This is a genomic window from Citrifermentans bremense R1, from assembly GCF_000426865.1.
Taxonomy (GTDB): domain Bacteria; phylum Desulfobacterota; class Desulfuromonadia; order Geobacterales; family Geobacteraceae; genus Geomonas; species Geomonas bremensis.
Map to the genome: position 1 here is coordinate 115,343 of NZ_KE384581.1, position 111,457 is coordinate 226,799.

Here is a 111,457-nt window from a genome sequence, read left to right on the forward strand (position 1 = left end):
GGCTCGCCACAGCAGGCCCCCTGGCAGCTGCGGCAGCCGGCGAAGGAAGGGAGGTCGAGCCCCGCGATCTGCTCTTGGCATTTGATGCGGTTGCCGTTCAGCTTTTGCAGGGCTCCCATGGTCGGTTCGGAGACCTCGTGGTCCTTGTCCAGTATTCCCTGCGTCAGGGCGGAGATCCTTTGAAACTGCCGGTAGCGCCGGGAAAAATGCCAGAAATCGTGCAGATGCTTCCGCATGGCTGCATCCTTTACCGGTCCGGTCCCGGCCGGTCGCGCTTGCGCTGCGCCATCCCCGAGAGCGCGTAGATCATCGCCCAGGCCGCCAGGTGCGACGAATACCCCTGCGGGTCCTGGCCGGGATACACCTCCACGTAATCGAGGCCGCTGATCCCCGAGGCTCCGATTTGGTGCAGCGCCGGCAAAAGCTCGCTGGGGAGCAGCCCGTTGAAATCGGCGGGACCTCCCGGGTTGTAGCCGGCATCGATGCAGTCGCTGCAGATGGTGACGAAGACGTGCCTCGTCTCGTGGTGCGCGATCCGTATCGCTTCCTCGGTGACGGCGCTCATCCCCCTTTCCCTGACTTCCCTGGTGGTGATGACGCGCGCCCCCATGCTTTGGGCGTACTCATACTGGGTCGGCGAGTTCCGAGGGCCGCGGATGCCCAGATGCACGATGCTCTCTTTGCGGACCTGCGGGATCTGGGAGATTCTGTGGATCGGGCCGCAGCGGGCGAACTGGTCGCTGCCGAAGGACTTGGCGTTGTCCAAGTGCGCGTCCAGGTGGATGATGCCGATTTTGCCTTCGTCTCCGTCCGCGAGCGCCCTGATGATCTCCGGGGTGAAGGAGTGGTCGCCCCCCAGCACGAAGGGGATGCTCTGGTTGCGGTAGATCCGCTGCATGGCGGCGTGCACGTTGCGCATGGTCTCGGCGGGGTCGTTGGGGTGTACCGGAATGTCCCCGACGTCGCCGAGCGTCAGGTGGTCGAACAGGTCGATCTCGTACTCGGGGAGGAACCCGCCGTAGCGCGCCGAGGCGTGGCGGATGCTCCTGGGCGCGAGCTCGCACCCTGTGAAGGAGCCCCAGGTGACGGTCCCCTCCCAGGGGACCCCGGCGATCATCACGTCGTAGCCTGCTGCCGGTTTCCTGTAGTCGAGAACGGGTACGCCGAGAAAGGAGGGAGTGTCGCCGTACACGGTAGGGAGCGACGCCTTCCTGTTGGGAACCATGGGGATATCTTTGCTGTTCATCGTGACTCCTTTCGTGCCGTGGGCCTTCAGGCTGCCGGGTCGCCGGTCACGTACAGTTTCCTGGATAAAAGCAGTCGGGTGGCTCTCACGCGGTTCAATTCCCGCCAGCGCAGGGTCCGGTGCACCCACAGCGCCGGGACGTTGTCGGACCAGAAAAAACCGTATGCCTTGGTGTATCCATGCCGCTTCAAAAGGTGGAGCGCGCCGTTTTGCAGTGCTGCGGCGAGGTTCCCCCCGCGGTTGGCGGGATCGACGAACATATCGAAGGTGTAGACCTCTTGCGGGGCGCACCTAACCCCCAGCCACAGCTCGTCGGGGTGCTTGTAGCCGTCGTTGCCGGCCTTGGAGTCGGCGCACCAGATATCCCCGAACACCTTGTTCCCCTTGACGAGGGCGTACCCGCGGTAGCCGCGCTTCAGGTAGTTGAGCGTCTTCAGGTGCCTGCTCTTGAGCGGATAGGCGAGTTGCCGGTTCTGCAGCAGTTCCTGTGTCAGCTCGACTACCTCCTCGCCATGGGGGCGGGCGAAATCCGCCACCGGCCTCAGGTTGTCGAGATCTATCTCCACCGGCACCGCCTCGCGGTTCAGGTAGACGGTCTCCCTAAACAGGCTGTTTAGGCTTCCGTGTTTTACCGTCTCCAAGACCTGGACCAGGCGCATTTTGCAGTACTGTAGCATCGCCTCCCACTCCTTTTGCCGCCTCACCCCTTGGCAGTCAGCTTGTAATTGATGAAGTTCACCAGTGATCCGATGGTTTCGAAGTTCTCCGGGACGATCTCGGTGTCGGCGATCTGCAAGTCGAATTCCTGCTCCAGGTAAGCTATCAGCCGCTGGACCCCCAGCGAATCGACGATCCCTTTGTCTATCAGGGAGTCGGAGGGAGAGAGCGTTCCTTTGTGTACCTGGGTCATCATTTCCTTTTCTATGAAGCTTCTGACTGTTTCGGTGAAGTCGACCATAACTGCCTCCCGTTGGACATGGCACTGTCGTCTCCTGTGACCACCCGCGCGTCGGGGCGATGCTCTCAGATGCAGGCGCTGTCCGTTCTGTGTGTGTTTAACGAGGTGCTGATGGTACCGGCTGCCGGCTGCATAGGCTGTAAGGCGGGGTGCTGACTTGGTAAGTAGATTAAGAGTCTGTAATTTAATCCGTCACCTAGTGTACATTTAGGGTTCGGTGTGTCAAGCGGGGGCGGGAGTGCCGCAATGCGAGCTTTTTTACTTTCATAGCGCTTCCCAAAGATGGTACTTTGGCGCAATGTCACGCAAAAGCATTGAAAAAAGACGCGCCCTTTTAGCCGGCGAGAGCGGCGGCGAGCACCGAAAAAGCGGCGGCAGGCTTTCCTGCTGCCTGGTCTACCCCAACCGCTACCACTCCGCCATGAGCAACCTGGGCTTCCAGGCGGTCCAGGCCATGATGAACGCGCACCCGGAGGTGATCTGCGAGCGCGCCTTCCTGCCGGAGCGCAACGAGCAGGCGGAACTGGAGCGGACCGGCGGTACGATCCTCTCGCTGGAGGGGCAGCGCCCGCTCTCCTCGTTTGACCTCGTCGCCTTCTCCGTTTCCTTTGAAAGCGATTACCTGAACCTCCCCGCCATCTTCCGGCTCTCGGGGATGAGCCCCTGGGCCGCCGAGCGTTCGGCCTTGCAACCGCTCGTTTTGGCTGGTGGGGCGGCGCTCTTTCTGAACCCCGAGCCGGTCGCCCCGTTCCTCGACCTGGTCTGCATCGGCGAGGCGGAACCGATCCTCCCGGACCTTTTGGAACTGCTGAAGGACGGCCGCCGCTCCCGCGCCGAGCTCTTGCTGCAGGCCTGCCGTCTCCCCGGAGTCTACGTCCCGTCGCTGTACCAGCCGCAGTATGTCGCCGGCCGCTTCAGAGGGGTGCAGCCGCTTCCGGGGGCGCCGGCTAGGGTGCGCCGCGTTTGGGAAAAGGAGCTCGATCGCAGGCAGACGGTGACCGAGATCCACACCGACGCCACCGAGTTCTCCGGAATGCATCTGGTCGAACTTTCCCGTGGCTGCCCTCGTGCCTGCCGCTTCTGCGCAGCCGGCTTCATCTACCTCCCCTACCGCAGCCGTTCGCTGGAGGGCGTAAGGGAGGAGGTGCTCAAAGGGGTGGCGCAGGGAAGAAAGGTGGGACTCGTCGCGGCCGCTGTCTCGGACTACACCGGCATCGGTGAATTGTGCGGAGAGATCGTCGCGGCCGGCGGGAAGTTCTCGGTCTCCTCCTTCCGCATCGACCACCTCGACGCCGGGATGATCGAGGCGCTGAAGGCCAGCGGGCAAAAGAGCGTGGCACTGGCGCCGGAGGGGGGAAGCCAAAGGCTGCGCGACCTGGTGAAAAAGGGGATCGACGAGGAGCAGATCCTGGCGGCTTGCGACAAGCTGATCAGCCACGACATCCTAAACCTGAAGCTCTATTTCATCATTGGCCTCCCCACCGAGACGGAAAAGGACCTGGAGGAACTGGTCCTGTTGGTGACCCGGATCAGGGAGCGGGTGCTGGCGGCGGCGAAAAAGAACAAGCGCCTGGGAGAGGTGCAGCTCTCGGTGAATCCGTTCATTCCCAAGCCTTTCACCCCCTTCCAGTGGTGCGGCATGGAGCCTGTCAAGTCGCTGGAGTCCAAGTGGAAGTACCTGCAGAAGGCGCTGGGAAAGCTCTCCAACCTTAAGCTGCAGATGGAGAGCCCGCGGGAGGCTTACCAGCAGGCGCTTTTGTCGCGGGGGGACCGCAGGCTCGCGCAACTGCTGGTCCTCGCGGACCGGACGGGGAGCTGGAAACAGGCGCTGCGCGAGGCCGGCTTGGATACCGACGCCGAGGTTCACCGTCAAGTGGGGCTGGACGAGCCGCTGCCGTGGGATTTCATCGATGGCGGCGACTGCGAGAGGCTTAAGCGGGAATACCGCAGGGCTTTCGAGGAAGGGGATTGAGGAAACGAGCAGTGTAGAATTTGCGGCGGCAGGGGAGTTGACCCTGCCGCCTTTTTTCGTTTGCGTGCTAGTTGAAGAAGAACCTGGCGCCGACCGTTACCGAGAGGTTGGTGGGGTCGAATTCGCCGTTCTGGCCGCTGGGCGTATCGACGTTGGCGCTGAAGGACTCGACCCCCTTGGCTTCCAGCACAAGCGACGCCTGGCGGTTCAAGATGCAGTCGACCCCTGCGCTTAGATGTGCGCCGACCGTGGTGTTGGTGTACCTGTTGCCCAGGTCGTTGACCAGCACGTCCATGCCGGCCCCGAGGTAGGGGACCAGGCGCTGCCTTTCCGGGAAGCGGTACTGCGCGCCGACGGAAACGTCCGTGATCTGGGCGGTGCCGAAGCTGGAGGTGTGGAAGGAGGCCCTGGATACTTCGAGCTCCACCGCGACGTTCTCGTCCACCCCGAACATGAGACCGACTCCGCCGGTCAAACCTGCATCGGTGGAGACCACCATGGTTCCCTGCGGCGTGTCCAACTCGCTTTTGGCCGGGTTGATGACGCCGATCTTGCCGGTGAGCGCAAGCCTTCCTCTGAGCTCTTCTGCTCCGGCATTTGCAGTGAGCGTGGTCGCCAGCAGCAGTGCGCCGGCTGAGAGCATAAACAATTTACGCATGTTTTAGATCCTCCAAAGATGACATTGCAAAGCGCGCATATTAAGACAAAACAGCGGGGTGCACAAGGGCAAAGGAGGGCGGCATCTCTATCTGTGCTGAGCTGCGCTGTTATCGCAGGTAAACGCCAGTCATAAAAAAGCGGCCCACTCTCTGAACGTAGAAGCTGATCCAGAGGGGGGCCGATTGGGCAGTCAGGTAAGAGTGGGGGATGACTACTTTATCAGTTCCAGGGTCGCCTGCACCGCCTTCTCGATGCCCGTGGCGGCCTCGGAGATGCTGCCGGCCAGCATGTAGGCGGGGGTAGTCACGATCAGGTTCTCCCGGTCCACTACGATCTCGTCTACGGGGCAGTCGACGTGCTTGCTGCCGGTGGCGGAAATCGCCCCGGCGGTGCCAGGGTCGTTCCCTATGGTGAGCCGGGGGGAGAGCTCCTTTCCCAGCGCCAGCGCCACCACCGAAGGTGCGATGCAGATGGCGCAGATCGGCTTCTTTGCCGCCGACATCTCCCTCACCAGCCTGAGCACGTCGGGTTGCACCATCCCGTCGGCCCCCTTTGGGCCGAAGTTGCACAGGTTCTTCGCGGCGCCGAAGCCGCCGGGGAAAACGACGGCGTCGAGGTCGGAGACCTTGGCATTCTTAACGTCGCTCACCTCCCCGCGGGCGATGCGGGCCGACTCCACCAGGACCTTCCTCTTGGCACCGGTCTCCTGCATGGTCAGGTGGTTCACTTCGTCGCAGTCGATATCGGGTGCGAGGCAGACGGCTTTGGCGCCGTTTCTGTCAATCGCCAAAAGTGTCAGCACCGCCTCGTGTATCTCGCTGCCGTCACGCACTCCGCAGCCGGAAAGTACAACGCCTATCCTTTTCATCCCGATACCTCCTGTCTTGTATATTCAATCTCGGTTGCGCTATTCTATGCGCTGCGTTTACACTGTCAAGGCCTTTAATGTGTAACGCCGCCTCGCTTTAAAAAATATGGGCGGCCTCCGGAAGTGAGTAAACAGCGCCATGAACGACAATTTACGGTGTGAAATTCCACCCGTCGTAGATAAACGCCGCTGCACCGGCTGCGGCAGATGCGTCGCCGCCTGCAGCAGCCGTCTGCTTACCCTGGAGGTGGACGGTTTCCGCAAGCATGCGCGGCTGAGCGCCCCTGAGCGCTGCTGCGGCTGCCTTGACTGCATCGAGGCTTGCCCGGTTGGAGCTCTGAGGTGCGATTGACATCACTTCTGTTTGTCCTAAGCTATATCACTGTATCAGGTCGCCCTGCGATCTCATTGCGCGAAAGGAGGAGGATATGCTTTACTTCATCAAGCAGAACACCATTCATACTTACCCGGTTAAAAACGGGTGCGCGGCGGCTTATGAGCTGGAGCAGCTGCGCGACACCATTCCCCGGGACGTTCAGCAATGCCCTTACTGTATGAAATTGTGGCCGGGAAAAAATGCTGAGGATCGAAAGAGGTAGGGCAGGGCGGGACAACAGAATCAAGAACAAGAAAGGCCGCTTCGTGAGGAAAGCGGCCTTTCTTGTGAAATGGTGATCCCAAGGGGACTTGAACCCCTGTTACCGACGTGAAAGGCCGGTGTCCTAACCACTAGACGATGGGACCGAATTGTTGCATCCCGTGCGCCGGTCGGGCAGGGGGCTGTCATCAGGCCCAGTCTGATGACAGTGAAAATGGTGAGCCGCGTTGGGATCGAACCAACGACCACCTGATTAAAAGTCAGGTGCTCTACCAACTGAGCTAGCGGCTCGCTATGACTTCGTGCCGGGGCACGATAGCTGTTGTTTGAGTGGCGTCCCCAGCCGGATTTGAACCGGCGTCGCCGCCGTGAAAGGGCGGTGTCCTGGGCCGGGCTAGACGATGGGGACGAGTGGTGAGCCGCGTTGGGATCGAACCAACGACCACCTGATTAAAAGTCAGGTGCTCTACCAACTGAGCTAGCGGCTCAAACAGTGCAGCGAAGCAAGAACAACCTTATAGCAAATCGGTTTCTGCCAGTCAACACTTTTTATTAAAAAGTTAGACCCGCTCGAACGGGTTCCTGAGTACGATGGTTTCGTCGCGGCGCGGGCCGACGGAGACCAGTACCACGGGGGCGCCGGAGAGCTTTTCGATGCGCGCCACGTAGTCCTGGGCATTCTTCGGGAGCTCAGCCATGCTCTTTGCGCCGGTGATGTCGTCGTTCCAGCCGGGGAGTTCCTCGTAGATCGGGGTGCACTGTTCCATGATCTCGAGGCTTGCCGGGACCTCGGTGAGCACCTGACCCTTATAGTTGTAAGCGGTGCAGACCTTGACCGTTTCCTGCCCGGAGAGGACGTCGAGCTTGGTGATGGCTATGCCGGAGAGGCCGTTGACCCTGACGGCGTAGCGCGCGACCAGCGCGTCGTACCAGCCGGTGCGGCGCGGGCGCCCGGTGGTGGAGCCGAACTCGCGGCCTGCCTGGCGCAGCTGCTCGCCGGTTTCGTCCTCAAGTTCGGTCGGGAACGGGCCGCTCCCCACGCGGGTGGCGTAGGCCTTGGAGATGCCGATCACCTCGTGGATCTCCCTCGGGGAGACGCCGCTGCCGGTGCAGGCGCCGCCGGAGCAGGTGGAAGAGGAGGTAACGTAGGGGTAGGTGCCGTGATCGACGTCGAGCAGTGTTCCCTGCGCCCCTTCGAAGAGGAGGCTTTTGCCTGCCTTGGTCTCCTGGTGCAGGATGAGCGAGGTGTCGGCCGCGTATTTCCTGAGGGTCTCGGCGTACTTCATGTACTCCTCGTAGATCTCCTCGAAGGTGAACGGCTGGTCGCCCAGAAGCTGGGTCAGGATCAGGTTCTTCTCCTCGAGCACCTCTTTCACCTTGCGGGTGAAGGCCTTCTCGTCGAGAAGGTCCATGAGGCGGATGCCGCGGCGCCCGATCTTGTCCTCGTAGGCGGGACCGATGCCGCGCCCGGTGGTGCCGATCTTCTTGGAGCCGCTCTTTCTCTCGCGGGCGATGTCGATCCTCTTGTGGTACGGCATGATGATGTGCAGCGCCTCGGAGAGGAGCAGCATCTTGTCGTCTTTGAGGTAGCCGTTGGCCTTGAGCTTGGTGATCTCCATGATGAAGACCTCCGGGTCGAGCACCACCCCGTTGCCGATCACGCAGCGCTTCCCTTCGTGCAGAATCCCGGACGGGATCAGGTGCAGGATGACCTTTTCGTCGCCCACGACCAGCGTGTGGCCGGCGTTGTTCCCGCCCTGGTAACGCACCACGTTGTCCGCGAACTCCGTGTAAATGTCGACGACCTTACCCTTGCCTTCATCGCCCCACTGGGCACCTATTACAACGACGTTAGCCATGATTCTCCCCCTGCAGATCGAATTTCAAATCTAGATCCTTGTCGAACAGCTCCTCTTCGCTCACGGTGATGCTTTGGCGGTCCGCCACCCGCACCAGGTAAAGCTGGCCGGCCGCGCAATCCTCAGCGCCGATCACAAGCAGCAATCGGATGTTCATCTTCTTTGCGTACTCAAGCGAACTGTCGAAGTCGCGCTTGATGATATCCCTGGCGCAGGTGTAGCCCAGTCTTCTCAGTTTCTGCGCCACTTCCAGCGCCTCGCGGCGCTCGTCCTTTCTGTTGAAGATCAGGAAGTCGCGGCTGCTTGACGCCTCGACCTCAGGCCTCTTGGACATGCTGGCCAGAAGGGCCAGGATGTTGAAGGCGAAGCCGGTGGCGTGCGCCGGGTATCCGTACTTGGCGGTGAGGTCGTCGTAACGCCCGCCGCTGCAGATCGCTTCTCCGACGCCGGGGACGAAGCCTTCGAAGGTGATCCCGCTGTGGTAGTCCAGTCCCCGGATCTCCCCCAGGTCGATGGTGAGATGCTCGGCGACACCGTATATGTCCAGGATGTCGACCACCTGGGCGAGGTTGTCCAGGGCCCGCAGCGAGCGCTCGTTTCCGGCGATGCTGCGCGCTTCCTGCAACACCTCGCGCCCGCCGTAGAGTCTCGGCAGCAGGGCGATCTCCTCCTTGACCCGGTCGGGAGCCCCGGCGGATTCGAGGATGCTGCGCACCGCGCTGACTTCCTTCTTGCTGATCGCTTCCTGCAACTGTTTCTGCACCTCGGCGGAAAGGCCGGAGGCGTCCATGATGCCGCGGTAGAACTCCACCTGCCCCAGGTCGATCTTGAAGCCGGTGAAGCCTAAGTTTTTCAGCACCTCTACCGCCATCGCCACCATCTCGGCGTCCGCCTCGGGGGAGTCCAGCCCGATCAGCTCTACGCCGGACTGAAAGATTTCGCGGCTTTTGCCCGACTGCATCTGGGCCTGCCTGAGCACGCGTCCGGAATAGTAGATGCGGTGGGGGAGGGGGAGGGCGTGCATCCGGGTGGCGACGATGCGTGCCACCTGCGGAGTGATGTCCGGCGGAATGGCGAGTAGGCGTCCGGTCTGGCGGTCGTCGAAGCGGAAGGTCTTGCTCCTAAGCTCGTCACCCATGCCCAGAGCGAGCACATGCTCGAACTCGAGCAGCGGGGTGATCATGCGCCTGAAGCCCCAGAGTTCGAAGACTCGGTGGATGCTGTCCGCGATAAAGGTGATCTTGTCGGCGGTTTCCGGGAGGAAGTCGCTCACCCCTTTGGGGAGCGGAGCTTCAATACATGAGGGGTTAGTCACGGGGTCGTCCTAAGGTATGTCGGTACCGCTGAAGCTGGCGAAAAAACGAGAAATCGTAACAGTATGGCAGGGGGAAGTCAACGATTAATTCCCCCTGCCATATAGTCTATTCCGCCCGGAGAATCCTGACCAGAGTGCCGCCTTTTCCGCCCAGGCCGGTCTTCTGAGTCACCTCCAGGAGCACCATTTCGCGGCTTTTCTGGTTGAAGTCGTAGTCGGCCAGGTAGTTCTGGCTCGGCTTGGTTCTCCAGAGTTCCTCAAGCGTCGACCCGTTCCAGGCAAAATCCACCATGGAGTACCTGGAGTAGGAACGGGCGTTGCCCAGCACGAAGAAGCCTGCGTTTTGGGGGACAATCACCTCGCCCTTGTCGGTTACGGTGATGCGCTGATCGATGAACCTGGTGCGGAAGGGTGTTCCAGTGGTCCTTTCGTTCTCGATGTCGCGGCGCTGGAAGTAGGTCTCGGTGCCGCCGAACTTCTCGCTGCTTCTCCAGACCTCGTCGCCATCCGCATATACCAGCAGGTAGCCGCCGTCGTTGAAACAGGTGAGGAAGGATTTCCCGGACCGGTCGCGGAACAGGTTGAAATTGAAGATGTTGGCGAAGCGCGGCATCTTGATCGGGTTGGCAAGCTTCACCTTTCCGTCGGCGAGGGACGCCTCGTAAACGTCGCCATAGTAATCCTCGCTGCGCCCCATCTCCTGGGCGAAGAGCTGCTTCTTGCCGCCGTAAGGGGCCAGCGCGCGGAACATATAGGGGAGGTCCTGCGCCACCGCCTTCAGTGTGCCGTTTTGTATGGAGTAGACGCGGGATGAAGGCGCCTCGCGGTCCATCAGGGTCACGAAGGCGAGCACCTTGCCCTCTTGGTCCGGGCCGATGGCGTCGATACCGAGCAGCTTTTGATTCTGGGGCAGCGCCGCTTGCCCGAGCAGGGCGAGTTTGTCGCCTTTTTTATAGAGGTAGAGGGCGTCCGCGTCGGCGATGAGGAGTTCATCGGTGCCCCAGGAAGCGATCGCGCTCTTGGCCCCGGCGATGCGCTGGCTGGCCCAACCGGCGACGGTTTCGCTGCGAACGATCTCGGAGGCAGGCGCCTTGAATACGGCAGCGGGAGACTGGAGCGGGGCTGCCGCAGGGGCTGCTGCCTGCGGGTACTGTTTCGCAATCTCGCCCTTGAGCTTGCTGGAAATCCTGCCGACAGCGGGAATCAGGGCGTCGATGCTTTCACCCTGCTCGTAGGCGGCGGCAAGCTGCTTGCCTTGTGCGTTTTTCGCGGTGGCGTCGAGGCTGAACATCTTGCCCAGCATGGTGTAGCTACCAGAGATGACCACGTCCGCCTCGGCGGGGGTCTCCACGGTGACCAGCCCGTCTCCGGAAAGCCTCGATGACAAGAGGCGCTTCAAGGTGGTCTTCAGGTCGGCGGAGTCGCCGCCGGAGACGGTGAAGTCGGAGACGTAGGCGCGGATGTTTTCGGCAGAGGCTAAGAGCGGGAAGAACAGCGAACTGAGGAGAATCAGGGTGAGGGCCAGGGTTTTTTTCATGATTACTCCGCTTATTCCTTGGAATTAAAAGACGCGGAATTATCGCAGAGCGGCAGGCTTTAGTCAAACGGTTTCACGCCAGAGACAGGGCTTGACCCCAACAATAACACATAAAAAAGCGGGCCGCATAGCCCGCCTTTTTCGGTTCCTATTGAGTAACTTCACTTGGCTTACTTGCCCGGTCGCTCCATGTCTCTCAGAAGCTCTTGGGTCTCAGTCAGTTTCTGCTGCAGTTGCTTCAGTTCTTGCGGCGTATAGACCTTTTTCCCCTTCTTGATCTCTCTGTCCAAGCGCTGCATCCTCTTGTAAATGTCATCCACCTGGTTGGTGCAGTTTTTTGAGGCGAGCAGGCACTCGTTCTTCTGTGCTTGCGTGGGTTGTCCAGTTGCGGCGACAGCCGAAGCCAGCAGCAGACCCGCTGCCATCATTGCTGTTAGTTTGCGCATGAGCCCCTCCTTTGCTTTACCGGTCCGTTCCGGTTAATCCGGCTTCTCCAGCGTTCTCAAGACTTCGCTCGTCTCTCTCAGTTTGTCCTCGAGTTTCTTCAGTTCGTCCGGGGTGTAGACGCGTGTTCCTTTCTTGATCTCTTTGTCGAGCTTGTAGATCCTGGTTCTGATGTCGTCTACCTGGCTCATGCAGTTTCTTGACGCGAGGAGGCATTCGTCCTTCTGGGTGGAGGTAGTCTGGGCGAAAGCTGGGACTGAAGACAGCGTGAAGAGGGTTGCTGCCAAAATCATTGCCATCTTTCTCATAAAGACTCCTTTGCTTGTTGGGTTAAAAAACACCAATGTATTAAAACATGGATGTTTTTGTTGTCAACAGGCAAAGCGAAAAGTTACGAAGTGTGAGAGAAAGCTGATGCAAGTGCGTGCGGTGCTCTCTCTGTGGTGGATTGGCAAGAAGTGCTATGTGACTGCGTCGCAGTTTACAGCTAGTTCACACAGTGCGCAGCCGCAGTAGCAGCGGGAGAGGGTGTCACTCATAACCGTGGGAGGAGAGTAAAAAAGGCCGGAGAGTTGTCTCTCCGGCCTTTTTCAGGGTCAGGCTTTTCCTGCCGCTGTGTGCGGAAGGCTGTGCCTCAATTAAAACAAGTAGCTGAGCTGCACGTTGAAGAGGTACGGATCGTCCGCGTTTGCGACGCCGTAGTCTGAATTCAATTTCCCCGGGCTCGAGAGGCCGTCGCCGAGGAAGGCGTAGGCGGCTGCTACGCTAGCGCTCAGGTTGTCGTAGATCTTGTAGCCGACCTGGGCGTTGATCTCGGTGCCGAGGCTACTCGATTCGTTACCACGTTTTTCTGCGGTAGCCATGTAGCCGATGTTGGCGTTGTAGAAGACCTTGTTGGCGGTACCTTCGTACCCGGCGAACACACCGTAGGAGCCGCGGCCGCCAACGGTCATGTCGTTACCCACGACGGAAGTGGAGGTGTTGATAGCCTGGTTGGGGCGGACCAGCAGCCACATGTTGGCAGGGTTGAAGTAGGTGGTGTTGGGGGTGACGATCTGGAAGGAGTCCCTGTCGCCGGTGGTCTTCTTGTCGCCGGAGAGGTAGTAGCCAGCGAAGTTAACCGCGCCCGAGCCGACCTTGACTTTACCGGTGGCGCCGAGGAGGTATGCAGAGATGTCGTCGGTCTTGTTGAACTCACCGAACTGGTAGGCGGCGAAAGGTTTGACTGCGACGTCGCCGAACTTGAGGTCTGCGTTTACGCCAACCATGTGCAGCAGGTCGTAGTTACGGCTGGAGACGCCGAGGTTGGTTCCAGAGTCGTTCTGGATGTTGTAGTAGGATGCGCCGACGGTGATGTCTTTGCTTACGGCGAACTTGCCATCGAGAACGATCAGGTCTGCAGTGAGGTCGCCAGCCGGCTGAGCGTCTTTGGCTGTGTTGTCGTCGAAGCGGAACCAGCCAAGAGAAACTGTCAGCGGGTCGAATTTCTTGGTTGCGTACAGGCCGGTCATGTCGGCGGAGAGGAAGAGGCTACCGTAGGCATCGGTCCAGGGCTGCATGCCTACCTTAAAGTTGGTTGCAGTGGTGGGCTCGTTGAAGTCGAGGTAGATGTTCTTGGTCTCGAGGGTCAACTGGTCGGCGTCGAGGTTGCCGGAATCGTTGCCGGCGGTCCCTTTGTAGCCTTCCTTGATGCCGCCGAAGCGGGTGTCGAGTTCGAAGTGGGTGACCAGTTTCAGGTTGTCGTTAGCCTTTGCGATGTACATAAGGCGTGCGCGCTGCTCTGCGAAGAAGCCGGAGTGGGCCGGGTTGCCAAGAGCAACCTTAGAGTTGCCACCGCTCAAAGCATTGGTCTGGTAACCCTCGAACTTGAACATACCGTGAAACTCGTTTTCCAGCGCCATTGCCGGTACGGCGGTTGCTGCGGTCAGAGCGCTGACAGCTGCAAATGCAAGCATCTTCTTTTGAAAGCTCATCGTTTACCTCCTGGGTTGGTTGTTGAAACTCGATTGAAGTTACTGCTTTTAGTACAGTTTTACGCAAAAAGCAGGTCGAACACTCATTACATTGCAAAAAAAGCTCTCACTTAAGTCACTGCTAATTAACGTGACGTATTTGAGAGCTTTAAGATACAGTTTGGGCGAGCTGTTTGTCTCTGCAACGATATAGTCCTCCACTACTTGAAAGAAAATCTCGCAACTCAGCCAGTACAGCCATTCCCAATGAGCAAACCACTGTTATATAAAACTGACGTCACTATATTATTATTCAAACAAATGTCAATAAAAAAATCCAGACTCATGAAATTCTGAAATTTGAATGTCTCAATGACTGTGATCGTGCACTTCACACAGTTCCGTCAGCACGCCGCCGCTGCTTTTGGGATGGATGAAGGCGATACGCGCGCCGTGGGCGCCGTTGCGGGGGACGGCGTCGATCATGCGGGTCCCCTTGGCCACCAGCGCCGCGATGGCCGCCTCGATATCGTCTACCCCGTAAGCGACGTGGTGCACCCCCGGGCCGTTCTTCTCCAGGAACTTGGCCACCGGGCTGTCGGGGGTGGTCGGCTCCAGAAGTTCGATCTTCGATTCGCCTACTGACAGAAAAGCTACCCGTACTAGTTGACTTGGGACCTCTTCTGTACCAGAGAAAGTCATGCCCAGTGAATCGCGATAAAAAGGAAGTGCTTCCTCAAGAGAAGCGACAGCAACGCCTACATGATTTATCTTAGATAGCATTAATATTCCTTTGCTGATCGCCGGTCATAGACTGACGGAGACAGATAATAGCGAAAAAAAAGCAAAGCGCAAGTAGCAGGAGTCAAGTTTCTCAAACTTGTAACATTCAGGCTGTTCCCTGTGTCTTATTGTGTTTGAACAAACTGGTACAGCGAAGGAATCTAGGAAGGCTACAAACTGTAAGAGAAGCAGTTTAACTGCTGACGGGAGCGGTCCTCTTCGATGATGATTTTCTATCGTGTTAGAAGTATCACCGCTCCCGTCAACGTGTCTCATTGTGTCGATTTTTCAGCAGATTGCCGTCCGCTTTTAAAGTACGACGGTCTCCCTGTGGATGCCGAACACGCCCCTCATTACGTTGGCGATTTCGCCCAAGGTAGCGTAAGTCTTTACAGCATCGAGGATGAACGGCATCAGGTTCTGGGTCCCGCGTGCAGCCTGCTCCAGCGCCTTCAGGGAAGCCTCCACCTTGGCGTTGTCGCGACCCTCTTTCATCTTGCCAAGAGAAGCCTTCTGCTTCACCTCGACCTCGTCGGTCACCTTCAGCAGGCCTTGGGGCGCGCCCTCCTCAACGGTGAACTTGTTCACGCCGACGATGATGGTCTCGTTCTTCTCGATGGCGCGCTGGTAGGCGTAGGCGGAATCCTGGATCTCCTTCTGCTGGAATCCTCGGGAGATCGCCTCGACCGCGCCCCCCAGGGCGTCGATCTTCTCGATGTAGGCAAGCGCCTGCGCCTCGATCTTGTCGGTCAGCGCCTCGACCATGAAGGAGCCGGCCAAGGGGTCGATGGAGTCGGCAACGCCCGACTCGTAGGCGATCACCTGCTGGGTGCGCAGCGCGATCCTTACCGATTCCTCGGTGGGAAGCGCCAGCGCCTCGTCGCGCGAGTTGGTGTGCAGCGACTGGGTGCCGCCCAACACGGCGGCGAGCGCCTGCAGGGTGACGCGCATGATGTTGTTGTCGGGCTGCTGCGCGGTCAAGGTGCAGCCTGCGGTCTGGGTGTGGAAGCGCAGCATCTGTGAGCGCGGGTCTTTCGCCTTGAAGCGGTCGCGCATGATGCGGGACCACATGCGGCGGGCGGCGCGGAACTTGGCCACCTCCTCGAGGAGGTCGTTATGAGCGTTGAAGAAGAAGGCAAGGCGCGGCGCGAACTCGTCGACGTCGAGTCCGGCCTTGACCGCCGCCTCGACGTAGGCGATGCCGTCTGCCAGGGTGAAGGCTACTTCCTGGACCGCGGAGGAGCCCGCCTCCCTGATGTGGTAGCCGGAGATGCTGATGGTGTTCCACTTGGGGACGTTGTCCTTGCAGTAGGCGAAGATGTCGGTGATGATCCGCATCGACTCCTTAGGCGGGTAAATGTAGGTGCCGCGCGCCATGTACTCCTTGAGGATGTCGTTTTGGATGGTGCCGGAGATCTTGTCGGCGGGTACCCCCTGCTTCTCGGCCACGGCGATGTACATGGCGAGCAGGATGGAGGCGGTGGAGTTGATGGTCATCGAGGTCGAGACCTTGTCCAGCGGGATGCCGTCGAACAGGATCTCCATGTCGGCCAGGGAGTCGATGGCTACGCCGACTTTGCCTACCTCGCCGCGGCTCATCGAAGCGTCGGAATCGTACCCCATCTGGGTGGGGAGGTCGAAAGCGATGGAGAGGCCGGTCTGGCCGGCGGAGAGCAGGTACTTGTAGCGCTCGTTCGATTCGGCCGCATTGCCGAAGCCGGCGTACTGGCGCATGGTCCAGAACCTGCCGCGGTACATGGTCGGCTGCACGCCGCGGGTGAAGGGGAACTGCCCGGGGAAACCGAGGTTCTCCTCATACCCCGGATAGTCGAACCCTGGGGCGAAGCAACGATCCAGCTCGACGTCGGAGCTGTTGCGGAAGGAGCTTTTGCGCTCCGGCGCCTTGGCGATGCTCTTCTCAGCTGCTGCCTGCCATGCCTTTTTTTTCTCTTCAATGCTCATGATGCTCTCCTGGCCATAAAAATGTAGTTGCGAAGCCTCGATGTTGGGAAGACGGTTTTTGTTTGCCTGGTTAACGGCGGGATAAAAAATTATTTTTAGCTAACCGGAGTCGAAGCGCTGTGTCCCGGATTAGGAAATTTTTGTTTTATTTTTAGAATAGTGATTTATATTTCAAAACAAAAAGAAATTCAAGGATTTACTGTATACGCCACCGACGCGGGCGGCTCTTCTTGTTTTATTTTGGGGTAAAACTTAAAATGTCGATTTGTCATACAAAACGTCAAACAGGTTGTAACATTGTGTTTTAAATCGTTTTTTCGGAATTTTTCGCTTGTAAAACAAGATGGACCCCCCTATATTTTCCACAGCGAAAAATTCAATAGAACGCCCTGGAAGGGCTAGAGGAGAAACAAGATGCAATGCCCCGTGTGCAAAAACGACGAACATATCGGCATGGACCTTCGGTCCGGCGGCTTCACTGAGGACATCGTGGAATGTCCGAGCTGCGGCACCATGTGGTCCGTGAACCACGGCCAGATGGCCATCGTGAAGGACCCGCTTCAGGACAGCTTCCTGGAGGCTCTCTCCGGCGACAATATCTGCTTCGCTGCATAACCCACAAAAAAAGAAACTGACCCAGCCTTGAACGGCGGGGGTCAGTAGGTGAGGCGGGGGCTCCGGATTTGAATCCGGAGCCCCTTTTTCGTCTCTGCTGCCGAGGCCTGAAGCGCCCCTAGAGGACCGCTTTCAGGTAGTCGGAGCTGATGCTGCGCTTTTCTTTCTCCAGGGCGTTCACGTCCACCTCGACGAATTTCTCGTCCGGGGTCACCTTGAACAGCGGCTGCCCTTTGGAGACGATGGTGCCGTCGCCGGAGGTGACCAGGATCTTGTCGATGGTCCCGGCGAAGGGTGCGTACACCTTGTTGAACATCTTCATGACCTCGATGATGTAGAGCGGCTGCCCCTTCTCGAAATGCATCCCCTCGGTGACGAAGCAGGGCATACCCGGAGCTTCCTGGCCGTAGTACATGCCGCCGCAGACCGACACGATCTCGTCCGCCTTGGTCGCCGGCGGGGGTACCAGCACCTTCTTCATCCGCGCCTGCAGCTCGGGGTCGTTCAGGTATTCGGGGATGGTGATCTCCAGGTCTTCCTCCACGCGCAGATCCCAGAACTTGGTGGTCTGCCCTATCATGAACAGCATGCCGAGGAGTTCGAGACCAGCCTCGTAGCCGAAGTGCGCGGAGCGTACCTGGTCCCAGGTCTGCTGGTCGAAGCCACCCTGCGGCGCGTCGTTCTTGAGGATCTCGTGCAGGGTGAAGTACTCGTCGCGGGCCAGGCCGAACTTCTCGCGCAGCGTACGGGAGAAATGCAGCGCCTGCTGCAAGAGGTCGTTATCGTGGCCCCAGATGATCTCGGCCGCGGGCTTGTGCGGGCGGTAATTCATGTGCAGGTATTCGTAGGTCTCGTTGAGGACCCCTACCGGGTTTCTGAGCCACACCACCTTCCCGTTGTCGATACGGAAGTTCTTGGTGTTCATGGAAAGCCAACCCGACAGAAGGTGCGGGTCGCCCAGAAGCCGCTCGATGGGACGGATGATCAGGGTCCCCTTGCGGTCCAAAAGGGTAGACATGTTCTTCAGTTCCTTCGCCTGGCGCTCCGGCTGGCCGGCGAGGGAGTCGGTAACCATCTTCGCGTAATGCTTCTTCATCTGCAGGAAGGCGTAGACCGGGTCGATCTTGTTGGCCACTTCCTTCAGCGTCCCGACCAGGGTGAGGTAGGGGACCACGAAGCGGGTGGTCGGCTTCGCCATGACGTTTCTTCCCAGGAACCAGTTCACCAGGCCGTAGTGGAACTCGAGGTTGGTGGCGAGATCGGAGCCGCGCAGCGTAGTGGCGCGCAGCACCTCGGACATCTTCTCGTAGCTGGCCAGGCGGTCGTCGCCGTTGGTGAGGAGCAGCGCGATGTTGGAGTCGTAGGCGCCGGCCACCTTGTACTTCATGAAGACGCCGGTGTCGGGGTTCAGCATGCTGATCCCCTGGTCGTCGCGGATCTCCCCCTCGATCGGCTTGGACCAGTAGCGGATCATCCCCCCTGCGTGCGGGGAGAGGGAGGCGTCGGTGGCGTTCAGACGCGCCTCGACGGCCGCGTTGAAACGGACGAAGCGCTCGGGCTTCGGCACCCGCTTCCTGTGGCGCGCCAGTACGGCCATCGCCTCGACCAGGCTCTCGACCACGAAGAAGTCCTTCGGGTCGTCCGGGTTCACGAACTTGAGGGCGTAGCAGAGCTCGGTTACCCGGTGCTCCACCTGGATCCTCGTGTTCACCTCCATGAAGTAGTGGCGGTCGCGGTCGACGATGCACTCGAAGGTCGAGGCGGAGTCAAGCCCCACCGCCTTGCCGAAGCGCTCGGATTCCTCTTCCATCCTTTTGAGCACCTTGAGGTCGCTCTCCAGTGCCTTCACCTCGGCTTTCTTGCCGGCGGCCTTGGCCTGCTCGATCGTTGCCAAGAGCCCTTCCTGGGTGACGGAGACCTCGAGGAGCTTCTGCTCGTGCATCTGCAGCGAGCAGTCGCGCCCGCCCAGAGCCAGGCACCATTCGCCGTTGCCGATCAACTGGATCTCGTTGTGCCTGGTCTGCTCGATGTTGAGCTCGACAAGGATGTTTTTGTTGTCACCGATGCCGTTGGCCTTGACCTCGTTCAGGATCTCGCGCACAAGGCCCGGGGCCTCGGCCGCCTCCTTCGCGATGGTCTTGTCGTCGGCGTTTTTCAGGTTCAAAAGGCCCGCGCCCAGAAGACGCTGCCCTTTGCCGCCGCCGCCGCCGATCGCCTTCAGGCGCACCCTGCTCTGCGGGTACTTCTTCAGCATGGCGATGCACTCGGTCTGAACCTGCGCGCAGAGCTCCTCGATGGAGAAGAGGTCGACCCCTTTGTTGTAGGAGGCGTACAGGATGTGGTCGGCGAGCTCCTCAAGGGAGAGCTTGTCGTTTTTCAGTACCTGCGGGTCGCACTCGAGCCCGTCGGACTTGACCAGCGCCAGGAGCTTTTCGCGGGTGGAGTGCTTCTTGATCAGGGTGCGTGCGGTGACGTTGTCTATACCGGGGGTGACGGAGACGTTGACCGAGAGCGCGGTCCTTTTCGCCTCGTCCTTCTTGCCGGCGCCGGTCTGGGTGGCGGCGCAGGGGCCGATGAAGTTGAGCCCCGCCTGCTCGATGGCGCCTACGAATTCGTCGTCCTCGGCCATGAAGCCGTAGCCCGCGAAAATGGAGTCGTAGCCGTTGTCGAGGGCGATCCTGATGATCTGGTGGATGCGCTCGACGCGCTCTTCCTTGCTCGCGCCGCTGTAGTCGGGCACGCGGTGCACGCGCTTGGAATCGGTAAGGGTCCTAAGCTCCGGCGCCAGCGCGTTCGGGTAGACGATCGAGTCCTTCTCGGACAAGAGGATGCCGTAGTGCGTGATCCCCATCTCCTGGTAGACGTCCATCGCCTCTTTGCGGATCGGCCCGCGGCAGACGATGAGCGGTTTGAGATCCTCGCAGGAGAAGGAGCGGACCCAGGCGGAAGACGACAGGCTCAGGCGGCGATCCCTGTGGATCAGCGGGTTCTTGGTGTATTTTTCAGACGTGTATGCCATCGGTTTAATCTCCGTTACATTAGATATTGCCGGCGACGGGCGCTGTCCTGCCTGCCCGCAGCAGGGCTCGGCTTTCGCCCCGCCCAATCCTGCCAGCAACTCGGGAGCGATGCCCCCTGCTTCCGTTGTTCCCAGTCCCATGTCTGTAGTCGCCATTAGTGGAACTCCCTCTGCACGGACTGCATGGGGCCCGGCTTGTAGTGGCGCAGGAAGAAGTTCATGTTCTCCCCGAGCACTTTCCTGAGATCGGTGGGCATGACCAGAGAGGAGATGGAGCCGAGCGAGAGGGCCTCTTTCGGGTTCATCAGCTCCTTCTCGTAACGGGTGTTGAGGAGCGCCTCCTCGGTCTTGAGCCAGTCGGCTGCTTCCTTCTCGGCGTCGAGCTTGGCGAGATCCGGCTTCACGCCGGCCTCTACCCGCTCCTGGGTGCCGCGCTTGACGCGCTCGATGACCGCGTTCCTGATCTTCCTGAGCTCGTCCTTGTAGACGAATTCCTTACCGGCCGGGCCCATGACGGCGAGCCTGGTGGTGGGGAGCGCCAGGACCAGGTCGGCCCCGGTCGGGTAGTTGTTGTAGGAGGCGTAGGCGCCGCCGTAGGCGTTTCTCAGGATCAAGAGGATGCGCGGGGTCCTGATGTCGACGATGGAGTCGAGCATGGCGCGGCCGGCCTGGACGATGCCGCGGGCTTCCTGCTCGCGGCCGGGGAGGAAGCCGGTGGTGTCTTCCATGAAGATGATCGGGATGTTGTAGATGTTGCAGAAGCGGTTGAAGCGCGCGATCTTGTAGGCGGCGTCGCAGTCGATCTGGCCGGAGTCGACGGCCGAGTTGTTGGCGACGAAGCCGATCACGTTGCCCCCCAGGCGGCCGAAGGCGGTGACGACGTTGCGGGCGCGGTCGCGCTGCATCTCGAAGTAATCGCCGTGGTCGCAGATCTGCTGGATGATGATGGAGACGTCGAACGGGGTGTTGAAGCCGGTCGGGGAGTTGAACGCCTTCTTGAGCAGCGTGTTGATCTCCCAGGTCTTCCTGTCCAAGGGGTCGCTCGTCTCCTGGTGGCGCGCCATCACCGAGTTGTTGTCGGGGATGTAATTGAGAAGCTGCAGCGCGGTCCTGAGCGCCCCTACTTCGTCCTCGACGGTGAGGTCGGCAACGCCGGACTGGCCGTGCACCTTCGGTCCGCCCAGATCCTCCGGGGTCACGTCCTCGCCGAGTACGCTCTTGACGACGCCCGGGCCGGTGAGGCCGAAGAAGGTGTCTTTGGGCTGGATCACGAAGCTCCCCTGGCGCGGCAGGTAGGAGCCGCCGCCAGCGTTGAAGCCGAACATGCACATGATGGAGGGGACTACGCCGCTGATCTTTCTCAGCGCGGTGAACGCCTCGGCGTAACCGTCGAGGCCGCCCACGCCGGCCGGGACGAAGGCGCCGGCGGAGTCGTTCATGCCGATGACCGGGATCCCTTTCTCGCCTGCCATGTAGAAGAGTCGGGCCAGCTTGTTGCCGTTGGTGGCGTCCATGGAACCGGCGCGGACAGTGAAGTCGTGGCCGTACACGGCGACGTCGCGGCCGTGGATGTTGAGGATGCCGGTCACCAGCGAAGCGCCGTCCAGGTTCTTGCCCCAGTTCTGGAACAGGATGTTGGGCTCCGCCTCGGTCAGGACGCGAATCCTTTCCCACACGGTCATGCGTTTCTTGAAATGCTGTTTCTCGATCTGGTCGATGCTCACCGACTTGATCGGGCGCTGGATCAGGTCGTAACCTGCCTGCATGGCCTCTTCGTAGCCGCCAGTGGCGCGGGAGATCTCGCCCGGGATGTTGAACTCGACCTTCTCGCCGGCGTCGAACGGATTTTTCAATGAGGGCTGAATAAAGGTATTAGACATTGCGGGCATCCTTCTGGTCGTTGGGATTTTGCATCTCCTGCGGGGTCACTGCGGAACTCATCGACGTCCTCCTGTTGATTGATATTAAAAAAGCGTTGTACTTTTTGAGTGTCACTAAAAATCTCCCTTGCCTCAGTTAGCGAAAACGTAAGGTGCGCCCCGCAAGGGGAGCTGTTGCACGTCTTCGTGAAGCATCCCGGAAAGCCGTTACAGCAGCGGGAGGAAGGCCCGTTGCTGTCGCGAAAACGTATACGCTTCGGTGCGGACAAGGGGACTGGTGCTTCTTTTCAGGTTTTTCATGGAACGGGAGGGGGCGCTGCAGTGGAGAAAGAGGTCCGGTCAGCCGAGCCGGGTCAGGATAAGCCCCGGCAGCGCGGCGCCAAGAAGTTGGTACGGTCAAACTGCTTTCAAGCAGAGTGAACTCGGCCGCGCTGTTCTTATAGTCTCAGTAAACGAACTGTTGTTTTACTAAAAATCGACCGTACTGTTCATAAAGATTTGCTTGGCAAATGTCAATAAGAAAAAGCGTGTATACGCCCGACGTGTAGGGATTACAGGAGGTTGTGCAGCAGGGAAAAATTGCGGGGAAAAAGCAGGGGGGAGGCGGCTGACAGGGGTGGCCTGTCAGCGCCTGATTTTGCGGGCCAGAAGTTCCACGGTATGCAATACCCTCGTTTTATCTCCGGCCTGTTTCAGGCCGTCGGATAGCTGCATGATGCAGCCGGGGCATCCGGTCACCACCGCGTCGGCGCCGGTTGCGATGATGGCGGCGCTCTTGCCTGCGTTGATGTCGAGGGAGTTTTCGTAATGGTAAACGTTGAAGGTTCCGCCCAGGCCGCAACAGCGATCCGCGCCTTCCATTTCCACCAGCTCCAGTCCCGGCGTTCTCTTGAGCAGGGCGCGCGGCTCCTTGGTGATCCCGGCGGTTCTGTGGTGGCAGGGGTCGTGGTAGGTGATGCGCATCCCGGACCCGGTCCCGGTTTCTTCCGGGGTGAGACCGAGTTTTTGCAAGAGCACCGCCGCGTCCACCGTCTTGTCGGCGAGAGCCTGGAGCCGCTGTTTCAGTTCCGGGTTCCGTTTTCCGACCACCAGCGGGTAGAGCTTGTGCAGAGCGCCGCCGCAGGTGGCGCAGGCGGTCATCACGTAGTCCGCCTGGTGCGCCTCGATGGCGGCGAGGTTCATCTCGGCCAGCTCCCGCACCGTGTTCAGGTCGCCCCCCGACATCCCCGGCAGGCCGCAGCACTGCTGCCCCTTGGGAATGATGACGGTGCAGCCTAAGTGACGGAAGAGGGCAAGGGTTGCCTCGCCGATCTCCGTGTAGACGAAGTTGGTCATGCAGCCGACGAAGAAGACGATCCGGGGTTTACCCGGTTCCCCCTGGATCACCTCGGGGTGGCGTTTCATAAACGGCTTTTTGGCGATCTGCGGGATGTGGCGGCTCCCCCCGATAAACGGCATGGGGAAACGGAGCCTGAGCCCCGAGGTGGCCGGGACCTTCCTGAAGAAGAGCGGGCCGAGGATGGCGGCCGCGAGCGCGCCGAAGTTCATCACCTTGCGGTTTCTGATCACCTGTCCCACCGCCTTATGGAAGGTGGTGAGCCCGCGCCGCTGCGCCAGCGCCTCGCGTGCGGCGATTACTATCTCGTCGGTCGGGACCTGGTTCGGGCACTTTTCCACGCAGCTGCCGCAAAGAAGGCACTTGGACATGGCGGAGTAGGTGCCGTCGTCAAGTGTTATGTCCCCCTTGCAAAGGTGCTGCGCCAGGGCTACCTTGCCGCGGGCCGTGGCTGGCTCGCGCTGGAAGGTGCTGAAGGCGGGGCAGTGCGCGCGGCAGGCGCCGCACTTAACGCATTTCTTCATCTCTGCTGCCACCCGCTCGAGCGGGTCGATCTGCTTCTTGGTCATCTATGTTCTCGCTTCAAGGCAATTGACAATTGACAATGGACAATTGACAACTGGTTTTATAGTAACGACTTCAGACTTGCTGCCCCGGGGGGCTGCCGCAATGGAGTGCTGTAATGGACCACGTGGAACTTGTGGACGCAATGGACCCGGTGGACGAGGGAACGTTGTCAATTGTCAATCGTCAATTGTCAATTGGTTCACACCGGCAACATCTTGCCGGGGTTTAGGATGTTGTTCGGGTCGAGCGCTCGCTTGATCGCCTTCATCGCCGCCACCTGGTCGGCGGTAAGCTCCATCGGTATGTACGGCTGCTTGGCAAGCCCGACGCCGTGCTCGCCGGACATGGTCCCGCCCAGGTCGAGCGCTGCCTGGAACACTTCCTTGATCGCCTCGTGCGCCTTCTCCAGCTGCCCCGGCACTTGCTTGTCGATCATGATGTTGACGTGGATGTTGCCGTCGCCTGCGTGGCCGAAGTTGACGATGGGGATGTCATAGCGCTTCTGGATCACCTCGATGCGTCTGATGACGTCGGGAACCTTGCTCCTCGGCACCACGATGTCCTCGTTGAACTTGTCCGGGTTCACGTCCCTTAAAGACGGGGAGACCAGGCGGCGCACCCGCCACAGTTCCTCGCTCTCGGCCGCGTCCTTGGCGACGCGGAACTGCACCAGGCCGAGCGGCTCGATCAGTCGATGGATCTGTCCCGCCTGCTTTTCGATCAGGTCGCGGTCTCCGTCCACCTCGATGAGAAGCACGGCCCGCCCGCTGTCGGGTAGCCCCAGGTTGAAGCGGCGCTCGACGCAGACGAGCGTGGCGTGGTCCATGAATTCGAGCGTCGTCGGGATGATCTTGTTCTTGATGATGGTCGAGACCGCGCGGGCGGCGCCGTCGATGGAATCAAAGACGGTCAGCATGGTCTTCTTGGCGTCGGGGTAGGGGAGGAGCTTGAAGATGATCTTGGTGATCACCCCGAGCGTCCCCTCCGAGCCGCAGATGAGCTTGGTGAGGTCGTAACCCACCACTCCCTTCACCGTCTCCCCGCCGGTCCTGATCACCTCCCCGGTGGGAAGGACCACTTCCAGCCCCATCACGAAGTCCTTGGTGACGCCGTACTTGACGGCGCGCGGGCCGCCGGCGCACTCGGCGACGTTGCCCCCCAACGTGGAAAACTTGAGGGAGGCGGGGTCGGGGGGATAGAAGAGCCCCAGTTTCTCGACCGCCATCTGGAAGGTCTCGGTCACGACCCCCGGCTCCACTTCGGCCACCAGGTTGTCGGTGTCGATCCTGAGGATCCGGTTCATGCGGGTGGTCACCAGCACCACTCCCCCCCCTTTGGGGAGGGCGCCGCCGGTGAAGCCGCTGCCTGCCCCCCTGGGGAAAACGGGGAAGCCTTCACTGTTGGCGAGCTTCAGTATCCGCGCTACCTCTTCGCTGCCGTCGGGATGCACTACGCAATCGGGGAGGAACTCCATTTGGGTGGCGTCGTAGCCGTAGCAGATCAGGTCCTGCGGGGTGGCGGCGATGTTCTCGCTGCCGACGATATCGGTCAATTGCTGCAGTATGCGTGCGTCGAGCATCTATCTTCCTTTCGATGGGTCTTTCGGATCTCGTTTCATATCTGTGGCGGCAGTTACGCGGGAGAGTGCACTGGCAGCACGTTCCCCCCCTCGGGTATCACGTAGGCGCGATACTTTTCGGGGAGCATCGGGAGCGCTGCGCTCATCGCTTCTTCCAGCGTCTGCGCGGGGGTCATTCCCATGGTCCTGACTTCTTCCCCGGGGAGCCGGGAAACCAGCACTACCTTGAATCGCTCCGCCTTCTCCTTCACCGACCAGGCCGTCTGCCCGTTGATCTCGTAGCGTTTTCTCAGTGCCGATTCCAACTCGAAGCAGGTGGGGTAGCCGAACCAGTTGAAGAAGGTGGCGTTGCCGTAGCCGTCGCGGCATTCCGCGAGAAGCACCATGACCCCTCCCGGTTTCAGGGCGCGGCTTGCATACTCCATCGACTTGTGCGCCTGGATCAGGTTGATGTCCTTCGGGAAACCGCCGCAGGAGACCAGCACCAGGTCGGCTAATTCGTCGATGGGGGCCGAGAAGGCGTCGGCGTAAAAGCGGCACCCTGCCAGGTGGGCGTCACGCCAGTCGCCGGCAAAGGCGGCAACGATCTTCTTGTCCGGGCCGAGCACGGTGTTCAGGATGAACTCGGGGGGGCGCTTGCCGCACGCTTCCAGCATCGCCTCGTGCACCGGGTTCCCCTCCAGGTTCCCCGTTACCGCCTTGGGATGCCTGCCGCTTCCCTCTTCCGGGTTCAACAGGGCAAAGTGGCTCGCCATGCAACTGCGCCGGCTGGAGACGCCTGGAAGCAGGCTTTTCCTTCCGCCGCCAAATCCCGCGAAGTAGTGAAAGGTAATTGCGCCGGTAAGGATGAGCCGGTCCGCCTCCGCGACGCAACGGTTTATCTCGACCGGCACACCGCGTGAGGTCTCCCCCAGGTACACCAGCGCGCCGGGGTCGTCGCAGTCGTGGTCGCTGACCCTGACCCGGCCGTACACCTCACCGAGGATCTTTCTCTGCTCGGCTTCGGTCTGTTTGCGATGTATCCCCAGTGCGATCACTATCTCTATATCGCGGTCCCTGATTCCGGCCTGGTTCAGGCGGGACACCAGCATGGGGAGGTAAACCTCGCTGCCGGTGGGCCTGGTGACGTCGGAGGTGACGACGACCACCTTTTCTCCGGGTCTGAAGGCCGACAGGGCCTGCTCACAACCCGCCATTGCTTTCTCTATGAGTTGGGACGGCGAACCCTGCGGGACAAAGGGGCGGGGGCGCAGCACCGAAAGAATACGGTCGGGAGAGATCTGCAGAGGATAAGTTTGATCGCCACATTTAAGATCGAGCATCGCGTTATGATACATATTCGAGATTGAATGCGCAACTGTTTACCGGACGCTGACTATGTCAAAGGCGCGGCGACACTGGCAGGAAACGGCGAGTTGCAGATCACTGCTGCCGCGGTGTCTCATTGAGCCTAGCCCATACCCTATTAGATGAGATGAGAGCTGCGGTCGCTATGTCGGCACTCATCTACTGTGACTGGGCCGGCGTATACGCGATCAGGGGTAGTTGGTCAGCAGTTAAAAGCGCAAAACATTTAATCTTTTCGCACCGTAGATAATGAATTAGATTGACAAAAGGCACGCTTTTCGATAACAATCACCCGTTTTTATGAAAGGATTTATACTGCGCATAGGGAAGTCACGCCTTTTTGAGGCATATCTAAATAGGAGGATTTTTTTCAATGGAACAGTATGCAGTAGTCTTCGCCCTGGCTTGTGCCGCGGCGGCAGTGGCCTACGGTCTTATCTCGGCCCAGTGGATCTTGGGGCTTCCCCAGGGTAACGAGCGGATGCGTCAGATCGCCGCAGCCATCCAGGAAGGGGCAGGGGCCTACATGAAGCGTCAGTACACCATCATCGCGGTGGTCGGCGTCGCCATGTTCGTCGCACTCTTCGCAACCCTCGGCTGGAAGACCGCGGTCGGCTTCCTGGTCGGCGCAGTCTTCTCCGGCCTCACCGGCTTCATCGGGATGTTCGTCTCGGTCCGCGCCAACGTGAGGACCACCGAGGCTGCCAAGTCCGGCATCCACAAAGCGCTCAACGTCGCTTTCAAGGGTGGTGCGATCACCGGTATGCTGGTTGTCGGTCTCGGCCTTCTGGGCGTTGCAGGCTACTACATGGTGCTTCAGCAGATCATGCCGGGCGCTCCGGTCAAAGAAATCGTCGGCCAGCTGGTCGGCCTCGGCTTCGGCGGCTCGCTCATCTCCATCTTCGCCCGCCTGGGCGGCGGTATCTTCACCAAGGGCGCTGACGTCGGCGCCGACCTCGTAGGCAAGGTCGAAGCAGGGATCCCCGAGGACGACCCGCGCAACCCGGCAGTTATCGCCGACAACGTGGGCGACAACGTCGGCGACTGCGCCGGCATGGCCGCCGACCTCTTCGAGACCTACGCGGTCACCCTGATCGCCGCCATGCTCCTTGGCGCCATCACCTTCACCAACTCGGCTGCAGTAAACTACCCGCTGATCCTGGGGGGCATCTCCATCATCGCCTCCATAATCGGCACCTACTTCGTCAAGCTCGGCGGCTCCGGCAAGATCATGGGCGCGCTTTACAAGGGGCTCATCGCTTCGGCCGTGATCGCCTGCATCGCCTTCTACTTCGTGACCGTGCAGATGTTCCCGCAGGGGCTGACCACCGCCACCGGCGCCACCATCAGCGCCCTCAACATCTTCATCTCCGCCATCGTCGGCCTCGTGGTTACCGGTGCCATCTTCTGGATCACCGAGTACTACACCGCCACCGAGTACGCTCCGGTCAAGCACATCGCCGAAGCCTCCAAGACCGGCCACGCCACCAACATCATCGCCGGTCTCGGCGTTTCCATGAAGTCCACCGCCCTTCCGGTTATCGTCATCGCTGCCGGCATCGTGGTCGCCTCCAACTGCGCCGGGGTCTACGGCATCGCTATCGCGGCTGTGTCCATGCTCTCCCTGACCGGTATCGTCGTCGCCATGGACGCCTACGGCCCCATCACCGACAACGCCGGCGGCATCGCCGAGATGGCTGAACTGGACGATTCCGTCCGCGCCGTTACCGACCCGCTCGACGCGGTCGGCAACACCACCAAGGCCGTCACCAAAGGCTATGCCATCGGCTCCGCAGGCCTTGCCGCGATCATCCTCTTCACCTCCTACGTGCAGGAGCTGACCATCGCCGACAAGAGCTTCTCCCTCTCCGATCCGTACATCATCGTCGGCCTCTTCATCGGCGGCATGCTCCCCTACTACTTCGCAGCTATGTGCATGGAAGCCGTCGGTAAGGCAGGCGGCGCGGTCGTAGACGAGGTTCGTCGCCAGTTCCGCACCATCAAGGGGATCATGGAAGGCACCGGCAAGCCGGACTACGCCGCATGCGTCGACATCGTCACCAAGACCGCTCTCAAGGAGATGGTCATCCCGGGTCTCATCCCGATCCTCGCCCCGATCGTCGTAGGCTTCACCCTCGGGCCCAAGGCTCTGGGCGGCGTGATCGTCGGTTCCATCGTCACCGGTATCTTCGTGGCTATCTCCATGACCACCGGCGGCGGTGCATGGGACAACGCCAAGAAGTACATCGAGGACGGCTATCACGGCGGCAAAGGTAGCGAAGCCCACAAGGCGGCAGTTACCGGCGACACCGTAGGCGACCCGTACAAGGACACCGCAGGCCCTGCGGTCAACCCGATGATCAAAATCATCAACATCGTCTCCCTGCTCATCGTTCCGCTGCTGAACAAGATGTAGCAACAGGCTTTGGCTGAAACTAAAAAGGCGTCCCGGATTTCCGGGGCGCCTTTTTAGTTTCCCCTCGGTGCCAGCGGGATCGATCCGCATCCAATCCGAAGGGGCATTTACACAAGATCCTTTATACGCCCCCCGAAAGTGGGATTCGGGTAGGGAATAGTAAAGTCTCGCGGAGAATTGTGCAATTCCGATTCGGAATTAACAATTCCGGCTCGGGTTTAAGCAATTCTGATTCGGGTTTATGCTATTTCGATTCGAGTTTGTGCAATTCCGGTTCGGGTTTATGCAATTCTGATTTGGGAATTGTTAAATCGATTTGAAAATAGTGAAATTCTGCTCGGAATAGTGCTATTTGATCTGGAATAGCGCTATTTGACTTGGAATAGCGCTATTTGACTTGGAATAGTGCTATTTGATTTGGAATAGTGCTATTTGATTTGGAATAGTGCTATTTGATTTGGAATAGTGCTATTTGATTTGGAATAGCGAAAAGCTGCTCCGCAGCGCCCCATTTCACTCGCAACAGCGCAGCCCGCAGTCTCAGGGGGTGTTGCAACCGGGAATGGTGGGGCGATTGCGGAATTCCCGAGGGGTAAGTCGAGAGGTGGTCTGCCCGTACCGCTCCTCGCCCAGCTTTCTTCTCATTGCCTCCAGGTAGAGCCGCTCGTACTTGGCGGCCGCGTCCTCCCAGGTGAACCTCTTGGCCATGGCGTTTTGCCTGAGCGAGTGGATGCCTTCCTTGTCCTGGTACCAGGTGTGTACGGCCCAGCCGACGGTGTCGAACAGGGCGCCGGCGTTCAGGTCCCAGAACTTGAAACCGTCCCCGCTGCGGGTTTGGGCATCTAAGTTCTGCACCGAGTCGTCCAGCCCGCCCGTGGCGCGCACGATGGGGATGGTGCCGTAGCGCATGCTGTACATCTGGTTCAATCCGCACGGCTCGAAAGCCGAGGGCATCAGGAAGAAGTCGCACCCACCCTCTATCTGGTGGGCGAGCGCGTTGTCGTAGCCGATACGGCAAGCGAAACGGTCGGGGCGCCCGGCGGCCATCCCCCCGAAGTAGAAGTGAGCCCAAGGCTCGCCCGCCCCCAAGAGCACGAGCTGCACGTCGAGTTCGAGGATCCGTGGCAGCGCCTGGGCCAGCACGTCTATCCCCTTTTGCTTCACCAGGCGGGACACCATTCCTATCAGCGGCACGTCTTCACGCTCCGGAAGCCCCAGCGTGCGTTGCAGCTCGCGCTTGCACACTCCCTTCCCCGCAAGGTCCCGCGCGCTGTAGTTGGCCGGAAGCAGCGGGTCCCCCTCAGGGTTCCACTCCTCATAGTCGACGCCGTTCAATATCCCGGAGAGTTCCCCCGCCCGTTCCCGCACCACACCTTCCAGCCCCCAGCCGTATTCCGGCGTCTGGATCTCCCGCGCATACCCCTGGCTCACCGTGTTGAGGAGCGTGGCGTGGTAGATCCCCCCTTTCAGGAGGTTCACCTGGTTCTCTTTTTCCAGCTCCAGATAGGTGAAGTGCTCCCATCCGATCCCGAGCACGTCCATGGCTCCTTCGTAGAAGCTTCCCTGGTGCTGCATGTTGTGGATGGTGAGTAGAGACGCCGACTGCGAGAGGTACTGGTCGTGCCGGTACCAGCTGTTCATCAGAACGGGGACGGCTGCCGTATGCCAGTCGTGGGCATGCACCAGGTCCGGTGTGAAGCGGATCATCTTGCACAGTTCCAGGCTCGCCTTGGAGAGGAAGATGAAGCGGTTGTCGTTGTCGAGATACCCCTTGTTGTCCCGTTCGTAAAGGGAGTCCCTGCCGTAGAACTCCTCGTGCTCCAGGAAGTAGATGGGGACGTCGCTGCCGGGGATGCGCCCTTCCAGGACGCCGCAGTACATCTCGCCGATGATCCCCATCGGCACGACCAGCGCGCCCGGGAGTTGGCGCAGCCGGTAGCGGTCGCGGTCCACCTTGTAATAGCGGGGCATCACCACCCGGACGTCATGCCCTCTGGCTTCGAGGTATTTCGGGAGAGCGCCGACGACGTCGGCAAGCCCGCCTTCCTTGGCGAAGGGAACTGCTTCGGAAGCGGTAATGAGGATGTTCAGACGCATATGGATCGGCTCCTGTGGCTTATCTTTGTGGCCAAGGCCTCAGAAAAAATATCATGCAAAATGAGCGGCGCAATTGATCCCTGTTAATTATTCCGACGCTCGCCGGTGGACGCCATGGCCCTCAGGGCGGCTACCCTCTCCACGACGGGGGGATGGCTGTAATAAAACCCGGCATACAGCGGGTGAGGATGGAGGTTCGAGAGGTTCTCGCAGGAGAGCTTGACGAGGGCCGAGGCGAGGGCGTGCGGAGCCCCGCTGAGCTCTACGGCGAACCGGTCCGCCTCGCGCTCGTTGCGGCGGGAGAGCCAGGAGCCGACGGGGGTGAACGGGAAGGAGGCGATGGAGAGGATGAAGCTGACCAAGAGCACCTGGGCCGGGAAGGAGGCCTCTTGGTGGCCGAAGAGTCCCGGGAGCCCACCCCAGCCGATCAACTGGTGCACCAGGAAGAAGACCGCGAGTGCCACGCTCTCCATGAGGAGCAGCTGCTTCCAGATGTGCCCCTTCTTCCAGTGGCCGGTTTCGTGCGCCAGGATGGTCAGCAACTCCTGGCGATCCATCTGCTTCAGGAGGGTGTCGTACAAAACGATCCTCTTCACATGTCCTATGCCGGTGAAGTAGGCGTTGGAGTGGAGGCTGCGGCGGGAGGCGTCCATCTGCAATACCCCCTTCACCTCGATCCCAGCCCTGTCCAGCATGACCCGTATCTCCGCCTCCAACTCGGGATCGGACAGCGGCTCGAACTTGGAGAAGAGCGGCTCGATCACGTAGGGCGAGAGGTAGATCATGGTGATGGAGAAGAGCGCGAAGAAGCCCCAGACCCAGAGCCACCAGAGTTCCGGGGAGTGCCGGACCAGCAACAGTGCCGCGCTCACCAGGATTCCCGTGAGAAGCGCCGAAATGAGCATCGACTTGAAGAAATCGGAAAGCCAGAGGCCGGGCGTCGTGGTGTTGAAGCCGTAGCGCCGCTCCAGTCGGAAGGTGCTGTAGAGCGAGAAGGGGATCTCCAGGACGCTCTGCGCCAGGAAGATGAGAAGCATGAAGGTGAGCCCCCGGACCAGGTAAGAGCCGGAAAGGGAGGCGATCCAGTGGTCGTAAAGGGGGAGCAAAGGGGTGAACAGGAAAACGAGAAGCAGCGCGCTGTCGTAGATTGACTCAACGAGACCTACCCTGTGCTGCTCCAGGGTGTAGCGCGCCGATTTAGCCAGCGCCTCCTGGTCTATGGCCCCGGCGAACCCCTCGGGTATAGTGGTGCCGTACCGCTTCAGGTGGCGCAGGTTCAGGTAACGCAACAGGTAGGCGACGGCAAAGCGAACCAGGAACAGGGATATCAGGAGGGTCTTCATGGCGGCCTCTTTAGTTGGGTTTAGTCCGTTTCTGTCCGGGCAGCTCAGCAAGCGGCCGGGGATAAGTTTTCCACTCCGGGGCTTCTTGACTAAAAAAGGCCCCCCGTCATAGGCGGGGGGCCTTCGTTTGCTCTCTTCGGGCGGCGTTACTTCTTGACGCTCCCTTTTTCGATGATGGCGGTGTACTTGTAGCCGCCGCCGAAATCCTTGTCTTTGGCGAGCGTGCCGGAGACCGTGATGATGTCCCCTTCTTCAGCCAGATCGGTCGTGGTGACCACCAGATCGTTGGTCTTCTTCTTCGCGTTGCCGGTGCCGTCCTGCAGGTGGATCCAGTTTTTGCCCATGATTCCGGAGGCAACCTTCACTACCTGGCCCTTGACGACGACCTGCTTGCCGTTCAGGGAGCCGCGCTTGGAGAAGATCTCCTCGACGGTGTAGGCGTTGGCGCCGGTGGCCTTTGCCACCTTGATTGGGCCTGCAGGCGCTTTCTTCTCGCTGGCGGCGGGTTTTGCCGAGGCGGTCTTGGCGCCTGCGATCTCGGGAGAGCCGCAGAACAGGATGTCATCGAACTTGCGGTTGAGCGCCTTGCTCTGGAAGCCGCCCATGGACATGCATCCCTTGAAGGAGAGGGTGTCCCCTACCTTGGTAGGAAGGACGGGATAGGCGACCCAGGTCTTGGTCCCACCGCTGTCGATGTTGGCGTAGGTGTATCCCCCGCCGTCCATGGTCTCCACGACCTTGCCCGCAGGGTTCAGGTTGGGAGGCGGTGCTGCCGCTGCGCCTTCTGCAGCGGGGGCGGCCCCTCCGCCCATCATCATGTGACCGCTCTTGGAGACCGATTCCTTTATCGCCTCGACTTTGGACGCTTCGACTTTGGGCGCCTCGACTTTGGACGCCTCGGCTTTGGACGCCTCAGCTTTTTCGGGGGCCTGCGGTGCGTCAGCGCAGGTGCCGGCTACGGGCAGTGCGAGTGTGAGTAATACCGACATGATTGTTGAGTAACGTTTCATTCAGGAACTCCCCCCAGGGTAGGTGCCGCAAGCGCGGCGCAAAGCAGCAGCTTTGCGCCGCGTACACTATCAGCTTTGCCGATAGTTGGCAATTTATTAATTACCGTTTACAGCATCAGGCCTTTTTCCCGATGGTCAGGGAGTCTCCCTGCGCCGAGAGGTCGACCTCCACTACGTCGCCCGGGGCGAACTTGTTCTCAAGCAGCATGAGCGCCAGCGGGTCCTGGATCTTCCTTTGCAACGCGCGCTTGAGCGGCCTTGCCCCGTAGGCAGGGTCGTATCCCTCCCGCGCCAGGAATCCGCGCGCTTGCTCGGTCACCTCCAGCCCGAGCCCCTTTTCCTCCAGCCTTTTTGTGAGCGACTGCAACTGGATGGAGACGATTTCCTTGATCCTTTCCAGCGGCAGCGAGTGGTAGATGACGATCTCGTCGACCCGGTTCAGGAACTCGGGCTTGAATGCCTCCCGCAGGGTCTCCATGACCTCGCTTTGCATTTTTCCGTAGTCGGCGGCCCCGTACTGCTGGATCCACTGCGAGCCCAGGTTGCTGGTCATGATGATGACCGAGTTCTTGAAATCGACCGTCCGCCCCTGGCCGTCGGTGAGCCGGCCGTCGTCCAATATCTGCAGGAAGACGTTGAACACCTCGGGGTGCGCCTTCTCGATCTCGTCGAACAAGACGATGCAGTAGGGGCGGCGGCGCACCGCCTCGGTGAGTTGCCCTCCCTCCTCGTAGCCGACGTACCCGGGAGGGGCTCCGATCAGCCGGGCGACCGTGTGCTTTTCCTGATATTCGCTCATGTCGATGCGGACGATGGCCTGGTCGTCGTCGAAGAGAAACGAGGCCAAGGCCCGCGCCGTCTCGGTCTTGCCGACGCCGGTAGGTCCCAGGAAGATGAAAGAGCCGATGGGGCGGTTGGGGTCGGAGAGGCCGCTGCGGGCGCGCCGCACCGCGTTCGCCACCAGGGTGAGCGCCTCGTCCTGCCCTACCACGCGGCTTTTAAGCCGCTCCTCCATCTTGACCAGCTTGTCCGACTCGGTCTCCAGCATCCGGTTCACCGGAATGCCGGTCCACTTGGCCACCACCTCGGCGATCATCTCGGCATCGACTTCTTCCGGGAGCATCTTCTCTTCCTTCTGGACCGATTCCAGGGTGAGCCGCTTCTCCTCCATCTCCTTCTCGATGGCGGGTATCTCGCCGTAGCGGATCTCGGCGGTGCGGGCCAAGAGGCCGTCGCGCTCCGCACGCTTGGCTTCCTCGGCTTTTTCCTCCTTGCGCTGCTTCAGCTCCCCCAAATCCTTCAGGAGGTTGGTCTCCCTTTTCCAATGCTCGTTCAGCTTCGCCGACTGCGCCTTCAACCCGTTCAGTTCCTCCTCGAGCTTTTTGAGCCGGTCCAGCACCTTCGTGTCCTGCTCGCGCAGCATGGCCTGGCGCTCGATCTCGAGCTGGATGACGCGCCGGTCGATTTCGTCGATCTCGGTCGGCTTCGAATCGATCTCGATCCGGAGGCGGGACGCGGCCTCGTCGATCAGGTCGATCGCCTTGTCGGGGAGGAAGCGGTCGGTGATGTAGCGGTCCGAAAGGGTGGCAGCGGCGATGATGGCGCCGTCCTTGATCCGTATCTTGTGGTAGTTCTCGTACTTCTCCTTGAGCCCCCTGAGGATGGAGATGGTCTCCTCCACGCTCGGCTCGCCGGCGAATACCTGCTGGAAGCGGCGTTCCAGGGCGGCGTCCTTCTCGATGTGCTTGCGGTATTCGTTGAGGGTCGTGGCGCCGATGCAGTGCAGCTCTCCGCGGGCCAGGGCCGGCTTCAGCATGTTGGAGGCGTCCATCGCCCCTTCGGCGGCACCGGCTCCCACCAGCGTGTGCATCTCGTCGATGAAGAGGATGATCTTACCTTCCGAGCGCGCCACCTCCTTGATCACCGCCTTCAGGCGCTCCTCGAACTCGCCGCGGTACTTGGCCCCAGCGATCAGCGCCCCCATGTCGAGCGCCATGATCACCTTGTCCTTGAGCGATTCGGGGACGTCGCCCGAAACGATGCGCTGGGCGAGTCCCTCGACGATGGCGGTCTTGCCGACGCCAGGCTCCCCGATCAGCACCGGGTTGTTCTTGGTGCGGCGCGACAGGACCTGGAGCACCCTTCTTACCTCGTCGTCGCGCCCGATCACCGGGTCGAGTTTTCCCTGTCTGGCCAGGTCGGTGAGGTCGCGGCAGTACTTGGCAAGCGCCTGGTATTTCCCCTCCGGGTCCTGCTCGTTCACCGCCTCGCCGCCGCGCAGTTCTTTGAGCGCCGACAGGATCCCGTCGCGGGTGACCCCGTTCTGGCTCAAGAGCCGGGAACTCGGTGCGTCCTTCGCGGCCACCAGCGCCAAAAGCAGGTGCTCCGTGGAGACGAAAGCGTCGTGCATCGAGTCCGCCTCTTTCTGGGCCTGGTCCAGCACCCGGTTCAGCGTGGCGGAGAGCGACACCTGGGCAGCTCCCGTCACCTTGGGCAGGCGCTTCAGCGTCTCGTCGACGCTCTCGCGCAGCTTGGCCAGCGGCGCTCCTATTTTCTTCAAAAGGTCGGGGACGAACCCGCCCTCCTGGTCTATGAGGGCGAGCAGCAGGTGTTCTGCCTCGATGCTGCCGGCGGACATCTCTGCCGCTTTCTCCTGCGCCGTCACCAGTGCTTCCTGTGTCTTAACGGTCATTTTTTCCGGTCGTATCATGGGAGTGCCTCCTAAAGTCCTAGAAGAAGATAAGTAGGGGGATGGGTAGTGTCAAGGCTGGGCGAGGTTTTTAGCTTGAGAGTATGGGCGGGAGCGCCCGTAATGTCTGCCGCTTCGCCAATGCTTGTGGTGCGCGGCAAGATATGGCATTATCCGCACGGTACAAAGCGATCCGTAAGCAACTTTGCAGGCGCGGTGGTACCTGGTTCAGGCACAAGCAACGACGCTGTGAGATTGGTAGGGGAAGAATTGTGGCAAAGCTGACATTGAACGAAAAGGAACATGGCGTCGCGGAAGATCTGGAGCTGGATGCCGGGGACGAAGTCGCTGCCGCTATCGAGGAAGATTGGGACGATCCCATTCCGGATGATGATCTTTACTACGGGGATGACCCGGAAGAGGTTCTCGAAGATGAGCCGGACGACGCCGAGGAGCTGGTGTGGGACGGCGACGACCTGTCGAGGCCGGTGGTTCCGACGCCCGGATGCGCCGTCAGTTTCTTTGCCGACAACAAGCGTCATCACGCCATCTGTCTTGCCATCATCGGCGACGAGGTGCTCCTGGAGCATAAAGACGCCACCCGCTGTTTCCTCTTCATCGGCAAGGTGACGGAGATCGTGCCGCGCATCCGGCGCGGAGTCGTCTCTGCCACCATAACCGTCGGAACACTGAAAAAATGCCGCTACCACTCGGTTCCCAAGAAGTGGCTCCAGGAGATGATTCGGACGGGGCAGAGCTGGAAGGGGATGGAGGGTGGAGGAAAAGTGGCGCCCCCTCCGGGCGATCTTTTGAAGGGGCAGATGGACCTTTTTTGAGAGTTGGGAGAGACGCAGTGAGTTGCGTTTGGACACAGCAGCAGGAGGGCGGCAGCTCTTCTTCCTACAAATGACGATGGCCGCGCGGGAAGCACACGCGCGGCCATCCTGTTTTTGGGGCTAGACCTTCCTGATCCAGCCGAATCGGTCTTCGATCTTGCCGGTCTGGATCCCGGTCAGCGTGTCGTAGAGCACCTGGGTGTACTTCCCGACGCCGCCGTTGCCCACCTGGACCGTATCGCCGGCGTAGCTCAGGGTACCGACCGGGGTTACCACAGCGGCGGTGCCGCTGCCGAACGCCTCGGTGATCTTCCCGCTTTTCAGATCCGCCATCAGGTCGTTGACGTCTATGCGCCGTTCCTCGATCTTCAGGTTCAACGACTTGGCCAGGGTAAGCACCGAGTCACGGGTGATGCCGTTGAGTATGCTTCCTTCAAGCGGCGCGGTGACGATGGTGTCGCCGTAGGCAAAGAACATGTTCATAGAGCCGACTTCCTCGATGTAGCGCTTGTGCACGCCGTCGAGCCAGAGCACCTGATCGAACCCTTTCTTCTTGGCCTCGAGTCCCGCCTTGAGCGAGCTGGCATAGTTGCCGCCGGTCTTGGCCTCGCCGGTGCCGCCGGGGGTGGCCCTCACGTAATGGTCCTCCACCATGATCTTCACGGGGTTGAAGCCGTTGGCGTAGTAGGCGCCGACCGGGCAGAGTATCACGTAGAAGTAGTAGTGGTCCGAAGGCTTGATGCCGACATGCGGCTCCACGGCGATCATGGCGGGGCGGATGTAGAGGGAGGTCCCTTCGGCGCCGGGGACCCATTCGCGCTCGGCGGCCACCAACTGCTCAATGCCGCTCACAAAGAGTTCCTCGGGGATCTCGGGCATGCAGAGCCGGTCCGCTGAGTGGTTGAAGCGGCGGGCGTTCATCTCGGGACGGAAGAGAGCGATGGTGCCGTCCTTCCAGCGGTAGGCCTTGAGACCTTCGAAGATTTCCTGGGCATAATGCAACACGAGCGCCGCCGGGTCGAGCTGGAACGGCTCGTACTTCTTGATCCTGGCATCTACCCACCCCTGGCCGACCTTCCACTCGATCAAAAGCATGCGGTCGGTGAAAATCGTGCCAAAGCCAAGCTGTGATTCGTCTTTGAATTTCGCCTTTTTCTCCCCCTCGCTGAGGGGCACTATCCTGATTTCCATGTGGCAGAACCTCCGGTTTTCGGCGCCAGGCGTCGCTTTTATTCGATCTTTTCGTTTACCATATTCATGATAGGGGGCGCAAGCAATTTAACCCGCCGCAAGCCCCTGTTTCGGCCCCGGTTATTTCACGCAGGACCTTGATTTTTTACATGCTGCTTGTTATATTGTTAGCGCTCGCGAGAGCGGAGTGCTAACAGCAGGAGGCAAAACCTGCACTCACAGGGGGTAACAGTACTATGACACACAGCATGCCGGTACCTATCGACAACCTGACCCTTTACCTCGCGGAAATCAACCGTTTTCCGCTGCTTACGGCGGACGAGGAAATGGATTTGGCTGGCAGGTTCCGTCGCGAGGGAGACCTTGAGGCGGCGCACCGGCTGATCACCGCGAACCTTCGTTTCGTCGTGAAAATAGCAGGCGAATACCGTTCCTACGGGATGAAGATGCTCGACCTGATCCAGGAAGGGAATATCGGGCTGATGATGGCGGTGAGAAAGTTCGACCCGGACAAAGGGGTGCGCCTCATCTCCTACGCGGTCTGGTGGATCCGGGCCTACATCCAGAACCACATCATCTCGGCCTGGAGCCTCTTAAAGATCGGTACCACGCAGGCGCAGAGAAAGCTCTTCTTCAAGCTGAACCAGGCGAAGCAGGCGATCGTCAACATGACCGGCGAGGGCGACCTGCACGCGGCGGCGATTTCGCTGGACGTGAAGGACGACGAGGCCCGGGAGATGGAACAGCGCCTCCGGGGCGAGCTGTCGCTCGACGTCGAGATGTTCGAAGGCGAGGGGGGGGGGACCTTCCTGGAGAGCCTTCCCGACCTGCGGCAGAATCAGGAGGAGATGCTGGCCGAGCGCCAGGAGACCACCATCCTGGAACGAAACGTAGCCAGCGCGCTGGAAAACTTGAACGACAAAGAGAAGTTCGTCATCGAGCAGCGCGTAGCCGCGGAGGACCCGATGACCCTGCAGGAGATAGCCGATCACTTCTCCATCTCCCGCGAGCGGGTGCGCCAGATCGAAGAGGGTGCGCTCAAGAAGATGAAGCGCTTTCTCGCCCCGCTGGTGATGGAAGCCGAGGCGGCGTAACCGAAGCTGCCGCTGATACAACAAAATTTAAAAGGGCGCCTCCGTTTCCGGAAGCGCCCTTTTTTTATGCTGAAAATCTCCCCTGTGAAGAGGTTGATCGGGGAATGCCGGGAGGAACGGGATTATCTTTGCCCAGGAAGGTTTGTGGCGTCTGCCCGAAGTTCCTCGGAATTCGCTGAAGAGCCTTTGGGAAGCGGGGCCAGGGGGGATTTGCCTTTGACCTTAGGCCTTGAACTTGTTCTCCGTCCCGGCCGTGAGTCTCGCGATGTTCTCGCGGTGCTTGAAGATGACGATGCAGGCGATGACGACGGCCATGAGCACCAGCTTCACGCTCCCGCCGGTGGCCCACACCAGTACCGGAATCAGCGCCGCCGCCGTGATGGAGGCCAGAGAGACGTAGCGCCACTTGTAGAGCACCGAACCGAAGATGACGATGCCGAAGAGAACCGAGAGGGGGGAGGTGCCTAGGAAGACTCCCAGAGCGGTCGCCACCCCCTTGCCCCCCTTGAACCCGAGGAAGATGGTGTAGACGTGCCCCAGGAAAGCGCAGAGGCCTGCGGCCGCGATCCAGAGATCGGGGAGCCCGAGCCATCTGGCGACGAGCACAGGGACGAGCCCTTTCAGGCAGTCCCCCAGTAGGGTCAGTATGCCGAGCTTGCGGCCGATGGTCCGGTAGACGTTGGTGGCGCCGATGTTACCGCTGCCGGCCTCCCTGATGTCTACCCCCATGCTCTTAGCCAGGAGCAGGCCGGTCGGTACCGAGCCAAGGAGGTAGGCGCCTACCAGGAGCAATGTCTCGTTCAAAGAAAGGTCCCCCTGTTGCTTAATGAAAATACCGCGGCATCCTACAGTATTTTCCCTGAAACCGCAAGACCGGGGGCGGCGCCAAAATCCGAAGCGCGCCTGGGACAACCGCCGGCGTGGTGCGAAAAGAGAGCGACGCTTGAGGATTTCTGGAGGGGATGCTAGCTGCGGACTACGGGGGGAGAGGTTCTTTTTTCCTCGAACCAGAGCACGGCTCCTGCCATCGCCAGGAACACGGCATCCCGCGACAGGGCGAGCCAGGGGGAGGTCTTGCCCCCGCCGAAGCAACCGCAGTCGATGTCGAGCCCGCGCACGATCAGCGAGGCGAGAGCTGCCATGAAGACCACGTTCAGCGCCGCAACGATGAGAGCGCAGGCCCTGACCCGGTATCCCGTCACCAGCAGCACTCCGCAGATCAGTTCCAGGAAGGGAAGCACCGCCGCGGTGAAGTAGCTCCAGAAGTAGGGGAGGATCCGGTAGTTGGCCACGCTCCCGGCGAAGGTGGCCGGGTCGGCGATCTTCGGGAGCGCCGCGTAGATGAATATCCCGCCCAGAGCGATCCGGACGGCGACAGGAAGGTATCGCTTCACAGCGCTCATCGTTCCCCCTTCGCTACCGGGTAGCCCGCGTCCCGCCATTCAGGAAGTCCCCCTTCGAAAACGTAGACCGAGCCGAATCCGGAACCGATCAGGAGCTTTGCGAGCTCCATGCTGTCGTGGCAGGAAAAGCCATTGCAGTAGGCGATAACCACCGAATCCTTGCTGACTTTTTCCAGGAGCGGGCTCTTCCCTGAGCGCTTTTTGACCTCCTCGAGCGGCAGCGGCAGCGCGCCGGCGATGTGTTCCTCGCGGAAACTTGCGGCACTGCGTGCGTCTACCACCACCGCCTGCCCCGCGTCCAGCATCTCTTTGACCTGGGCGAGCCCGACCGGCATGGGAAGCTGTTCGCCCGCCTGCGCGGGGGCTGCCTGCCGCGTGGGGGCGCCGTGCCAGGCGTCGGCCAGAAGGGTCCGGTTCCAGAAGACGCCGAGCGCTGCAGCGACCAGGACGATCAGCGAAATTTCTATGATGGAAACAGTAGTTTTAGCCATGGGTTTTTGCACCGTTTATGAGCATCTGCGCCCCGCCGGGGACGGCTGGTCCCCGGGTAGGGACGATTCACCTGACAGATGTTACGCAAAAGAGATGCCGAGGTCAACGGTGCGATGAAAGGGCGGGGGCTAGTCGGAGTCGCGCTCAGGGGGGTAGATGTCGTGCTCCTCCAGCCAATGCGCGGCGCGTGTGGTGAGAAGCTCCTCCCGCAGCGCCTGGAAGCGCTCCATCTCCTCAGGGTAGAAGGAGAGGATCTCGTTGAGCTTTCCGTGCGAATGCCTCCCAGTGAAGGCCCGCACCAGCATCGCCTTCAAGCCGTCGTTGCCGATCCCCTGGATGAAGGCGTGCACCATCTGGCGTTCCTGACCGTAGTCGAAGGGAGGGATTTCGAGGTACCGCTCCTGGTTCTCCCCCACCTCTTCCCAGAAAGACTCGTCGTCGTACTCGGCCGGGACGGAGAACACCTCGCCGGTCTCGCGGTCGAGAAAATAGATCATCTCGGTGTCGCCGTTTTCGAAGGCCTCCATCAGGTCCTCCCAGACGATTTCCAGGTTGCGCATAGCGTGCATCGATACCTCTTCAACATCAGCTTTGTAGCCAGGGTCAAGATTAATACAAGGGAGCCGCAGGCTAAATGAGCCCTCGGCGCCTGTTCGCTTTACCAAAGTCGCATTTTTGTATATATTGCGCGCATGCGCAAGATCTTCATCGCCGATGCCCACCTGAAAAGACCGGAAGACCCCAACTACCGCACCCTGGTCCGGTTCCTGGAGAACCTCCCCGCCGACACGGAGACGCTCTATCTCCTGGGGGACATCTTCGAGTTCTGGATCGGCAACCCAGAGCCTGTGTACGGCCACTACCGGGAGATCGTCGACTGCCTGAAGCAGGTGAGGGGGCGCGGCGTGCGCATCGTCTACTTCGAAGGGAACCATGATTTCCATCTGGACCGCTTCTTCGGGGAAAAACTGCAGGCAGAGGTTCATCGCGCCGGAGCGTTGCTGGAAATCGGGGGGCAGAAGGTCTATCTGTGCCACGGCGACGAGATCAACCGCGAGGATTACCGCTATCGCGCCTTCCGGCTGCTGCTGCATAACCCAGTGGTGAAGGCGCTGGTCCCCATCTTCTCCAGGAGGATCGCGGACCACGCGGCGGCGGTGCTGTCGCGCCGCTCCAGCAGCAGGCACTCCTTACGCGAAAAGCGCTGGGACTACCGGGTCATCCTCGATTCCTTCGCCCGCAACCGCTTCGCCTCGGGGTGCGACGCGGTCATCACCGGCCATTACCACCTTCCCATGATAAAGCGGGAGCCGGGGCGCCTTTTCATCTCTTTGGGCGACTGGATCACCCACTATTCCTACGCGCAGTGGCTGGACGGCGAGTTCACCCTGGAGAGTTACCGGGAGAACTAGTCCACCCCGAAGAGCCTCAGGTAGTTGGCCACCCGCTTCTCCAGGGTCGGGGCCGCGATGGCCCGGCAGATGTCGTCGGGGCGGTAGCCGCGGCAGACCTTAGGGCGCTCCTCGTAGATGCCGCAGGCCAGACTCTCCATGAGGTGCGGGCATCTCTCCCCCGCCTTCTTCCCCAACGTGCTGATGTCCGGCGCAACGCAGCAGGTGCCGCACCCTGAACATTCCATTGCCGTCCCCTACCTGAAGAACGCCTCCAGCGCCTGCTCGCCGACCGAGGTCGCCTTGATGCGCCACTTGTTCCCGTTCACCACCAGCGCCGCGAGCGCTATCTGCGGGTCCTCCATCGGCGCATAGGCTGCAAACCAGCTGTAATGGCCGGCGGGATCGGTCCCGTCGATGGACCCGGTCTTGGCAGCGATGCTGACCGAGGCGAGCATACGCCTCCCCTTCCTGTCGTGGAAGGCCCGGCGCGAGGTGCCGCTTTGCACGGTGGTGGAGAGCATGCGCGCCATCGACGCAGCCGTCTCCGGCGTCATCACGGTCCTGAGCGCCTGCGGTTTGTGGGTGAACACCAGGTTCCCCTTGGCGTCGCGTATCTCCTTGGCGAAGCCCGGGGCCATCATGACGCCGCCGTTGGCGACCGCGGCCATCATGGCGGCGGCATGGAAGGGAGACGCCTTCACTTCGCGGTTCAGTCCCGCTCCCATCCGCATCAGCTCGTTTTCGCTGGAAGGCGCGGGGGCGGTGCTCGACATTATCGGGGCGCCGGGGAGCAGCGCCTGGTTGAAGCCGTAGCGTCCGGCGTACAACAAGAGCGGGTCTCGTCCCACCACCTCTCCGGCCAGCCTGCCGTACACGGGATTCACCGATTTACCCATGGCGACCGCAAGCGGCATCTGCTGGTTGCCGCCCCCGGGGCGCACCCGCCAGTACTTGGGGCTTTCCGAGGTGAGGCGGCCGTTGAAGGCAAAGGGGGTCTCCGGGGTTACCTTCTTGCTTTCCAGCGCGGCGGTCGCGGTGACGATCTTGAAGAGCGAGGCGAGCGGGTAAAGGTGGTAGCTGCCGTCCTTTTCCCAGGCAGGCTCGACCGAGGAATGGGAGACCATGGCGAGGATGCGCCCGGTTCTCGGTTCCATGGCGACGAACAGCCCATAAGGAACCTTGTAGTCGGACAGCACCTTCTCTACCCGTTTCTGCACGTCCTCGTTGATGGCGTACACCACCTGCCCCCCCTGCGGCAGGGGGGCTACGAGGGATCCCCCTTGCGGCTGGGCCTTGGGGTAGGCCTCCGCCGCCAGGCGGAAGGCGCTCCCTTGATCCAGGTTCTTAAGAGAGACCGTTTCAGCCGCGGCTGTCGGCGTGGCCGTTTTTGCGGGTGAGGAATTCAACACGGAGATGATCGGGTAGGAGGCTAGCAGTGCCGCGATGACCCCCAAGACGATGCCGTACCGCTTCTTGCGCGGCTTGTCGTCATCGTCCTGGATCGTCTTGAAGGCGTTGCGCCCTTCAAGTCTCTTGGCCCTGATTGATCTCTTGCTTCGGTTTTGTTTGTCTATGTCTTTGAAATCTTGCATAACCCGCTTCACGTCTGAAGTTTAATCGGGCCACTATATGTCAACTGCTCCCTCTTTGTCAACGCCGGTCGGACTCTTTTCTGGAGCCGCCAGATCCATCAGCGTACGCCCCTCCAGTGCCTTGGCGAGCGCAGCATCGACTGTTTCCACGATCTGCTCGGCCTGCTCTTCTCCGGAGATGGAAGCATAGGCCCCGCGGTTTCTCAGGGACAATAGCACCTCGGCGATGGTTACCCGGTTCAGATCCCGCGCCGGGTAGTAGCACTCCCCCTCGCCGGCGCAGACGAGGAAACCCTCCTCGCGCAGGTGCTCCAGCGTGTCCCGCACGAGGCGCAGCGGGATGTTCAGCTTGGCGGCCAGGTGCTGCTCACCCCATCCGGGGGATCCCCCGTAGAAAGCCTCCCCGATGTGCCGCAGCGCCGCGAGTGCTATCAGCTCCTGCAGTGTGGGGCTGATGCTCCTCCCACGGATGTCCCGGTGAAAGAATGCCCGGTTCTGGTGCGCCGCCACCACCTCCATGCCGAAGAGGACGATGATCCAGCTGACGTAGATCCAGACCATCAGTATGGGGAGCGCCGCGAGCGTGCCGTAGATGGCGTTGTAGTTGCCGGCCCCTACCTGGAAGTGGATGTAGGCCCACTGGGCGAATTGCCAGAGGGTTCCGGCGAGGACCGCCCCGATCAGGGCGGAGGTATAGCGGACCCGCGTGTTGGGGATGAAGATGTAGAGGAGAAAGATCGCCACCCAGACGCTCAGGTACGGGGTGAGGCCGAGCGTGAAGAGGAAGAGATCGCCCAGGTAGGTCCGCTCCATCAGCCACCCGATGAGCCATTTGCTCTGCAGCGTGGTGGTGATGCTGGTGGCGGCGAGCAGCAATAGCGGCGCGCTGATCAAAACGCTCAGGTAGTCGCTGAATTTCCGGTACAGGGAACGGGTTTCCTGTACCCCCCAGGCGACGTTGAAAGCCTCCTCCACGCTTGCCAGCATGCTGATGGCGGTGAAGATGAGAGCCGCGAGGCCGATGGCGCCGACCGAGCCCATGTTGGTGTTGCCGATGTAGGAAACCACCCGGTTCACCACCTCCTCGGAACCGGCGGTCACCTGTTTCAGGATCAGGGGAGCGAGCCGGTTCTGGGCGCCCAGCCCCTTCAGTACCGAGAAGGCGAGGGCCAGAAGCGGCACCAGCGACAGGACCGTCGTGAAGGAGAGGGCGGTGGCGCGCAGAAGCGAGTTGTTGGCCATGAAGTTGGAGAAGGTGAAGCTCAAGAACTGCAGCAGCCGGACCAACCTTCCCTTGAAGCCGCCGACGGCTAAGGGGTCGTACTCCCAGATGAGCCCGGTGGAAAAGGGCCTTTTATCGCTGGAATTTTTCATAATCCTTCCGCACCGATACCTTGCCGTGCGCCCGAGGCGCCGGGCCAAGGGCTACCTGCCACGAAAAAAGCCCACCTAGGTGGGCTTTTAAGGGGGCGGTCTCTGTTAGGGTTCCGCTTTCTGTTTTTCCTTTTCCCGCTCCATCGCCTCTTTGCCGGCCTCTATGGCCGAGGTGATGATGCCTTTCTTCTCAAGGACCAGTTCCTTACCGTCCTCGTAGCTGGCCCTGATCTTGTCCTGCGCCTCGTTGGCGTATTCCTTGATCTTGTCTACCGCGTCGTCGGCCAGATCCTTGATCTTGCCGCGCATTTCCTCGCCCGTCTTGGGGGCAAGCAGCAAAGCCGCCCCGATCCCTACGGCGGCGCCGGCAAGGAAGGAGAGGAGCATAGTACCGGTACCGATATCATTATCTTTGGACATGAAGTCACCCCCTGGTTTTTGTTTTGACTAGTCTATCAGCAATAAATTGACCCGCAACCTTAGCGCCCGTCAGCCAGACCGTATAGTTACTGGCGACGTTGCTGGCGATACCTAATACTTTGTTGATCATCCTTATGTTGTGGCCGGCATGGCCCAGCTCGCTCAAAAGCATGTTGACGCCGTCGGCGTTGGCTGCTGCTGAGCTGGTCACAACCTGGATGTCTGCTACCGTGTCGCGCAGATCCTTGATGAGCGGCTTCAGTTCCTGCTGCAATGAGTCCGTGGCCTCTTGCATCAAGACGGCTGCCTTCCTCAGTTCCGCGAGGACAGGTATCAGACACAGTGCCAATACCACGAGTGTCACCGCTGTCACTGCCGAGGTTATCTGTAGTAAGAGCATGCAATCCTCCTGGTACTGTTGGACCTATATTGTCGGTGTATTTTGATTCAGTGGAAGGGGGCAAAAGGGTCGGGGAGGCCGCCGGTGCGGCCTCCCCGATTAACTGCAGGAGTCGTTACTTCTTAGCCGGCTTGGCCGGTTTGGCTGCGGGCTTGCCTGCGGCCGGTGCTGCTGCCGGCTCGCTCCAGCGGTTCAGGTCGTGAGCGATGTTGTGGCACTCGCCGCATTTCGGGAACTTCGCCATGATCGCAGCCGGGTGCGGTTTCACGTGGCACTGGGTGCACTGCGGCACGGTCTTGTGCTTGTTCTGGTGGCAGAAGACGCAGGCGAGCTTGCTGTGCTTGGCGGGGCTCGATACCAGCAGGGTGTACGCCTTCTTGTGGCAGGCTGCGCACATCTTCGACGGTGTGTCGGACTTGTAGGTCACGTCGGTCGGCTTGTGGGCCTGGTGGCAGACCTTGCAATCCTTCTGGACGATGTCGGCGGAGTGGGACTTGTGGCACTGGGTGCAGTCCGGGATCCTGCCGTGAACGTTGTGGCAGAAGGAGCAGTTAAGAGCGGTGTGCTTGCTCTTGAACTGGCGCAGCGACTCGATCTGGGTGGTGTGGCAGGTGAGGCACGGATCGGTGACGTTGTTGCCGAACTTTATGTTCTTCGGAGTATGGGGGTTGGAGTGGCAGCCGAGGCAGCCCTGGAGCTTGTAGTGCGGCTTGCCTTCGTGGCACTGGCTGCACAGCGGGATCGGCTTCTTCACCTTGGGCGGGTGGCCTACGTGACAGTCCTGGCAGGTCACTTCGGTCTTGTGTTTGCCGCCTGCCTGGGCGATGGCCTTGGGTGCCGCGTCATGGCACTTCACACAGTCGCCGTTGGTGAGTGTTGCAGCAGCAGGTGCGATATCGGCTGCAGCTGCCGTTCCCACAAACGCAAACAGCGCTAAGGCCGATATTAGATTCAAAATTTTTGCTACTCTCATTGCCCCCTCCTTAGGTATAAAACATAGTTAATTATAAGCAAGGATTTATATAACGTCTCAAGGGGAGTTGTCAAGATATTAGGCGGTGAAAGAGGCCGTATATCGTGCTTCTTTGCCACGATTTCAGGTAAGGAACAGGAATAGCCGGATTGAGAATCTGGCATGACAGGAATAGCCGCTTGCCCGGAACGATCTTCAGCTTATGACAGTCTGGATGATATAACAGGAGATCGTTGCCTCGGCTGCTAGTTCAACGCCCAGTACGGGTGACGACACGCCGTATATTCGGACCCGCAAGGTAGAATGCGCGCAGTATGCTGTTAGCATTCGCGACGAATAATCTCCACTCCCGGTTCAGATGGAGGGGTGCGCCAGCGTGCCGCGGATCGGGATGCTGAAGGCGCCGGGGGAGCTTTGGTACTTGGTGAGGAGCAGGAATACGAACTTCTGCCGCTCCAGGAACGCGGGCTTGGGCATCATCTCCATGGTGAGGTTGAGCGGCGACGTTCCCAGAGGGTTGGCTAGCTGCGTGTCGCCGGAGATCCGCACGTAGATGCCGTCGCCGTTCAGGGTGAAGCTCTTCACGGCGGCGCGCCCCTTGTCGATCTTGAGTGCGCCGCGCACCTCGCGGTAGGCCGCGTCGGGAAGCGGCATGGAACCCACCTTGAGGCCGGCGATCTCGGCGCCCTTCACCTCCAGCTGCATATCGCCTTGCCCGCCGTCTTTGCCGGGGGCGAGCTTCCCGTTGAGACGCAGTTCTCCCTTGATGTTCGCCTCGGCCACGTTCTTGAAGAAGGGGATCTCCTCCAGGCGGACGCCGCGGCACTTAAGGTCCCAGGCGGGGCTTTTCCCGAGGAATATCTCCCCTTCAACTTCTCCGGTGCCGATGCCGCCGCTGCAGGCTACGGCCGCCTTGCCGGCTAACAGCGGGAGCAGTTCAAGGCGCAGCTTCGCGTCGCGCAACTGCAAAAGCGCCCCCTTCTCCGAGCCGATTTCCAGGGTGCGGGCCGAGAACCCGACCGGAAGTATCTTGCCGAAGCCGGTGCAGCGCAGGGTGTACCCGGCGTTGCCGCAGATCCGCACCAGGAGCCCTTCGATGGAGCGGCTGGGGACGAAGAGGATGGTCAGGAAGAAAAAGCAGGCGACCGCGGCAGGGATGCCGCAGGCAAGGTAAAGGGTGCGTCTTTTCATTTGCTTCCCGCAGGTGCCGGCTTGATGAGTGCGATGGTGAGCGCCAGGTCGAGCTTGGAGGGGTCGTCGAAGCGCTGCTTGATCGAGGCCTTCTTGACCGTCACCGGGCGCGCCCCCTTCTCCAGGCGGTAGATCAGGTTCACCGCCTCGTTGGCCGTGAGCCCCTCCATGCGCAGTTCGGCGGCGTCCTCGACGTAGCCGGGGATCTCCTCCCCCTTAACCGGTTTAATCTGGCTGGCGCGTCCCTTGATGCCGATCTCCTCCACGATCTTCGCCGGGGAGTCGTCGGGCCTGGTGGCCATGAGGCGGTTGGCGAGGCGCTGGGCGCCGGCGCTGGCGGTCTGGTAGCGGAGTTTCAGCTGCATCATCTCGGCGATGTCGGCCTCGCGCGCGGCGCGCTTTCTCACAAGCTTCGAGATGTTGCCGTTGATGACGGTGACGGCGACGATGACCGCCAGCACTACGGCGACGGCTATGCCCAGGCGTTGCCTGCTGCGGCTGTCCAGCCCCTGCAGGGCACTCACGATATCTTCCCTGCTCATCGGGTCACCCCCTTCATGGTCCCGCTCAGCGTGAAGGTGACGCTGCCGTCCGGGCGCGACTTGGTCTCGCTCACCTCGGCCTGGTCCAAAAGGGGCGCGGTGCGGGTCTTGAAGTCGTTGGCGGCCTGGAAGCTCTTGGCGTCCCCCTTGAGGCGCACCTCGGTTCCGGTCACCTCGGCCTCGTAGATTCCCCCCACGTCGTCGCCCTTGGCCAGTGCCACATCCTTCAAAAGCTGCAGCACGTTGCTGGAGGTCTTGGCCCCTTCCAGCCGCTTGATCTCGGACCGGATCTCGGACACCTCGTCGACCGCCTTCTTCCTGGTCGGGAAGATCTCCTTGTAGATCACGCTGATCGAGCGGTCGAGCGAGGCGAGGTCCTTTCTCACCAAGTAGTAGCGCACCCCGCTCTCGGCGATGATGAGGAGCACCAGGGCGGCAGCGAACATCATGGTGAGCCGCAGGCGCTGGTACAGTTTTTCGCTTCCCGCCGTGTAGGCGAGAGCCCCGCGGCGCAGGTTGATAGCGGAACCGTCAGCCGCCGCGACAGCGACGGCATAGGCGCCGGCCAGGTCGTGCGCCGCATGGTTGTCGTCCCCAAAAGCCTCGAAGAGCCCGGGGACAGCGGAGAGTCCTCCCCCCCCCTGGGTGTCTGCCGCATGCGAGATTACCTTGTCCACCTTGACGTTGCGGCCCATTTCCACGGCAGCCACGGTCCTGGCGATCTCGGACTCGCCGCAGTTCGCCGGCAGCGCCCTAAAGAAGATGGCAGCGCCGTCTTTATAAGCTGCGAAGGCCTCGCCGTCGCTTACCGCCACGGTGCCATGGGCCGGCGCCAGCCGGTTCCAGTGGAACAGCGAAGCCGTCACCATCTCCGGCTCCAGCCCGGCCTCCTTCAGCGTTTCGATCATCCCGGACAGCTCGCCCATATGCCCCCAGATGGCGAGCACCTTCCCCTCGGCTAGCGGCAGCGCGTCGAAGACCAGGTCTTCGGTATCGAGGGCGGTCTCTCCCTTCAGCTCCAGGGGGAGGAGGTCCCGAACCTTGGAGCGGTCCGTTATGGGGAGCTCGAGCTCCCGCATGAACAGCTGGGACGGGGGGACGGCAAGGATCACCCTGTGCTCACCCGCGGCCATGTTGCTGGTCTTCAGGATTCGGGAAAGCTCCCCTTCCTCCCCCGACAGGGCATGGCGCTCGGCGGAGAGGAAGTTCACCCCCCCCTTGCGGGCCTTGAAGGAGGCCAGGACCAGCTCGGTCCTTTTAAGCTGCACGATCAGCATATCCATCAATACTCTCTCCAATAAAGCACCACAGCGGAGTTATCAGTAATACGGACAACCGCCTCTGCCACTGCTACGCTCTCTCTCACCTTGCCCTCGACACGAATTCGGTACACGTTGCCGACATACGTGATTTTGTCCCAACTCGTAAATCCCTTATCGACTCCTGGGATGGATCCCAACTCCTTCTCATCTTTAATCCCCCGTGTTTTTCGGTAATCTAGGATTCGCTCGACTAGATCCTTACTCAGCCCCAGGGCTGCAAGCACTTCTTTCGTTGCAGTGTTTATGTTGATCCTAGATACGAGTTCGGTATCGTCGCCATACACAGTGATGCATGGTTTGAGTTTAGCAATGACGGACGGGGTGTATCCCTTTATAAGTGCTAACTCCTCGACAGTTTCCAACTTTTTGTTCTTTGCCGAATAAGGTGGGGTCAGGGTTTTGTAATAATTACTTTCCGCCGCTCCGTTGTCGTTGAGATCCACCCAATCGATCAAGGCAGCGGTCAGATCCGTCGGTTGCATCACCTCAGTTGAGATCTTTAGTTCTGTGAAGAGTTGGGTCGTCAGCTCTGTCCAGGTATTTAGAGTACCCATGTCGTTGGTAGCGTTGCTCAGGTTCAGCTTGCCGCTCTCCTCCTCAATGCTGATGCTAACCGTCCCTTCTCCCATGTCCAAAGACTGTGGCTGAGCCCAAAGGTCCAGAAGTGAAGTGTAGTTCCCGTCTGTTTTGCGCCTGGAATAGTACAACAGCATTTTCCCCGCCTCTACCCCCGACTCCGCCAGCATCCCCGCCTGTTGCGAGGCGACGAAGTTGTGGCTATGGGAGGTGTCGACGTAGACCTCGTTCACGAACTCCACCAGGAGCGCCACGAGGAGGGCCGTGACAATCAGGGTTATCACCAGGGCGAATCCCTTTTCCCCCCTCATGGTGTCAGCCTCTGCGTGGCGATGGTGCTGAATTCCTCGCCCCCCTTGAGCGTCACGGTCACTCTAACCTGTTTCGGCAAGAAAGAGTTCATCGGAATCCCGTTGACTTTCCCGGTGTCCCAGACCTTTACCCATTTGGCTCCATCCCAGCACTCTACGAGAAATCCCTCGATCTCCTCTATGACAGGATAGGCGGTGGACTTTACTCGGACATCGAGGTAAGGATCCCGGGACTCGCGCATCAAGGATAGATGTTGCCCGTCGTCCTGTTCCCGCACGAAGTAATCCACAAGGGTAAGACCAGAAGCCGGAGTAGGATCCACACGGGGGGGCGCAACCGTTGTGAACGCTATACGAGAGGTGGGCTTGCCGAAACTGTCCTGGTTTTCGACTACGAAGAGCAGCCTCTCGTTGTTTTTGTTGAAGAAGCAGGAAGAGAGCTCGTCGTGCAGCTTGCCCAGTGTCGTGGAGAGCTCACGGCGCTGCTCGATCCGCTTCCCCCCCTTTTCCCGCGCGGCCACCACCGAAAAATAGGTGCCGTACAGGGCGCCGGCGAGGATCACCAGGAGAGCCAGCGCGATCAGGAGCTCGATGAGGGTGAATCCCCTGTTATTGCGCATTTTGCGGTGCGTATTGCACAAGCGAAAGCCTCTTGGCGCCGTCGTTCCAGGTCACGGTTAGGCGGATCTGGTTCAGCGTCGGAATCTCGGTCTTGGTGATCTCGCGTACCCACTTGTGATTGGGGTGGTTCGGCGCGAAGTCCCCCTTGTTTTCGGCGAGCTTCCCGAACTCGGGGTCCTCCAGCTTCGCGCGCCCCAAAAGGACGGCGGTCGTCTCCTCCGCGTCGCTCCCTACCAGGGACAGGTGGTGGTTGAGCGAGGTGATCACGGTGAGGAGCACCCCGGCCGTGATGGCGAGCGCGATCATCACCTCCAGAAGGGTGAACCCTCTCACGAGTCGACCTCCTGGCGTCCTTCGAGCACCTTCACCTTCCCGCCGGACGGGTAGGCGATGACGGTGAATTCCTTCTCCCCCCCCTTGAGGTGGATGGTCATGCCGTCGCCGATTCCCCCGGGGCCGAAGGGGACCGTCACTTCACCCTCGGTCACCAGCCCCAGCGACGGGACGTTCACGTCCTCGATGTCGACCCCCTCTTCGACCAGCCGCCGGTTCATGAACTGGTCCCCGGGCTGCAGCTCTTCCCCCGAGGGGGAGAGCTGGGTGATGCGGGTGCTGTTGTCGTTGAGGTTCAGGTGCAGGCGGTAGACCTTCTTGGTGACGATGGCCTGGTCGTTCAGGAACCTGAGGCCGCTGCCGAGGTTGCGCGCCGAGTTTTTCAGCTTGGTCGCCTCGGTGTCCGGCAGGCGCGGGAACACGATTCCCGCGGCCAGCGAGATGATGAAGATCACCACCAGAAGCTCCAGGAGCGTGAAGCCTGCAGTACCGCGGCTTGGAATTTTACCCGTACTCTTACCCGCCAAAGACCCGTTGCTCCCGTCTATCCTCCCTCTCCCCTTGGGAGAGGGTCGGGGTGAGGGCGTTGCCATACCGTTGTCGCCGCCTCTACTTCATGTTCCAGCTCTGGATGTCGGCGTTGTTCCCTTCGCCGCCGCGCGCGCCGTCGGCGCCGAAGGAGGAGAGGTCGTAGTCGCCGTGCTCGCCGGGGGAGAGGTAGACGTAGTCGCCGCCCCAGGGATCCTTGGGAACGTTCTTGTTCTCCAGGTACCCCTCCGCCTTGTAGTTGTTGGGGATCTTCCCGGTCGTCGGTTTCGCCACCAGCGCCTGCAGCCCCTGCTCCGTTGTGGGGTAGCTGCCGCTGTCGAGCTTGTAGAGCTTGAGCGCCGTCTCGATGTTGCGGATCTGCACCTTGGCGTCGGCGATCTTCGCGTCGTCGCTGCGGCCGATGATCTTCGGCCCGACCATGACGGCCAGGATGCTCAGGATGACGATGACCACCATCAGTTCGATCAGAGTGAAGCCGCGGCTGTCTTTCAGTGTCTTGAACATTGCAAAACCTCCAATATCAGAAAGTCGGATTGTATTTAAGCGTATCCCGTCACTCATTTGACCAGCTGATTGAGCTGCATGATGGGGAGCAGCACCGCTATGACCATGAAGCCGATGGTGAGCCCCATCCCCAAGATGAGGAGCGGCTCCAGCATCGCCATGGACCTCGTCACCGTGGCGTTGAACTCCTTCTGGAAGGCGTCACCTGCCTTGATGAGCATCCCGTCCAGCTCGCCGCTCTTCTCTCCTACTGCGGTCATGTGGGTCAAAAGCGGCGGGAAGAGCGGACTCGCCTTGAGCGACGCCGAGAGGCTCCCCCCCTGCATCAGGCTCTCCCTGGCCTCGGCCAGGAACGCCTTGTACTCCCGGTTCACCACCGCCTCGCCGGTTATGTCCATCGCTCTTATGATGGGGACCCCGCTTTGCAGCAACAGCCCCAGCACCTTGGCGAAACGCGACAGCACCAGGCGCTGCCAGAGCTGCCCCGCCACGGGGAGCTTCAAAATCAGGCGGTCGCGCTTTCGCACCAGTTCCTCGCTCTTGATCAGCCGCTTGTACCCGGTCCAGAGTGCGAACGCCGCGGCCAAAAGGAGCCACCACCCCTTCCTCACCAGGGCGCTTGCCTTGATGAGGATGATGGTCACCATGGGAAGGGTCGCCTTGTTGGTCTCGAAGACGGCGGATATCTTGGGGACCACGAACCCCAGGAGCACCAGCATGACCGCCGTTCCCACCACCACCATGATGGCGGGGTAGATGAGCGCGGTGATGACCCGGCTCCTCACCTCGGCCTGATCCTCCTGGAACTCGGCCAGCCGCTCCAGCACCACTTCCAGTGCGCCGCTTGCCTCTCCGGCCGCGACCATGCCGATGTAGCTCTCGGAGAAGACGGCCGGCTCGGCGGCCATCGACTGCGCCAGCCCCTGCCCCTCGGCGAGCCGGTCCCGCACCCGCCCTAATACCTTTTTCAGTTCGCCCGGCGCTTCCTGCTCCCAAAGCGTCGCCACCGCCTCGTAAACCGGGACGGCGCTTCCCAGGAGCGTCGCCAGCCTGCGGGTTGCGAGCGAGAGGTCGGGAACGCTGACGCCGGAGCTGAAGAACTTCCGCTTCCCACCTTCCACGGCGGGGGCGATCTCCTTGGCGTAGAGCCCCTTCTGCTTCAGTTGCAGCCGCGCCTCAGTTTCGCCGGCGGCATCCACGGTCCCGGAGACCTCGGCCCCTTTCTGGTTGAAGGCGCTATAGCGAAAGGTCGGCATAGTCGTCCTGGGTCACCCTCAGGACCTCCTCGATGGTGGTGATCCCCTGGGCTGCCTTGGCGAGGCCGTCCTCGCGCAGGGTGCGCATCCCCTTGGAGACGGCGTATTCCTTGATGGCGCCGGAGGAGGCCTGCCGGATGATCATGGAGCAGAGTTCGGCGTCGATGGGGAGAAGCTCGTAGATGCCGACCCGCCCGATGGTCCCCAGGTTGAAGCACTTATCGCAGCCGCGGCCCCGGTACAGAAGCGGCGGGAGTTCGACGCCGGGGTAGCTTCTGTCCGGGACATAGGATTCCTTGCAGTGCGGGCAGATGACGCGGACCAGCCGCTGCGCGAGTACCGCGGAGAGCGAAGAGGCGACCATGAACGGCTCGATCCCCATGTCGATCAGGCGGGTCACCGCGGTGGCGGCGTCGTTTGTGTGCAGCGTAGAGAGGACCAGGTGGCCGGTGAGCGAGGCCTGCATGGCGATCTCGGCGGTCTCGGCGTCGCGGATCTCGCCGATCATGACGATGTCCGGGTCCTGCCTCAAGATGGAGCGAAGCCCCGCGGCGAAGGTGAGTTCGATCTTCGGGTTGACTTGGATCTGCCCCACACCCTTCAACTGGTACTCGATCGGGTCCTCGACGGTGATGATGTTCTTCTCCGGCGAGTTGATCTGGGAGAGGGCCGCGTAGAGCGTGGTGGTCTTGCCGCTGCCGGTAGGTCCCGTCACCAGGATGATGCCGCTGGTTCTCGACAAGAGCCGGTCCATGAGCCGGTCGTTGCCGTCGGAAAGCCCGATTTCCTTCAGGGAGAGGACGCCGCGCTGCTTGTCCAAAAGCCTCAATACCACGCGCTCCCCGAAGAAGGTGGGGATGAGCGACACGCGGATGTCGACGTCGCGCCCGGCCACCTTGACCCTGATGCGCCCGTCCTGCGGCAGCCTCTTCTCGGCGATATTGAGCCCGGACATGATCTTCACGCGGGAGGTGAGCGCCTCCTGGATCACCTTGGGGGGGGAGAGCATCTTGTACAAAAGGCCGTCGATCCGGAAGCGGACCTCGAGCTCGCGCTCGAAGGGCTCGATGTGGATGTCGCTCGCGCGCTCCTTAACCGCCTGGAACAGGATCGAGTTCAGAAGCCGGATCACCGGCGCCTCGTCGGTCAGCTCCATCAGGTCGCGCGGTTCGTTGAAGGTGGTGGCGAGGGTGGAGAGCTCTTCCCCTTCGAGTTCCTCGACCACCTCCTGGGCGGAGCCGGAGAGGCGGGAGTAGAGGCGGTTCACCGCGTCCAGAAGAGCCGGGCGCGGGACTGCGACTACGGAGACCGGCTGCGAGAAGAGCCCGGCCATCTCGTCCAGCGCCAGGAGGTTCGCCGGATCGGCGCTGGCAGCGACGATGGAGCCGTCCTCCTCGTGCAGCGGGAGCAGCAGGTTGTTGCGGGCGAAGTTGAGCGGGACCCGGTTCACCAGCGCCCCGTCTACCTTGGTGTCGTCGATCTCGGCCTGGTAGGGAAGGCCGAGCCGTGTCGCTATTTCTTCTATGTCTAAGCTTTCTGCCATGTTGGGCCTGTTCGCTTGGGTTTGGCTGCTGCCGGTTGCGGTGGGAGGATTAGCTCCGCACCGGCCTTAGGGCTTGTCCTCGGTCACCGATTTGGGCTTTTCCTTGAGAGCCTGCTCCAGGTTGATCGGCTCGCTGGTCTTCACCGCGTCGCTGAAGGCGTTTCTCTGGTTGACGGAAACCTCGGCCATGTCGCGCGCGTCCTTGATTATGCGCGGGGTGAGCATGATCAGCAGGTTGGTCTTGTCCCGGGTGGTCTTCTTGGTCTTGAAAAGCCATCCCAGGAGCGGGATGTCGCCCAGAAGCGGGATCTTGCTTTCCGTAACCTGGTCCGTGTCCTGAATCAGTCCGCCGATGATGACCGTGTCGGTGTTCTTCACCACCACGGAGGTCTTGGCCGAGCGCTTGGTGCTTCCGAGGTTGGGGTTCGTGGCGGTGCCGAAATCCTTCACCGCGGAGATTTCCTGGTAGATGTCGAGCTTTATGTACTCGCCCTCGCTGATCTGGGGCTTGATCTTCAGGATGATACCGGTGTCTTTCCTCTCGATCGACTGCTGCGAGAGGCCGGTGGAGGTGAGGTTGGTGCCGGAGAGGAAGGGGACGTTCTCGCCCACGAAGATCTCGGCTTCCTTGTTGTCGCTGGTCATGATGTTGGGGGTGGACAGGACGTTCAGCGCGCCGTTACTCTGCAGCGCCTTGAGCGTTGCGGGGAACAGGGCCACGCCGGCGTCCGGTGCCAGACCAAGGTCTTTGGCGAGGGTCAAGGCTCCGGTGAGGCCGGCTACGGCGCCGAAGGGATCGAAGGTTCCGACGGTAGAGAGCGTGCCGTTGGAGGCTCCGGCTATCACCCCCCATTGCAGGCCGAGTTCCTTCGCCTTGTTGGCGGAAACCTCGGCGATCATCGCCTGCACGAAGACCTGGCGGCTGCGGCGGTCCAGCTTCTGGATCACCTGCAAGAGGTTCTGGTAATCGGTGGGGGAGGCCATGATGACAAGCGAGTTCGTTGACTTGTCGGGGGTGATGGTGATCTTCCCACCCTCGAAGATGGTCTGTTGCGGAGCCGTCGCGGCAGCGCCCGCAGCGGGCGCCGGCGTGGCCGCCGTACCTTTGAGTAGGCCATCCAGCACCTTGGCGACCTCGGCGGCCTCGGCGTTTTCCAGGTAGTAGACGTTGACCTTGCTGCTGGTGGTGGGGGGGACCACGTCGATGAGCGCGATCAGCTTCTTCACGTCCGCCTTGTCCTTGTCGCTGCCGAAGATGATCAGCGCGTTCAGCCTGTTGTCGGGCACTACGGTCGAGGATGCGGTGGTGGCGGCAGCCGTGCCGGGGGCTCCCCCCTTGGAGGACTTGCCGCTCATCCAGTCCTTGACCAGGGTCGCCACGCTTTCGGCGGCCGCGTTTTTGAGGAAGACGAGTTCGGCACCCTCGCGCACCTGATCCGTGTCGATGTGCTTGAGGATCCCCAGCACCTTCTGGATGTTGAATGCTGAGTCGACCACGAGGATCATGTTCGCCGCGCCGAAGGCGGAGATCTGGCCGTCCTTGGAGACCAGCGGCTGCAGGAAGGTCACCGCGTCCTGTGGGGCGACGTGCTCCAGCTGGATCACCCTGGCCTGGTAGCTGTCGTTCACTACGGAGCGTTCACCGTCGAAGAGGATCCTCATCCCCGACTGTCTGGCGCTGGACGTGGGGACGATCTTCAGCACCTTTCCCGCCGGTACCACGGTGAACCCCTTGAGTTCGAGGACCGAGGTGAAGACGTTGTACGCCTCCTCGTTGGAGAGCTTCGCCGGGGAGAACACCGAGATCTTTCCCTTCACCCTGTCGTCCATGATGAAGTTCTTCCCGGTCAGGTCGCTGACGAATTTCACCATGGTGGCGATATCCACGTCGGTGAAGTTCAGCACCACACCCTTGGCGAACACCAGGGTCGGTGCGGCGAGCAGGAACATGAGCATGGCTGTGATGCGCGCACATCTTCTTTTCAAGAAAACCCCCCCACAAAGGCAGATAAAGGCAGATAAAGATAGAGATAAAGATAAAGACTAATCGGAATGCATTTCCTTCAGTGCCAATACAATTTTGTTGATTTCCTGGTACAGCTGAGAAAGGCGGTCATCGAGTGAATCCGCTTCTTCGCTTTTAAGGTAACCGACCCTTTTGGAATATTCGAGGTGGCTTTGTGTTTCGGTTAAAGAGCCACGTGCATGATAATAAAAGTTGACCTTGTCAAGGAGATGCTTTCTACCATAAGCTTCGGCTATGATGGCTGATATGCTCAAGGCCGACCGTCTAATCTGGGAAGTCAATCCGTAATCTTCTTTCTTAGGAAGGTGTTCCGTGGCAGAGTAAACCTGCTCGGCCACAGCCATCGCGTGTTGCCAAACCGGCATGTCCTTGAAGCCACGGTACATGGCATCCTCGGCGCTGATATTCTTGGCTTACCTCTTCCTCCCTGTCTTGCCTTGCCTTTCCTCAATCTTTATCTTTATCTGCTTCATCTCTGTTTTACCTGATGTCGTAGTTAAAAGTAGTCGGCTGCCCGTCGCGGATCAGGTCGAGCTTGATCCTGCTCTGCCCCTTGAGCGAGGCGAAGGACTGGATCGCCTTCTCCGGGGAATCGATGGGGAAGTCGTTCATCCTTAAAAGCACGTCGCCGTTTCTGATGCCGATGGTCCCGAAGATCCCCTGCGGCTTCACCTCGGAGGCGCGGAACCCCTCGACCTTCCCGTCCTTCATGCTGGGCAAAAGGCGCGCGTCGGTCATGGCCTGCCCTATGTTGTCCAGCGCGGCGTTCAAGGCGCGTTGGTCCACGACGTAGTTGCCGGATCCGGTCGGCGAGGCGAGCCCCCCGGCGGGGGCGGCGGGGAGGGCGGGTGCCGGTTGCGCCGCTGCTGCGGCTGCCGCGGTAGGCGTCAGGATCTTCACCCTCTTGCCGCCGATGAGGATCTCAGCCACGTCCTTTTTCACCGAAACGAGCGGGCCTGCGGAAAACACCGTCTCTCCCAGCCGGAACACCCGTTCCTCGCGGGTGGAACCCTTCTGCACCAGGGCGAAACTTTCCCGGAAGGAGCCGACGGCCGTTCCCAGCAGGGTGAGGTCCCCGACCGACGGGGCGACGGCTACTGCCGCCTGCCCCGGAGCCGCTGCCGGCTGCAGGATGGCGCTGAGCTTCCCCTGGGTTGCCTTGCCGAAGAGCCCGCGCTCCAGGATCGGCGCGAAAGCGAGCAGGTCCTGGCTGTCGCCGGGGGCCTGGGCCGCCGTTTGCGCCTGCTTCTGGGCCGTCCTGGGATAAAGCCCGGAGATCTTGAAGCTGAGCAGGTCCGCGGCGATAAGTGCCGAGACCGCGATGAGCGCAAGGCCAAGCGATATGTTGAGGGGGAGAATCCAGCGCGGCATGAAAGACCCTTTGTCTGCTGAGTAGTTGAAGCTGTGCGAATATATTAGATGGCTTTGAGTTATGCAACAAAAAAGGGGGCGCGATCGCGCCTCCGGACGCTACGTGGACGCCTTGCCGCCCCCTTCGGCATGGGGGCGAAAGAAAGATTAATTAATCTCTTGGCGCGCCCTTTCTAATCAGTGCGTCTGCAGTGTCAGCAAGAGCTGTGCCGCTGCGCCTGGAGCGGTTCCCTGTTCCATAACCTCTGCCTGTTGCGTCCTTTTTTCGGGAAGCGCTTCCATGAGCCGGCGTCAACTGTCGGAATCGCCCCGCGAAACCGCCCCCGTTTTTGACGCGAGACAGATCTTTGACGCCGCCGGCTCCGGTAGTTGCTGTCCGCTTCGCTGCTGTGCTACACTGCCGGAGCCCATCGAGCAGTCTTCGGAGAAAACGCATGAAGCCAGTCATCGTAACCGCATCGACCACCTTGGAACTCTCGGAGCTCATCGCCGGCACCTCCGCCGTCGCCGTTACCGGCGTCGGCCACCTGCGGGTCTATCGCGCCAGCTATCGCGGAGCGGAGCTGGTCATCGCCGTAACCGGCATCGGCAAGGTGAACGCGGCGGCCGCGACCACGCTGCTGCTGGAGCGCTTCGGCGCTGAGCTGCTGATCAACACAGGGTGCGGGGGCGCGTTCCCCGGCTGCGGCCTCGGCGTAGGGGACCTGGCGATAGCTCAGAGCGAGACCCTCGCGGACGAGGGGGTGCAGACCCCGGACGGGTGGAAGAGCCTGGAGCTGATCGGCATCCCCGTATTCCAGGGGGATGGGAAGCGGATCTTCAATACCGTGCCGCTGGACCTGGACCTGGCCCGCGGGGCAGAGGCGCGCGCCCGGGAGCTCGGGCATGGCGTTGTCTGCGGTCCCTTCCTCACCGTCTCCACCTGCAGCGGGAGCGCCCTCCAGGGACAGGAGCTTTTGCGCCGCTTCCCGGGGGTCTGCGAGAACATGGAGGGGGGAGCAGTGGCGCAGGCGGCACTTCCATACGCGGTCCCGTTCCTCGAAGTGCGCGGCATCAGCAATATGGTCGAGGACCGCGACCTCTCGCGCTGGGACCTGAAGCTCGCCGTCTCCCAGGCGCAGAAATTCCTCCTGGACTATCTGGAGCACCTGCCGCTATCTGTGTGACCACATCAGGCACGGCTTCCGGCCTCCCCGCACAGTCAAACCCCAGCAGCCACCGTATGACTTGACTTAAACCACCGCAGAAAAAATGCAACCTTCTCTTGCACTCCCGCCATAGAAACAGTATATTAAAAAGTTCAGATTCATCCGATAGTCAGACCTATGACAGAGAACAGATGGAGCAATGCCAGAATGAACACTTTTGATACCGAGCAGATAGAGAAAAATTCGTCTCCGATACTGTCGCTGGGATTCTCTCCCTGTCCCAACGATACCTTCATCTTCGACGCGCTGGTCCACGGGCGGGTGGAATGCGGCTACGCCTTCAAGGAGCGGCTGGAGGACGTGGAGACGCTGAACCGGATGGCGCTCTCGGCAACGCTGGACGTCTCCAAGGTTTCCTACCACCTGCTTGGCCACATCCTGGACGACTATCTGCTCCTGAGAAGCGGCGGGGCGCTGGGGCGCGGCTGCGGCCCCTTGCTGGTGGCGCGCGAGAAGCTCGACGCGGCAAGCCTTTCCGGCAAGAGGATCGCCCTCCCCGGGCGCTACACCACCGCGGCGCTGCTCTTGAGGCTCTTCAACCCGTCCCTTTCCGACTTCGTCTACCTCCCCTTCGACAAGATCATGGCGGCGGTAGCCGACGGCTCGGTGGCCGCCGGCGTCATCATTCACGAGTCCCGTTTCACCTACCAGGGGCATGGCCTGCAGAAGATCCTGGACCTGGGGCAGTGGTGGGAAGAGGAGACCGGGCATCCCATCCCGTTGGGAGGGATCGCGGCCCGGCGCGACCTGGGGAGTGAGACCCTCCTGGCGCTGGAGCAGGCGATCGCCGCGAGCGTGGAGTGCGCCTTCAAATACCCGGCGCAAGCGCGACCCTACATCAGGGCACACTCGCAGGAGATGAGCGACGAGGTCTGCGACGCCCATATCGGCCTCTACGTGAACGACTTTTCCCGCGGGCTGGGGAGAGAAGGAGAGGCCGCAGTGCGGCTTCTGCTAGGGCGCGCCGAGGCGGCGGGGATCATTCCTCCCCTGCGGGAGCCGCTGCTGATCTGATTCCGGCTGGAGGGAAACGCTAAAGTTATCCTTTTTCGCTGTCGATACGTGCAAGCGGCAGCACTGGCTGCCTGGAGGTTGGTTCGGATGTTAAAGACGTTGAAATGGAAGCGGCAGGGGCTATTGGCCGCCGGTCTCTCCTTGCTGTTCTGGCTCGGGGACACGCTCGTCGACGCCTATGTGTTCGGGAGGAGGTCGTTCTTCGACCAGCTACTGGACCCCGAGCCGTTCGAGATATCCCTGCGCATATTCTACGCTTCGCTGGCCGGGATCTTATTCACCGGGCTTTTCACGCTCTGGGAGAAGGGGCGCAAGGTGGAAACGGCCCTGCGGCATTCCGACGATCTCTCCAAAATCTTCTTCGGCTCCTCCCGCGACGCCATCTGCGTGATCAAGACCGACACCCTCTCCGTCTCCGACGCCAACAGCGTTTTCGTGCAGAAATACGCGCTGAAGGATGCTCAGTCGGCCGGAAGCTTTCCCGAACTCCTTGCCCGCAACGGTCTCACGGACCAGGTGCTGGGGCAGCTCGCGGCCTGCGCCGGCGGCGCCGCCCCGGTCAGCTTCGAGATCAGCTACCGCGCGGCGGATGGCGGCACCTGCTACGAAGAGGTCTCCATTCACCCGGTGGGCGAAACGCAGCAGGATGTGGAGACTGTGCTCTACGTGGCTAGGGACATCACGGTGCGCAGGCGCTCGCAGGAGATGCTGGAGGCATCCGAGGCGAGGTACCGGGCGATCTTCGAGAACACCGGGACAGCGATGGCCATCATTGAGCCTGGAGGGATGCTGCAGACGGTGAACCGCGGCTTCGAGGCGGCCAGCGGGTTCAGCCGCAGCGAGATCGAAGGGAAAAGGGTCTGGACCGACTTCGTCAAAAGCCCGGAGGGAGGCGTGCTCGACCGGAGCGCGGGCGCACAGCGCCGCACCTTCGAGGCGCTGCTGGAGGATAAAACCGGCACGCAGCGCAGCATGGCCGGTAACTGGGCGCCCGTCGAGGGAACCGAACAGGCTGTGCTGTCGCTGCTCGATATCAGCGCGAACAAGGAGGCCGAGGAGGAGCTCAGGAAGAGCCGGGCCACCCTCGCCGTCGCCCAGCGCATCGCCCGGCTGGGTAACTGGGACTGGGACCTCTGCACCAACTCGCTCAACTGGTCCGAGGAGATGTACCGCATTTTCGGGCTCGACCCGGCCGGATTCACCCCCACGTATGACTGGTTCCTGCAGGTGGTGCACCCGCAGGACCTGGAGCGCGTGGTTCGTTCGACAAACGACGCCATCTACAACAGCAAGCCCTATCAGATCGACTACCGTATCTTGCTCCCAAGTGGCGCCGTGCGCACCCTCTCGGCCAGCGCCGAGGTGACCTACGACGCCCAGGGGAACCCGCTGCACATGGTGGGAACCAACCAGGACATCACTTGGCGCATCGAAGCGGAAGAGGCGCTAAAGAGCTCTGAGGAGAAGTTCTCCAAGGCTTTCCACGCAAGCCCCGACTCGATCGTCATCACCCGAGCCGCGGACGGAACCTACATCGACGTCAACGAGGCGTTCCAGGTGATCACCGGGTACTCGCGAGACGAGGTGATTGGCAAGAGTTCAACCGAGGTCGGGCTTTGGGCAGACCCCGATGCGCGCATGGTGATGCTGAAGCTTTTGAACCAGCACGAGCACGTACGCAACCTGGATGTCCGCTTCCGGGTGAAATCGGGGGAGGTCCGGGAGATGATCTGGTCTGCGGACGTCATCGAGTACGACGGGGAAGCCTGCCTGATCGCCATATCCCGCGACGTGACGGACCAGAGGCAGATGGAGAAGGAGCTTCTGGAGAGCGACGCCCGCCTCTACATGAAGCACGAGGAGCTGAAGAACGTCTTCCACCAGATGGAGGTGATCCGCCGCGAGTGGGAGGAGATCATGGACTGCATCAGCGACATGTTCATCCTCGCCGACCAGTTCGGCAAGATCCGCAGGTTCAATCGCGCCGTGGAGACCTTCACCGGCAAGGCGCACCGCGACATCGTGGGGAGGGACTGCGAAGCGTTCCTTAAAGAGCACGGCCTGGGGGCGCACCTCGAATCGCCGGACCTGGAGTTGCTGCACAAGGAAACTGGCAAATGGTTCGTGGTGAAGCGCCATGCCTTTCCGAACGCCGAAGTCGACGGCTCGGCGCGGGAAGTGGTGATCATTAACGACACCACAAGCATACGGCGCAGGACCGGCCATGAGGCGCCAGAAGCGGCAACAGAGGTTTCTGCTGCTAATTAGAAACCGTCGGCAACTCGGCAGGTTAGAGCGCTGCGGGCTCCTGGGAGCTTGACTTGAGGCCGGGGGCGTGCTATACGAGAGCCTCGCCCAACAAAGGAGGTGCGCATGGCATCACCCGAGCGGAGCGGCAGGACGGCACGCATTTGCGCGTTCGTCTTGATGCTCTTCCCGATCCACACGCTTCCCCTGCTGGCTGTAGAACAAGTAGAAAAACCCGCTGTAGAGGCATCTGTTGAAAAAGTAGAACCGCAACAAAAATCGGTGGTGAACAAACTGGTGGGCATAGCGTCGTACTATGCCAGCAAGTTCCACGGGAGGCGGACCACGTCCGGGGAAAGGTATCATCCTGAAAAGATGACCGCCGCCCATCACAGCCTCCCGCTGGGGACCAGGGTTCGGGTCAGGAACCTCGCCAACGATAAGGAAGTCACGGTTGTGATCAACGACCGCTGCCGCAAGAAAAGCGTACCGTTCATCGATCTGTCACGCGCTGCGGCAAGGAAACTGGGTTTTCTCGGTTCGGGGGTGACCAAGGTGGCCATCATCCCGCTCCCCGCGGAAGAGTCCTAGTAAAAATTCATACATCTGGGCGAACAGACGGAAAAGGCCGGGGGATATACCCCCGGCCTTTTCTCGTTGTGCGTCTGGTTGCGCCGCAGAAAACGGGGACACTGAAAAGTAGCCCGTCCCCCTTTATTTAATCTTCCTTGCTCTTCTTCTTGGACTTTTTCTTCTTGGACTTCTTGGCAGGCTTGTCGGCGCTGTCCTTCTTGGATTTCTTCGCTTCCTTCCCTTTTTTCCCCTTCTTCCCTTTGGCCTTGCTCCCGTTGGAGGACTTGTGCTTGCGGTAGCTCCTGGGCTCGGGGTTGAACTCGTCCTTGATGTTGCTCAAAAGAACCTGGGCTTCTTCCAGGTCGGGGTCCGCCTTCCTCGCCGCTTCGAGCGACTCCTTTGCCTCGGCGATGTGGCCGTCCTTCATCTGGACCCGTCCCATGGCGTTCAGGGCCTTGGCGTGGTCGGGCTTCAGGGTCACCGCCTCCTTGTATTGGGCGGTGGCCGCGTCGTAATCTTTCTGGAATTCGTAGACGAGACCTAGCTTGTAGTGCGCGTTGGGATCGTTGGGGGAGAGATCCACTCCGTCCTTCAGGAGCTTGGCCAGGGCATCGTAGTTCTTGTTCTTGACATAGATGGCGGTGAGGGCGGTGCGGACTTCCTGGTCGTCCTTTTTCAGCCTGAGCACTTCCTGGTATTCGACGGCCGCCTCGTCGATCATGTTTCTTTTTCTCTGCAGGTTGGCGAGCTCGCGGTGGGCGTCCACCGACTCGCCGTCCAGCTTGAGGGCTGCCTGGTAGGCCCCGGCCGCAGCGTCGATCTCCTTGCTGTTGACGTAGGCGCGCGCAAGCTTCAGCTGCAGCGCCGGGTCGGCGGGGTTCGTCTTGATGAGCGCCTGGTACTGTTCGAGGGCCTGGTTGAAGCTGCCGCGCAGGGTGTAGATGTCGGCCAGGCGCTGCCGCGCCTGCTGCTTGTCGGGGCTCGATGCCAGTACCTGGCGGTACTCGACCACCGCCTCGTCCAAGAGCGCCTTGCGCTCGTAGATCCCGGCAAGGTTGAAATGGAGCTCGGGGTTTTCCCCCTTGTTTCTCAGCGCGTCGCGGTAGTACGACATCGCTTCGTCCTCGCGTCCCACCGCGAGCAGGGTGTCGCCCAGGCGCTGCTGGGCCACCGCGTCGTCGGGCTCCTCGGCCACCCGCAGCCGGTACTCGCTGATGGCCATCTCGTACTCTTTAGCGAGGCGGTGCTTTTCAGCCAGCGCCATGTGGTCTACCTTGGGAAGTTCCTTCTGCTTCGAGCCGATGCCGGCGAGCCCCCGCTCGTAGTCGGCGCTCTTCGCGTCGCCCTTGCGGGCATATGCCTCGGCTAAGAGCCGGTGTATCTCCTTGTTGGCCGGCTGGGCGATGGCCGCGAGCTTCAACTCGCCGACCGCCTTGTCCGCCTCGCCACGCTCCAAGAGAAGGGTGCCAAGGCCAAAGCGGGCCTGCGCGTTTTCGGGCTGCAAGACCAGGGCCCTGCGGTAGGCGTCCTCGGCCTTCTGCTTCTGCCCCGCCGCGTTGTAGGATGCAGCGATGCCGGTGTAAAGCGCCGCGTCGTCGGAGAAAGCGGCAATGGCCTCGTTGTAGTGGAAGATGGCGAGGAGGTGCATCTGCTTGTCCGCCATGACCCGGGCGAGCCCTGCATGGTAGCGGGGGTCGCCGGTCTTAAGCCCTGCGGCAAGCTCCACGGCAGCTTCCTCGCCGGCACCCTTCTGCAGGTGCAAAAGGCCCAGGTTTCCGCTGGCGGGGTAGAATTCGGGGTCGAGGGAGAGGGTCTCGCGGTACTCGCTTATGGCGGCGTCGACATTGCCGCTTCTCTCGAAGGTGAGCCCCTTAAGGTAGTGTCCGGCAGGTCCGGTCGGGCAGAGTTCTGCCACCCGTTTCTCGGCTTCCTTCCTTTTCTGCTCGCCCGCTTGCGGGGAGAGCTCGATGATGATGCGCTTGGCGTCGCGGCAGGCGTTGCCCGAAGGAAACGGCCAGTTGAATCCGGTGGAGAACAGGGTCACCGCAAGAAGCGAGGATAGCGCTGCATATCTTTTCATGTATGGCCCTTTTGTCTTATATGTTGTGGGGAAGGCACCCGAAGCTGGCGCCGACGTACTCCCGGCAAGCGGTGCCGGGCGCTGCGGGGACGCAGGGGGCCCCGTGCGGTTGGCGGATTATACACAGCGGCACTATTAAATTCAATTGCAAAACGCCAATCATTAACGATGACGGAGCTTTGCGCCTGGAAACCCTTGCAAACAGTGGGGGGGTATTAGGTTAGGGCGGATTACCTTGACTTTCATGATAAAGATGGTTAAATCTTCTGCACCCGGTCAGCCGTGGCCACCACGGGGGCCGGTCTTTTTGTATGTGCTAAAGGCCCGGAGAACGCCCTGTCACCAGGGGCGTCCGGCTGCCTTGAGGGGCGTAATGGCGGTGATTCCCAAAGAACCGTTGGAGTGGCTGGGGCTGTTCCGCCAGCAGATGGACGAGATCTTTCGTTATCTCTCCACGCTGGAAGGGCGGGAAGGGTTCAGCGAGAAGGAGCACTCCCCCCTGGTGGATATCTACGAGACGGACAGTTCCTTCGTGGTCGAGGCGGAACTTCCCGGCTGCGACGTGCAGGACATCTCCCTGAGTATCTGCTGCTCCACCTTGGTCGTGGAAGGCTCCACCCGCGAGGGTGCCCTTTCCGGCGTCAACTACAGCTGCCTTGAGCGCTCTGCCGGCCGCTTCTGCCGGGCGATCGAACTCCCGCCGGGAGCCGATCTGGAGCGGGTCTCGGCACGCTACCGGCGGGGGCTGCTCACCGTGGTCATCCCGTGGTGCAAAGGGGAAAAGCCGCATATCCGGGAGATTCAGATAGAAGAGTAAGGAGAGGTACATGGAAAACAGGCAGGAGACCGAAGAACTTAACATACCGGATGTTCTGCCGCTGCTCCCGGTGAGGGACGTGGTTGTCTATCCCTACATGATTCTGCCGCTTTTCGTCGGTCGCGAGATCTCCATCAGCGCCGTCGATTACGCCCTTTCCAAGGACCGCATGATCTTCCTGGCGACCCAGAGGGACGTAGGCGACGAGGACCCGGCGCCGGAGGCGATCTATGAAGTAGGGACGGTGGCCATGATCATGCGCATGCTGAAGCTCCCGGACGGGAGGGTGAAGATCCTGGTTCAGGGGCTCACCAAGGCGCGGATCACGGAGTACCTGGCCGAGAAGCCCTTCTATTCCGTGCGCATCGACAGGATCGTGGAGCCGGCGCTGCAGGAGAACACCCTGGAGGCCGAGGCGCTGATCCGCACCGTGAAGGAAGAGCTTGGGAAGATCGTGGCGCTCGGCAAGGCCGTCTCCCCCGAGGTGATGGTCATCGTCGAGAACATGCAGGAGCCCGGCTCCCTCGCCGACCTCGTCGCCAGCAACATCGGGCTCAAGGTCGAGGAGGCGCAGGGGCTACTCGAGGTGATCGATCCCCTGGAGCGCCTGAAGCGGGTAAACGACCTCCTGAACAAGGAGAGCGAGCTCCTGAACATGCAGGCCCGCATCCAGTCCGCCGCCAAGGAGGAGATGGGGAAAAGCCAGCGCGAGTACTACCTGCGCGAGCAGCTGCGCGCCATCCAGCAGGAGCTTGGGGAGACCGACGCGAGGAGCGAGGAGATCGCCGAGCTCAGGAAGTCGATCGAGAGCGCCAAGATGCCCCAGCCGGTGGAGAAGGAGGCCCTGAAGCAGCTGGGGCGCCTGGAGCAGATGCATCCCGACGCCGCCGAGGCTGGGATGCTGCGCACCTTCCTCGACTGGATGGTGGACATTCCCTGGGGCAAATCGACCAAGGACTCCCTGGAGATCAACCGCGCCTCCGAGATCCTCAACGAGGACCACTACTTCCTGGAAAAGGTGAAGGAGCGCATCCTCGAGTTCCTGGCGGTGAGAAAGCTCAAGAAGAAGATGAAAGGGCCCATCCTCTGCTTCGTCGGCCCTCCGGGTGTCGGCAAGACCTCGTTAGGGAAGTCCATCGCCCGCGCCATGGGAAGAAAGTTCGTGCGCATCTCCCTGGGTGGGGTGCGTGACGAGGCCGAGATCCGCGGCCACCGCCGCACCTACGTGGGCGCCCTTCCCGGGCGCATCATCCAGGGGCTCAAGCAGGCCGGTTCCAACAACCCGGTCTTCATGCTGGACGAGCTGGACAAGCTGGGCTCCGATTTCCGCGGCGACCCCTCCTCGGCGCTTCTGGAGGTGCTCGACCCGGAGCAGAACAACAGCTTCTCGGACCATTACATAAACCTCCCCTTCAACCTCTCCAACGTGATGTTCATCGCCACGGCGAACCAGATGGACACCATCCCGGGGCCTTTGCGGGACAGGATGGAAGTCATCAACCTCTCCGGCTACACCGAGGAGGAGAAGCTCGGCATCGCCAAACGCTACCTGGTGCCGCGCCAGGTGAAGGAAAACGGCATCACCGAGGAGATCCTCGCCTTCTCCGACGAGGCGCTTAGGACCGTGATCTCCAAGTACACCCGCGAGGCGGGGCTCAGGAACCTGGAGCGCGAGGTCGGCAGCATCTGCCGCAAGGTGGCCAGGAAGGTCGCGGAAGGAAAGGGCGAGCACTTCGCCATCAGCGCCGGGACCGTGGCCAAGTACCTGGGGCCGCCTAAGTTCCTGCGCGAAGAGGAGATGGAGAAGAACGAGGTAGGGGTGGTCACCGGGCTTGCCTGGACCCCGGTCGGAGGCGAGGTCCTTTTCGTCGAGGCGACCGTGATGAAAGGGAAAGGGGCGCTGACCCTCACCGGGCAGTTGGGGGACGTGATGAAGGAATCGGTGCAGGCCGCACTCTCCTACATCCGCTCGAAAACCGCCGACTTCGACATCCCGGAAGATTTCAACTCCACCACCGACATCCACGTCCACGTCCCGGCTGGAGCCATCCCCAAGGACGGCCCCTCGGCCGGGGTAACCATGGCGACCGCCCTGGTTTCTGCGCTGACGAAGATTCCGGTGAGAAAAGAAGTAGCCATGACCGGCGAGATCACGCTGCGCGGCAAGGTGCTCCCCATCGGAGGGCTCAAGGAGAAGATACTCGCCGCGGCGCGGCTGGGCGTTACCACCGTGGTGATCCCTGTGCAGAACCAGAAGGACCTGGAAGACGTGCCGAAGACCATCCTCAAGAAGCTGAAGATCGTCCCCGCGTCCAACATCGACGAGGTCCTCGCCGTGGCGCTGGAGATCTATCCCCCTCCGGCGGCCTCGAAGCCCAAGCCCTCCAAGACCGAGCCCCCGAAGAGCAAGGTTGCCCGGCGGGTCACCGTTCCCCCCACCGGGGTGAGGGGTAAGGCTTGAGACTGGCGGAACTGGGCGAATTCGGCCTGATCGACCGCATCAAGAAAAACGTCGCCGCGTCCCCCTCGGTGCTTCTGGGCATCGGGGATGACGCGGCGGCTCTCGTTCCTGCCCCGGAATGCGTCACCCTGATCACCTGCGACATGCTCCTCGAAGCTGTCCACTTCGACCTCTCCTTTTGCGACCCGGAAAGCCTCGGCAGAAAATCCCTTTCGGTGAATCTCTCGGACCTCGCGTCCATGGGGGCACACCCGCGCCAGTTCCTGCTCGGCATCGCCCTCGGGAAGGAAGTTCCGATCGAGTTCATGGACCGCTTCATGGCGGGGGTACTGGAGCAGGCCGAGCGCTTCGGCGCCACCCTGGTAGGGGGCGACACCTGCGCCTCCAAGGGGGGGATCGCCATCTCCATCACGGCCTTGGGCGAGCAGCGCCCGGAGCTGGTGCTGAAGCGAAGCGGCGCGCGTCCGGGGGACCTTATCTGCCTCTCCGGGACGGTGGGCGACGCAGCGGCGGGGCTTGAGGCGCTGCGGCAAGGGGTGCGTGAGGGTTTCCTGGTGTCGCGCCAGCTCGACCCGACCCCCAGGGTTGCCGCCGGGGTGGCGCTCGCCGAAGGCGGGCTCGCCACTGCGATGATCGACGTAAGCGACGGCGTTTTGGGGGATTTGGGGCACATTCGAGAGATGTCCGGGGTGGGAGCCAGGCTGGAACTCGCCAAGCTGCCGCTTTCGGATGAGTACCGGGCCGCCTGCGGCGACGACCCCTATGCGCTGGCGCTTTCGGGAGGGGAGGACTACGAGCTTTTGTTCTGCATCGATCCGGTAAAGCGGGGGGAGGTGGAGGCGCTTTTCGCCAAGCTGGAGCTGAAGTTCTCGGTGATCGGCGAGATCACCGCCGCACCGGAGGTGAAGCTCGTCGCCCCGGACGGCGGCGTCTACGCCCCGGGGCACGGCGGCTTCGATCATTTCGGGTAAGGCGGGGAGGCTACTCGCCGCAGATCTTCACTGCTACGCGGCGCTCCCTGGGGCCGTCGAACTCGCAGAAGTAAAGCGCCTGCCAGGTCCCCAAAAGAAGCTTCCCCCGGTCCAACAGGAGCCGCTCCGAGCACCCGATCATGCTCGCCTTCACGTGCGCCGCGGAGTTTCCTTCGGCGTGGGTGAAGTAGTGCGCGTCCGGCACCAGGCGGTCCAGGCAGTTGCTGATGTCGCGCTTGACCGCCGGGTCGGCCCCTTCGTTGACGGTGACGGCTGCCGTCGTGTGCAAGACGAAGATCTCACAGCATCCGCTGCCGATGCTGGAAGCGGCGATGAGATCCTGCACCTGAGCGGTGATGTCGATCAACTCGGTCTTCTCCCTGCTCTTCAGCGTCAGGTAATGTATCATCCTCACCCTCCCTGGCCCCCAGTCCCCAGTCCCTAGCTTAGCGGTCCTTCTTGAAAAAGTTGTTCCTCATCTTGCCGAGATACTTGTTGAGCGGGTTGGTGCGGGCCAGGAAGGGGAGCACCGGCTTCTCCCTTTGCCCCATGGCCTGCAGGATCCTGGTGATGCCGGCGTGGCGCCCGACCCTGAGCCCGAGGTTGAAGATGCGCACCGCCTCCTTCTTCCGCCCGGAGATCAGGTAGATGGTTCCCAGCCGCAGGAAGTGGTTCGGGTTCCTGGGCTCGCTCCTGATCGCCTCCTGGCACAGGGCCACTCCCGCCTTGTCGTTGCCGGTGTAGTGCGTGAGCGCCAGTGCGAATTGCGAAAGGTGCTCGGGCGAGCGCTTTTGGTCCAGCGCTGCCCGCAGGAGCCTGAACGCCACGGCGAAGTTCCTTGCCTGGAGCGCCTCTGCTCCCTGCCGGTACAACTCCTCGGCATCGGTCTCGCCGACCTTCCCGCCGGTACCCGTCTGCTGGTAATTTTCGGATCTGCTCATGTCCCTGCCCCCGGTTTCCGATGCCCCCCGCAGCCGGCAAGGCAACACGCCCCGCTACGTTAGGATTGTAAACTATAGCATTTAATCTTGGTAAAAACAGCACTGGCGCGGGGTCGCGCCGGGCCCGGCGCGCTTTTAGCTCATGAGCAGCCGGGGTTGAAAAAAATAAGGAATTGTGCTCTAATCCCACGCTGTGGAAGAGCGCGCTTACATAGGGTTGGGGAGCAACCTCGGCGACCGCGAGCTGAAGCTACTGATGGCCGTTGCCGAGTTGGGGAAGCTTCCCGGCACGCGGGTCACCGGCGTGTCCCAGTTCTACGAGACCGAGCCCGTGGGGGGCGTTCCCCAGGACAACTTCTACAACGCCGTGGCGCGCATTGACACGACACTCTCCCCATTCCTGCTCCTGGACGAGCTGAAGCGGGTGGAGACCGAACTCTTCCAGCGCAAGCCTTCAGAGCGCTGGGGCGCCCGCAGCATGGACCTGGACATCCTCCTCTACGGGGAGCTGGTGCTCGAATCCGACCGGCTCACTATCCCGCACCCGCGCCTGGCGGAGCGGCGTTTCGCGCTGCAGCCGCTGGCCGATCTCGCCCCCGACCTGGTGCATCCCGTCCTCGGCAAAACCGTCGCGCAGCTCTTGGCTGCACTTACCGCCACCGAGAAGGTGGTCAAGCTTTAGGGGGAAGGCGTGAAGATACTGATCTGGGTACTCCTTGGGTACCTCGCCTACCGGATGCTCAAGGGGAAATCCGAGGCGAAGATCGCCAAAAAGGAACCGGCCGCGGCGGAGACCTTCCAGGATCCCGTCTGCGGTGTGTATATATCGGAGGCCGACGCGGTGGTCGGCAACCTGGCAGGAAGACGCTATCACTTCTGCTCCATGGACTGCCTCAGGCGGTTCGAGCAGATTCAGCAGCAGAGGTAACAACAAACCAAGCGGAGGAAAGATGAAGTTTTTTATCGACACAGCGGACGTTAAGGAAATTCGGGAGGCAAACGAGCTCGGGCTGGTGGACGGTGTGACCACCAATCCGTCCCTGATCGCCAAAAGCGGCCGGCGCTTCGAAGAAGTCATCAAGGAAATCACCGGGATCGTGGACGGCCCCATCTCGGCGGAAGTGATCTCGCTCGAGCACGACGGCATGATCGCCGAGGCTACCGAGCTGGCGAAGATCCACCCGAACATCGTCATCAAGCTCCCGATGACCCCGGAAGGTCTCAAAGCCACGAAGACCCTCTACAAGCGCGGGGTGAAGACCAACGTGACGCTGATCTTCACCCCGATGCAGGCACTTCTGGCCGCCAAAGCCGGCGCCACCTACGTCTCCCCGTTCGTGGGGAGGCTGGACGACATCTCCCAGAACGGCATGGGGATCATCCAGGAAATCAGGACCATATTCGACAACTACGGCATGGACGCCGAGATCATCGTGGCCAGCATCAGGAACCCGATCCACGTGCTCGACTCCGCGCTGATCGGCGCCGACGTCTGCACCATCCCGTACTCCGTGATGCTGCAGCTCGCCAAGCACCCGCTGACCGACGCCGGGATCAAGAAGTTCCTCGAAGACTGGGAGAAGGTTCCCAAGTAGTCGCAACCGAAAAAAGGGGACAGGCTACTTTTTGAAAACAAAAAGTAGCCTGTCCCCCTTTTACAGAAATGATGCCAATGGGGGCGGGTCCTGGACCCGCCCTTGTTTTACCCGGGCTACTTGGGGTGGGCTTCGCCGGCGCCGCAGCTGCCGTTTCTGCGCTGCCGCCAGACGTAGACGGCGATGAGGAGTGCGCTCACAACCACCACGCCGAGAACGGCCTGGTGCGAGTACTTCATGATCAGCTCCTGGTTGCTGCCGATGACGTAGCCGATAACGGTGAGGACGGTGCACCAGATGCCGGCGCCAAGCAGGGTGTAGAGGGAGAACCTCAGGTGGTTCATCCCGGAGAGCCCCGCGGGGAGCGAGATGAGGTGCCTGACCACCGGCAGAAGCCTCCCGATGAAGGTCGAGATCTCGCCGTGCTTCAGGAAGAATTTCTCCACCTTGGCGAACTTCTCCTCGGTGATGAAGACGTACTTGCCGTACTTGAGCACCAGGGGGCGCCCCAGGTAATGCGCGGCGTAATAGTTCGCGTAGGCGCCGACCAGGCTACCGGCGGTGCCGCAGAGTATCGCCACGAACATGTTCATCTGTCCCTGTTGGGCCAGGTACCCTGCCGGGGGCATCACCAGCTCGCTGGGGATGGGGATGATGGAACTTTCCATCGCCATCAGGAGGAATATGCCGGGGTACCCCAGCGTCCCGATGGTCTGTAACAGCCAATCCACTACTGCATGCATTTCTCGCTCTCCTTTTCGCTTTCTGCGCGGCGCCATTCTATTACAGATCGCGGCAAAAAGACGACTAAATTAATCAGTTCTTCCGAAGCCGCCGGACTTTTTATCATCCAAGGGGACCATGGAAAAAGAAATCTACGTAATCGGACACAAAAATCCCGACACCGACTCGGTCGCCTCGGCCATAGCCTATGCCCGCTTGAAACGGGAGCTGGGCGAGGAGAGGGTAACCGCAGCCATGGCCGGCGGTCTCAACCCGCAGACCACCTGGCTTCTTTCCCGGCTTGGGATCAAGGCGCCGCTTTATCTGGCCGACGTGCATCCCAAGGTGCGCGACGTGATCCAGCGCACCCCGGTCACGGTGCAGGAGACGGCGCCGCTTCTGACTGCCCTGGAGCTCTTCCACCACCACGGCATCAGGATTCTGCCGGTCCTGGACCAGCGGGGGGCGCCGACCGGGGTGATACCGCTTTTAAAGATCGCGGAGAGATCTCTTGCGACCGGACCGGCCTCGCTGCGGCTCGTCACCGCCTCGCTCGATTCGCTTGCCGCCTGCCTCGAAGCGAGCTTTCTCGCCGGCTGCGGCGAAGCGGCGGTGGAGACGCTGCACCTTTTCGTGGGGGCCATGGCGGAGGAGTCCTTCAACGCCAAGATAGCAGGGTTCGACCCGGTGAACCTCGTGGTCGTGACCGGCGACAGGCGCTCGATCCAGCTCTCGGCGATTGAGCGGGGAGTGCGCCTTCTGGTGGTAACCGGCGGGCTCGCCGTGGACGATGAGGTGCTGCGCCTGGCCTCGGAAAACGGGGTGGCGCTTTTGTCCACGCCGCTGGACACCGCGGCGACCGTGTCGCGGGCAAGGCTCGCGACCCCGGCCGGACACCTCGCCGAGCCCGGCTTCGAGAGCGTCACCGTGGGGGCGCCGCTCGGGCGCCTCAGGGAGAAGCTCCTGCACTCGGGGGGGACCGCCGTGCTGGTCCTCGAGGAGGACGGAACCCTCGCCGGCGTCGCCACCAAGTCGTCGCTCTTCGCGCCGCTTCCTTACGCGCTGATACTGGTGGACCACAACGAGCTCTCGCAGTCGGTGCCGGGGGCGGAGGACCTGGAGATCCTGGAGGTTGTCGACCACCACAAGCTTGGGAACCCTCCCACCAGCAACCCCATCCCCTTCATCACGGCCCCGGTGGGAAGCACCTGCACCATCGTCGCCTCGCTCTACGAGGAGCACCGGGTGACGCCCGCAGCCGACGTGGCGGCGCTCTTATTGGCGGGGATACTCTCCGATACCGTCATCCTCAAGTCCCCGACCACCACCGGCAAGGACCGCGACACAGTTTCGAGGTTAGCCGCGCTGGCGGGGCTCGACTGGCAGGCCTTCGGCGCCGAGATCTTCGCCGCCTCGGGGGCGCTCTCCGGCTACGGGAGCCCCGACCGCGTGGTCGGCTCCGACTTCAAGCTCTTCAACCAGGGGGAGATCCGCTTCGGCGTGGGGCAGGTCGAGGTGTTCGGCTTCGCCGAGTTCGAGGAGATGAAGGCGGATCTCAGGGGGGCACTCGCCTCGCTGCGCGAGAAGGAGGGGCTGGAAGTTGCGGGGCTCATGGTCACCGACATCTCCAGCGAGAGCACCATGTTCCTCATGGAGGGGGGGCAGGGTTACAGCCGCTTCATGGGGTACCCCCAGCCCGAGCCGCAAGTCTTCGAGATGAAAGGGGTCATGTCGCGCAAGAAACAGCTGGTGCCGCACCTGATCAAGGTGCTGGGAGGACGCTAACATGGGCGGATCTTTTCTGGAGCGGGTGGCGCATGAGGTGCTGATCGGCGACGGCGCCATCGGGACCATGCTCTACGCCAAGGGTGTGGCGCTCGACGCCAACTTCGAGCACCTGAACCTGGTGCGGCCGCAGCTGGTGCTCGACCTGCACGCCGAGTACCTGGCGGCGGGAGCGCAGGTGATCGAGACCAACACCTTCGGCGCCAACTACGCCAAGCTCTCCGCCATCGGCATCGGCGGCAAAGTGGCCGACATCAACCGCCAGGGGGCGATCCTCGCCCGCCGCGCCGCTAAGGGGCGCGACGTCCTCGTCGCCGGCTCCATGGGACCCATGGGGCGCGGCAAGCAGGAGCTGAGCGACGACCAGGTGCGCGACTCCTTCCGCCTCCAGGCCGCGGCGCTTGCCGAGGGCGGGGTGGATCTCCTCATCCTGGAGACCTTCTCCGAACTGGACGAGCTGGAAACGGCGCTCGCAGCCGCCCGCGAAACCAGGCTTCCCCTGGTGGCGAACCTTGCCTTCGGGGAAGGGTCGAGGCTTGCAGGCGGCATCGAGGCCGAGGACGCGGCGCTGAGACTTACCAAGGCCGGCGCGAGCCTTGTGGGCGCCAACTGCGGCGCCGGCCCCCTGGAGCTCCTCGCCACCCTGAAGCGGATCGCCGCGGTCACGGACCTTCCCCTGGCCGCCTACCCCAACTCCGGATTCCCCGAGTACGTCGACGGCCGCTACATCTACCGGACCACCCCGGACTACTTCGCCGCCCGGGCCGAGGAAATGGTCGCGGCAGGCGCCGTCTTGGTGGGAGGGTGCTGCGGCACCACCCCTGAACACATCCGGGTCATGGCACAGCGCCTTAAGGGAGCGCGCCCCGCAGCGCGGGTCGCCGTCGGCGCCGTGAGCCGCACCCCCGCCGAGGAAAAGGCCAAGACTGCAGCCTCCGGTTTTCTCGACCGCTGGGGGAAGGAGATGGTGGTCACCGTCGAGCTTGACCCGCCGAAGGGGCTCGACTGCAGCAGGATAGTGGCAGGGAGCCGGGCCCTCAAAGAGGCCGGCGCCGACGCCATTAACCTCGCCGAAAACCCGCTCGCGCGCGTGCGCATGGGGAACCTGGCGCTCGCATCCCTGATCCGGCGCGAGGTCGGGATCGAGGTCATCGCCCATATCACCTGCCGCGACCGGAACTTGATCGGGCTTCAAAGCGACCTGATGGGGGCGAGCCTTCTGGGAGTGAGCTCCATCCTCGCCGTAACCGGCGACCCGGCGAGCCTCGGCGAGGAGGCCGGCGCCTCCTCCGTCTTCGACCTCAACTCCTTCACGCTGATCAAGCTCTTGAGCGACCTTAACCGCGGCGTCAACGCGTTGGGAAACCCCATCGGCGCCGGCACCGGATTCACCATCGGCGCCGCCTTCAACCCCAACACCCAGAAGATGGAGGTGCAGGTGGCGCGGCTCGCGAAGAAGGTGGCCAACGGCGCCTGCTTCGCCCAGACCCAGCCCATCTACGACCTGGAGCGGTTCGAGCAGATGATGGAGCAGACAGCGCACCTTGGGATACCTGTCCTACCCGGCGTGCTCCCCTTGGTGAGCGGCCGCAACGCCGAGTTCCTGCACAACGAAGTCCCCGGCATCACCATCCCCGACGGCATAAGGGCTCGGATGGCGGGGAAGACGGGGGAGGAAGGGGTGCGCGAGGGGCTCGCCATCGCCCGCGAATTCATCGAGGCGGCGCTGGGTAAGGTGGGCGGATTCTACCTGATACCCCCCTTCGGTAAGTACGAGATCGCCGTAGAGCTGGTGAGGTTCATAAAATCCAAGGCGGAACACAGAGGTCACTGAGGTTCACTGAGGTCACAGAGGAAGGCGAAAAACGTTTGGTTTAACCCAAAAAAGCCTTTGCTTTTGGATTTTCCTCTGTGTACCTCTGTGTCCTCTGTGGTGAGTGCCTCTAAAGTTAGCCGTATTTGACATGCATCAATTTATTACCGGACAAAGGAGCAGATGATGACTGAAGCTATGACCAAGAAAGATATCCCCACTAAAGGCGCGATCCTCCAGCGCGACCGCGAAACCTACGCCATCGCGCCGCACATCCCGGGCGGCTTCACCGACACGGCGACGCTCAGGAAGATCTGCGACGTGGCGGACAAGTACAACCTGGCTCTCAAAATCACCTCGGCGCAGCGTATCGCCATGATCGGCGCCAAGGAAGAGGAGCTGGACGCCATCTGGAGCGACCTGGCGCAGAACCCCGGCGCGGCCATCGGCCTTTGCGTCAGGAGCGTCAAGGTCTGCCCGGGCACCCAGCACTGCAAGAGGGCGGTACTCGATTCCGCCTCGCTCGGCCTCAAGCTGGACCGGATCTACCACGCCATGGAACTTCCCAACAAGATGAAGATGGGGGTCTCGGGCTGCCTCCTCTCCTGCTCGGAGTCGGGCGTGAAGGACATCGGGATCGTCGGTCACAACAAGGGCTGGCGCATCTTCGTAGGCGGCAACGCCGGCCCCAGGCCGCGCCTGGGCGAGATGCTGGTGGACAACGTGCAGAGCGAGGAAGAGGTGCTGGAGATCGTCGCCAAGGTGGTCGATTTTTACAAGAACGATCCGCAGCAGGGGCGCATCGGCAAGCTGGTGGAGGAGATGGGGATCGAGGCTTTCCGTGCCAAGGTCCTGGGAACCGCTGCCGCAGCGGCAGGGAGCGCCAAGTAATATGAACGCAAGTACGCAGGATCAGGCGCTCTCCGCGGGAGGTTGCCGTGGCGCTTATTGAGGACGCCGCCTTCACCCGCATCAAGAACCGGGTGGGGAAGGCCATAGCGGAGTTCGACCTGATCTCTGAGGGGGACCGGGTCGCGGTGGCGGTATCGGGGGGGAAGGATTCCTACACCATGCTGCACATGCTGGAGACCCTGAGAAGGCGCGCGCCGGTACGCTACGAGCTGGTGGCGATCAACATCGACTCCGGCTACCGCGGCTACCGCGCCGACATCATCGAGGAGCACCTGCGCGAGCACGGCTTCACCTATCACATGGAGAAGACCGACCACTACGACATCATCTCCGAGAAGCGGCGCCCCAACTCTTCGTACTGCTCCATCTGCGCGAGGCTCAAGCGGGGAACGCTCTACACCCTGGCCCAGCAGTACGGCTGCAACAAGCTCGCGCTCGGGCACCACATGGACGACTTCATCGAGACCCTGCTCCTGAACCAGTTCTTCGTAGGCTCCCTGAAGGCGATGGCCCCGAGCATGCTCGCCGACAACGGCGTCACCACCGTGATCAGGCCTTTGGTTTACGTGCCGGAGAAGGAGATAATCCCGTTCTCGCGCAACAACCGCTTCCCCGTGGTCTGCTGCTGTTGCCCGGTCTGCGGCACCGCCGACCTGCAGCGAAAGAAGATGAAAGAGTTGCTGGAGACCTTGGAGCGGGACAACCCCCTGGTGAAGAAGAGCCTTTTGACCGCGCTCTCCAACGTGCATCCGCGCCACTTGCTGGACAAGGGGTTGACCAGGAAGCCTTCCTGACGCAGGTCGGCGACGATGTCCTTCACCGTCAGGTAGCCGCAGTAGATAACTATGGGAACTGCTCCTATGACCATCGGTTCCATGTTTGCCACCTCCATCCTTTGATGATGCAACCATATCAGGGGGCAGTGACAAAATAAGTCGCAAATGTCGAACCGGGGTAAGGGGCCTCCCTCATCCGCCCCTCCGGGGCACCTTCTCCCCGAGGGAGAAGGGATAGTCCCCGTTCAGGCTTGGGTAAGGGAAGGCTTATTATTCACACTATGTCCTCTCTCGTAAGCCCCTTTCCCTCTGGGAGAGGGCAGGGTGAGGGCGGCGTCATATCATAGTTAACGCCGGACAGCCGGCTCTATATCGGTAGTGAAGGTGAAAAAATGGCTGAAAAAAAAGTACAACAGGTAAGAATCGCGGTTCAGTGGGGCTTTCTTCTTTTCTCCCTCTACCTTGGGGTGACCTTCTACCGCTTCGTGCTGCACTTTCGCTCCGGCGGCGCGACCCCCTTCGTGGAGCGCCCGGACGGGGTCGAGGCCTTCCTCCCCATCTCCGGCCTGGTCAGCCTCAAGGGGTGGCTCACCTCGGGTTCCATCAACCCGGTCCATCCCGCGGCGCTGGTGGTCCTTCTGGCCGTCATCGCCGTATCGGTCCTTTTAAAGCGTTCCTTCTGTTCCTGGATCTGCCCGGTTTCAACTATCACCGAGCTCTGCTGGAAGGCGGGGCACAAGGTCTTCGGGCGCAACTTCCGCGTCTGGCTCTGGCTGGACTGGCTCCTGCGCCCCATCAAGTACCTGCTGGTCCTCTTCTTTCTCTTCTCGATCCTGGTGTTGATGTCGCCTGACAGCGTCGCCTCCTTCATCCTTTCCGACTACAACAAGACGGCCGACGTGAAGATGCTCGACTTCTTCCTGAACCTGTCGGGGCTGCCGCTGGCCTTCATCTCCGGTTTCCTGCTGTTGTCCTTCTTTTTCCGCAACCCGTTCTGCCGCTTTTTCTGTCCGTACGGCGCGCTCTTGGCCGTGCTCTCCCGCCTCGCCCCGGCCAAGGTGGAAAGGATGCAGAGCGCCTGCATCTCGTGCGGCAGCTGCAACAAGGCCTGCCCGTCCCATCTCGATGTCATGAACGCTGAGCGGGTCTGCTCCGAGGAATGCATCGGCTGCCTGCGTTGCGTGAGTTCCTGCCCTAAACCCGAGGCGCTGCAGGTGCGTCTCAAGGGAGGGAAGGTGGTTCCCGGCATGGTGTTCGCGGCCCTCGTGGTAGTTATCTTCGTGGGGGGGACCCTGGTAGGGAGGGTGGCCGGGCACTGGCACAGCGAGATACCCAAAGCTGAGTATCAGAGGCTGATCAACGCCCCCCCCGCAGAGCATCCTTAATCGCAGCAAAACGAAAGAGGGGACGGTATCGCTACCGTCCCCTCTTCTTTATTCAACCTTTAAAGCCTTTCCTCAGATTCTCCTCTGTGAACCTCTGTGTCCTCTGTGGTGAAAGCCTTTAGTCCTTATTACCCTTCCTCTTCCTCGCCCAGTGCGATCTCGCGGTAGGCGCGGTCCTCTTCGAAGCGTTTGGTCTGTGCCTGCTGCTTCTCGAGGTCTGCCTTGCACTTGACGCAGTGCCGTGCAAAGGGAACGATCTTCAGCCTCCCGATGGGAATTTCCTCCTCGCACTCTTCGCAGATGCCGTACTCTCCTTCTTCGAGCCGCAGCAGCGCTTCGTCGATATGGCGCAGCTTTTCACGCTCCCGGTCCCCCAGCAAAAGGCCGAGTTCACGGTCGCGCTCGCTGGAAGCCTGATCGTAGATATCCCCGCTTGGTTCGTTAACGGGAACGTCTGAACCAGACTTCACAGTCTTGTTGATCTCTTTAAGCGTCTCCTCTTTCATTTTGAGGAGCATCGCTTTCATTTCTTCCGGTTTTTCTGTCATGTAAAAATACACTCCGTACTGTTGGTGTCCCTCAAAGCGACGCAATAATACAGCAATAGGGGTTCATGTCAAGTAGAAAGCCTAGTCTACGATTTCACCTATCAGGTCGTAATCAGAGGAATCAGTAATCTTCAATCTCACTATGTCACCGACGTTGGCATTACCTGCAGTGATATACACCAGACCATCGACATCAGGTGCTTGCCGTGAGGAACGACCTTTGAGCAAGAGCTCAGTTTCTTCGCTGTAACCTTCAACTAATACGTCCTCTTCACTGTCAACCAAGGTCCTGTTGTGCTTGAAGGAAACGCGCGCCTGGGTCCGCATCAGCTTCTTGTGGCGCTCCCTCTTGATCCGCTCGGACACCTGGTCCGGCATCTCCGCCGCAGGGGTACCTTCCTCCCTGGAGTAGCAGAAGACCCCGAGGCGATCGAAGCGGGTCTGCTCCACGAACTGCAGGAGCTTCTTGAAGTCGTCGGTGGTCTCGCCCGGGAAGCCGACGATGAGCGAGGTCCTGATGGCGATGTCCGGTATCTCGCGGCGCAGCTTGGTGATCAGGGTCCTGATCTCGGCCTCGCCGCTTCTGCGCTTCATGTTGGAGAGCACCGGGTCGCTGATGTGCTGGATGGGGAGGTCGAGGTACTTGCAGACCTTGGGCTCGTCCTTGATAAGCTGGATCAGCGAGTCGGTCACCCCGTCGGGATAGGCGTACAAAAGCCTGATCCACTTGAGCTTCTCCATCTTGGCGAGTTCCTTGATCAGAAGCTCCAGGCTCGGTTTTCCCTCCAGGTCGCGGCCGTAGGCGGTGATGTCCTGGGCGATCAGGTTCAGCTCCTTGACCCCTCCCTCGACCAGCGCCTTCGCCTCGGCCAGAAGCGTCGCCAGCGGGCGCGAGCGGTGGCCGCCGCGCAGAGACGGGATGACGCAGTAGGAGCAGTTGTTGGAGCATCCCTCGGCTATCTTCAGATAGGCCGTGTAGTGCGGCGACGACTGAAGCCGCGGGACCTCGTCGTTGTAGACGAAGTTGGGGTCCCCGGTGTAGCAGAGCTGCTCCTCGGTCTGCTTCTTCTCGGCGATGATCTCCGCGATGCGCGGGTAGTCGCCGGTGCCGATGAAGATGTCCACCTCAGGGAGCTCCTTGGCGAGTTCCTGCTGGTAGCGCTGGGGGAGGCAGCCGGTGACGATGAGCAGCTTGCAGCGTGCGTCGTGCTTCCTGTCGGCCAGGTCCAGGATGGTGTCGATGCTCTCCTGTTTCGCCTCTTTGATGAAGGAGCAGGTGTTGACCACGATGATGTCCGCCTGGGTCTCGTCGGTGGTCACCTCGTACTCGTCCTGCGACAGGTAGCCGAGCATCACCTCGGCGTCCACCAGGTTCTTCGGGCAGCCCAGGCTCACCAGGCTCACTTTTTCCTTAGTCTTCTCGCTCAAAAAAAACCTCTCTTGCTTTTCTAGCTTCTGAAGTTCACGAACTGCATGTCGATGTCGAGGTCCTTCCCTTTAAGCACCCGGATCACCTCCTGCAGGTCGTCTATGTTCTTTCCGGTGACACGGAGCTGGTCGTCCTGGATCTGGCTTTGCACCTTGAGCTTGGTCTCCTTGATGACCTGGCCGATCTCCTTCGCCTTCTCCTTGGAGATCCCCACCTGCAGGGTGATGATCTGGCGCACCATGGAGCCGGAGGCCTGCTCCGCCTTGCCGTACTGCAGCGACTTGGGGGAGATGTTGCGTTTGATGAACTTGGATTGCAGTATGTCGATGACCGCCTTCAGTTTGAAGTCGTCGTCGGCCAGCACCTTGATGCTTTCCTTCTCCAGGGTCACTTCGCACTTCGACCCCTTGAAGTCATAGCGCTGTGCGATTTCCTTCACAGTCTGGTTGATGGCGTTGTCGACCTCCTGCATGTCGACCTTGGATACGATGTCGAACGATGGCATAGAACCCCCTAGAATCAGATAGAGATAAAGATAAAGATAAAGATAAAGTTAGAATCAATCTGGTTTTGCGTTATCTGCTTTTAGGCCTTTCCTCATCTTTATCTCTATCTCTATCTGTTTTTTAATCTTTATCTGTTTTTTACGATTTCAACCCCCGCGGGGACCTTGAAGCTGAACTTGCTGTCGGAGATGCCGCGGTTGGTCTTGACGCCGCTGAAATCCATCCTGGTGCTGTTTCCCGCCTGGTCGACTACGGTGGAGGAGACGACGGGGAACGGAGTCCCGGGGCGCCCCTTGGCGAGATAGGTTTCCACCGCCTTGCCGTCGATGACCAGGATGAGCTTCGCCATGGCCGGGCTTTTCCTGTTGGGGATCAGCTCCAGCTGGTAGTTCCCGTTTTTGTCGCGCTGCTGGTCGGCAAAGCTGATCTTGAAGTCCCTCGACACCTGCCCCAGCCCGGCGAGATAGTTCATGGCGATGCCGTTGCCAGCCTCGAAAAGATGGGCCAGGTCCATGATCATCACCTGTTTCTGGTCCGGGATGTAATACCAGACGGTCTTGCCGTTGGAGACGATCTGCTGCTTGGGCTTGGTGTAGTTGAAGCGGAACATGGAGTCTTTGCCGCCCCCCTTCTTGATCAGGAGCTCGCCCCCACCCTTCTCCTCGCGACGCATCGCCCTGATGAGGCTGCGCTGGCTGAAATCGGCCTGCAGGTCGTTGAGGCCAGCGTAACCCTGCTCCAGGGTCCGGACCACCTGCGAAAGTTCGGCTGCAAACGACATTGTTGCGGAAAGCGCAACCAGCGCCATGACTAGCATCGAAACTCTGATCAATTTCATGTCGACCTCTGAAAGTAGTGAAGGTCTCGGGCAAGGGCTCGGGACCTTTCTGTGTGTTGCAGTGGCAGCGATTTGACCGGGCATTCTGACACACAACCCGATGGCGCGCAACCATTTCATTGTGTTTACAGCGCCGCCAGCATCGCCTCCAGCGAGGAGGCGGCCGGTACCAGGAAGATGCTCCCGCCGCAGCAGGCGTCGTCGACGGAGAACATGGCGTCGATCATGACGATGCTCTCGCTTTCGCCTCCCTGCTCCTGGATCCGCGCGAATAGTTCGTCGCTTCCGCTCACCAGGGTCGGGACCGAGGGGAGCAGCGTCATCTTGAGCGTGTTACCCAGGGCGTTCAGGCAGGCAGATGCGAGGATGTTGCCGACCTCCATCAGGGTTGCACGCTCCAGCTCGGAGAGCGGTGCTTCGGGATTTGGTGCCTTCCCCAGTAACAGTTCCACGACGCGCAGCGCGTTCTGCTGGGGGAGGAGGATCAGGATGCTACCCCGGACGTTGCCGAGGATCTGCAGCTGCAGCGCTGTCGCCTCCTGCTCCTGCTCGATCAGTTCGGCCAGCTTCTCGCTGTCGACGAACGTCAGGCGGGGGACCTCTATGGACACCCCTTTTCCCATCAACTGCGACAGGGCGGTCGCGGCATGTTCCATCCCGAGTTTGCACACCTCGGTCAGTGCGGCCAGATCGGCCTGTTGCAGGACGGGATTGGGCATGTAGGCCTCCGTTAGACGTTGCCCTGGCCGAGGCCGGGTAACTGTTTTGCCGTTTAAGTCACAACAGGCCGGCCAGGTCGAGGATGGTCACGATTTCCCCGTCCCCGAGCGTCGCCCCGCCGGCGAGCCCGGCCATCTTGCATAAAGGCCTGCCGAAAGGTTTGACGAAGAGTTCGTGCTGCCCGAGGAAGCGGTCCACCACGATGCCGACCCGCCGCCCCTTCGCCTCGGTGACGAAGAGCGGCAGTATCCCGTTGGGGAAACGCCCCAGCGGCAGCCCCAGGACCCGGTTCAGGCTCAAAAGGGGAATGGCCTCGCCGTCCAGTTGGAACATCTGCCGCTTTCCCATGGTCTCGATCTGGTGGCGCGCCAGCTCGACGGTGCGCAGCACCCCCGTCACCGGGACAGCCCCCTTCACGTTGCCGCACTGCACCACCAGTGCGTGGATGATGGCGATGGTCATGGGGAGCCTGAGCGTGAAGGTGCTCCCCTGCCCGGGCTCGCTCTCTATCACCAGGGTTCCCCCAAGCTTCTGTATGGCCGCGTTCACCGCGTCCATGCCGACGCCGCGCCCCGAGATGTCGGTGACGACCTTGGCGGTCGAGAAGCCTGGGATGCAGGAGAGCATCAGCGCCTGGCGCGGCGACAGGAGCGCCCCTTCCTCCGGGGTGATCACCCCCTTGGCGACGGCCGCTTCGATCATCTTCTGCGGTTCCATCCCCCGGCCGTCGTCGCTTACCTGGATCGAGATGCGGTCACGGTCGCGGGAAACGGAGAGCTTCACCGTCCCGCGGGGTGGCTTCCCCTGTGCCGCCCGCTCGGCGCTTTCCTCCATGCCGTGGTCCACGGCGTTTCTCAGGATGTGGTTCAGCGGATCGACCAACTGCTCCAGCATGCCGCGGTCCATGCCGATCTCGCGGCCGGACAGCTCGAAGTTGATCTCCTTGCCGCTTTTCTTGGCGAGGCTTCGGACCGAGCGCTGGAAGCGGTCGCAGATCGCCTCGAAGGGCATCAGGCGCACCTTCATGACCTCGTCGTGCAGGGCGCGCAGAAGCTTCCCGGTCTCGGAGACCGCGTCGTTCAAGGCGGGGCTTGCCACCTCCTGCGCCACGTTCAACAGCCGGTGCTTGTTGGTGACCAGCTCTCCGGTCAGGTTGATCAGGTGATCCAGAAGCTCCGTCTTCACCCGCACCGTGCCGCTTGCCTCGCCGGCAGGCTCCTTGGCCTTCTCGGGTTCGCCTCCCGGCTGCGCCTGGGGGGCTGGGTGCTCCGCCGGGGGCTCCCCCGCGGGCGCCTGCTTTTTCGGGGGAGCCGGCGTGTACCCCCGGAGCCTCTCCGCGAAGTCGCCGGGAGGGGGGGTGCATTCCCGGTCCGCCTCCACGTCGGCCAGCATGACGTCGATCAGGTCCACACCCTCCAGGAGCAGATCGGCCACCCCGGCCTCGAAGCAAAGGGCACCGTCCCGGACCCGCGCCATCAGGTCTTCCATGCTGTGCGCTACCACCACGACGTCGCCGTATTCCATGGAGGCGGCCATCCCCTTGAGCGAATGGGCTCCCCTGAAGAGGGCGTCGACGGCGCTTCTCTCGGCAGGAGCCTGCTCCAGGGCGACCACCTGGTCGGCGATGGTCTTCAGGTACTCTCTGCTCTCGGAGAGGAAGAGGCTTTTGTACTGCGACATATCCATCCGCTATCCCTCGGCCACTTCCCTAAGGGTGCGCGCCACAAGCTCCGGGTTGAACGGTTTCAGGATGAAAGCCTTGGCCCCCGCCTTCGCGGCCGCTTCGGTCATCGATTCCTGCCCGATGGCCGAGCACATCACCACGCGCGCCTGCGGGTTCAGCGCCATGATTATCTGCAGCGCCTCGATGCCGGTCTTGTTGGGCATCACGATGTCCAGCGTGACGAGGTCGGGGCGGCATTCCCGGTACCTGGCGACCGCCTCGTCGCCGTCGGACGCCTCGGCGGTGATCTCGTAACCCTCTTCGGTGAGGATGTCACGGAGCATCTTTCTCATGAACAGCGAGTCGTCGACTATCATGACCGTCGTGGCCATTGCTACCTCCTGGTCTGCTACAAATCTTAAGCAACTCACGACTAGATGCGGGCGGGTGGCTGTTTGAGCCCGTTCTCCAGCTCGTCGATCAGTGCCTCCAGCTGCAAAAGCCGCACGCGCCCCCTTGGGGTCTCCAGATACGCCTCGGTAAGCGGGTCGTCCCCCGGCTCTTCGCCGGTCACGAGGTCGGAGGCGATGATGGCGCTCACCCCGTCCACCTTGAGCGCCAAATGGGCGAGCCTCGGGTCGAGCACCAGGAGCTTGCCGGGGAGGGGGCGGCTTTTGAGCCCGAGATAAAGAGCCAGGTCCACGAGCGCGGTGAGGTTGCCGTGGAAGTTGATCAGCCCCAGGTAATGCGCGGGGGCGCCGGCGAAGGGGTAGCTTTGCTGAGGCTCCATCACCTCGCCGATCTGCTGCAGGCTGCAGGCGAATTCCTCCCCCCCCAGTATGAAAAGGATCAGCCGTTCCGGGATCACAGACCCGGCTCCCCTTGCACCTGGAACTTCTCGACTGAGCGGAGCAATTCCTCGGCAAGCTTGGAGAGCTCCACGGTCTGGAACACCATCTCCTGCATGGCGGAATGCTGCTGCTCGGTCGCGGCGGAGACCTCCTCGGTGGAGGCGGCGTTGTCCTCTGCCACTTTGGCTATCTCGTCCACCATGCTCACCATCTTCTCCGCGCCGGTGTTCTGCATCTGCGACAGGTCAGCGATGGAGTTGGCCTTGCGCTCGGTGTCGATGACGGTGGCCAGGATCTCCTTGAACGACTCCGCGGTGGTGTCGACGTTCTTCTTTCCGGCGATGATGCCGCGCGAACTGTCGGTGATGGTCTCCTGCAGCTTGCGGCTTTCCATCTTGACCAGGTCGATCATCTCCACGATGTCGGTGGCGCTCTTGGCGCTGCCGTCGGCGAGCTTTCTTACCTCTTCGGCAACCACGCCGAAACCTTTGCCGTATTCGCCGGCGCGGGCCGCCTCGATGGAGGCGTTCAGCGCGAGGAGGTTGGTTTGGCGCGCCATGTCCACGATGAAGTCGGCGATCTTCCCTACCTGTTGCAGCTTGCCGTTCAGGTCCATGAACTGCATCCCGATCAGCTCGACGCTGTCGAAGAAGCTCTTCATCCGCTCCAGCGAATCGTTGGCGAGCTCGCCGCCGCGCTGCGCCGTGATGCTGGTCTCGCGGGCGGCTTTGGCCGTTTCCCTGGCCCGGCGCGCCACCAGGTCGACGGAGATGGCCATCTCGTGGATCACCTTGGAGCTGCGGACGAGCATCTCGGCCTGGGTCTCGGCGCCGCCGGAGATCTGCTCGATCGCCTGCGCCACCTCCTCGGTGGAGGCGTTGATCTCAAGCGCGGAGGAGTTGAGCGTCCTGGTGGATTCCGAAACCCTTTCGGCCGTCTCCCGGATCTGGCGCACCAGGGTCCTGAGGCTTACCAGCATGGCGTTGATGGAGACGGCCATGCTGTGGGTCTCGTCGGGGAAACGGGTTGCCGGGAACTCGAGGTCGCTGGAGAGATCCCCCTCGCTGATCGACTCGGTGGCCCCGCGCAAAAGGGCGATGTTCTTGGTGAAGCTCTTGGAGAAGAAGGAGCCGAGGATGAGCCCTATGGTGAGCGCGACCACGTAGGAGAGTATGCTGGTGAGTTCGGGGGAGTATCCCAGGGCAGCCACCCACGAGGGGACAAAGGCTACCGCCGCGACGACGGTCAAAAATCCCAGGATGAACTTGTACCCGATTTGAATGTACATTGCGGCGAGCTCCTTATTCTGCTGGTTAGGCGATGGCCCGGTAGATGCGCTCCACGGGGCAGAAGGTCTTGAAACGGTTGCGTGGGGTGCCGAAAAGCGTCTCCGACTTTCCCAGCACCAGGTAGCCGCCAGGGGCCAGGGCGTCGGCGAAGCCGTTCAGGATGGTCTCCTGGCGCTCTCTTTCGAAGTAGATCAGCACGTTGCGGCACAATACCAGGTCGCAGCGCGGCCACTGCTGCGGCTGGTTCAGGTCCGCCTGGCTGAAACTGACCAGGGAGCGGATCTCCTGGGACAGGCGAAAGCGCCCGTCCTTAGGGGTGAACCAGCGCGACATAAGCTGCGGCGGGACCTCGGCCAGCCGGTCCGGGTGGTAGACCCCTTCTCTCGCGTGCTCCAGCGTCGAGGCGTCGACGTCAACGGCGCGAAGGGAGATGCGCCCCTCTTTAAGCGCCTGGGGAAAGCGTTCCTTGAGGATCAAGGCGACCGTGTACGGCTCCTCTCCCCCTGCGCAGCCGACACTGAGGATGTTGAGCTCTCTGCGCTCGCTTATCAGTTGAGGCAGGATTTCGACGGCGAGCCTTTCGAAGACGGTGGGGTTCCGGAAAAAATGGGAAACGTGGATGGTGAGTACCCGCAGCAGGCGCTCCTGCTCGGCGGGGTTTTCGGTCAGAAGCAGGCCGTAAGCCTCGGGGGAGGGGGACTGGGTGGCGCGGACCCTTATGTGTATGCGCCTTTTGACGCACTTGTCCTTGTAGCCGTCCAGGGTGAAGCCGGAGCGCTCCTTCAGGATGCGGCCTATGACGTCGAAGGTTTCCGGGGCGATGTCCGGCTCGGTGCCGCCTTTAAAACCGTCTATCATCGTGGGTCGCCCTTTGCCGGGCACTGCCGCCTGCCTCGCATGCTCGAGGACATCTGAACCTCTGTTGGAAATTGGGGGGAACAGCACAAATGGGAAACGAATACCATAATTGGGCTGCAAAAGTCAATCAACACGCAACCTTGTCCCCTTTCACCCTCCGGCGTTTCCGGTGCATTCCCACATCCCCTTTTTCTCATCCCCAAACTGCACTCAATCTCGTTTATCATCTGGTTCCCAAGGTCACCTTGGGAACCAGAGAAAGATTCATCGGGGAGTGCCGGGGAGCCGGGGGCGCGACCTACTGAAGTGCAGGCGTGGCTATTGCGTTCCCCACTTTGCGAAGGGGGGCAGGGGGGATTTGCTTTTCAGGGGTACATTTTTGCGAAGACCTCAGATACATCAGCTCTGCCAAAGAAAAAGCCCCGCTTGCGGCGGGGCTTTTTTTATCTCCTCTAGGAGGCGAGGTAGGTGGCGATGTTCTCGGTGAGGGTCCGGTAGATCCTGCGGCACTCCGCCTCGTCCCGCTCCAGGAGGGTCACCCTGAACCCGAGGAGCTCCGTGTTGAAGGAGGAGAGGGGAACCACGCAGATCCCCGTGTGCGCCAGGATGTAGTAGACGAAACGCTTGTCCGGCGCCACTCCCGGCTGGTTCACGATCCCCTCGACCAGTTCCCGGATTTCCGGGTTCTTGATGGGGAGGGTCTGGGTGTTGTTCAGGACCCCCGGCTTGAAGGGGACCGCCATGTAGAAGGCGCCGTTGGTCCGGTTCACGGCCAGCTCCGGCACCTTCGAGAGCGCCTCGTAGGTGATGTTGCTCATCTTCTCGTAGCGGGTGATGCGCTCGTTCAGATAGTTGTGGTACTCGGGGTGCTTCATCACCGCCGGCAGGCAGCGCTGCGGCAGCGTGGTGGAGCAGACCTCGTTCATCTTGGAGGAGAGGATGGAGTTCACGAATTTGTTGAAGCGCGGGTCGCGGTCGGCGTTGTACACCTCGATCCAGCCGCAGCGGGAGCCGGGCCACGGGAGTTCCTTGGAGATCCCTTTCATGGCGATGGCGGGAACCTGCCCGATTACGTCGGAGATGGGAACCGTCTTCTCGCCGTTGTAGACGATGTTGCTGTACACCTCGTCGGCGATGATGAAGAGATCGTATTTCCTCGCGATCTCGACGATTCCCTTCAGCACCTCCACCGGGTACACCATCCCGGTCGGGTTGTCCGGGTTGATCATCATGATCCCGGCGATCTGCGGGTTGTACTTCACGTGGCACTCGAGGTCGTCCATGTCCGGGTACCAGTTGTCCTCGGGCTTCAAGCGGTAGCAGACCGGCACCGCGTTCGCGTGGGCCGCCTCGCCGATGGAGTGGGTGGTGTAGGTGGGGGAGGGCATGAGCACGCGGCTTTCGGGGCGCAGGTTGCCGTACACCTTGGCGATGGCGTCGCCCAGGCCGTTGAAGAAGATGATGTCGTCGGGGGTGATCTGCGCGCCCCCGCGCTTGTTGGTGATCTCGCAGATGAACTCGCGGGTCTCCAGGACGCCGCGGGTCGGGCAGTAGGCGTAGCTGTCGTCGTTCATCGCCTCAGCCGCCACGATCTCCTTCATCCAGAGCGGGATGTTCTCCCCCTTGACGATGGGGTCGCCTATGTTCTCCCAGTTGATCTTCACCCCTAAGCGTTGCACCTTCTCGGCAACCGTAACGATGTTCCTGATCTCGTAGGTCAGTTCTCCCGCGCCGGGAGCGACTATCTCGTTGCGCATTCTTTTTCCCCCTAGGACGTACTGCGTTTATTGCAGCCAAAGCCGGATTTTGTATAAAAAAAGGCCGCGGGGGTCCCCCACGGCCTTCAGTATCTCTTGTTTTCTGAATCAGCAGTGGCGGCTCTAGAAGGGTCTGGCCGCTGCTGCCTCGTGGACGCTGCCACGTGATGTAACGCTGTTAGTATACATGACGCCTCAAATAGCATGCAGTGCTGTCGATGTCAATGTTTTTCATGAATGGGGGAGAACTTCCGCCCGCGGAAAAGTTACTTTTCCGGCGCAAAGTATCACTTCCTTTGAAAAAACGACATTTTTTGAAGCCAAGTGTTACTTTCCCGATAAAAAATGTCATTTTTTTGATTCAAGTGGTACTTTTTTCTCCAAAAAATACCGCTTGGAAGAAAAAAACATCACTTGGGCCGAGAAAAACATCACTTGGACCCAAAAAATATCATTTGGACGAAAAAAACGTCACTTGGGAGAAAAACACGGCGCTTGGCCAGGAATTGGAAAGTGTCCGAGATGAACAAAGGCAGATGCTTTGTCTACCGCGAGGTCTTAAGGGAGACGGTGAGGCGGCCGTCGGGGTCGCGCCACCTGAACCAGCCTGAGGGACGCTCCAGCTTCACCCAGTCCTCCTCGACCTCCAGCACCTGCACCAACTGGTCCCGGGAAAGCGAGGCGAGTCCCGCCGCCTCTTCCGTGGGCGCCCCCTTGAGCTGGTACCACCCCTTCTTCAGTCCGGGGAGCACGCGGACGGTGCGGCCGGGGAGAAACTCCTCCCAGCTCGTGTATTCCCAGCCGCGCTGCTGCTCCAGCCAACCCTGCCGCCCCGCTTCGTCAAGCGAGAGCCGGGTCCAGTTGCCGCGCCGCTCGCTCGCCGCCACCAGCGGCTCGACGCCGTCGCCCGCCAGGCGGGGCAGCGCAGCGGCGCTTCTCTCGGCGATGCGCTGCACACCCGGTTCGCGGTAAAGCGGAAGGGGCGCCGCCTGCAGCGCCCCCCACTGCCTCAGCGTCAGGATGCCGCAACCGCTGTAGGGACGCGGCGCGGCAGGCGCCGGGTAGGCGGAGCCTGCGGCAAGCGCCACTATGAGCAAGGCGGCGGGAAGTCTCACATCTCCACCAGCGCAAACTCGTTGCCGTCGGGGTCGGCCACGACGGCCATCTTCCCGTAGGGGGTAACCATGAGCGGTTCGGTGAAGCGGGCGCCGCCGGCGGTAAGCTTCGCGCAGAGATCCTCGAGCCCCTTCACGTTGAAGGTGATGCCGGTGTGGCGCCCGACGAGCTTCTTCGCGTCGTCGTGCATGGCGAGCGCGACACCGAGGGCGGTACCCTCGGCGGGGAGGAACTCCATCATGTATTCGGTCTCCTGCCCGGGGGCGAGAGCGAGCTGCTCGCGGTAAAACCGGCGCGCAGCCGGGAAGTCGTTGACGAATACCACGATATTCTTAATTTTTTCTACCATTGGAACCGCCTTAGGTGATATTGTGCGAAAGCTTTCAATACATAGCAGAGTGGGCGTGCGCTGGCAAGCGGTATTCAGCCGTTTCAGAGGGCCAAAAGCCCACGGCAAGGGGGGCATGTGACGCAGCAATTCAAGCCTCGGGAGGTCTATGTCGCCTCCTCTTTCATGGCTCCGGTCGGGCGCTATAACGGGCGCGAACGCGAAGCCCTGAGCTTTTTGGAGATGGCCGAAAAGGCGGGAGAGGTTTTCGCCGGCAGCCGGCTCAAGCGCTCCGACATAAACGCCGTCGTCGTCGGCTGCCAGAACCCGGTCGCCTTCTCGGGGGTGGACAACACGGCGGCCAAGATCGCCGGCGTCCTCGGGATCTCCGGCGCCAAATCGGTCTTGATCGACACCGCCTCCTCCTCGGGCGCGTCGGCTCTCGAATACGCCTACCTGCAGATCGCCTCCGGCCGCTGCGACCACGTCCTCGCCATCGGGATCCAGAAGATGAGCGACGTCCCCACCGGGCAGGCCACCCGCATCGTCGCAGGCGTGATCGACAAGGACGAGGCGGAGTTCGGGCTCTCCATGCCGGCCTGCGGGGCTCTCGTGGCGCGCTCCCTGATCGAGCGGCTGAAGCTCTCCACCGACGAGTGGACCGCCTTCTCCGCCCTTTTGACCCAGCGGGCGCACCGCTATGCCGCGCGCAACCCCGAGGCGCATCTCGGCTTCGAGATCCCGCTGGAGGAGTACTACCGCCAGATCGTCACCGGCAAGAACTACCGCTACTGGTGGCCTTTGCGCTACCACGACTTCTGCCCCATGTCGGACGGGGTCGCCGCCGTGCTCCTCTCGGCGACGCCGCACGAGGTGATCGTCTCCGGTGTGGGGAGCGCCACCGACATCCCCACCATCGCCGACCGCCCTTACTTCCACAGCTTCCCCGCCACCGTGCGCGCCGCGGCCGAGGCCTACGCCATGGCCGGCATCAAGAAGATCGCCGACTTCGCCGGCAAGATCCACGTGAACATGCACGACCCGTTCAACGGCTTCGGGCCGATCAACATGGTGGACCTGGGGTTCGTGCACCGACGCCGGATCGTGGAAGCGCTTTTGAACGACGAGCTTACCGGCGAGCAGGGGGCCTTCCCGACCAACATAACCGGCGGGCTGAAGGGACGCGGCCATCCGCTAGGCGCCACCGGCATGATCCAGATCGTCGAGAACCACCGGCTCATCACGGGGGGGCGTTTCCAGATGGGGCTCGCCCACTCCATCGGCGGGCCGATCAACAACAACGTGGTGACGCTCCTGGAGCGTACCAGCCACTACCGGCAGCGCCCCCGCCCGTCACTCACCCCCTGGGGGCTCCCGCCGCTTGGGCGCATGAAGCCAAAGCAGATGAACGTAGGCGAGCTCTTGAAAGGGTCGGGAGAGGTGCAGGGGCGTTTCGTTGCCGCCACCACCCGCTTCGATTTCAAGACCGGCGACCCGGAGGGGATCATCATCATCGTTTCCTGCCTGGTGAACGGGACCCGCTACTCCTTCCTTTTCGGTGTCGGCGGTGAGCACTACCGGCAGGTGGTGCAGCTCAGGTCCGGGGACCAGGTGAGCCTGGAGCAAAGCGAAGAAGGGATACTGGTGAACCGGATCCCGGTCAGGAAGTTCTACCAAAGGAGCATGAGCGGCGTGCTGGAGTTCGCCGGCAGCGGCTGGAAGAAGCTCACCGGAGGAAGCTAGCTGCTTTGCCTTGACACCGGCTCCCGGGGCCGGGTATTAACGTCCGTCGCTTTGGGCCAAAACCTAAAACCATTGGCAAGGAGAACGTCTGAGGATATCTGAGAAAATCGAAAAGCTTCCTGATTGTGACAATCAGGAAAAGCTTTCACTCTTTTTTAAGGTTTTCTCCGATTTTCTCCGTGGCAAATGGTTTTGTTCAAAAAAGGAGTCTGCAGCATGGCTTTGTTGTTCAAGGTTCTCGGGGTGATTTTCGCCCTTTTCGTAGTTCTCTTCATAGCCATCGTGATCGAGGAGTCTTTTTTCGGCGGCCGCCGCAGGCGAAAGCTGGAGCAAAAGGCGCGCGAGGAACAAAAGGCGCGCGAGGAGCAGGGGCGATAGAGGAAAACATCCCGAAGGGGGACAGGCACCTGACGGAGCCAGTCCCCTCCGGCGGAGGTCGCTGCTTCATCCCGGAGGTGTCATGACGCGCAAGGCGAAAGTAGTTGCCATAGTCGGAAGTTACCGCAAGGGGGGGATGATCGACCAGGTGGTGGACGAGCTTCTCGCCACGGCCGCAAGGGAAGGGGGCGAGGTCGAGAAGCTTTACCTGTTGGACACGCAGATCGAGTTCTGCACCAACTGCCGGCTCTGCACCCAGGAAAGGGAAGGGGCGCGCGGCATCTGCCCCATCGCGGACCAGATGGCCAGGGTGCTGGAGCTGGTCGAGGGGGCGGACGCAGTGGTGCTCGCCTCGCCGATGAACTTTGGCACCGTCACCGCGCTCATGAAGCGCTTCATCGAGCGCCTGGCCTGCTATGTCTACTGGCCCTGGGGGACGGCCGCACCGAAACCCCGCAGCAAGGAGAGGCCGCGGCGCGCGGTGCTCGTCGCTTCCAGCGCGGCGCCCGCTTTCATGGCGCGGTTTCTGACCCCGATCGTGAAGGTGCTGCGTCGGGCTGCGGAACTTCTGGGGGGGAGGACGGTGGGGGTACTCCTGGTCGGGCTTGCGGCCCTCGAAGAACGCCAGGGACCTGGGCCAAGGACCCTGGCGCGGGCGCGTCTTTTGGGGAAAAAGCTGGTGTCGTAAGGGATGCTTCGGGGTGGCTACCTTCTCCCCCCGGCCATGGTGAAACCGTCTTCACGGCTCCAGAGGTGGCGCGAGCGGGTGAGCCTGTTGCGGGTGGCTGCTGCGGGGGCATCGGCCCGTCCCGTAGCGAGAAGCCGCGGCAGTGCGGCATCGGCGTCCAGCAGGGCGGTGCCTTCAAAAATCTTCACACTCTTCGTTGTTTCTTGCAGTTTCACACGAACCCTCCCGCCGGCATGGGCCGACTCAGCGTTTCATGTAAAGCAAGATGCGTTCCTTTTAGGTAACCTGCCGGAATTGCGTCGATGCGGTTCCTGTTTCGGCCGTTTATGGCGCAGGTTTTTTTGACTTTCGGTGGGGCTGCGACGGGATATTGACGTGAGGAGGGGCAAGGCCGGCTGACGAGAGCCAGGCGGCAGATAGCCCGCACGCAGGCAAGGCGCGCGGGTGCCTCAGTCTCGAAACGGCAGGGGGTTAGATGATGACCTTGCGCCAGACGTCCACCACGATGCCGATGGTGTGGGTGCCGTCGTCGGGCTGGAAGGGAGCATAAGCGGGGTTGTCGGGAGCGAGGTAGATCTCGTCGTCCTTGACGCGGTACCTGCGCAGGATCGGTTCCCCCCAGCGGTTGTGGACGATGATGATGTCCCCGCTTTTCTTCTGTTCGCTCTCCGGCCTGAAGATCACCACGTCGCCGTCACGGATGGTGGGAGACATGAAATCGCCGTAGCAGACGATGGCGTAGCACCCCTCGGGGAGGTCGGGGACGGAGATGTAGCGGCTGATGGCGCCGAGGTCGTCGGGGAAGCTGTCCGGTATCATCTCCAGAAGCGGGGCACGGCTGACATTGGACTGTTCGGTCCTGGGCGGGTTTTTGAAGCTCTCTCCGCTTCCGTCACTCAGCCACTGGGCGTTGATGCCGAAGGTGTGCGAGAGGGCGATCAGCAGCGTGTCGGAGGGGCGCTTCCTGCCGGTCTCGATGCCGCTGAGAAACCCCTGGACGATCCCCAGGGAGGCGGCGAATTCCTTCTGGGTGAGCCCCAGCGCTAGCCTTGCCTTCTTGATCCTCACCCCGGTTTCTGCATGGTATTCGGTGGACGGCATTATTATCTCCAGGGAATTGCTCTATATCACCCGCATTTGGGGACGGCATGGCGGCTTCCGCCCATGCCTCTAGTAATGCAACAGTAACAGTTCCGGCGGCTTGGGGCAATAGGAGATTTCTCTGAGATATCGGCGCGAACCCCTCCAGCTGCGGAAGCAGGCGCCTTTTATTCCCCCCCTCTGAAGGGGGGCGTTGCTCATGAGTATCTCGTTGATTTTTTGCCGGCAACTTTATATAGTGGCGCGATAGTTCTGAAGACAAAGGAAGGACCAGTATGATACGCACAATACTCACCTATCCGGACCCTGAGCTGAAGAAGCGCTCACTGCCGGTTACCGTTATCACCGACAAGACCCGCGAGTTGGCTCGGGACATGGCCGAGACCATGTACGACGCCCCCGGAGTGGGGCTTGCCGCCCCACAGATAGGGGTGCACCAGCGCATCATCGTCATCGACGTCTCCGGAAAGGACGAGACGCCCGAGCTGATCGTCGCCATCAACCCCGAGATCGTCCACGCCGAGGGGGAGGCGTTCGAGGAGGAAGGGTGCCTGTCGGTCCCCAAATTCTCCGCCAACGTGCGCCGGCACGCCCGCATCGTGGTGAAGGCGCTCAACCTGGACGGCGAGGAAGTGACCTTCCGCGCCGACGACCTCCTGTCCATAGCCTTCCAGCACGAGATCGACCACCTGGACGGCGTGCTCTTCATCGACCATCTTTCCCCGCTCAAGAAAGGGATCTTCCGCAAGCGCTACCAGCGTGCCTTGGACGAAGCAAAGGAGCTTAACCGATGACCGGTATGCGCATCGTCTTCATGGGGACCCCCGAATTCGCCTGCCCCACCTTGCGCACGCTGATTGAGCGCGGCGAGCAGGTGGTGGCCGTGGTCACCCAGCCCGACCGCCCCAAGGGGCGCGGGCAGCAGACCCTCCCCCCGCCGGTTAAGGTCGTCGCCGAGCAGCACGGGATACCGGTGCTGCAGCCGGTTAAGGTGCGGCTTCCCGAATCGATCGAAGAGATCCGGGGCCTTAACCCCGACCTCATCGTGGTGATCGCTTTCGGGCAGATCCTGCCCAAGGCGCTGCTCGACATCCCCAAATACGGCTGCATCAACGTGCACGCCTCGCTTTTGCCGCGCTACCGCGGCGCCGCGCCCTTGAACTGGTGCATCATCAACGGCGAGAACGAGACCGGGGTCACCACCATGATGATGGACGTGGGGCTCGACACGGGCGACATGCTCCTGAAGCGCTCCACCCCCATCGGCGCCGACGAGGATACGCAGAGCCTGCACGACCGGATGTCGCAGCTTGGGGCGGAACTCCTCGCCGAGACGCTGGACCGGCTGGCCCGGGGCGAACTGGTCCCGGAGAAGCAGGACGACGCGCTCACCTGCTACGCCCCGATGATGAAGAAAGAGGACGGTCTCATCGACTGGAGCCGGGACGCGCAGGCCATCAAGAACCAGGTCCGCGGCATGACCCCTTGGCCGGGGGCCTACAGCTTCCTGGACGACAAGCTTTTGAAGGTCTTCCGCGTTCAGACCGCTTCGGGGAGCGGCGCGCCGGGCGAGATCCTCTCCTTGGGCCGCGACGGCATCGAGGTCGCCTGCGGCACCGGGAGCCTGCTGATCGCGGAACTGCAGCTCGAAGGGAAGAAGCGCCTGCCGGCGGGTGACTTCCTCGCAGGGTACAAACTTCAGCCGGGGTGCACCCTCGGAAAGAAGGAGGCTTCGGTTGGGGAATAAAGGGCCGTGCCAGGGGCCTCCACAGAAGCGCCTCTTCGTGGCACTGATGGGGGTGACCTGTCTTCTGGTGGTGGGGCTCATCTACCTGGGGTGGTGGATCCCGACCATGGGGCTCACTAATATCCATCCCGGCCTGCCGCGCATAGTGGGCATGGTATTCGGCGTGCTCTCCGGCATGGCGGTCCTCGGAACCCTTCTTTTGGTGCTCACCACGGCGCTCGGGAAGGACATCCTCGGCACCAGGTTCATGCGTGGGGTGGTGATCAAGTTCCTGCTGCCGCTCATCGAGCGGATCGGCAGCCTCTGCGGCATCTCCAAGGACACCATCCGCCAGTCCTTCGTCGCCATGAACAACTCCCTGGTCATCTCGCAACGCCTCAAGGTCAAGCCGGACCGGATCCTGATCCTGCTCCCGCACTGCCTGCAGCTCTCCCAATGCGAGATCAAGGTGACCGGCGACATCAACAAGTGCCTGCGCTGCGGCAGGTGCGACATCATGGGGCTCGCCGAACTGGCGCAGAAGTACCAGGTGGAGATGTCCGTCGCCACCGGCGGCACCCTGGCCCGCAAGGTCATCATCGAGAAGCGCCCCAAGCTGGTATTGGCCGTCGCCTGCGAGCGCGACCTCACCTCCGGCATCAAGGACTGTTACCCCCTCCCGGTGATCGGGGTCCTGAACGATCGCCCCTACGGCCCCTGCATCGACACGCGGGTCGACGTGGAGAAGATAGAAGCCGCGCTACGCAGCGTCTTGGTGTAGAAATCCTATGAGCGGATCCCCCCTGGCGAAACTCCCCGCCTTTTCTCTTTTCCTGGCGCTTTTGCTGCTTTTTTGCGCCGCACAGGCCCAGGCCGCGCAGATAACGGAATACCGCGTCATCCGCGAGCCGGTGAGCGACCGCTCCGGCAAACGGCTCCTCGCGGTCCGCAGTTTCAAATGCGACGGCGTCCCGCGCCTGCTTGCCGTCGACCCGGAAACGCTTGCGAGCTACGATCTTCCGGCCGACTCGTTGAAAAAAAGCGGCGTCGCCGGCTCTGACGCTTTCCGGGCCACCAGGCTCGCCCGTGCGCTCAATAAGTACAACTCCCCGCCGTACCGGCTGCAAAACGGCGGGGCGGTCCACGCCGAGACGCAGGTCGAGGGGCTTTTCCTCACCGTCGACCTCTGCCCCTCCAAGCGCCCCTTCGAGCGGGAGCTCTTCGAGGTGACCGCCGCCCTAGGCCATGGCCGCGCCGTCCCGGTGGCCGTAATGATCTCCGGGGTGTGGCTCTCCACCCATCCGCAGGAGCTCTCCTACCTGAAAGAGGCGATAGCCTCGGGGAAGCTGGCCGTGACCTGGGTGAACCATTCGTACCACCACCATTACGACCCCAAGGTCCCTCTGGCGGAGAACTTCCTGCTCGCTCCGGGGACCGACCCGATGCAGGAGGTGCTGCAGGCGGAACAACTCCTCCTTTCCCAGGGGCTCGTCCCTTCCCCGTTTTTCCGCTTCCCGGGGCTTGTTTCCGACGGAGCCTGGATGCAGCGGCTCAAAGAGCTCTCGCTGATCCCCATCGGGAGCGACGCCTGGCTTGCCAAGGGAGAGGCGCCCCGCCCGGGAAGCTTCATCCTGGTGCACGGCAACGGCAACGAGCCAAAAGGGGTGAAGCTGCTCTTGCCGATCTTGAAGGAAAAGGCGCCGCGCCTTTTGCCGCTTGCCGCCGCCTTCGGCGCCAAGGCGGAACCCTAGAGGATAAAGAGATGAAGACGATGTTCCTTGCGCTTTTGGCGCTTCCCATATTCTCTCCCGCTGCCCATGCCGCAGATCACCCCCGCTACGCCGTCGCCGTCGCCGCCACCCCCGTCCTCAATACCCCCGACTTCGCCAAGACCTTCAGCGGCAAGGTGAAGCTAGACCCCTGCAAGGGGGTGCGCCCCGTCGAGTTCATCGCCTTTCCCGGCACCCTGTTCCGGATCGAGGGGGAGCAGGAAAGGGACGGCGTCAAGGTGTACCGGGTCACCAGCAACGATTACCCCTACCCGACGAAGACCGGCCTCTTCGTGGACGCGCGCTTCGTGGAGGCGGTGGAGGGGACGCCCCGCGAGCGGCAGCGGACCCTTCCCGAGCCCGCCGAGATACGGAAAAGGCTTCTCTCCGCGGTGGGGAGGCCCTACGTCTGGGGGGGAAACTTCAAGGAAGGTGTGCCGCTTTTGAGGACGCTCTACCCGCAGGGGGACCCGCTGTACGGGGTGGACTGCACCGGGCTTCTCTACGAGGCGACCGACGGCTATACCCCGAGGAACAGCTCGTACCTCACCCGCTACGGTAAAGGGGTGAAGGTGGCGGGGCTCTCCGCGGCGGAGATCGCCAGAAAGCTGGAACCGCTGGACCTCGTGGCCTACAAGGGGCACGTGATGATGGTTGTGGACGAGGATTCGATCATCCAGAGCGTGATGGGGTGCGGCGGCGGGAAAAAAGGGGTGGTGCTTTCCTCCAGGGAGGAGACCCTGAAGAAACTGATGCGGACCCGGGAGCCGGCGGACCGGTACCCGAAGGGCGCTGCCGGGGAGAAGAGCTTCGTGGTGCGCCGCTGGCTTCGCTAGCCCGGCCGCGGCAATCAGCAGGTAGCGGCCGGAAGCACCAGGTTGAGGGGCTTCTTCCCGCCCGCTCGGTGGGAGTCGCACTCCGGGAACTCCTCGCTCGACGGTAGCGGCCCGTCGGGGACCACGGCCAGAAACACCTTGACCACCGCCGGGTCCAGCGCCGTGCCCGCCATCTCGCGCACCATCTCGCGCGCCTTCTCGAAGCTATATGCTTTGCGGTAGGACCGGTCCGAGGTGAGGGCGTCGTAGACGTCGGCCACCGAAACGATGCGCGCCTCGATGGGAATCTCCTCCCCCATGAGTTGGGAGGGGTAGCCGCTGCCGTCGTACTTCTCATGATGGTAGTGGATGATGTTCCGCGCCACCTGGGACAGGTCGGCTTTCTCCGCCACCTCCACCCCCCAGCCGGTGTGCATCTTCATGGTCTCGAACTCGTCCTCGCTCAACTTGTCCGGACCGTTCAGTATGAACTCCGATACTCCGATCTTGCCGCAGTCGTGCAGCCAGCTTCCGTACTTGATCTGCCGCTGCATCTCCTTCGCTATCCCCATCGCCTCGGCGACCAAGAGCGCGTAGACCGCGACACGGTCGCAGTGCCCCTTGGTGCTCGGGTCCTTGAGTTCAATGGTCTGCGCCAGGGAACGGAGCACCGCCTCGTCCTCGCGCCGTATGTCATGAACGGTGCGGTAGCGCCTCAACCCCTCCTGCACCACCTCGACGATTTCCTCGTCCTTCCACGGTTTCATCAGACAGCGGTAGACCTCGGAACTGTTGATGGCGGCAAGCGCCGTCGGGAGGTCGACGTGGGAAGAGATGAGCACCTTCACCGTGTCCGGCGAGACGTTCCTGAGCTCGCGCAGGAACTCCAGCCCCGACATCCCCGGCATCTGGTTGTCCGACACCACTACCGCTATCTCGTGCTTTTTGAAGAGTTCCAGGGCCTCTTCCGCGTCGCTGGCGGCGAGGGGGTCGATGCCGTGCGACCTCAGCAGGTCGCCCAGCGCCTGGAGTACCAGCTTGTTGTCGTCCACAAAGAGTATCTCTGCCGCCATCTTCACCGCCCCCGTCTGCGCCTGACGCTGATGCGGCGCGGAACCGTCTCGGTCCGTTAGCCGCAACCAATTTGTGGCATAGTAGTCTTTCATGAAATTGTTGTCAATTTTAAACTAATGGGAAGCGGGGACGGGGGAGCCTTGGGCTATTCGGCGCAGCAGGAGAGTTGGTCCAGGTTTCTGCTGAAGGCCTGCGCGCAGAGCCGCAACCCTTCACCCATCGACGGGTAGACGTGGAGGGTGTCGGCCAGTTCGGCGACGGTCATGCGGCAACGGATGGCGAGGGCGGCCTCGTTGATGATGTCGGCCCCGCGGTGCAGGCAGAGGTGCACGCCGAGTATCCTTCCGGTCCCTGTCTCGGCGACGATCTTGACGGCGCCGGCGAGAGCGCCCGTGACGTGCGCCTTCGCGATGGCGGAGGCGGGGATGGTGTGGCTTTCTACCTCGAACCCGGCCCGGCGCGCTCCCTCTTCGCTGTAGCCGACGGTTCCGACCTCCGGGTCGGTGAAGATGGCCATGGGGAGGGTCTGGTAGTCGAGGGCGCAGTTGCAGCCGGTCTCCAGCATGTTGTCCACGGCGGCGATCCCCTCGCGGGCGCCGACGGTGGCGATCTGCATCCGGCCGGTGACGTCGCCTGCGGCCCAGATCCCGGGGGAGGAGGTGCGCATCTGCTCGTCCACCACGATGAACCCCCTTTGGTCCACCTGCACCCCGGCCTGCTCGAGGCCTAAGCCTTCGGCGGCGGGGGCGGTACCGACGGCCACGAGGAGCTGCTGCGACTCAAGGCAGGTGCGTTCCCCCCCGACCAGCGCCTCGACCCTCACGCCGTCGCCGTGCCGGCAGGCGCTCAGCACCGAGGCATTCAGGATGATGCGCATCCCCTCGGAGGCGAGGACGTCCTGCAAGGCCAGGGCGGGCTCCGCCTCGATCGCGGGAAGCACCCTCTGCCCGTGCTCCAGGACGGTTACCTTTACCCCCAGCCTAAGGAACATCTGTCCCAGCTCCAAGGCGATGACGCCGCCGCCGATGATGGTGAGCGATGCGGGGATTTTTTTCAGCATCAGCGCGCTCTTGCTGGTCAGGAAAGGGGTCTCGTCGAGTCCTGCGATGGGGGGGACGCGGGGGACGCCTCCGGCGGCGATGAGGAACCGGCTCCCGGTGAGGCGCCGCTCCCCGACCCGGACGGTGTCGGGGGAGGTGAAGACCGCCATCCCCTTGACCAGGGTGAGCCCGGGGACGTTTTTGAGCACGTCCAGGTACTTGGTCGTTCTCAGCCTTTGCACCACGTTCAGCTTGTGGGAGTCGAGAAGCGGGAAGTCGAGCGCGCCGCTTAGCGCGCCGAGGCCGAGCCGCTCGCCCAGTTGCGCCTCGTGCCGGAAGAGCGCCGCGTGGATCAGGATCTTGCTGGGGATGCACCCCCAGTTGATGCAGGTCCCGCCGAGGGCGCTTCGCTCGATCATGATGGAGGCTGCACCCCGCTCCTGCGCCCTGAGCGCTGCGGCGAAGGCGGTGGAGCCGGAGCCAACGATGATGATTTCGGGTTGCTGGTTCATCTGAAATTACCCCCACCTCAGTGTACCTTGAACGCCAGTTTCGGTAAACGGGAAGAATAAAGAGACCTTTGCACCCATGTCGCCGTCGAGCGTAGGTTTAAAGGCGCGTTTTTTGCCACTGTCTGTTTCTAGCTTCCCCTCCCGCCAGGGGAGGGGGGACTTTTTCCGCTATTGCGACATCCAACGGCAGGTTTTTGCCCTCTTGACGGGCGATATTCCTTGACAGCCGCTTCTCAGGTATTGTAATCTGGCGAGCCTAACTGTTTGGATACAGTAAACTTTTTTTGCGATGGACGCAGAGTCTGAAATAACGAGTTGATCGGAGGCGGCGTGTTGACATTCCAGGAGCTGATTCTTTCCCTGCAGGGGTATTGGGCAGGGCAGGGATGCGTGATCCAGCAACCATATGATACGGAAAAAGGGGCCGGCACCTTCAACCCGGCGACCTTCCTGCGCGTGCTCGGTCCCGAGCCGTGGAAGGTGGCGTACGTCGAACCTTCGCGCCGCCCGACGGACGGGCGCTACGGCGAGAACCCGAACCGGCTGCAGCACTACTACCAGTTCCAGGTGATCATGAAACCCTCGCCCATGAACATCCTCGACCTCTACCTGGACAGCCTGCGCGCCTTCGGCATCGACCCGGGCAAGCACGACATCCGCTTCGTCGAGGACGACTGGGAGAGCCCGACCTTGGGCGCCTGGGGTCTTGGCTGGGAGGTGTGGCTCGACGGGATGGAGATCACCCAGTTCACCTACTTCCAGCAGGCCGGCGGCATCGACCTGAAGCCGGTATCGTCCGAGATCACCTACGGCTGCGAGAGGATCGCCATGTACCTGCAGGGCGTGGACAACGTCTACGACCTCGAGTGGGTCAAGGGGGTCAGGTACGGCGACATCCACCACGAAAGCGAGGTGGAATTCTCGACCTACAACTTCGAGGAGGCCGACGTCGACATGCTGCTGCAGCTCTTCAAGATGTACGAGAAGGAGTGCGTGCGGCTGGTGGAGAAGGGTCTGGTCCTTCCCGCCTACGACTACGTGATGAAATGCTCCCACACCTTCAACCTTCTGGATGCCCGCGGCGCCATCTCGGTCACCGAGCGCGCCTCCTACATCGGCAAGGTGAGAAACGTGGCCAGGCTCTGCGCCGAGGGTTACCTGCAGATGCGCGAGCGGCTCGGTTTCCCGCTGCTGAAAGGAGGGCTCTAATGGCTAAGGACCTGTTTCTGGAGATAGGTTGCGAAGAGATCCCGGCCGGCTTCGTCCCCAAGGCGATGGCCGACATGGAGCTTTTGATCAAGAAAGAGTTCGACAGCGCCCGCATCGAGTACGGCGAGATCGTGACGCTCGGTACCCCGCGCCGCCTGGTGCTGGCCGTTAAGGGGGTCGCCGAGAGGCAGCCCGACGCGGAGCTGACCGCGATGGGGCCGGCCAAAAGCCACGCCTACGACGCAGACGGCAACCCCACCAAGGCAGCCCAAGGGTTCGCCCGCGGCCAGGGGATCGACGTCTCGCAGCTGAAGCTCGTGACCACGGAGAAAGGCGAGTATCTGGCCGCCGTGAAAAGCGAGATCGGCCGCGCAACCGCCGAGCTCCTCCCCGAGCTTTTGCCGCGCCTGATCGGGAACATCCCGTTCAAAAAGTCGATGCGCTGGGCCGATTTCGACGTCCGCTTCGCCCGCCCCATCCACTGGATCGTGGCGCTCTTCGACGGCAAGGTGGTTCCCTTCTCCTTCGGCAACATCGACAGCGGGAGCGCCTCGCGCGGCCACCGCTTCATGGCCAATACCTCTTTCCCGGTGCGCGACCTGGCCCACTACTTAGAGGAGTGCGAGCGCCATTTCGTCATCCCCGACCCGAACAAGCGCAAGGGGATCATCCGCGCCGAGATCGAGCGGGTGGCCAAGCAGGCCAAGGGTAACGTCCTTCCCGACGAGGCTCTCCTGGAGCAGGTGAGCTACCTGGTCGAGTACCCGAGCGCGGTGCACGGCACCTTCTCCCCCGACTTCCTGGTGGTGCCGCGCGAGGTGCTGATCACCTCCATGCGCGAGCACCAGCGCTACTTCTCGCTGGTGGACGACGAGGGGAAACTCCTCCCCGGCTTCATCACCATCAACAACACCATCACCGAGGACCCGCAGGTGGTGGTCAAGGGGAACGAGAGGGTGCTCCGCGCCCGCCTCTCCGACGCCCGCTTCTTCTTCGACGAGGACCACAAGGTGAGGCTGGAAGCCCGCGTCGAGTCCCTTAAGAGCGTGGTGTACCAGGCGAAGCTCGGCACCTCCTACGAGAAGATGGAGCGCTTCCGCGAGCTCGCGAAGGGGCTTGCCGAACGGCTCAACCCTGCAGTGACTAAGCAGGTCGAGCGCGCGGCTACGCTTTGCAAGGCGGATCTCGTCTCCGGCATGGTGGGGGAATTCCCCGAGGTGCAGGGGATCATGGGGCGCGAGTATGCGCTCCACGACGGCGAGGAGAAGGCAGTGGCTAACGCAATAGCCGAGCACTACCTCCCGACCCAGGCAGGGGGCGAGCTTCCCGCCTCCGACATCGGCGCCTTCGTCTCCTTGGCCGACAAGATGGACACCATCTGCGGCTGCTTCTCGGTCGGGCTCATCCCCACCGGTTCCGCGGACCCCTACGCGCTCAGGCGTTCGGCGCTCGGCATCATCAACATCATCCTGGACAAGGGTTACCGCGAGCCGCTCTCCGACTTCGTCAAGGCGTCGCTCGATCTCCTCTCCGCCAAGGCGACCCGGCCGCTTGCCGAGGTGCAAAAGGACGTCCTCGACTTCTTCCGCGGGCGCTTCGTGAACCTGATGGCGGACCGCTTCCCCTCCGACGCGGTGGAGGCGGTGGTCTCGGTCTCCTTCGACGACCTGGTCGAGGCTGCCGCGAAGATCGAGGCGCTGGCAGGCTTCCGTAACCGCGACGATTTCGGCCCTCTGGCCGTCGCCTTCAAGAGGGTCTGCAACATCGTCAAGGAAGGGGTGGATACCCCGGTTTCGGCCGAACTCTTCCAGGACGCCGCCGAAGGCGAACTGCACCAGGCGCTGACGCAGGTCTCCGGCAAAGTGGCAGCCGCGCTCAAAGAGGCCGACTACCTGGCGGCCCTGACCGAGATCGCGACGCTGAAGCCCGCCGTCGACCTCTTCTTCGAGAAGGTCATGGTCATGGCCGAGGACGAACGGGTGCGCCAGAATCGCCTGGCGCTTCTCACCGGCATTGCGAGGCTCTTCGGAAGCCTGGCCGACTTCTCGAGGTTGTCGCCCTGATGAAGAGGCTGCGGCAAAAGCAGATGAACGGGAACTTTAAGACCACATCCGCAGCAAAGAGGACGAAAAATAACGCTCACGTAAACAGCCGTACGCGCCTGGAACCCAGGCCGGCGGCTGTTTGCCTTTCAAAAAAATAATTTGTATACTCTAAGCTCGAAACTTATTAAAAACATCTGAGGAGGGTTTCAATGGGAACGAAGTACGTGTACTTTTTCGGCGCCGGCAAGGCGGACGGCAACGCCAAGATGAAGGAGCTTTTGGGCGGTAAGGGGGCGAACCTCGCCGAGATGACCAGCATCGGCCTCCCGGTCCCCGCCGGCTTCACCATCAGCACCGAAGTCTGCACCGAGTACTACAAGAACGACCGCAACTACCCTTCCTCCTTGGCGGCCGAGGTGGAAAAGAACCTGGCCCAGGTCGAGGCGCTCATGGGGAAGAAATTCGGCGATGCCAAAAACCCGCTCCTGGTCTCGGTCCGCTCCGGCGCCCGCGCCTCTATGCCCGGCATGATGGACACCATACTGAACCTGGGTCTTAACGACACCACGGTTCAGGGGATCATCGCGCAGTCCGGCGACGAGCGCTTCGCCTACGACGCCTACCGCCGCTTCGTGCAGATGTACTCCGACGTGGTGATGGGGATGCCCAAGGACGAGATGGAGCACCTCCTGGAGCAGAAGAAGGACGCTCGCGGCGTGCACCTCGACACCGACCTCAAGGCATCCGACTGGAAGGAGCTCGTGGGCGAGTTCAAGGCGAAGATCAAGGCGACCCTGGGGGTCGAGTTCCCCGAGGACCCGAAAGAGCAGCTTTGGGGCGCCATCGGCGCCGTGTTCGGCTCCTGGATGAACCAGCGTGCCATCACCTACAGAAAGCTCAACAGCATTCCCGCCGACTGGGGCACCGCCGTCAACGTGCAGTCCATGGTGTTCGGCAACATGGGTAACGACTGCGCCACCGGCGTCGCCTTCACCCGCGACCCCTCTACCGGCGAGAACTACTTCTACGGCGAGTACCTGGTGAACGCCCAGGGCGAGGACGTCGTCGCCGGCATCCGCACCCCGCAGCCGATCAACAGGGCCAAGTACAAGCCGGGCGACCTCCCCAGCATGGAGGAGGTGCTTCCGGACTGCTACCAGCAGCTGGCCGAGATCCGCGACATCCTGGAGCGCCACTACCAGGACATGCAGGACATCGAGTTCACCATCGAGAAGGGAATCCTCTACATGCTGCAGTGCAGAAGCGGCAAGAGGACGGCCAAGGCGGCCATCAAGATCGCGGTGGACATGGTGGCTGAGAAGCTCATCGACGAGAAGACCGCGGTGCTGCGCGTAGCTCCCAACCAGCTGGACCAGCTCTTGCACCCCTCCCTCGACCCGAAGGCCGACAAGAAGGTGATCGCCAAGGGGCTTCCGGCTTCGCCTGGGGCCGCTTCCGGCGAAGTGGTCTTCACCGCCGACGAGGCAGAGACGCTGGCGAAGCTCGGGCACAAGGTGATCCTGGTCCGCGTCGAGACCTCCCCCGAGGACATCCACGGCATGCACGCGGCGCAGGGTATCCTGACCGCCCGCGGCGGCATGACCTCCCACGCGGCGGTCGTCGCCCGCGGCATGGGGAAATGCTGCGTGGCCGGCTGCGGCGACATCAAGGTCGACTACAACCAGGCGCAGTTCGTGGCCAAGGACGGGAGCGTGATCAAGAAGGGGGACGTCGTCACTCTCGACGGCTCCACCGGCGAGGTGATGAAGGGCGCGGTCGCGACCGTCGCCGCAGGGGTCGGCGGCGACTTCGGCACCCTGATGGGGTGGGTAGACAAGTTCCGCAGGATGAAGGTCCGCGCCAACGCCGACACCCCGCACGACGCGAAGACCGCCCGCGACTTCGGCGCCGAGGGGATCGGCCTTTGCCGCACCGAGCACATGTTCTTCGAAGCGGACCGCATCGCGGCGGTGCGCGAGATGATCCTCTCCGCGGACCTGGAAGGCAGGAAGAAGGCGCTCGCCAAGATCCTCCCGATGCAAAAGGGTGACTTCAAGGGGCTCTTCCGCGAGATGAAGGGGCTTCCGGTCACCATCCGCCTCCTCGACCCGCCGCTGCACGAGTTCCTCCCCCAGGAGGAGAAAGACATCGAGGCGCTCTCCGCCACCATGGGGGTCTCGGTGCAGACCCTGAAGCACAAGGTGGAGTTCCTGCACGAGTTCAACCCGATGCTCGGGCACCGCGGCTGCCGCCTCGGCATCACCTTCCCGGAGATCTACGACATGCAGGTGCAGGCCATCATGGAGGCCGCCTGCGAGCTGGTGAAGGAAGAGGGGTTCGACATCGTCCCCGAGATCATGATCCCGCTGGTGGCAACGACCAAGGAGCTCGCCGTTATGCGCGCCAACGCGGTCACCGTCTGCGAGGAGGTGATCAAGCGTTACGCCGTGAAGGTCGAGTACCTGATCGGGACCATGATCGAGCTTCCCCGCGCGGCCATCACCGCCGACGCCATCGCAGCCGAGGCCGACTTCTTCTCCTTCGGCACCAACGACCTGACCCAGACCACCTTCGGCCTCTCCCGCGACGACGCCGGGAAGTTCCTCCCCTTCTACGTGGAGAACGGCCTCCTCGAGGACGACCCGTTCGTCACCCTGGACCAGCAGGGGGTAGGCGAGCTGGTGCGCATGGGTTGCCAGAAGGGGCGCCAGACCCGTCCCGGGATCAAGCTCGGCATCTGCGGCGAGCACGGCGGCGATCCGGCCTCGGTCATCTTCTGCGACTCGGTCGGGCTCGACTACGTCTCCTGCTCCCCCTTCCGGGTACCCATCGCGCGCCTGTCCGCCGCCCACGCCACGCTGAACGCCGAGGCGAAGGCCGCCTCCGCTGCCAAGGGATGCGGCTGCGGGGGAAAGGGGAGTGACGCCTCGCAGCAGCCCGCGGCGACCGCCTGATTCCGGCAGACGGCACCCGGCAAAGGCGCCGCCTGCAGCCGGCAGGCTTGACACTTTTTCCGTAAACGTGTAATAGGGCAAGCAGCAGATGCGTCGAAGACGCACAAAGGGGGGGGCGGTTGAGCCGCCCCCCCATCCAACAACAAGCAGCAAAGGGAGAAAAAGTAATGGCAAACGGTGTGGTGAAATGGTTCAACGACGCTAAGGGATTCGGCTTCATCGAGCAGGATAACGGGGTGGACGTGTTCGTGCACTTCTCGTCGATCCAGGGAGACGGTTTCAAATCCCTCGCCGAAGGGGACTCGGTCAGCTTCGACATCGTGCAGGGCGCCAAAGGGCCGCAGGCGGCCAACGTGGTAAAGAACTAGCTAAGCCTATCCACCATCATTGGGCCCCGGATTTCCGGGGCTCTTTTTGTTTTCCCCGCAGCACTGCCGCCGCGGGGCGCGGAGTACCTCCAGATGCGCATCGACGAAAAGAGCGAATCACGCAGCGTCGCCAAGAAAGGGAAGGGGACCCCGGCCAAAAGCGTCGCCGGTTCCTCCGGGCAGCTCTTCGCCGGGCGGCTCACGGCCATCGCCAAGAGCGGCACCGAGTACGAAGGGGAACTAAAGCGTCTGAAGGAGGAGATCGACAAGGCGGGCGAGGTTCTGGAGCAGGAGCCGACCATCGCCAACTTCAAGGTGTTCCGCGAGCTGATCGGCACCATGGCTCGCAAGGTCACGGCCGAAGCCTACCGGGTGGAACTTTTGAGCGGCGGCGTGACCGGGCGCGCCCACGAGGTGATCTCGGTCATCGACAAGGAGGCGGACCTCCTCTACCACCTGGTGATGCGCGAGCAAAAAGACCACATCCGCATCGTCTCCCAGATCATCAAGATCAAGGGGCTGGTGGTCGACTTCCTCCTGTAAAGGGGATTTTCGTAAATTAACGAAAACCCACAAGTTAATGAGGGATGCGGCCGATGTTGTAAAGGTTGCCCCTCTCAAATCCGTTCCCGGGACCAGCCCTGTTTTTTTGACCGTCAGACAGTCGAAAGGAGCGCATCATGTCTCACCCGTATCTCCCCCGCGGGGTCGTTTTGGCCTTGCTCTTTCTCCTTTTATCCTGGCAGCCGGCTGCCGCGGAAACCATCAGGCTCAACGGTACCGGGTGCGGGGTAACCCTGATGAAGCCTTTGATCGCCTCCTTCCAGAAGAGCCACCCGGAGATCAGCTTCGAGGTGCAGAAAAGCGTCGGTTCCGCCGCGTCGCTCAAGGCCATCGCCAAGGGTGCGCTTGACGTCGCCGTTCCCGGCCGCGAGCTCAAACCGCAGGAAAAGGTAGCGGGAATCGCCTGGTACGAGTACGGCAGGACCCCCTACGCCGTGGTCACCCACCACGACACCAAGCTCGACAACGTGACCACCGGGCAGCTTGCCGCCATGTACTTCGGGACCCATGGAGAGTGGGCGGACGGCGACTTCGTACGCGTGGTCCTGCGTCCCAAGGAAGACATCGACACGGCGGTGCTCCGTTCGCTCTCCCCGGAGATGGACCGCGCGGTCACCGCGGCGCACGCGCGACCGGACATGCTGATGGGCATCACCGACCAGGAGACCTTCGACCACCTCAAGAAGACCGCAGGAACCATCTCCTTCATCCCCCTGATCATGCCTCTTTCCGAGCCCGGCACAGTCAACGTCGCGCGCCTGAACGGGGTGGCGCCGACCCTGTCCAATCTCTCGGATGGGAAGTACGGCTACGCCAAAAAGATCCTGGTGGTGACGAAGAAAAACCCCTCCCCCGGGGTGAAGGCGTTCGTGCAGTTCCTGGAGTCCAAGAAGGCGCGGGC

106 protein-coding genes and 4 tRNA genes (2 of these 110 cut by a window edge) are annotated in these 111,457 nt (G+C 61.6%); 38 read left to right on the forward strand and 72 right to left on the reverse strand.

Annotation, left to right across the window (positions count from 1 at the left end):
• The 4 genes in view from K419_RS0119415 to K419_RS0119430 are tightly spaced (at most 26 nt apart) and all read right to left on the reverse strand, a layout consistent with a single transcriptional unit that may run on beyond the window.
• Positions 1-236, reverse strand: partial view of a hypothetical protein gene (locus K419_RS0119415; RefSeq protein ID WP_026842990.1) — the beginning only. The gene continues 424 nt to the left of window position 1, outside the view; only the first 236 of its 660 coding nucleotides appear in the window; it begins with the start codon at positions 234-236; the stop codon falls past the left edge of the window.
• Positions 237-247: 11 nt separating this feature from the next.
• Complete coding sequence (locus K419_RS0119420) at positions 248-1,246, reverse strand: agmatinase family protein (protein WP_026842991.1); 999 nt, start codon at positions 1,244-1,246, stop codon at positions 248-250.
• A gap of 26 nt (positions 1,247-1,272) precedes the next feature.
• Entirely contained in the window at positions 1,273-1,923 is a 651-nt protein-coding gene (locus tag K419_RS0119425; RefSeq protein WP_026842992.1) for a GNAT family N-acetyltransferase, read from the reverse strand.
• Positions 1,924-1,946: 23 nt separating this feature from the next.
• A complete protein-coding gene (locus K419_RS0119430; protein ID WP_026842993.1) occupies positions 1,947-2,204 on the reverse strand; it encodes an acyl carrier protein in 258 nt (85 codons plus the stop codon).
• A gap of 298 nt (positions 2,205-2,502) precedes the next feature.
• Here K419_RS0119430 and K419_RS0119435 point away from each other — a divergent pair, with 298 nt between their 5' ends.
• Complete coding sequence (locus K419_RS0119435) at positions 2,503-4,176, forward strand: radical SAM protein (RefSeq protein WP_026842994.1); 1,674 nt, start codon at positions 2,503-2,505, stop codon at positions 4,174-4,176.
• A gap of 67 nt (positions 4,177-4,243) precedes the next feature.
• Here the strand turns inward: K419_RS0119435 and K419_RS0119440 are convergent, their stop codons facing one another.
• Together K419_RS0119440 and elbB are read right to left on the reverse strand one after the other, a co-directional pair.
• On the reverse strand, positions 4,244-4,834 hold the full coding sequence (locus tag K419_RS0119440) for a porin family protein (protein ID WP_026842995.1): 591 nt from the start codon (positions 4,832-4,834) through the stop codon (positions 4,244-4,246).
• 213 nt (positions 4,835-5,047) lie between these two features.
• A complete protein-coding gene (gene elbB, locus K419_RS0119445; protein ID WP_026842996.1) occupies positions 5,048-5,704 on the reverse strand; it encodes an isoprenoid biosynthesis glyoxalase ElbB in 657 nt (218 codons plus the stop codon).
• 139 nt (positions 5,705-5,843) lie between these two features.
• Between elbB and K419_RS23370 the strand changes: the two genes are divergently transcribed.
• Both K419_RS23370 and K419_RS23950 read left to right on the forward strand, forming a co-directional pair.
• A complete protein-coding gene (locus K419_RS23370; protein WP_084154295.1) occupies positions 5,844-6,056 on the forward strand; it encodes a 4Fe-4S binding protein in 213 nt (70 codons plus the stop codon).
• Positions 6,057-6,132: 76 nt separating this feature from the next.
• A complete protein-coding gene (locus K419_RS23950) occupies positions 6,133-6,303 on the forward strand; it encodes a hypothetical protein (RefSeq protein WP_198013135.1) in 171 nt (56 codons plus the stop codon).
• Between the two features lie 70 nt (positions 6,304-6,373).
• On the opposite strand, the gene K419_RS0119460 is transcribed toward K419_RS23950, so the two are convergent.
• The 12 genes from K419_RS0119460 to K419_RS0119515 all read right to left on the reverse strand — a co-directional run bounded on the left by K419_RS0119460 (position 6,374) and on the right by K419_RS0119515 (position 16,154).
• Positions 6,374-6,448: transfer RNA gene (locus K419_RS0119460), tRNA-Glu, on the reverse strand.
• 69 nt (positions 6,449-6,517) lie between these two features.
• Positions 6,518-6,593 (reverse strand) — tRNA-Lys (locus tag K419_RS0119465).
• Positions 6,594-6,633: 40 nt separating this feature from the next.
• Positions 6,634-6,711, reverse strand: a tRNA-Glu gene (locus tag K419_RS0119470).
• Positions 6,712-6,714: 3 nt separating this feature from the next.
• Positions 6,715-6,790, reverse strand: a tRNA-Lys gene (locus K419_RS0119475).
• A gap of 72 nt (positions 6,791-6,862) precedes the next feature.
• Positions 6,863-8,161: an adenylosuccinate synthase gene (locus tag K419_RS0119480; RefSeq protein WP_026842998.1), complete on the reverse strand. Its 1,299-nt coding sequence runs from the start codon at positions 8,159-8,161 to the stop codon at positions 6,863-6,865.
• Positions 8,154-9,476 (reverse strand): ATP phosphoribosyltransferase regulatory subunit, encoded by a 1,323-nt coding sequence (locus tag K419_RS0119485; protein WP_026842999.1) that lies wholly within the window; start codon positions 9,474-9,476, stop codon positions 8,154-8,156. The genes K419_RS0119480 and K419_RS0119485 overlap by 8 nt, the downstream gene beginning before the upstream one ends.
• A 106-nt stretch (positions 9,477-9,582) precedes the next feature.
• Complete coding sequence (locus K419_RS0119490) at positions 9,583-11,013, reverse strand: hypothetical protein (protein ID WP_026843000.1); 1,431 nt, start codon at positions 11,011-11,013, stop codon at positions 9,583-9,585.
• 170 nt (positions 11,014-11,183) lie between these two features.
• Positions 11,184-11,459 (reverse strand): hypothetical protein, encoded by a 276-nt coding sequence (locus K419_RS0119495; protein ID WP_026843001.1) that lies wholly within the window; start codon positions 11,457-11,459, stop codon positions 11,184-11,186.
• 33 nt (positions 11,460-11,492) lie between these two features.
• A complete protein-coding gene (locus K419_RS0119500) occupies positions 11,493-11,765 on the reverse strand; it encodes a hypothetical protein (RefSeq protein WP_026843002.1) in 273 nt (90 codons plus the stop codon).
• A gap of 330 nt (positions 11,766-12,095) precedes the next feature.
• Positions 12,096-13,430: a porin gene (locus K419_RS0119505; protein ID WP_026843003.1), complete on the reverse strand. Its 1,335-nt coding sequence runs from the start codon at positions 13,428-13,430 to the stop codon at positions 12,096-12,098.
• A gap of 348 nt (positions 13,431-13,778) precedes the next feature.
• Positions 13,779-14,192 carry a methylmalonyl-CoA epimerase gene (gene mce, locus K419_RS0119510; protein ID WP_026843004.1) on the reverse strand — a complete coding sequence of 138 codons (414 nt, stop codon included), beginning with the start codon at positions 14,190-14,192 and terminating at the stop codon, positions 13,779-13,781.
• Between the two features lie 309 nt (positions 14,193-14,501).
• Complete coding sequence (locus K419_RS0119515; protein ID WP_026843005.1) at positions 14,502-16,154, reverse strand: acyl-CoA mutase large subunit family protein; 1,653 nt, start codon at positions 16,152-16,154, stop codon at positions 14,502-14,504.
• 414 nt (positions 16,155-16,568) lie between these two features.
• Between K419_RS0119515 and K419_RS0119520 the strand changes: the two genes are divergently transcribed.
• Positions 16,569-16,769, forward strand: a complete 201-nt coding sequence (locus K419_RS0119520) for a hypothetical protein (protein WP_026843006.1) — start codon at positions 16,569-16,571, stop codon at positions 16,767-16,769.
• A gap of 118 nt (positions 16,770-16,887) precedes the next feature.
• Here K419_RS0119520 and K419_RS0119525 read toward each other — a convergent pair whose 3' ends face one another.
• The 5 genes from K419_RS0119525 to K419_RS0119555 all read right to left on the reverse strand — a co-directional run bounded on the left by K419_RS0119525 (position 16,888) and on the right by K419_RS0119555 (position 26,487).
• A complete protein-coding gene (locus K419_RS0119525) occupies positions 16,888-19,788 on the reverse strand; it encodes an ATP-binding protein (RefSeq protein WP_026843007.1) in 2,901 nt (966 codons plus the stop codon).
• A gap of 155 nt (positions 19,789-19,943) precedes the next feature.
• Positions 19,944-21,668, reverse strand: a complete 1,725-nt coding sequence (locus K419_RS0119530; protein WP_026843008.1) for an acyl-CoA carboxylase subunit beta — start codon at positions 21,666-21,668, stop codon at positions 19,944-19,946.
• A 624-nt stretch (positions 21,669-22,292) separates the two neighbouring features.
• Positions 22,293-23,573: a (Fe-S)-binding protein gene (locus K419_RS0119545; RefSeq protein ID WP_084154296.1), complete on the reverse strand. Its 1,281-nt coding sequence runs from the start codon at positions 23,571-23,573 to the stop codon at positions 22,293-22,295.
• 197 nt (positions 23,574-23,770) lie between these two features.
• Entirely contained in the window at positions 23,771-25,150 is a 1,380-nt protein-coding gene (locus K419_RS0119550) for an FAD-binding oxidoreductase (RefSeq protein ID WP_026843011.1), read from the reverse strand.
• Positions 25,151-25,203: 53 nt separating this feature from the next.
• Positions 25,204-26,487 (reverse strand): nickel-dependent lactate racemase family protein, encoded by a 1,284-nt coding sequence (locus K419_RS0119555; protein WP_026843012.1) that lies wholly within the window; start codon positions 26,485-26,487, stop codon positions 25,204-25,206.
• Between the two features lie 383 nt (positions 26,488-26,870).
• Here K419_RS0119555 and K419_RS0119560 point away from each other — a divergent pair, with 383 nt between their 5' ends.
• Positions 26,871-28,913 (forward strand): sodium-translocating pyrophosphatase, encoded by a 2,043-nt coding sequence (locus K419_RS0119560; protein ID WP_026843013.1) that lies wholly within the window; start codon positions 26,871-26,873, stop codon positions 28,911-28,913.
• Between the two features lie 540 nt (positions 28,914-29,453).
• Here K419_RS0119560 and glgA read toward each other — a convergent pair.
• The 4 genes from glgA to clpB form a co-directional block, all read right to left on the reverse strand.
• A complete protein-coding gene (glgA, locus tag K419_RS0119565; protein ID WP_026843014.1) occupies positions 29,454-31,010 on the reverse strand; it encodes a glycogen synthase GlgA in 1,557 nt (518 codons plus the stop codon).
• Between the two features lie 83 nt (positions 31,011-31,093).
• The gene (locus tag K419_RS0119570) at positions 31,094-32,353 is read right to left on the reverse strand and encodes a M48 family metallopeptidase (RefSeq protein ID WP_026843015.1); all 1,260 of its coding nucleotides are present in this window, start codon (positions 32,351-32,353) and stop codon (positions 31,094-31,096) included.
• 146 nt (positions 32,354-32,499) lie between these two features.
• Positions 32,500-33,363, reverse strand: a complete 864-nt coding sequence (locus K419_RS0119575) for a hypothetical protein (RefSeq protein ID WP_026843016.1) — start codon at positions 33,361-33,363, stop codon at positions 32,500-32,502.
• A gap of 115 nt (positions 33,364-33,478) precedes the next feature.
• Entirely contained in the window at positions 33,479-36,073 is a 2,595-nt protein-coding gene (gene clpB / locus K419_RS0119580; RefSeq protein ID WP_026843017.1) for an ATP-dependent chaperone ClpB, read from the reverse strand.
• 251 nt (positions 36,074-36,324) lie between these two features.
• Between clpB and K419_RS0119585 the strand changes: the two genes are divergently transcribed.
• The gene (locus tag K419_RS0119585; protein WP_026843018.1) at positions 36,325-36,888 is read left to right on the forward strand and encodes a hypothetical protein; all 564 of its coding nucleotides are present in this window, start codon (positions 36,325-36,327) and stop codon (positions 36,886-36,888) included.
• Between the two features lie 120 nt (positions 36,889-37,008).
• Here the strand turns inward: K419_RS0119585 and K419_RS0119590 are convergent, their stop codons facing one another.
• A complete protein-coding gene (locus K419_RS0119590; protein WP_026843019.1) occupies positions 37,009-38,079 on the reverse strand; it encodes a branched-chain amino acid aminotransferase in 1,071 nt (356 codons plus the stop codon).
• Positions 38,080-38,315: 236 nt separating this feature from the next.
• Here K419_RS0119590 and rpoH point away from each other — a divergent pair, with 236 nt between their 5' ends.
• Positions 38,316-39,173 carry an RNA polymerase sigma factor RpoH gene (rpoH, locus tag K419_RS0119595; protein WP_026843020.1) on the forward strand — a complete coding sequence of 286 codons (858 nt, stop codon included), beginning with the start codon at positions 38,316-38,318 and terminating at the stop codon, positions 39,171-39,173.
• 222 nt (positions 39,174-39,395) lie between these two features.
• Here the strand turns inward: rpoH and plsY are convergent, their stop codons facing one another.
• The 4 genes from plsY to K419_RS0119615 all read right to left on the reverse strand — a co-directional run bounded on the left by plsY (position 39,396) and on the right by K419_RS0119615 (position 41,637).
• A complete protein-coding gene (gene plsY, locus K419_RS0119600) occupies positions 39,396-39,977 on the reverse strand; it encodes a glycerol-3-phosphate 1-O-acyltransferase PlsY (protein ID WP_012529009.1) in 582 nt (193 codons plus the stop codon).
• Between the two features lie 161 nt (positions 39,978-40,138).
• A complete protein-coding gene (locus K419_RS0119605) occupies positions 40,139-40,576 on the reverse strand; it encodes a MauE/DoxX family redox-associated membrane protein (RefSeq protein ID WP_026843021.1) in 438 nt (145 codons plus the stop codon).
• Entirely contained in the window at positions 40,573-41,067 is a 495-nt protein-coding gene (locus K419_RS0119610; protein WP_026843022.1) for a rhodanese-like domain-containing protein, read from the reverse strand. The genes K419_RS0119605 and K419_RS0119610 overlap by 4 nt, the downstream gene beginning before the upstream one ends.
• A gap of 129 nt (positions 41,068-41,196) precedes the next feature.
• Positions 41,197-41,637: a UPF0158 family protein gene (locus K419_RS0119615; protein ID WP_026843023.1), complete on the reverse strand. Its 441-nt coding sequence runs from the start codon at positions 41,635-41,637 to the stop codon at positions 41,197-41,199.
• Between the two features lie 123 nt (positions 41,638-41,760).
• Between K419_RS0119615 and K419_RS0119620 the strand changes: the two genes are divergently transcribed.
• Positions 41,761-42,480 carry a UDP-2,3-diacylglucosamine diphosphatase gene (locus K419_RS0119620; RefSeq protein ID WP_026843024.1) on the forward strand — a complete coding sequence of 240 codons (720 nt, stop codon included), beginning with the start codon at positions 41,761-41,763 and terminating at the stop codon, positions 42,478-42,480.
• Here K419_RS0119620 and K419_RS0119625 read toward each other — a convergent pair.
• From K419_RS0119625 to gspC, 19 genes are all read right to left on the reverse strand, one after another.
• A complete protein-coding gene (locus K419_RS0119625) occupies positions 42,477-42,707 on the reverse strand; it encodes a CxxCxxCC domain-containing protein (RefSeq protein WP_026843025.1) in 231 nt (76 codons plus the stop codon). The two genes, K419_RS0119620 and K419_RS0119625, sit on opposite strands and share 4 nt — an antisense overlap.
• 9 nt (positions 42,708-42,716) lie before the next feature.
• Positions 42,717-44,054: a penicillin-binding transpeptidase domain-containing protein gene (locus K419_RS0119630; RefSeq protein WP_026843026.1), complete on the reverse strand. Its 1,338-nt coding sequence runs from the start codon at positions 44,052-44,054 to the stop codon at positions 42,717-42,719.
• 33 nt (positions 44,055-44,087) lie between these two features.
• Positions 44,088-45,428: a YihY/virulence factor BrkB family protein gene (locus tag K419_RS0119635; protein ID WP_026843027.1), complete on the reverse strand. Its 1,341-nt coding sequence runs from the start codon at positions 45,426-45,428 to the stop codon at positions 44,088-44,090.
• 105 nt (positions 45,429-45,533) lie between these two features.
• Positions 45,534-45,848 (reverse strand): YtxH domain-containing protein, encoded by a 315-nt coding sequence (locus K419_RS0119640; protein ID WP_026843028.1) that lies wholly within the window; start codon positions 45,846-45,848, stop codon positions 45,534-45,536.
• Between the two features lie 4 nt (positions 45,849-45,852).
• The gene (locus tag K419_RS0119645) at positions 45,853-46,248 is read right to left on the reverse strand and encodes a DUF948 domain-containing protein (RefSeq protein WP_026843029.1); all 396 of its coding nucleotides are present in this window, start codon (positions 46,246-46,248) and stop codon (positions 45,853-45,855) included.
• 115 nt (positions 46,249-46,363) lie between these two features.
• The gene (locus K419_RS0119650; RefSeq protein ID WP_026843030.1) at positions 46,364-47,221 is read right to left on the reverse strand and encodes a cytochrome c3 family protein; all 858 of its coding nucleotides are present in this window, start codon (positions 47,219-47,221) and stop codon (positions 46,364-46,366) included.
• Between the two features lie 354 nt (positions 47,222-47,575).
• Positions 47,576-48,412 carry a type II secretion system protein GspN gene (gene gspN, locus K419_RS0119655; protein WP_026843031.1) on the reverse strand — a complete coding sequence of 279 codons (837 nt, stop codon included), beginning with the start codon at positions 48,410-48,412 and terminating at the stop codon, positions 47,576-47,578.
• On the reverse strand, positions 48,409-48,954 hold the full coding sequence (locus K419_RS0119660) for a hypothetical protein (RefSeq protein ID WP_026843032.1): 546 nt from the start codon (positions 48,952-48,954) through the stop codon (positions 48,409-48,411). The genes gspN and K419_RS0119660 overlap by 4 nt, the downstream gene beginning before the upstream one ends.
• Positions 48,951-50,237 (reverse strand): type II secretion system protein GspL, encoded by a 1,287-nt coding sequence (gspL, locus tag K419_RS0119665; RefSeq protein ID WP_026843033.1) that lies wholly within the window; start codon positions 50,235-50,237, stop codon positions 48,951-48,953. Before gspL ends, K419_RS0119660 begins: the two co-directional genes overlap by 4 nt.
• A complete protein-coding gene (gspK, locus tag K419_RS0119670) occupies positions 50,237-51,163 on the reverse strand; it encodes a type II secretion system minor pseudopilin GspK (protein ID WP_026843034.1) in 927 nt (308 codons plus the stop codon). Before gspK ends, gspL begins: the two co-directional genes overlap by 1 nt.
• The gene (locus K419_RS0119675) at positions 51,160-51,783 is read right to left on the reverse strand and encodes a type II secretion system protein GspJ (RefSeq protein ID WP_035497642.1); all 624 of its coding nucleotides are present in this window, start codon (positions 51,781-51,783) and stop codon (positions 51,160-51,162) included. The genes gspK and K419_RS0119675 overlap by 4 nt, the downstream gene beginning before the upstream one ends.
• Positions 51,773-52,117 carry a prepilin-type N-terminal cleavage/methylation domain-containing protein gene (locus tag K419_RS0119680; RefSeq protein WP_026843036.1) on the reverse strand — a complete coding sequence of 115 codons (345 nt, stop codon included), beginning with the start codon at positions 52,115-52,117 and terminating at the stop codon, positions 51,773-51,775. Before K419_RS0119680 ends, K419_RS0119675 begins: the two co-directional genes overlap by 11 nt.
• Positions 52,114-52,644, reverse strand: coding sequence for a prepilin-type N-terminal cleavage/methylation domain-containing protein (locus K419_RS0119685; protein WP_026843037.1), 531 nt, complete (start codon positions 52,642-52,644; stop codon positions 52,114-52,116). The genes K419_RS0119680 and K419_RS0119685 overlap by 4 nt, the downstream gene beginning before the upstream one ends.
• Positions 52,645-52,726: 82 nt before the next feature.
• The gene (gspG, locus tag K419_RS0119690) at positions 52,727-53,170 is read right to left on the reverse strand and encodes a type II secretion system major pseudopilin GspG (RefSeq protein ID WP_026843038.1); all 444 of its coding nucleotides are present in this window, start codon (positions 53,168-53,170) and stop codon (positions 52,727-52,729) included.
• Positions 53,171-53,223: 53 nt separating this feature from the next.
• Positions 53,224-54,426 carry a type II secretion system inner membrane protein GspF gene (gspF, locus tag K419_RS0119695; RefSeq protein ID WP_026843039.1) on the reverse strand — a complete coding sequence of 401 codons (1,203 nt, stop codon included), beginning with the start codon at positions 54,424-54,426 and terminating at the stop codon, positions 53,224-53,226.
• Entirely contained in the window at positions 54,407-55,969 is a 1,563-nt protein-coding gene (gene gspE, locus K419_RS0119700; protein ID WP_026843040.1) for a type II secretion system ATPase GspE, read from the reverse strand. The genes gspF and gspE overlap by 20 nt, the downstream gene beginning before the upstream one ends.
• 66 nt (positions 55,970-56,035) lie before the next feature.
• The gene (gspD, locus tag K419_RS0119705; RefSeq protein ID WP_226377749.1) at positions 56,036-57,925 is read right to left on the reverse strand and encodes a type II secretion system secretin GspD; all 1,890 of its coding nucleotides are present in this window, start codon (positions 57,923-57,925) and stop codon (positions 56,036-56,038) included.
• 87 nt (positions 57,926-58,012) lie between these two features.
• Positions 58,013-58,381, reverse strand: coding sequence for a four helix bundle protein (locus tag K419_RS0119710; RefSeq protein WP_026843042.1), 369 nt, complete (start codon positions 58,379-58,381; stop codon positions 58,013-58,015).
• Positions 58,382-58,475: 94 nt separating this feature from the next.
• A complete protein-coding gene (gene gspC / locus K419_RS0119715) occupies positions 58,476-59,366 on the reverse strand; it encodes a type II secretion system protein GspC (protein ID WP_026843043.1) in 891 nt (296 codons plus the stop codon).
• A 434-nt stretch (positions 59,367-59,800) separates the two neighbouring features.
• On the opposite strand from gspC, the gene mqnB reads away from it, so the two are divergent.
• The 4 genes from mqnB (at position 59,801) to K419_RS0119735 (ending at position 64,426) form a co-directional block, all read left to right on the forward strand.
• Positions 59,801-60,532: a futalosine hydrolase gene (gene mqnB, locus K419_RS0119720; RefSeq protein ID WP_026843044.1), complete on the forward strand. Its 732-nt coding sequence runs from the start codon at positions 59,801-59,803 to the stop codon at positions 60,530-60,532.
• A gap of 189 nt (positions 60,533-60,721) precedes the next feature.
• Complete coding sequence (locus tag K419_RS0119725) at positions 60,722-61,588, forward strand: 1,4-dihydroxy-6-naphthoate synthase (RefSeq protein WP_035497645.1); 867 nt, start codon at positions 60,722-60,724, stop codon at positions 61,586-61,588.
• A gap of 87 nt (positions 61,589-61,675) precedes the next feature.
• Entirely contained in the window at positions 61,676-63,856 is a 2,181-nt protein-coding gene (locus K419_RS0119730) for a PAS domain S-box protein (RefSeq protein WP_026843046.1), read from the forward strand.
• Between the two features lie 105 nt (positions 63,857-63,961).
• Entirely contained in the window at positions 63,962-64,426 is a 465-nt protein-coding gene (locus tag K419_RS0119735; protein WP_026843047.1) for a septal ring lytic transglycosylase RlpA family protein, read from the forward strand.
• Positions 64,427-64,553: 127 nt separating this feature from the next.
• Here K419_RS0119735 and K419_RS0119740 read toward each other — a convergent pair whose 3' ends face one another.
• Positions 64,554-66,488, reverse strand: a complete 1,935-nt coding sequence (locus K419_RS0119740; protein ID WP_026843048.1) for a tetratricopeptide repeat protein — start codon at positions 66,486-66,488, stop codon at positions 64,554-64,556.
• Positions 66,489-66,861: 373 nt separating this feature from the next.
• On the opposite strand from K419_RS0119740, the gene K419_RS0119745 reads away from it, so the two are divergent.
• From K419_RS0119745 to thiL, 3 genes are read left to right on the forward strand one after another with little or no spacing between them, the layout of a single operon-like run.
• The gene (locus K419_RS0119745) at positions 66,862-67,305 is read left to right on the forward strand and encodes an Hsp20/alpha crystallin family protein (RefSeq protein WP_026843049.1); all 444 of its coding nucleotides are present in this window, start codon (positions 66,862-66,864) and stop codon (positions 67,303-67,305) included.
• 10 nt (positions 67,306-67,315) lie between these two features.
• The gene (lon, locus tag K419_RS0119750; RefSeq protein WP_026843050.1) at positions 67,316-69,766 is read left to right on the forward strand and encodes an endopeptidase La; all 2,451 of its coding nucleotides are present in this window, start codon (positions 67,316-67,318) and stop codon (positions 69,764-69,766) included.
• The gene (gene thiL / locus K419_RS0119755) at positions 69,763-70,737 is read left to right on the forward strand and encodes a thiamine-phosphate kinase (protein ID WP_026843051.1); all 975 of its coding nucleotides are present in this window, start codon (positions 69,763-69,765) and stop codon (positions 70,735-70,737) included. The genes lon and thiL overlap by 4 nt, the downstream gene beginning before the upstream one ends.
• A gap of 10 nt (positions 70,738-70,747) precedes the next feature.
• Here the strand turns inward: thiL and K419_RS0119760 are convergent, their stop codons facing one another.
• Complete coding sequence (locus K419_RS0119760; protein WP_026843052.1) at positions 70,748-71,146, reverse strand: secondary thiamine-phosphate synthase enzyme YjbQ; 399 nt, start codon at positions 71,144-71,146, stop codon at positions 70,748-70,750.
• A 37-nt stretch (positions 71,147-71,183) separates the two neighbouring features.
• A complete protein-coding gene (locus K419_RS0119765; protein WP_026843053.1) occupies positions 71,184-71,678 on the reverse strand; it encodes a tetratricopeptide repeat protein in 495 nt (164 codons plus the stop codon).
• Positions 71,679-71,871: 193 nt separating this feature from the next.
• Between K419_RS0119765 and folK the strand changes: the two genes are divergently transcribed.
• The 3 genes from folK to fsa are packed head-to-tail and all read left to right on the forward strand — an operon-like array spanning position 71,872 to position 73,273.
• The gene (folK, locus tag K419_RS0119770) at positions 71,872-72,360 is read left to right on the forward strand and encodes a 2-amino-4-hydroxy-6-hydroxymethyldihydropteridine diphosphokinase (RefSeq protein WP_026843054.1); all 489 of its coding nucleotides are present in this window, start codon (positions 71,872-71,874) and stop codon (positions 72,358-72,360) included.
• 9 nt (positions 72,361-72,369) lie between these two features.
• A complete protein-coding gene (locus K419_RS0119775) occupies positions 72,370-72,606 on the forward strand; it encodes a YHS domain-containing protein (protein ID WP_012529044.1) in 237 nt (78 codons plus the stop codon).
• A 22-nt stretch (positions 72,607-72,628) separates the two neighbouring features.
• Positions 72,629-73,273 carry a fructose-6-phosphate aldolase gene (gene fsa, locus K419_RS0119780; protein WP_026843055.1) on the forward strand — a complete coding sequence of 215 codons (645 nt, stop codon included), beginning with the start codon at positions 72,629-72,631 and terminating at the stop codon, positions 73,271-73,273.
• Positions 73,274-73,389: 116 nt separating this feature from the next.
• On the opposite strand, the gene K419_RS0119785 is transcribed toward fsa, so the two are convergent.
• Positions 73,390-74,016: a DedA family protein gene (locus K419_RS0119785; protein WP_026843056.1), complete on the reverse strand. Its 627-nt coding sequence runs from the start codon at positions 74,014-74,016 to the stop codon at positions 73,390-73,392.
• A 118-nt stretch (positions 74,017-74,134) separates the two neighbouring features.
• On the opposite strand from K419_RS0119785, the gene K419_RS0119790 reads away from it, so the two are divergent.
• From K419_RS0119790 to K419_RS0119810, 5 genes are all read left to right on the forward strand, one after another.
• Positions 74,135-75,781 carry a putative manganese-dependent inorganic diphosphatase gene (locus K419_RS0119790; RefSeq protein WP_026843057.1) on the forward strand — a complete coding sequence of 549 codons (1,647 nt, stop codon included), beginning with the start codon at positions 74,135-74,137 and terminating at the stop codon, positions 75,779-75,781.
• 1 nt (position 75,782) lies between these two features.
• On the forward strand, positions 75,783-77,615 hold the full coding sequence (locus K419_RS0119795) for a bifunctional homocysteine S-methyltransferase/methylenetetrahydrofolate reductase (protein WP_026843058.1): 1,833 nt from the start codon (positions 75,783-75,785) through the stop codon (positions 77,613-77,615).
• Between the two features lie 165 nt (positions 77,616-77,780).
• Positions 77,781-78,485, forward strand: coding sequence for a nitrite/sulfite reductase domain-containing protein (locus K419_RS0119800; protein ID WP_012529049.1), 705 nt, complete (start codon positions 77,781-77,783; stop codon positions 78,483-78,485).
• Between the two features lie 47 nt (positions 78,486-78,532).
• A complete protein-coding gene (ttcA, locus tag K419_RS0119805; RefSeq protein ID WP_012529050.1) occupies positions 78,533-79,300 on the forward strand; it encodes a tRNA 2-thiocytidine(32) synthetase TtcA in 768 nt (255 codons plus the stop codon).
• Positions 79,301-79,674: 374 nt separating this feature from the next.
• Complete coding sequence (locus K419_RS0119810) at positions 79,675-80,667, forward strand: 4Fe-4S binding protein (protein WP_026843059.1); 993 nt, start codon at positions 79,675-79,677, stop codon at positions 80,665-80,667.
• Between the two features lie 128 nt (positions 80,668-80,795).
• On the opposite strand, the gene K419_RS0119815 is transcribed toward K419_RS0119810, so the two are convergent.
• The 11 genes from K419_RS0119815 to K419_RS0119865 all read right to left on the reverse strand — a co-directional run bounded on the left by K419_RS0119815 (position 80,796) and on the right by K419_RS0119865 (position 91,126).
• Positions 80,796-81,215, reverse strand: a complete 420-nt coding sequence (locus K419_RS0119815) for a TraR/DksA family transcriptional regulator (RefSeq protein ID WP_012529052.1) — start codon at positions 81,213-81,215, stop codon at positions 80,796-80,798.
• Between the two features lie 81 nt (positions 81,216-81,296).
• Positions 81,297-82,643 (reverse strand): 30S ribosomal protein S12 methylthiotransferase RimO, encoded by a 1,347-nt coding sequence (gene rimO, locus K419_RS0119820; protein WP_026843060.1) that lies wholly within the window; start codon positions 82,641-82,643, stop codon positions 81,297-81,299.
• A 20-nt stretch (positions 82,644-82,663) separates the two neighbouring features.
• Positions 82,664-83,149: a YajQ family cyclic di-GMP-binding protein gene (locus tag K419_RS0119825; RefSeq protein WP_026843061.1), complete on the reverse strand. Its 486-nt coding sequence runs from the start codon at positions 83,147-83,149 to the stop codon at positions 82,664-82,666.
• A 128-nt stretch (positions 83,150-83,277) separates the two neighbouring features.
• On the reverse strand, positions 83,278-83,988 hold the full coding sequence (locus tag K419_RS0119830; RefSeq protein ID WP_026843062.1) for a LolA family protein: 711 nt from the start codon (positions 83,986-83,988) through the stop codon (positions 83,278-83,280).
• A 125-nt stretch (positions 83,989-84,113) separates the two neighbouring features.
• Positions 84,114-84,707: a chemotaxis protein CheC gene (locus K419_RS0119835; protein ID WP_026843063.1), complete on the reverse strand. Its 594-nt coding sequence runs from the start codon at positions 84,705-84,707 to the stop codon at positions 84,114-84,116.
• 58 nt (positions 84,708-84,765) lie between these two features.
• On the reverse strand, positions 84,766-86,388 hold the full coding sequence (locus K419_RS0119840) for a chemotaxis protein CheA (RefSeq protein ID WP_226377746.1): 1,623 nt from the start codon (positions 86,386-86,388) through the stop codon (positions 84,766-84,768).
• Positions 86,389-86,397: 9 nt separating this feature from the next.
• Positions 86,398-86,763 (reverse strand): response regulator, encoded by a 366-nt coding sequence (locus K419_RS0119845; protein ID WP_026843065.1) that lies wholly within the window; start codon positions 86,761-86,763, stop codon positions 86,398-86,400.
• 41 nt (positions 86,764-86,804) lie between these two features.
• Entirely contained in the window at positions 86,805-87,239 is a 435-nt protein-coding gene (locus K419_RS0119850; RefSeq protein WP_026843066.1) for a chemotaxis protein CheW, read from the reverse strand.
• Positions 87,236-88,510 carry a methyl-accepting chemotaxis protein gene (locus K419_RS0119855; protein ID WP_026843067.1) on the reverse strand — a complete coding sequence of 425 codons (1,275 nt, stop codon included), beginning with the start codon at positions 88,508-88,510 and terminating at the stop codon, positions 87,236-87,238. The genes K419_RS0119850 and K419_RS0119855 overlap by 4 nt, the downstream gene beginning before the upstream one ends.
• A gap of 25 nt (positions 88,511-88,535) precedes the next feature.
• A complete protein-coding gene (locus K419_RS0119860) occupies positions 88,536-89,369 on the reverse strand; it encodes a CheR family methyltransferase (protein WP_026843068.1) in 834 nt (277 codons plus the stop codon).
• A 452-nt stretch (positions 89,370-89,821) separates the two neighbouring features.
• On the reverse strand, positions 89,822-91,126 hold the full coding sequence (locus K419_RS0119865; RefSeq protein ID WP_026843069.1) for a pyridoxal phosphate-dependent aminotransferase: 1,305 nt from the start codon (positions 91,124-91,126) through the stop codon (positions 89,822-89,824).
• Positions 91,127-91,313: 187 nt separating this feature from the next.
• Here K419_RS0119865 and K419_RS23760 point away from each other — a divergent pair, with 187 nt between their 5' ends.
• Entirely contained in the window at positions 91,314-91,652 is a 339-nt protein-coding gene (locus K419_RS23760; protein WP_156912262.1) for a hypothetical protein, read from the forward strand.
• Between the two features lie 19 nt (positions 91,653-91,671).
• On the opposite strand, the gene K419_RS0119870 is transcribed toward K419_RS23760, so the two are convergent.
• The gene (locus K419_RS0119870) at positions 91,672-92,241 is read right to left on the reverse strand and encodes a hypothetical protein (protein ID WP_026843070.1); all 570 of its coding nucleotides are present in this window, start codon (positions 92,239-92,241) and stop codon (positions 91,672-91,674) included.
• A complete protein-coding gene (locus K419_RS0119875; RefSeq protein WP_012529065.1) occupies positions 92,238-92,591 on the reverse strand; it encodes a VOC family protein in 354 nt (117 codons plus the stop codon). The genes K419_RS0119870 and K419_RS0119875 overlap by 4 nt, the downstream gene beginning before the upstream one ends.
• Positions 92,592-92,708: 117 nt before the next feature.
• Between K419_RS0119875 and K419_RS0119880 the strand changes: the two genes are divergently transcribed.
• The 3 genes from K419_RS0119880 (at position 92,709) to K419_RS0119890 (ending at position 95,379) form a co-directional block, all read left to right on the forward strand.
• The gene (locus K419_RS0119880) at positions 92,709-94,313 is read left to right on the forward strand and encodes a thiolase family protein (protein WP_026843071.1); all 1,605 of its coding nucleotides are present in this window, start codon (positions 92,709-92,711) and stop codon (positions 94,311-94,313) included.
• 216 nt (positions 94,314-94,529) lie between these two features.
• Positions 94,530-94,691: a hypothetical protein gene (locus K419_RS23955; protein ID WP_198013136.1), complete on the forward strand. Its 162-nt coding sequence runs from the start codon at positions 94,530-94,532 to the stop codon at positions 94,689-94,691.
• An 82-nt stretch (positions 94,692-94,773) separates the two neighbouring features.
• Positions 94,774-95,379, forward strand: a complete 606-nt coding sequence (locus K419_RS0119890; protein WP_026843072.1) for a flavodoxin family protein — start codon at positions 94,774-94,776, stop codon at positions 95,377-95,379.
• A gap of 17 nt (positions 95,380-95,396) precedes the next feature.
• Here K419_RS0119890 and K419_RS0119895 read toward each other — a convergent pair whose 3' ends face one another.
• Together K419_RS0119895 and K419_RS0119900 are read right to left on the reverse strand one after the other, a co-directional pair.
• Entirely contained in the window at positions 95,397-95,594 is a 198-nt protein-coding gene (locus tag K419_RS0119895) for a hypothetical protein (protein ID WP_026843073.1), read from the reverse strand.
• Positions 95,595-95,850: 256 nt separating this feature from the next.
• Positions 95,851-96,480: a LexA family protein gene (locus K419_RS0119900; RefSeq protein WP_026843074.1), complete on the reverse strand. Its 630-nt coding sequence runs from the start codon at positions 96,478-96,480 to the stop codon at positions 95,851-95,853.
• 275 nt (positions 96,481-96,755) lie between these two features.
• Here K419_RS0119900 and def point away from each other — a divergent pair, with 275 nt between their 5' ends.
• Genes def through K419_RS0119925 form a run of 5 tightly spaced genes read left to right on the forward strand, consistent with a single transcriptional unit; the run spans position 96,756 to position 100,811 of the window.
• Positions 96,756-97,274, forward strand: a complete 519-nt coding sequence (gene def / locus K419_RS0119905; protein WP_012774342.1) for a peptide deformylase — start codon at positions 96,756-96,758, stop codon at positions 97,272-97,274.
• A complete protein-coding gene (gene fmt / locus K419_RS0119910) occupies positions 97,271-98,227 on the forward strand; it encodes a methionyl-tRNA formyltransferase (protein ID WP_026843075.1) in 957 nt (318 codons plus the stop codon). Before def ends, fmt begins: the two co-directional genes overlap by 4 nt.
• Positions 98,217-98,987, forward strand: coding sequence for a DUF116 domain-containing protein (locus K419_RS0119915; RefSeq protein WP_026843076.1), 771 nt, complete (start codon positions 98,217-98,219; stop codon positions 98,985-98,987). The genes fmt and K419_RS0119915 overlap by 11 nt, the downstream gene beginning before the upstream one ends.
• 7 nt (positions 98,988-98,994) lie before the next feature.
• Positions 98,995-99,957, forward strand: a complete 963-nt coding sequence (locus tag K419_RS0119920) for a polysaccharide deacetylase family protein (protein WP_051293138.1) — start codon at positions 98,995-98,997, stop codon at positions 99,955-99,957.
• A gap of 11 nt (positions 99,958-99,968) precedes the next feature.
• Complete coding sequence (locus K419_RS0119925) at positions 99,969-100,811, forward strand: NlpC/P60 family protein (RefSeq protein ID WP_026843078.1); 843 nt, start codon at positions 99,969-99,971, stop codon at positions 100,809-100,811.
• Between the two features lie 14 nt (positions 100,812-100,825).
• Here the strand turns inward: K419_RS0119925 and K419_RS0119930 are convergent, their stop codons facing one another.
• Positions 100,826-101,863 carry an HD-GYP domain-containing protein gene (locus K419_RS0119930; RefSeq protein ID WP_026843079.1) on the reverse strand — a complete coding sequence of 346 codons (1,038 nt, stop codon included), beginning with the start codon at positions 101,861-101,863 and terminating at the stop codon, positions 100,826-100,828.
• 146 nt (positions 101,864-102,009) lie between these two features.
• On the reverse strand, positions 102,010-103,416 hold the full coding sequence (gene merA, locus K419_RS0119935; protein ID WP_026843080.1) for a mercury(II) reductase: 1,407 nt from the start codon (positions 103,414-103,416) through the stop codon (positions 102,010-102,012).
• Between the two features lie 333 nt (positions 103,417-103,749).
• On the opposite strand from merA, the gene glyQ reads away from it, so the two are divergent.
• The 6 genes from glyQ to K419_RS0119965 form a co-directional block, all read left to right on the forward strand.
• Entirely contained in the window at positions 103,750-104,625 is an 876-nt protein-coding gene (gene glyQ, locus K419_RS0119940; protein WP_026843081.1) for a glycine--tRNA ligase subunit alpha, read from the forward strand.
• Complete coding sequence (gene glyS, locus K419_RS0119945) at positions 104,625-106,688, forward strand: glycine--tRNA ligase subunit beta (protein WP_026843082.1); 2,064 nt, start codon at positions 104,625-104,627, stop codon at positions 106,686-106,688. Before glyQ ends, glyS begins: the two co-directional genes overlap by 1 nt.
• A 191-nt stretch (positions 106,689-106,879) precedes the next feature.
• The gene (gene ppdK / locus K419_RS0119950) at positions 106,880-109,624 is read left to right on the forward strand and encodes a pyruvate, phosphate dikinase (protein WP_026843083.1); all 2,745 of its coding nucleotides are present in this window, start codon (positions 106,880-106,882) and stop codon (positions 109,622-109,624) included.
• A 167-nt stretch (positions 109,625-109,791) separates the two neighbouring features.
• A complete protein-coding gene (locus K419_RS0119955) occupies positions 109,792-109,992 on the forward strand; it encodes a cold-shock protein (RefSeq protein WP_026843084.1) in 201 nt (66 codons plus the stop codon).
• Positions 109,993-110,085: 93 nt separating this feature from the next.
• Entirely contained in the window at positions 110,086-110,535 is a 450-nt protein-coding gene (locus K419_RS0119960) for a YaaR family protein (RefSeq protein WP_012529082.1), read from the forward strand.
• 137 nt (positions 110,536-110,672) lie between these two features.
• Positions 110,673-111,457, forward strand: the 5' portion of a protein-coding gene (locus tag K419_RS0119965) for a PstS family phosphate ABC transporter substrate-binding protein (protein ID WP_035497650.1). The gene runs 43 nt beyond the window's last position; only the first 785 of its 828 coding nucleotides appear in the window; the start codon lies at positions 110,673-110,675; its stop codon lies beyond the right edge, outside the window.

What these genes read in the sequence shown, in the direction of transcription:
- K419_RS0119420 (WP_026842991.1), bottom strand. Translation starts at nt 1,246, where the DNA reads ATGAACAGCAAAGATATCCCCATGGTTCCCAACAGGAAGGCGTCGCTC.
- K419_RS0119425 (WP_026842992.1), bottom strand. Translation starts at nt 1,923, where the DNA reads ATGCTACAGTACTGCAAAATGCGCCTGGTCCAGGTCTTGGAGACGGTA.
- K419_RS0119430 (WP_026842993.1), bottom strand. Translation starts at nt 2,204, where the DNA reads ATGGTCGACTTCACCGAAACAGTCAGAAGCTTCATAGAAAAGGAAATG.
- K419_RS0119435 (WP_026842994.1), top strand. Translation starts at nt 2,503, where the DNA reads ATGTCACGCAAAAGCATTGAAAAAAGACGCGCCCTTTTAGCCGGCGAG.
- K419_RS0119440 (WP_026842995.1), bottom strand. Translation starts at nt 4,834, where the DNA reads ATGCGTAAATTGTTTATGCTCTCAGCCGGCGCACTGCTGCTGGCGACC.
- elbB (WP_026842996.1), bottom strand. Translation starts at nt 5,704, where the DNA reads ATGAAAAGGATAGGCGTTGTACTTTCCGGCTGCGGAGTGCGTGACGGC.
- K419_RS23370 (WP_084154295.1), top strand. Translation starts at nt 5,844, where the DNA reads ATGAACGACAATTTACGGTGTGAAATTCCACCCGTCGTAGATAAACGC.
- K419_RS23950 (WP_198013135.1), top strand. Translation starts at nt 6,133, where the DNA reads ATGCTTTACTTCATCAAGCAGAACACCATTCATACTTACCCGGTTAAA.
- K419_RS0119480 (WP_026842998.1), bottom strand. Translation starts at nt 8,161, where the DNA reads ATGGCTAACGTCGTTGTAATAGGTGCCCAGTGGGGCGATGAAGGCAAG.
- K419_RS0119490 (WP_026843000.1), bottom strand. Translation starts at nt 11,013, where the DNA reads ATGAAAAAAACCCTGGCCCTCACCCTGATTCTCCTCAGTTCGCTGTTC.
- K419_RS0119495 (WP_026843001.1), bottom strand. Translation starts at nt 11,459, where the DNA reads ATGCGCAAACTAACAGCAATGATGGCAGCGGGTCTGCTGCTGGCTTCG.
- K419_RS0119500 (WP_026843002.1), bottom strand. Translation starts at nt 11,765, where the DNA reads ATGAGAAAGATGGCAATGATTTTGGCAGCAACCCTCTTCACGCTGTCT.
- K419_RS0119505 (WP_026843003.1), bottom strand. Translation starts at nt 13,430, where the DNA reads ATGAGCTTTCAAAAGAAGATGCTTGCATTTGCAGCTGTCAGCGCTCTG.
- mce (WP_026843004.1), bottom strand. Translation starts at nt 14,192, where the DNA reads ATGCTATCTAAGATAAATCATGTAGGCGTTGCTGTCGCTTCTCTTGAG.
- K419_RS0119515 (WP_026843005.1), bottom strand. Translation starts at nt 16,154, where the DNA reads ATGAGCATTGAAGAGAAAAAAAAGGCATGGCAGGCAGCAGCTGAGAAG.
- K419_RS0119520 (WP_026843006.1), top strand. Translation starts at nt 16,569, where the DNA reads ATGCAATGCCCCGTGTGCAAAAACGACGAACATATCGGCATGGACCTT.
- K419_RS0119525 (WP_026843007.1), bottom strand. Translation starts at nt 19,788, where the DNA reads ATGGCATACACGTCTGAAAAATACACCAAGAACCCGCTGATCCACAGG.
- K419_RS0119530 (WP_026843008.1), bottom strand. Translation starts at nt 21,668, where the DNA reads ATGTCTAATACCTTTATTCAGCCCTCATTGAAAAATCCGTTCGACGCC.
- K419_RS0119545 (WP_084154296.1), bottom strand. Translation starts at nt 23,573, where the DNA reads ATGACCAAGAAGCAGATCGACCCGCTCGAGCGGGTGGCAGCAGAGATG.
- K419_RS0119550 (WP_026843011.1), bottom strand. Translation starts at nt 25,150, where the DNA reads ATGCTCGACGCACGCATACTGCAGCAATTGACCGATATCGTCGGCAGC.
- K419_RS0119555 (WP_026843012.1), bottom strand. Translation starts at nt 26,487, where the DNA reads ATGTATCATAACGCGATGCTCGATCTTAAATGTGGCGATCAAACTTAT.
- K419_RS0119560 (WP_026843013.1), top strand. Translation starts at nt 26,871, where the DNA reads ATGGAACAGTATGCAGTAGTCTTCGCCCTGGCTTGTGCCGCGGCGGCA.
- glgA (WP_026843014.1), bottom strand. Translation starts at nt 31,010, where the DNA reads ATGCGTCTGAACATCCTCATTACCGCTTCCGAAGCAGTTCCCTTCGCC.
- K419_RS0119570 (WP_026843015.1), bottom strand. Translation starts at nt 32,353, where the DNA reads ATGAAGACCCTCCTGATATCCCTGTTCCTGGTTCGCTTTGCCGTCGCC.
- K419_RS0119575 (WP_026843016.1), bottom strand. Translation starts at nt 33,363, where the DNA reads ATGAAACGTTACTCAACAATCATGTCGGTATTACTCACACTCGCACTG.
- clpB (WP_026843017.1), bottom strand. Translation starts at nt 36,073, where the DNA reads ATGATACGACCGGAAAAAATGACCGTTAAGACACAGGAAGCACTGGTG.
- K419_RS0119590 (WP_026843019.1), bottom strand. Translation starts at nt 38,079, where the DNA reads ATGGAAATCAGGATAGTGCCCCTCAGCGAGGGGGAGAAAAAGGCGAAA.
- rpoH (WP_026843020.1), top strand. Translation starts at nt 38,316, where the DNA reads ATGACACACAGCATGCCGGTACCTATCGACAACCTGACCCTTTACCTC.
- K419_RS0119605 (WP_026843021.1), bottom strand. Translation starts at nt 40,576, where the DNA reads ATGAGCGCTGTGAAGCGATACCTTCCTGTCGCCGTCCGGATCGCTCTG.
- K419_RS0119610 (WP_026843022.1), bottom strand. Translation starts at nt 41,067, where the DNA reads ATGGCTAAAACTACTGTTTCCATCATAGAAATTTCGCTGATCGTCCTG.
- K419_RS0119615 (WP_026843023.1), bottom strand. Translation starts at nt 41,637, where the DNA reads ATGCACGCTATGCGCAACCTGGAAATCGTCTGGGAGGACCTGATGGAG.
- K419_RS0119620 (WP_026843024.1), top strand. Translation starts at nt 41,761, where the DNA reads ATGCGCAAGATCTTCATCGCCGATGCCCACCTGAAAAGACCGGAAGAC.
- K419_RS0119625 (WP_026843025.1), bottom strand. Translation starts at nt 42,707, where the DNA reads ATGGAATGTTCAGGGTGCGGCACCTGCTGCGTTGCGCCGGACATCAGC.
- K419_RS0119630 (WP_026843026.1), bottom strand. Translation starts at nt 44,054, where the DNA reads ATGCAAGATTTCAAAGACATAGACAAACAAAACCGAAGCAAGAGATCA.
- K419_RS0119635 (WP_026843027.1), bottom strand. Translation starts at nt 45,428, where the DNA reads ATGAAAAATTCCAGCGATAAAAGGCCCTTTTCCACCGGGCTCATCTGG.
- K419_RS0119640 (WP_026843028.1), bottom strand. Translation starts at nt 45,848, where the DNA reads ATGTCCAAAGATAATGATATCGGTACCGGTACTATGCTCCTCTCCTTC.
- K419_RS0119645 (WP_026843029.1), bottom strand. Translation starts at nt 46,248, where the DNA reads ATGCTCTTACTACAGATAACCTCGGCAGTGACAGCGGTGACACTCGTG.
- K419_RS0119650 (WP_026843030.1), bottom strand. Translation starts at nt 47,221, where the DNA reads ATGAGAGTAGCAAAAATTTTGAATCTAATATCGGCCTTAGCGCTGTTT.
- gspN (WP_026843031.1), bottom strand. Translation starts at nt 48,412, where the DNA reads ATGAAAAGACGCACCCTTTACCTTGCCTGCGGCATCCCTGCCGCGGTC.
- K419_RS0119660 (WP_026843032.1), bottom strand. Translation starts at nt 48,954, where the DNA reads ATGAGCAGGGAAGATATCGTGAGTGCCCTGCAGGGGCTGGACAGCCGC.
- gspL (WP_026843033.1), bottom strand. Translation starts at nt 50,237, where the DNA reads ATGGATATGCTGATCGTGCAGCTTAAAAGGACCGAGCTGGTCCTGGCC.
- gspK (WP_026843034.1), bottom strand. Translation starts at nt 51,163, where the DNA reads ATGAGGGGGGAAAAGGGATTCGCCCTGGTGATAACCCTGATTGTCACG.
- K419_RS0119675 (WP_035497642.1), bottom strand. Translation starts at nt 51,783, where the DNA reads ATGCGCAATAACAGGGGATTCACCCTCATCGAGCTCCTGATCGCGCTG.
- gspG (WP_026843038.1), bottom strand. Translation starts at nt 53,170, where the DNA reads ATGTTCAAGACACTGAAAGACAGCCGCGGCTTCACTCTGATCGAACTG.
- gspF (WP_026843039.1), bottom strand. Translation starts at nt 54,426, where the DNA reads ATGCCGACCTTTCGCTATAGCGCCTTCAACCAGAAAGGGGCCGAGGTC.
- gspE (WP_026843040.1), bottom strand. Translation starts at nt 55,969, where the DNA reads ATGGCAGAAAGCTTAGACATAGAAGAAATAGCGACACGGCTCGGCCTT.
- gspD (WP_226377749.1), bottom strand. Translation starts at nt 57,925, where the DNA reads ATGCTCATGTTCCTGCTCGCCGCACCGACCCTGGTGTTCGCCAAGGGT.
- K419_RS0119710 (WP_026843042.1), bottom strand. Translation starts at nt 58,381, where the DNA reads ATGTACCGTGGCTTCAAGGACATGCCGGTTTGGCAACACGCGATGGCT.
- gspC (WP_026843043.1), bottom strand. Translation starts at nt 59,366, where the DNA reads ATGCCGCGCTGGATTCTCCCCCTCAACATATCGCTTGGCCTTGCGCTC.
- mqnB (WP_026843044.1), top strand. Translation starts at nt 59,801, where the DNA reads ATGAAGCCAGTCATCGTAACCGCATCGACCACCTTGGAACTCTCGGAG.
- K419_RS0119725 (WP_035497645.1), top strand. Translation starts at nt 60,722, where the DNA reads ATGAACACTTTTGATACCGAGCAGATAGAGAAAAATTCGTCTCCGATA.
- K419_RS0119730 (WP_026843046.1), top strand. Translation starts at nt 61,676, where the DNA reads ATGTTAAAGACGTTGAAATGGAAGCGGCAGGGGCTATTGGCCGCCGGT.
- K419_RS0119735 (WP_026843047.1), top strand. Translation starts at nt 63,962, where the DNA reads ATGGCATCACCCGAGCGGAGCGGCAGGACGGCACGCATTTGCGCGTTC.
- K419_RS0119740 (WP_026843048.1), bottom strand. Translation starts at nt 66,488, where the DNA reads ATGAAAAGATATGCAGCGCTATCCTCGCTTCTTGCGGTGACCCTGTTC.
- K419_RS0119745 (WP_026843049.1), top strand. Translation starts at nt 66,862, where the DNA reads ATGGCGGTGATTCCCAAAGAACCGTTGGAGTGGCTGGGGCTGTTCCGC.
- lon (WP_026843050.1), top strand. Translation starts at nt 67,316, where the DNA reads ATGGAAAACAGGCAGGAGACCGAAGAACTTAACATACCGGATGTTCTG.
- K419_RS0119760 (WP_026843052.1), bottom strand. Translation starts at nt 71,146, where the DNA reads ATGATACATTACCTGACGCTGAAGAGCAGGGAGAAGACCGAGTTGATC.
- K419_RS0119765 (WP_026843053.1), bottom strand. Translation starts at nt 71,678, where the DNA reads ATGAGCAGATCCGAAAATTACCAGCAGACGGGTACCGGCGGGAAGGTC.
- fsa (WP_026843055.1), top strand. Translation starts at nt 72,629, where the DNA reads ATGAAGTTTTTTATCGACACAGCGGACGTTAAGGAAATTCGGGAGGCA.
- K419_RS0119785 (WP_026843056.1), bottom strand. Translation starts at nt 74,016, where the DNA reads ATGCATGCAGTAGTGGATTGGCTGTTACAGACCATCGGGACGCTGGGG.
- K419_RS0119790 (WP_026843057.1), top strand. Translation starts at nt 74,135, where the DNA reads ATGGAAAAAGAAATCTACGTAATCGGACACAAAAATCCCGACACCGAC.
- K419_RS0119795 (WP_026843058.1), top strand. Translation starts at nt 75,783, where the DNA reads ATGGGCGGATCTTTTCTGGAGCGGGTGGCGCATGAGGTGCTGATCGGC.
- K419_RS0119800 (WP_012529049.1), top strand. Translation starts at nt 77,781, where the DNA reads ATGACTGAAGCTATGACCAAGAAAGATATCCCCACTAAAGGCGCGATC.
- K419_RS0119810 (WP_026843059.1), top strand. Translation starts at nt 79,675, where the DNA reads ATGGCTGAAAAAAAAGTACAACAGGTAAGAATCGCGGTTCAGTGGGGC.
- K419_RS0119815 (WP_012529052.1), bottom strand. Translation starts at nt 81,215, where the DNA reads ATGACAGAAAAACCGGAAGAAATGAAAGCGATGCTCCTCAAAATGAAA.
- K419_RS0119825 (WP_026843061.1), bottom strand. Translation starts at nt 83,149, where the DNA reads ATGCCATCGTTCGACATCGTATCCAAGGTCGACATGCAGGAGGTCGAC.
- K419_RS0119830 (WP_026843062.1), bottom strand. Translation starts at nt 83,988, where the DNA reads ATGAAATTGATCAGAGTTTCGATGCTAGTCATGGCGCTGGTTGCGCTT.
- K419_RS0119835 (WP_026843063.1), bottom strand. Translation starts at nt 84,707, where the DNA reads ATGCCCAATCCCGTCCTGCAACAGGCCGATCTGGCCGCACTGACCGAG.
- K419_RS0119840 (WP_226377746.1), bottom strand. Translation starts at nt 86,388, where the DNA reads ATGTCGCAGTACAAAAGCCTCTTCCTCTCCGAGAGCAGAGAGTACCTG.
- K419_RS0119845 (WP_026843065.1), bottom strand. Translation starts at nt 86,763, where the DNA reads ATGGCCACGACGGTCATGATAGTCGACGACTCGCTGTTCATGAGAAAG.
- K419_RS0119855 (WP_026843067.1), bottom strand. Translation starts at nt 88,510, where the DNA reads ATGTACATTCAAATCGGGTACAAGTTCATCCTGGGATTTTTGACCGTC.
- K419_RS0119860 (WP_026843068.1), bottom strand. Translation starts at nt 89,369, where the DNA reads ATGATAGACGGTTTTAAAGGCGGCACCGAGCCGGACATCGCCCCGGAA.
- K419_RS0119865 (WP_026843069.1), bottom strand. Translation starts at nt 91,126, where the DNA reads ATGCGCAACGAGATAGTCGCTCCCGGCGCGGGAGAACTGACCTACGAG.
- K419_RS23760 (WP_156912262.1), top strand. Translation starts at nt 91,314, where the DNA reads ATGACGCCTCAAATAGCATGCAGTGCTGTCGATGTCAATGTTTTTCAT.
- K419_RS0119875 (WP_012529065.1), bottom strand. Translation starts at nt 92,591, where the DNA reads ATGGTAGAAAAAATTAAGAATATCGTGGTATTCGTCAACGACTTCCCG.
- K419_RS23955 (WP_198013136.1), top strand. Translation starts at nt 94,530, where the DNA reads ATGGCTTTGTTGTTCAAGGTTCTCGGGGTGATTTTCGCCCTTTTCGTA.
- K419_RS0119890 (WP_026843072.1), top strand. Translation starts at nt 94,774, where the DNA reads ATGACGCGCAAGGCGAAAGTAGTTGCCATAGTCGGAAGTTACCGCAAG.
- K419_RS0119900 (WP_026843074.1), bottom strand. Translation starts at nt 96,480, where the DNA reads ATGCCGTCCACCGAATACCATGCAGAAACCGGGGTGAGGATCAAGAAG.
- def (WP_012774342.1), top strand. Translation starts at nt 96,756, where the DNA reads ATGATACGCACAATACTCACCTATCCGGACCCTGAGCTGAAGAAGCGC.
- fmt (WP_026843075.1), top strand. Translation starts at nt 97,271, where the DNA reads ATGACCGGTATGCGCATCGTCTTCATGGGGACCCCCGAATTCGCCTGC.
- K419_RS0119920 (WP_051293138.1), top strand. Translation starts at nt 98,995, where the DNA reads ATGAGCGGATCCCCCCTGGCGAAACTCCCCGCCTTTTCTCTTTTCCTG.
- K419_RS0119925 (WP_026843078.1), top strand. Translation starts at nt 99,969, where the DNA reads ATGAAGACGATGTTCCTTGCGCTTTTGGCGCTTCCCATATTCTCTCCC.
- K419_RS0119930 (WP_026843079.1), bottom strand. Translation starts at nt 101,863, where the DNA reads ATGGCGGCAGAGATACTCTTTGTGGACGACAACAAGCTGGTACTCCAG.
- merA (WP_026843080.1), bottom strand. Translation starts at nt 103,416, where the DNA reads ATGAACCAGCAACCCGAAATCATCATCGTTGGCTCCGGCTCCACCGCC.
- glyS (WP_026843082.1), top strand. Translation starts at nt 104,625, where the DNA reads ATGGCTAAGGACCTGTTTCTGGAGATAGGTTGCGAAGAGATCCCGGCC.
- ppdK (WP_026843083.1), top strand. Translation starts at nt 106,880, where the DNA reads ATGGGAACGAAGTACGTGTACTTTTTCGGCGCCGGCAAGGCGGACGGC.
- K419_RS0119955 (WP_026843084.1), top strand. Translation starts at nt 109,792, where the DNA reads ATGGCAAACGGTGTGGTGAAATGGTTCAACGACGCTAAGGGATTCGGC.
- K419_RS0119960 (WP_012529082.1), top strand. Translation starts at nt 110,086, where the DNA reads ATGCGCATCGACGAAAAGAGCGAATCACGCAGCGTCGCCAAGAAAGGG.